101 protein-coding genes and 1 pseudogene (1 of these 102 running past the window's edge) are annotated in these 113933 nt (G+C 69.1%); 49 read left to right on the top strand and 53 right to left on the bottom strand.

Going from position 1 to position 113933, the window contains the following annotated elements; all coding sequences use genetic code 11:
• The 8 genes from ACEZHJ_RS09015 to ccmB form a co-directional block, all read left to right on the top strand.
• Positions 1 to 514, top strand: the end of a protein-coding gene (locus ACEZHJ_RS09015; RefSeq protein ID WP_018717525.1) for a TRAP transporter large permease. 767 nt of this gene lie to the left of the window's left edge; only the last 514 of its 1281 coding nucleotides appear in the window; its start codon lies beyond the left edge, outside the window; the stop codon is at positions 512 to 514.
• Between the two features lie 61 nt (positions 515 to 575).
• Positions 576 to 1292, top strand: a complete 717-nt coding sequence (locus ACEZHJ_RS09010; RefSeq protein ID WP_018717524.1) for a FadR/GntR family transcriptional regulator — start codon at positions 576 to 578, stop codon at positions 1290 to 1292.
• A complete protein-coding gene (locus ACEZHJ_RS09005; protein WP_259201806.1) occupies positions 1289 to 2176 on the top strand; it encodes an amidohydrolase in 888 nt (295 codons plus the stop codon). The genes ACEZHJ_RS09010 and ACEZHJ_RS09005 overlap by 4 nt, the downstream gene beginning before the upstream one ends.
• A gap of 30 nt (positions 2177 to 2206) precedes the next feature.
• Positions 2207 to 2941, top strand: coding sequence for an SDR family oxidoreductase (locus ACEZHJ_RS09000; RefSeq protein WP_375036448.1), 735 nt, complete (start codon positions 2207 to 2209; stop codon positions 2939 to 2941).
• Positions 2942 to 2968: 27 nt separating this feature from the next.
• On the top strand, positions 2969 to 3757 hold the full coding sequence (locus ACEZHJ_RS08995; RefSeq protein ID WP_018717521.1) for an SDR family oxidoreductase: 789 nt from the start codon (positions 2969 to 2971) through the stop codon (positions 3755 to 3757).
• 151 nt (positions 3758 to 3908) lie between these two features.
• Positions 3909 to 6668: an autotransporter domain-containing protein gene (locus ACEZHJ_RS08990; RefSeq protein WP_375036447.1), complete on the top strand. Its 2760-nt coding sequence runs from the start codon at positions 3909 to 3911 to the stop codon at positions 6666 to 6668.
• Positions 6669 to 6862: 194 nt separating this feature from the next.
• Entirely contained in the window at positions 6863 to 7474 is a 612-nt protein-coding gene (ccmA, locus tag ACEZHJ_RS08985; RefSeq protein ID WP_018717519.1) for a cytochrome c biogenesis heme-transporting ATPase CcmA, read from the top strand.
• Positions 7475 to 7484: 10 nt separating this feature from the next.
• Complete coding sequence (gene ccmB / locus ACEZHJ_RS08980) at positions 7485 to 8150, top strand: heme exporter protein CcmB (RefSeq protein ID WP_375036460.1); 666 nt, start codon at positions 7485 to 7487, stop codon at positions 8148 to 8150.
• Between the two features lie 81 nt (positions 8151 to 8231).
• On the opposite strand, the pseudogene ACEZHJ_RS08975 reads toward ccmB, so the two are convergent.
• Positions 8232 to 9101 (bottom strand): annotated as a pseudogene (locus tag ACEZHJ_RS08975) (DMT family transporter); the annotation flags it as partial.
• 92 nt (positions 9102 to 9193) lie between these two features.
• Here ACEZHJ_RS08975 and ACEZHJ_RS08970 point away from each other — a divergent pair.
• Positions 9194 to 10129: a LysR family transcriptional regulator gene (locus tag ACEZHJ_RS08970; RefSeq protein ID WP_375036446.1), complete on the top strand. Its 936-nt coding sequence runs from the start codon at positions 9194 to 9196 to the stop codon at positions 10127 to 10129.
• A gap of 195 nt (positions 10130 to 10324) precedes the next feature.
• Here the strand turns inward: ACEZHJ_RS08970 and ccmI are convergent, their stop codons facing one another.
• The 10 genes from ccmI to ACEZHJ_RS08920 form a co-directional block, all read right to left on the bottom strand.
• Positions 10325 to 11578 (bottom strand): c-type cytochrome biogenesis protein CcmI, encoded by a 1254-nt coding sequence (gene ccmI / locus ACEZHJ_RS08965; protein WP_018717515.1) that lies wholly within the window; start codon positions 11576 to 11578, stop codon positions 10325 to 10327.
• Positions 11575 to 12069 (bottom strand): cytochrome c-type biogenesis protein, encoded by a 495-nt coding sequence (locus ACEZHJ_RS08960; RefSeq protein WP_259201800.1) that lies wholly within the window; start codon positions 12067 to 12069, stop codon positions 11575 to 11577. The genes ccmI and ACEZHJ_RS08960 overlap by 4 nt, the downstream gene beginning before the upstream one ends.
• Positions 12066 to 12602: a DsbE family thiol:disulfide interchange protein gene (locus tag ACEZHJ_RS08955; protein WP_018717513.1), complete on the bottom strand. Its 537-nt coding sequence runs from the start codon at positions 12600 to 12602 to the stop codon at positions 12066 to 12068. The genes ACEZHJ_RS08960 and ACEZHJ_RS08955 overlap by 4 nt, the downstream gene beginning before the upstream one ends.
• The gene (locus ACEZHJ_RS08950) at positions 12599 to 14575 is read right to left on the bottom strand and encodes a heme lyase CcmF/NrfE family subunit (protein ID WP_018717512.1); all 1977 of its coding nucleotides are present in this window, start codon (positions 14573 to 14575) and stop codon (positions 12599 to 12601) included. Before ACEZHJ_RS08950 ends, ACEZHJ_RS08955 begins: the two co-directional genes overlap by 4 nt.
• Entirely contained in the window at positions 14572 to 15024 is a 453-nt protein-coding gene (ccmE, locus tag ACEZHJ_RS08945; RefSeq protein WP_018717511.1) for a cytochrome c maturation protein CcmE, read from the bottom strand. The genes ACEZHJ_RS08950 and ccmE overlap by 4 nt, the downstream gene beginning before the upstream one ends.
• Entirely contained in the window at positions 15021 to 15170 is a 150-nt protein-coding gene (gene ccmD, locus ACEZHJ_RS08940) for a heme exporter protein CcmD (RefSeq protein ID WP_018717510.1), read from the bottom strand. The genes ccmE and ccmD overlap by 4 nt, the downstream gene beginning before the upstream one ends.
• Complete coding sequence (locus ACEZHJ_RS08935) at positions 15167 to 15910, bottom strand: heme ABC transporter permease (RefSeq protein ID WP_018717509.1); 744 nt, start codon at positions 15908 to 15910, stop codon at positions 15167 to 15169. Before ACEZHJ_RS08935 ends, ccmD begins: the two co-directional genes overlap by 4 nt.
• Before the next feature lie 390 nt (positions 15911 to 16300).
• A complete protein-coding gene (locus ACEZHJ_RS08930; protein ID WP_018717508.1) occupies positions 16301 to 17041 on the bottom strand; it encodes an endonuclease/exonuclease/phosphatase family protein in 741 nt (246 codons plus the stop codon).
• 74 nt (positions 17042 to 17115) lie between these two features.
• Complete coding sequence (locus ACEZHJ_RS08925; RefSeq protein ID WP_018717507.1) at positions 17116 to 17742, bottom strand: thiol:disulfide interchange protein DsbA/DsbL; 627 nt, start codon at positions 17740 to 17742, stop codon at positions 17116 to 17118.
• A gap of 162 nt (positions 17743 to 17904) precedes the next feature.
• The gene (locus tag ACEZHJ_RS08920) at positions 17905 to 18552 is read right to left on the bottom strand and encodes a c-type cytochrome (RefSeq protein ID WP_375036445.1); all 648 of its coding nucleotides are present in this window, start codon (positions 18550 to 18552) and stop codon (positions 17905 to 17907) included.
• A gap of 215 nt (positions 18553 to 18767) precedes the next feature.
• On the opposite strand from ACEZHJ_RS08920, the gene yihA reads away from it, so the two are divergent.
• The gene (gene yihA / locus ACEZHJ_RS08915) at positions 18768 to 19400 is read left to right on the top strand and encodes a ribosome biogenesis GTP-binding protein YihA/YsxC (protein WP_018717505.1); all 633 of its coding nucleotides are present in this window, start codon (positions 18768 to 18770) and stop codon (positions 19398 to 19400) included.
• A gap of 865 nt (positions 19401 to 20265) precedes the next feature.
• Here yihA and polA read toward each other — a convergent pair.
• Positions 20266 to 22992 carry a DNA polymerase I gene (gene polA, locus ACEZHJ_RS08910; RefSeq protein WP_163139756.1) on the bottom strand — a complete coding sequence of 909 codons (2727 nt, stop codon included), beginning with the start codon at positions 22990 to 22992 and terminating at the stop codon, positions 20266 to 20268.
• A gap of 210 nt (positions 22993 to 23202) precedes the next feature.
• Here polA and ACEZHJ_RS08905 point away from each other — a divergent pair, with 210 nt between their 5' ends.
• From ACEZHJ_RS08905 to ACEZHJ_RS08865, 9 genes are all read left to right on the top strand, one after another.
• Entirely contained in the window at positions 23203 to 23871 is a 669-nt protein-coding gene (locus tag ACEZHJ_RS08905) for a TIGR00730 family Rossman fold protein (protein ID WP_051088200.1), read from the top strand.
• 13 nt (positions 23872 to 23884) lie between these two features.
• Complete coding sequence (locus ACEZHJ_RS08900) at positions 23885 to 24232, top strand: DUF2782 domain-containing protein (protein WP_018717502.1); 348 nt, start codon at positions 23885 to 23887, stop codon at positions 24230 to 24232.
• A gap of 178 nt (positions 24233 to 24410) precedes the next feature.
• On the top strand, positions 24411 to 25001 hold the full coding sequence (locus ACEZHJ_RS08895) for a TRAP transporter small permease subunit (RefSeq protein ID WP_018717501.1): 591 nt from the start codon (positions 24411 to 24413) through the stop codon (positions 24999 to 25001).
• The gene (locus tag ACEZHJ_RS08890) at positions 24998 to 26332 is read left to right on the top strand and encodes a TRAP transporter large permease subunit (RefSeq protein WP_018717500.1); all 1335 of its coding nucleotides are present in this window, start codon (positions 24998 to 25000) and stop codon (positions 26330 to 26332) included. Before ACEZHJ_RS08895 ends, ACEZHJ_RS08890 begins: the two co-directional genes overlap by 4 nt.
• A 52-nt stretch (positions 26333 to 26384) precedes the next feature.
• Positions 26385 to 27509 carry a TRAP transporter substrate-binding protein gene (locus ACEZHJ_RS08885; protein WP_018717499.1) on the top strand — a complete coding sequence of 375 codons (1125 nt, stop codon included), beginning with the start codon at positions 26385 to 26387 and terminating at the stop codon, positions 27507 to 27509.
• A 468-nt stretch (positions 27510 to 27977) separates the two neighbouring features.
• A complete protein-coding gene (locus ACEZHJ_RS08880; protein WP_018717498.1) occupies positions 27978 to 29561 on the top strand; it encodes an ABC transporter ATP-binding protein in 1584 nt (527 codons plus the stop codon).
• Positions 29548 to 30630: an ABC transporter permease gene (locus tag ACEZHJ_RS08875; protein WP_018717497.1), complete on the top strand. Its 1083-nt coding sequence runs from the start codon at positions 29548 to 29550 to the stop codon at positions 30628 to 30630. Before ACEZHJ_RS08880 ends, ACEZHJ_RS08875 begins: the two co-directional genes overlap by 14 nt.
• Positions 30630 to 31562 carry an ABC transporter permease gene (locus ACEZHJ_RS08870; RefSeq protein WP_018717496.1) on the top strand — a complete coding sequence of 311 codons (933 nt, stop codon included), beginning with the start codon at positions 30630 to 30632 and terminating at the stop codon, positions 31560 to 31562. The genes ACEZHJ_RS08875 and ACEZHJ_RS08870 overlap by 1 nt, the downstream gene beginning before the upstream one ends.
• 43 nt (positions 31563 to 31605) lie before the next feature.
• Complete coding sequence (locus tag ACEZHJ_RS08865) at positions 31606 to 32724, top strand: BMP family ABC transporter substrate-binding protein (RefSeq protein WP_018717495.1); 1119 nt, start codon at positions 31606 to 31608, stop codon at positions 32722 to 32724.
• A gap of 186 nt (positions 32725 to 32910) precedes the next feature.
• On the opposite strand, the gene uvrD is transcribed toward ACEZHJ_RS08865, so the two are convergent.
• The 4 genes from uvrD to ACEZHJ_RS08845 all read right to left on the bottom strand — a co-directional run bounded on the left by uvrD (position 32911) and on the right by ACEZHJ_RS08845 (position 38559).
• On the bottom strand, positions 32911 to 35097 hold the full coding sequence (gene uvrD / locus ACEZHJ_RS08860) for a DNA helicase II (protein WP_375036444.1): 2187 nt from the start codon (positions 35095 to 35097) through the stop codon (positions 32911 to 32913).
• Between the two features lie 37 nt (positions 35098 to 35134).
• Positions 35135 to 36076, bottom strand: a complete 942-nt coding sequence (locus tag ACEZHJ_RS08855; RefSeq protein ID WP_018717493.1) for a LysR substrate-binding domain-containing protein — start codon at positions 36074 to 36076, stop codon at positions 35135 to 35137.
• 172 nt (positions 36077 to 36248) lie between these two features.
• Positions 36249 to 36911 (bottom strand): response regulator transcription factor, encoded by a 663-nt coding sequence (locus ACEZHJ_RS08850; protein WP_163139713.1) that lies wholly within the window; start codon positions 36909 to 36911, stop codon positions 36249 to 36251.
• On the bottom strand, positions 36904 to 38559 hold the full coding sequence (locus tag ACEZHJ_RS08845; protein WP_259202142.1) for an ATP-binding protein: 1656 nt from the start codon (positions 38557 to 38559) through the stop codon (positions 36904 to 36906). The genes ACEZHJ_RS08850 and ACEZHJ_RS08845 overlap by 8 nt, the downstream gene beginning before the upstream one ends.
• A gap of 340 nt (positions 38560 to 38899) precedes the next feature.
• Here ACEZHJ_RS08845 and ACEZHJ_RS08840 point away from each other — a divergent pair, with 340 nt between their 5' ends.
• The 3 genes from ACEZHJ_RS08840 to ACEZHJ_RS08830 all read left to right on the top strand — a co-directional run bounded on the left by ACEZHJ_RS08840 (position 38900) and on the right by ACEZHJ_RS08830 (position 44406).
• Positions 38900 to 40639, top strand: coding sequence for a bifunctional diguanylate cyclase/phosphodiesterase (locus ACEZHJ_RS08840; RefSeq protein ID WP_163139711.1), 1740 nt, complete (start codon positions 38900 to 38902; stop codon positions 40637 to 40639).
• Positions 40636 to 42702, top strand: coding sequence for a sensor domain-containing diguanylate cyclase (locus ACEZHJ_RS08835; RefSeq protein ID WP_163139709.1), 2067 nt, complete (start codon positions 40636 to 40638; stop codon positions 42700 to 42702). The genes ACEZHJ_RS08840 and ACEZHJ_RS08835 overlap by 4 nt, the downstream gene beginning before the upstream one ends.
• Positions 42703 to 43062: 360 nt before the next feature.
• Positions 43063 to 44406, top strand: coding sequence for a methyl-accepting chemotaxis protein (locus ACEZHJ_RS08830; RefSeq protein ID WP_163139707.1), 1344 nt, complete (start codon positions 43063 to 43065; stop codon positions 44404 to 44406).
• A gap of 6 nt (positions 44407 to 44412) precedes the next feature.
• Here ACEZHJ_RS08830 and ACEZHJ_RS08825 read toward each other — a convergent pair whose 3' ends face one another.
• Positions 44413 to 45897, bottom strand: coding sequence for a PLP-dependent aminotransferase family protein (locus ACEZHJ_RS08825; RefSeq protein WP_259202144.1), 1485 nt, complete (start codon positions 45895 to 45897; stop codon positions 44413 to 44415).
• A 136-nt stretch (positions 45898 to 46033) separates the two neighbouring features.
• On the opposite strand from ACEZHJ_RS08825, the gene ACEZHJ_RS08820 reads away from it, so the two are divergent.
• Together ACEZHJ_RS08820 and gabT are read left to right on the top strand one after the other, a co-directional pair.
• The gene (locus ACEZHJ_RS08820; protein ID WP_018717486.1) at positions 46034 to 47494 is read left to right on the top strand and encodes an NAD-dependent succinate-semialdehyde dehydrogenase; all 1461 of its coding nucleotides are present in this window, start codon (positions 46034 to 46036) and stop codon (positions 47492 to 47494) included.
• 34 nt (positions 47495 to 47528) lie between these two features.
• Complete coding sequence (gene gabT / locus ACEZHJ_RS08815) at positions 47529 to 48824, top strand: 4-aminobutyrate--2-oxoglutarate transaminase (protein ID WP_018717485.1); 1296 nt, start codon at positions 47529 to 47531, stop codon at positions 48822 to 48824.
• Positions 48825 to 48879: 55 nt separating this feature from the next.
• Here the strand turns inward: gabT and ACEZHJ_RS08810 are convergent, their stop codons facing one another.
• Together ACEZHJ_RS08810 and ACEZHJ_RS08805 are read right to left on the bottom strand one after the other, a co-directional pair.
• Entirely contained in the window at positions 48880 to 49191 is a 312-nt protein-coding gene (locus ACEZHJ_RS08810; RefSeq protein ID WP_163139703.1) for a cupin domain-containing protein, read from the bottom strand.
• 21 nt (positions 49192 to 49212) lie between these two features.
• Entirely contained in the window at positions 49213 to 49809 is a 597-nt protein-coding gene (locus tag ACEZHJ_RS08805; protein ID WP_018717483.1) for a cupin domain-containing protein, read from the bottom strand.
• 591 nt (positions 49810 to 50400) lie between these two features.
• On the opposite strand from ACEZHJ_RS08805, the gene pxpA reads away from it, so the two are divergent.
• From pxpA to ACEZHJ_RS08740, 13 genes are all read left to right on the top strand, one after another.
• Positions 50401 to 51126 (top strand): 5-oxoprolinase subunit PxpA, encoded by a 726-nt coding sequence (gene pxpA / locus ACEZHJ_RS08800; protein ID WP_018717482.1) that lies wholly within the window; start codon positions 50401 to 50403, stop codon positions 51124 to 51126.
• A gap of 14 nt (positions 51127 to 51140) precedes the next feature.
• Entirely contained in the window at positions 51141 to 52511 is a 1371-nt protein-coding gene (locus tag ACEZHJ_RS08795) for an acetyl/propionyl/methylcrotonyl-CoA carboxylase subunit alpha (protein WP_163139699.1), read from the top strand.
• A 21-nt stretch (positions 52512 to 52532) separates the two neighbouring features.
• Positions 52533 to 53402, top strand: coding sequence for an allophanate hydrolase subunit 1 (locus tag ACEZHJ_RS08790; protein ID WP_018717480.1), 870 nt, complete (start codon positions 52533 to 52535; stop codon positions 53400 to 53402).
• 13 nt (positions 53403 to 53415) lie between these two features.
• Positions 53416 to 54399, top strand: coding sequence for a biotin-dependent carboxyltransferase family protein (locus ACEZHJ_RS08785; protein WP_018717479.1), 984 nt, complete (start codon positions 53416 to 53418; stop codon positions 54397 to 54399).
• Positions 54400 to 54447: 48 nt separating this feature from the next.
• Positions 54448 to 54693 carry an acetyl-CoA carboxylase gene (locus tag ACEZHJ_RS08780; protein WP_018717478.1) on the top strand — a complete coding sequence of 82 codons (246 nt, stop codon included), beginning with the start codon at positions 54448 to 54450 and terminating at the stop codon, positions 54691 to 54693.
• A 25-nt stretch (positions 54694 to 54718) separates the two neighbouring features.
• Positions 54719 to 55837 carry a TMAO reductase system periplasmic protein TorT gene (torT, locus tag ACEZHJ_RS08775; protein ID WP_018717477.1) on the top strand — a complete coding sequence of 373 codons (1119 nt, stop codon included), beginning with the start codon at positions 54719 to 54721 and terminating at the stop codon, positions 55835 to 55837.
• A gap of 88 nt (positions 55838 to 55925) precedes the next feature.
• A complete protein-coding gene (locus tag ACEZHJ_RS08770) occupies positions 55926 to 57443 on the top strand; it encodes a sugar ABC transporter ATP-binding protein (RefSeq protein ID WP_375036443.1) in 1518 nt (505 codons plus the stop codon).
• Positions 57444 to 57448: 5 nt separating this feature from the next.
• Positions 57449 to 58447 carry an ABC transporter permease gene (locus ACEZHJ_RS08765; RefSeq protein ID WP_375036442.1) on the top strand — a complete coding sequence of 333 codons (999 nt, stop codon included), beginning with the start codon at positions 57449 to 57451 and terminating at the stop codon, positions 58445 to 58447.
• A 476-nt stretch (positions 58448 to 58923) separates the two neighbouring features.
• Entirely contained in the window at positions 58924 to 60318 is a 1395-nt protein-coding gene (locus tag ACEZHJ_RS08760) for an SLC13 family permease (RefSeq protein WP_163142759.1), read from the top strand.
• A 144-nt stretch (positions 60319 to 60462) separates the two neighbouring features.
• A complete protein-coding gene (locus ACEZHJ_RS08755; protein WP_375036441.1) occupies positions 60463 to 61425 on the top strand; it encodes an MBL fold metallo-hydrolase in 963 nt (320 codons plus the stop codon).
• Positions 61426 to 61643: 218 nt separating this feature from the next.
• Positions 61644 to 63764 carry an FUSC family protein gene (locus ACEZHJ_RS08750; RefSeq protein ID WP_375036440.1) on the top strand — a complete coding sequence of 707 codons (2121 nt, stop codon included), beginning with the start codon at positions 61644 to 61646 and terminating at the stop codon, positions 63762 to 63764.
• Positions 63765 to 64231: 467 nt separating this feature from the next.
• The gene (locus ACEZHJ_RS08745; RefSeq protein WP_375036439.1) at positions 64232 to 64846 is read left to right on the top strand and encodes a DUF1326 domain-containing protein; all 615 of its coding nucleotides are present in this window, start codon (positions 64232 to 64234) and stop codon (positions 64844 to 64846) included.
• A 35-nt stretch (positions 64847 to 64881) separates the two neighbouring features.
• Positions 64882 to 65673, top strand: a complete 792-nt coding sequence (locus ACEZHJ_RS08740; RefSeq protein WP_163142989.1) for a DUF2182 domain-containing protein — start codon at positions 64882 to 64884, stop codon at positions 65671 to 65673.
• 193 nt (positions 65674 to 65866) lie between these two features.
• Here ACEZHJ_RS08740 and glmS read toward each other — a convergent pair whose 3' ends face one another.
• From glmS to rpmH, 20 genes are all read right to left on the bottom strand, one after another.
• Positions 65867 to 67699 (bottom strand): SIS domain-containing protein, encoded by a 1833-nt coding sequence (gene glmS / locus ACEZHJ_RS08735; RefSeq protein ID WP_375036438.1) that lies wholly within the window; start codon positions 67697 to 67699, stop codon positions 65867 to 65869.
• Between the two features lie 66 nt (positions 67700 to 67765).
• A complete protein-coding gene (glmU, locus tag ACEZHJ_RS08730; RefSeq protein ID WP_163143168.1) occupies positions 67766 to 69136 on the bottom strand; it encodes a bifunctional UDP-N-acetylglucosamine diphosphorylase/glucosamine-1-phosphate N-acetyltransferase GlmU in 1371 nt (456 codons plus the stop codon).
• 81 nt (positions 69137 to 69217) lie between these two features.
• Positions 69218 to 69649 (bottom strand): F0F1 ATP synthase subunit epsilon, encoded by a 432-nt coding sequence (locus tag ACEZHJ_RS08725; protein WP_018717467.1) that lies wholly within the window; start codon positions 69647 to 69649, stop codon positions 69218 to 69220.
• Between the two features lie 21 nt (positions 69650 to 69670).
• Positions 69671 to 71047 carry a F0F1 ATP synthase subunit beta gene (gene atpD, locus ACEZHJ_RS08720; protein ID WP_018717466.1) on the bottom strand — a complete coding sequence of 459 codons (1377 nt, stop codon included), beginning with the start codon at positions 71045 to 71047 and terminating at the stop codon, positions 69671 to 69673.
• A 57-nt stretch (positions 71048 to 71104) separates the two neighbouring features.
• Positions 71105 to 71968, bottom strand: coding sequence for a F0F1 ATP synthase subunit gamma (gene atpG / locus ACEZHJ_RS08715; RefSeq protein ID WP_018717465.1), 864 nt, complete (start codon positions 71966 to 71968; stop codon positions 71105 to 71107).
• Positions 71969 to 71986: 18 nt separating this feature from the next.
• Complete coding sequence (gene atpA, locus ACEZHJ_RS08710) at positions 71987 to 73528, bottom strand: F0F1 ATP synthase subunit alpha (protein WP_018717464.1); 1542 nt, start codon at positions 73526 to 73528, stop codon at positions 71987 to 71989.
• A 15-nt stretch (positions 73529 to 73543) separates the two neighbouring features.
• Positions 73544 to 74080, bottom strand: coding sequence for a F0F1 ATP synthase subunit delta (locus tag ACEZHJ_RS08705; RefSeq protein WP_018717463.1), 537 nt, complete (start codon positions 74078 to 74080; stop codon positions 73544 to 73546).
• 12 nt (positions 74081 to 74092) lie between these two features.
• Positions 74093 to 74563: a F0F1 ATP synthase subunit B gene (locus ACEZHJ_RS08700; RefSeq protein ID WP_018717462.1), complete on the bottom strand. Its 471-nt coding sequence runs from the start codon at positions 74561 to 74563 to the stop codon at positions 74093 to 74095.
• Positions 74564 to 74616: 53 nt separating this feature from the next.
• Positions 74617 to 74874, bottom strand: coding sequence for a F0F1 ATP synthase subunit C (gene atpE / locus ACEZHJ_RS08695; protein WP_371807598.1), 258 nt, complete (start codon positions 74872 to 74874; stop codon positions 74617 to 74619).
• Between the two features lie 62 nt (positions 74875 to 74936).
• On the bottom strand, positions 74937 to 75701 hold the full coding sequence (atpB, locus tag ACEZHJ_RS08690) for a F0F1 ATP synthase subunit A (RefSeq protein ID WP_163139106.1): 765 nt from the start codon (positions 75699 to 75701) through the stop codon (positions 74937 to 74939).
• Positions 75702 to 75719: 18 nt separating this feature from the next.
• The gene (locus tag ACEZHJ_RS08685; protein WP_163139107.1) at positions 75720 to 76055 is read right to left on the bottom strand and encodes an ATP synthase subunit I; all 336 of its coding nucleotides are present in this window, start codon (positions 76053 to 76055) and stop codon (positions 75720 to 75722) included.
• Between the two features lie 133 nt (positions 76056 to 76188).
• Positions 76189 to 77055, bottom strand: coding sequence for a ParB/RepB/Spo0J family partition protein (locus tag ACEZHJ_RS08680; RefSeq protein WP_163139108.1), 867 nt, complete (start codon positions 77053 to 77055; stop codon positions 76189 to 76191).
• Between the two features lie 17 nt (positions 77056 to 77072).
• Complete coding sequence (locus tag ACEZHJ_RS08675) at positions 77073 to 77855, bottom strand: ParA family protein (protein ID WP_163139109.1); 783 nt, start codon at positions 77853 to 77855, stop codon at positions 77073 to 77075.
• Positions 77852 to 78523: a 16S rRNA (guanine(527)-N(7))-methyltransferase RsmG gene (gene rsmG / locus ACEZHJ_RS08670; protein WP_163139110.1), complete on the bottom strand. Its 672-nt coding sequence runs from the start codon at positions 78521 to 78523 to the stop codon at positions 77852 to 77854. The genes ACEZHJ_RS08675 and rsmG overlap by 4 nt, the downstream gene beginning before the upstream one ends.
• The gene (gene mnmG, locus ACEZHJ_RS08665; protein WP_163139111.1) at positions 78516 to 80405 is read right to left on the bottom strand and encodes a tRNA uridine-5-carboxymethylaminomethyl(34) synthesis enzyme MnmG; all 1890 of its coding nucleotides are present in this window, start codon (positions 80403 to 80405) and stop codon (positions 78516 to 78518) included. The genes rsmG and mnmG overlap by 8 nt, the downstream gene beginning before the upstream one ends.
• A 120-nt stretch (positions 80406 to 80525) precedes the next feature.
• Entirely contained in the window at positions 80526 to 81881 is a 1356-nt protein-coding gene (gene mnmE / locus ACEZHJ_RS08660) for a tRNA uridine-5-carboxymethylaminomethyl(34) synthesis GTPase MnmE (RefSeq protein ID WP_163139112.1), read from the bottom strand.
• Between the two features lie 13 nt (positions 81882 to 81894).
• Positions 81895 to 83589: a membrane protein insertase YidC gene (gene yidC, locus ACEZHJ_RS08655; protein WP_018717453.1), complete on the bottom strand. Its 1695-nt coding sequence runs from the start codon at positions 83587 to 83589 to the stop codon at positions 81895 to 81897.
• Complete coding sequence (gene yidD / locus ACEZHJ_RS08650; protein ID WP_018717452.1) at positions 83577 to 83816, bottom strand: membrane protein insertion efficiency factor YidD; 240 nt, start codon at positions 83814 to 83816, stop codon at positions 83577 to 83579. The genes yidC and yidD overlap by 13 nt, the downstream gene beginning before the upstream one ends.
• The gene (gene rnpA, locus ACEZHJ_RS08645; RefSeq protein WP_018717451.1) at positions 83801 to 84181 is read right to left on the bottom strand and encodes a ribonuclease P protein component; all 381 of its coding nucleotides are present in this window, start codon (positions 84179 to 84181) and stop codon (positions 83801 to 83803) included. Before rnpA ends, yidD begins: the two co-directional genes overlap by 16 nt.
• Position 84182: 1 nt before the next feature.
• Positions 84183 to 84317: a 50S ribosomal protein L34 gene (gene rpmH, locus ACEZHJ_RS08640; RefSeq protein ID WP_018717450.1), complete on the bottom strand. Its 135-nt coding sequence runs from the start codon at positions 84315 to 84317 to the stop codon at positions 84183 to 84185.
• 195 nt (positions 84318 to 84512) lie between these two features.
• Here rpmH and dnaA point away from each other — a divergent pair, with 195 nt between their 5' ends.
• From dnaA to gyrB, 4 genes are all read left to right on the top strand, one after another.
• The gene (gene dnaA / locus ACEZHJ_RS08635) at positions 84513 to 85865 is read left to right on the top strand and encodes a chromosomal replication initiator protein DnaA (RefSeq protein WP_018717449.1); all 1353 of its coding nucleotides are present in this window, start codon (positions 84513 to 84515) and stop codon (positions 85863 to 85865) included.
• Between the two features lie 227 nt (positions 85866 to 86092).
• Positions 86093 to 87193 carry a DNA polymerase III subunit beta gene (gene dnaN / locus ACEZHJ_RS08630; protein WP_163139113.1) on the top strand — a complete coding sequence of 367 codons (1101 nt, stop codon included), beginning with the start codon at positions 86093 to 86095 and terminating at the stop codon, positions 87191 to 87193.
• Positions 87194 to 87211: 18 nt separating this feature from the next.
• A complete protein-coding gene (gene recF / locus ACEZHJ_RS08625) occupies positions 87212 to 88348 on the top strand; it encodes a DNA replication/repair protein RecF (protein WP_163139114.1) in 1137 nt (378 codons plus the stop codon).
• A 16-nt stretch (positions 88349 to 88364) separates the two neighbouring features.
• Positions 88365 to 90782 carry a DNA topoisomerase (ATP-hydrolyzing) subunit B gene (gyrB, locus tag ACEZHJ_RS08620; protein WP_163139115.1) on the top strand — a complete coding sequence of 806 codons (2418 nt, stop codon included), beginning with the start codon at positions 88365 to 88367 and terminating at the stop codon, positions 90780 to 90782.
• A gap of 127 nt (positions 90783 to 90909) precedes the next feature.
• Here gyrB and ACEZHJ_RS08615 read toward each other — a convergent pair whose 3' ends face one another.
• The 4 genes from ACEZHJ_RS08615 to glyQ are packed head-to-tail and all read right to left on the bottom strand — an operon-like array spanning position 90910 to position 95235.
• The gene (locus ACEZHJ_RS08615; RefSeq protein WP_163139116.1) at positions 90910 to 91686 is read right to left on the bottom strand and encodes a 1-acyl-sn-glycerol-3-phosphate acyltransferase; all 777 of its coding nucleotides are present in this window, start codon (positions 91684 to 91686) and stop codon (positions 90910 to 90912) included.
• The gene (gene gmhB / locus ACEZHJ_RS08610) at positions 91683 to 92231 is read right to left on the bottom strand and encodes a D-glycero-beta-D-manno-heptose 1,7-bisphosphate 7-phosphatase (protein WP_240466102.1); all 549 of its coding nucleotides are present in this window, start codon (positions 92229 to 92231) and stop codon (positions 91683 to 91685) included. Before gmhB ends, ACEZHJ_RS08615 begins: the two co-directional genes overlap by 4 nt.
• Positions 92232 to 92233: 2 nt before the next feature.
• A complete protein-coding gene (gene glyS / locus ACEZHJ_RS08605; protein WP_163139118.1) occupies positions 92234 to 94336 on the bottom strand; it encodes a glycine--tRNA ligase subunit beta in 2103 nt (700 codons plus the stop codon).
• Entirely contained in the window at positions 94333 to 95235 is a 903-nt protein-coding gene (gene glyQ / locus ACEZHJ_RS08600) for a glycine--tRNA ligase subunit alpha (RefSeq protein ID WP_163139119.1), read from the bottom strand. Before glyQ ends, glyS begins: the two co-directional genes overlap by 4 nt.
• 313 nt (positions 95236 to 95548) lie before the next feature.
• Here glyQ and glnA point away from each other — a divergent pair, with 313 nt between their 5' ends.
• From glnA to ntrC, 4 genes are all read left to right on the top strand, one after another.
• Complete coding sequence (gene glnA, locus ACEZHJ_RS08595; RefSeq protein WP_163139120.1) at positions 95549 to 96964, top strand: glutamate--ammonia ligase; 1416 nt, start codon at positions 95549 to 95551, stop codon at positions 96962 to 96964.
• 102 nt (positions 96965 to 97066) lie between these two features.
• Positions 97067 to 97657, top strand: coding sequence for a DUF4124 domain-containing protein (locus tag ACEZHJ_RS08590; protein WP_163139121.1), 591 nt, complete (start codon positions 97067 to 97069; stop codon positions 97655 to 97657).
• A gap of 175 nt (positions 97658 to 97832) precedes the next feature.
• Positions 97833 to 98879, top strand: coding sequence for a nitrogen regulation protein NR(II) (glnL, locus tag ACEZHJ_RS08585; RefSeq protein ID WP_163139122.1), 1047 nt, complete (start codon positions 97833 to 97835; stop codon positions 98877 to 98879).
• The gene (ntrC, locus tag ACEZHJ_RS08580; protein WP_018717438.1) at positions 98876 to 100282 is read left to right on the top strand and encodes a nitrogen regulation protein NR(I); all 1407 of its coding nucleotides are present in this window, start codon (positions 98876 to 98878) and stop codon (positions 100280 to 100282) included. Before glnL ends, ntrC begins: the two co-directional genes overlap by 4 nt.
• A 64-nt stretch (positions 100283 to 100346) precedes the next feature.
• Here the strand turns inward: ntrC and ACEZHJ_RS08575 are convergent, their stop codons facing one another.
• The 9 genes from ACEZHJ_RS08575 to ACEZHJ_RS08535 form a co-directional block, all read right to left on the bottom strand.
• Positions 100347 to 101468 carry an AAA family ATPase gene (locus ACEZHJ_RS08575; protein ID WP_163139123.1) on the bottom strand — a complete coding sequence of 374 codons (1122 nt, stop codon included), beginning with the start codon at positions 101466 to 101468 and terminating at the stop codon, positions 100347 to 100349.
• A 72-nt stretch (positions 101469 to 101540) separates the two neighbouring features.
• Entirely contained in the window at positions 101541 to 102581 is a 1041-nt protein-coding gene (locus ACEZHJ_RS08570; protein WP_018717436.1) for an aliphatic amidase, read from the bottom strand.
• 79 nt (positions 102582 to 102660) lie between these two features.
• On the bottom strand, positions 102661 to 103356 hold the full coding sequence (gene urtE, locus ACEZHJ_RS08565) for an urea ABC transporter ATP-binding subunit UrtE (protein ID WP_163139124.1): 696 nt from the start codon (positions 103354 to 103356) through the stop codon (positions 102661 to 102663).
• Complete coding sequence (urtD, locus tag ACEZHJ_RS08560) at positions 103349 to 104092, bottom strand: urea ABC transporter ATP-binding protein UrtD (protein WP_026320976.1); 744 nt, start codon at positions 104090 to 104092, stop codon at positions 103349 to 103351. The genes urtE and urtD overlap by 8 nt, the downstream gene beginning before the upstream one ends.
• Positions 104093 to 104094: 2 nt before the next feature.
• Complete coding sequence (urtC, locus tag ACEZHJ_RS08555) at positions 104095 to 105231, bottom strand: urea ABC transporter permease subunit UrtC (protein WP_163139125.1); 1137 nt, start codon at positions 105229 to 105231, stop codon at positions 104095 to 104097.
• Between the two features lie 12 nt (positions 105232 to 105243).
• On the bottom strand, positions 105244 to 106113 hold the full coding sequence (gene urtB, locus ACEZHJ_RS08550; RefSeq protein WP_163139126.1) for an urea ABC transporter permease subunit UrtB: 870 nt from the start codon (positions 106111 to 106113) through the stop codon (positions 105244 to 105246).
• Positions 106114 to 106167: 54 nt separating this feature from the next.
• Positions 106168 to 107406, bottom strand: coding sequence for a transporter substrate-binding domain-containing protein (locus ACEZHJ_RS08545; RefSeq protein ID WP_163139127.1), 1239 nt, complete (start codon positions 107404 to 107406; stop codon positions 106168 to 106170).
• A 584-nt stretch (positions 107407 to 107990) separates the two neighbouring features.
• Entirely contained in the window at positions 107991 to 108623 is a 633-nt protein-coding gene (locus tag ACEZHJ_RS08540; RefSeq protein ID WP_018717430.1) for an ANTAR domain-containing response regulator, read from the bottom strand.
• A gap of 22 nt (positions 108624 to 108645) precedes the next feature.
• Positions 108646 to 109821, bottom strand: a complete 1176-nt coding sequence (locus ACEZHJ_RS08535) for a transporter substrate-binding domain-containing protein (RefSeq protein WP_163139128.1) — start codon at positions 109819 to 109821, stop codon at positions 108646 to 108648.
• Between the two features lie 253 nt (positions 109822 to 110074).
• Here ACEZHJ_RS08535 and ACEZHJ_RS08530 point away from each other — a divergent pair, with 253 nt between their 5' ends.
• The 4 genes from ACEZHJ_RS08530 (at position 110075) to ACEZHJ_RS08515 (ending at position 113563) form a co-directional block, all read left to right on the top strand.
• Entirely contained in the window at positions 110075 to 110926 is an 852-nt protein-coding gene (locus ACEZHJ_RS08530; RefSeq protein WP_018717428.1) for a sulfurtransferase, read from the top strand.
• A complete protein-coding gene (locus ACEZHJ_RS08525) occupies positions 110923 to 111597 on the top strand; it encodes a hypothetical protein (protein ID WP_375036437.1) in 675 nt (224 codons plus the stop codon). The genes ACEZHJ_RS08530 and ACEZHJ_RS08525 overlap by 4 nt, the downstream gene beginning before the upstream one ends.
• 67 nt (positions 111598 to 111664) lie before the next feature.
• The gene (locus tag ACEZHJ_RS08520) at positions 111665 to 112129 is read left to right on the top strand and encodes a tRNA (cytidine(34)-2'-O)-methyltransferase (RefSeq protein ID WP_018717426.1); all 465 of its coding nucleotides are present in this window, start codon (positions 111665 to 111667) and stop codon (positions 112127 to 112129) included.
• Between the two features lie 30 nt (positions 112130 to 112159).
• Entirely contained in the window at positions 112160 to 113563 is a 1404-nt protein-coding gene (locus tag ACEZHJ_RS08515) for an FAD-binding oxidoreductase (RefSeq protein ID WP_375036436.1), read from the top strand.
• 12 nt (positions 113564 to 113575) lie between these two features.
• Here ACEZHJ_RS08515 and ACEZHJ_RS08510 read toward each other — a convergent pair.
• On the bottom strand, positions 113576 to 113933 hold a 358-nt coding region (locus ACEZHJ_RS08510; RefSeq protein ID WP_375036435.1), incomplete at its 5' end, for a DUF6708 domain-containing protein.

The following is a 113933-nucleotide window of genomic DNA, read 5'->3' as shown; positions in this document are numbered from 1 at the left end:
CTACCGCGACCTCCACTGGCGCAGCGTCCCGGCGATCCTGATGCGCTCCATGCGCACCACCGCGGTGATCATGTTCATCATCGCCGTCGCCTATGGCTTCGCCTGGGTCGTGGCCAGCGAGCAGATCCCGGCCCATGTCACCGAGGGGCTGCTGGCGATCACCTCCAACCCGATCCTACTGCTGCTGATGCTCAACGTCATGCTGCTGGTGCTCGGCGCGGTGATGGACAACGTCTCCGCGATGGTGATCCTCAGCGGCGTGCTCATCGGGGTGGGCCAGCAGATCGGGCTCGACCCGATTCAGCTGGGCGCGATGGTGGTGATCAACTTCGCCGTCGGCATGGTCACCCCGCCGGTGGGCTACTCGATCTTCGTCGCCTCCAGCATCAGCGGCCTGCGCATCGAGACGGTGGCACGCTACCTCTGGCCGTTCCTGCTGGTGCTCATCACCGTCGTGGGCCTGATCGCCTACGTCCCGGCGGTCACCCTGTGGCTGCCGGGCCTGCTCGGCTAGGATGCCCGGGTCCCGGCGCCCGAACGCGCCGGGACCCGGTACGGATATCCAGGAGGGAGACATGACCCGAGCGAACCGCCGGCTTCCCGGCGAGGTGGCCAGCGTGCTCGAGCGCGAGATCCGCGACGGCCGCCACCAGCCCGGCGGGCGGATGCCCACGGAGGCGGCGCTGGCGACGCGCTTCGAGGTGAGCCGCGCGGCCGTGCGCGAGGCCATCGCGGAGCTTCGCCGCGCCCGGCTGGTGAAGACCCACCAGGGCCGCGGGACCTTCGTCGCCGAGACCCTGCCGGAGAAACCGGTATTCTCGCTGTCCAGCGACAGCCTCGACCCGGTGGAGCTGCGCCACGTCTATGAGATCCGCCGCGAGGTGGAGGCCGGCGCGGCGGCTTTGGCGGCGGGCAACGCTGACGAGGCGGCCATCGCCGCCATGCGCGAGGCGTTCGCGGCACTGGAGCGCTCGGTGCACGAGGACCGCCCCGGCGCCCGTCACGACCTGGCCTTTCACCGGGCCATCGCGGAGGCCACGGGCAACCGCTTTTTCCCCGAGTTCCTCTCGTTCTTTTACCCGCGGGTGATGGAGTCCATCACCGCCGCCCGCTCCAACACCGCCCGTATCTCCGGCCGGGCCCAGGCGGTGCAGGCCGAGCACCGTGCGATCCTCGACGCCATTCTCGCCCGCGAACCGGAGGAGGCACGGGCGGCGATGCGCGTACACCTGACCAACGCCATGCGCCGGCTGGGCCTCGCCCGCACCGACGCCAGGGAGACGCAGATATGACCACACCCCCCGACATCCCCGGACCGGACCCGGCCCCGCATGCACCGGCCACGCCGCTGCCGGCGGGGGCCTGCGACACCCACGCGCACCTCTTCGGGCCCCAGGCGGACTACCCCTACCAGACCCCGCGGGGCTACACCCCGCCGGACGCGGACGAGACCGCCTACCGCCGGCTGCTGACCACCCTCGGCTTCCAGCGGGCGGTGCTCGTGCAGCCGAGTGTCTATGGCACCGACAACCGCCGCATGCTCGACACCCTGGCGGCGGCCGGTGGCGCCGGCGACCCCATCGAGTGGCGCGGCATCGCGGTGGTCGACCGGGACGTGGACGATGCGAGCCTGGAGCGCATGCACACGCTCGGGGTCCGCGGCATCCGCATCAACCTGGTCTTCCCCGGCGGGATCACCTTCGACGACGTCCGGACGCTGGCCGGGCGCATCGCCGGGCTGGGCTGGCACATCCAGTTCCTCGTCGACGTCTCGCGCTTCGAGCGCCTGGCGGAGCGGCTGAGCGCCCTGCCCGTGCCGAGCGTGGTGGACCACATGGGTCACGTCCCCGCCGGCCGCGGCACCGGCGATCCGGGCTTCCGGGCACTGGTGGACCTGGTCGCCGACGGCAATACCTGGGCCAAGCTCACCGGGCCGAACCGCATCAGCGCGCAGGAGCGCGCGCCGTTCACGGACGTCGAGCCGTTCTTCCATGCCCTGCGCGAGGCCGGCCCGTCGCGCTGCGTGTTCGGCACGGACTGGCCCCACGTGCAGCTCCCCGGGCCCATGCCCAACGACGGCGACCTGGTCGACGAGTTCCTGCGCCTGGTCCCGGACGAGGCCGGGCGGCGGGCGATACTGGTGGACAACCCGGCAAGGCTGTACGGTTTCGGCTGACACCGCACACGGATCATCCGGGAGGCAGGCATGAGCGGGCAGGATCGGCGCGTCGCCCTCGTCACCGGCGCCGCCCGCGGCATCGGCCGGGCCATCGCCGCGCGGCTGCTCGCCGACGGCATGGCGGTGATCGTCGCCGACCGGGACGGCGCGGCGGAGACCGCGGACGCCCTCGGCGGCGCGGCGCACGGCATCACCGTCGACGTCGGCGACGAGGCGGCGGTCACGGCCCTGATCGAGGCGGTCTCGGCACGCCACGGCCGGCTCGACGCCCTGGTGAACAACGCCGGCCACGGCGCCCCCGCCCGGCCCCTCGAGGCACAGGCGGTGGCGGACTGGCACCGGGTCATCGCCACCAACCTCACCGGCACCTACCTGTGCAGCCGCGCCGCCGCACCCCTGCTCCGCGCGGGCAGCGGCGCCATCGTCAATATCGCCTCCACCCGCGCCCGCCAGTCCGAGCCGCACACCGAGGCCTATGCAGCAAGCAAGGGCGGGATCCTCGCCCTGACCCATGCCCTCGCCGTGAGCCTGGGCCCGGACGTGCGGGTCAACGCGGTAAGCCCGGGCTGGATCGCCGCGGCGGCGGAACACGAGGACCTCTCCGCGGAGGACCACGCCCAGCACCCGGCGGGCCACGTCGGCCGCCCGGAGGACGTCGCCGCGATGGTGGCGTACCTCCTCTCCGCGGAGGCGGGCTTCGTCACCGCACAGGAGATGATCGTCGACGGCGGCATGACCCGGCGGATGATCTACGCGGAGTAGGAACACCCACCCCACGAGGAGATACCGATGGACCTTCAGCTCACCGGACGCACCGCCGTCGTCCTCGCCGCCAGCCGCGGCCTGGGCTACGCCACCGCCCACGCGCTCGCCAGCGAGGGTGCCCGCGTGGTCCTCGCCAGCCGCGACGCCGAGGCCGTGCGCGAGGCCGCCGAACGCATCGAGGCCGAGACCGGCGCCGAGACCCTGGGCGTCGCCGCCGACATCACCCGCAGCGGCGACATCGAGGCGCTGATCGACGCCGCCGTGGCGCGCTTCGGCGCCATCGACAGCCTGGTCACCAATGCCGGCGGGCCGCCGCCGGGACGGTTCGACGACTTCACCGACGCGGACTGGCAGGGCGCCTTCGAGCTCAACCTGCTGAGCGCCGTGCGCACCATCCGCGCCGCACTGCCCCACCTGCGCGCGAGCGACGCCCCGCGGGTGGTATTCATCGCCAGCTCCTCGATCCACGAGCCCATCGACGGCCTGCTGCTCTCCAACGTCTTCCGTGCCGGGCTGCTCGGGCTCGCCAAGAGTCTCGCCGCAGAGCTCGCCGGTGACGGCGTGCTGGTCAACATCGTCGGCCCCGGCCGGGTGGACACGGAGCGCGTGCGCACCCTGGACGCGGCCCAGGCCCGCAAGCAGGGCCGCGACGAGGCCGAGATCCGCGCCGAGAGCGCCGGGCGCATCCCCCTGGGCCGCTACGCCGAGCCCGCGGAGTTCGCCCGCACGGTCACCTACCTCGCCTCGCCTGGGAACAGCTACGTCACCAGCCAGTCGATGCTCGTCGACGGCGGCATGGTCCGGGGGCTGTAGCCCCCGGCACCCCGGACCTCCATTAATTGATTCTATTTCAGGGAATCCCTGATACCCCCCTCCCCCGGGGCCGGCAATAATTGCGCGTTTGCCGCGGGCACTCGCCGGCGAACGCCAATTGATTACTACGAGACGGAGGGGGGCCAAGGGGATGGCATTCCGACTGCACAGGACAAGACTGGCCACGTATGCCCTGTTCGCGGGCACGTTGCTGACACCGGGCTACGGCCTCGCACACACCGATTCACTGGGGTTCATCATATCGGACGGATCCGGCGCGGACCGGTTCGACGTCACCGTTTACTACGGTAGCTGGCATCCGACGGTGGGCCAGGCGGAAGGCTCGCTGGACCTCTACGACGCGGACAGCAACCTCGTCGACAACCAGGCGTTCACCCTGGTCCCCGGCTTCAACGGCGTAGCCGACGGCACCGTACCCGATGGACTGGTGGCCGGCGAGAACTACTTCTGGCCCGACGAGTGCACCCCCGAAACAGGCGATCTCAGCGGTGATGCGAGCTGCCAGGGCGACGGCATCTTTGCGTTCCAGTCGGTGCTCTTCTCGGACATCCTCGCCGGCGCCTACACCTTCGGCTACGACGCGAGCTCCAGTCTCTCCCAGGACTGGGAACCCTCGGACCCGGCAATCAACAACGGCTCGTTCGCGATCGGGGCCGACGGCGGATTGGTCAGCGTCGGGGGCGCCACGCCGGACATCGATACCTCACAGGGTAGCTACACCACCGACGAGCTCTCCAACGACGCGGTCAACCCGACGTTCGACGGCGGCACCCTGCAGGTGACCACCGATGCCGGCGTGACCAACGACTTCACCGTCACCGGCAACGGCGGCACCATCGACACCAATGGCCACGACTCGACATTCTCCGGGGCCATGAGCGGCAACGGCACCCTCAACAAGCGCGGCAACGGCACGCTCACCCTTACGGGAGACAACTCGGGCCTGACCGGCGATACCGTGGTGCACGCCGGAACCCTTGCCTTTTCGGGCGACGACGCCCTCGGCGGCGCCTCGGCCTCCCTCGTCATCGGCGATGCCACGGCGGAGGCGCTCGGCGGCGGGACACTGACCCACGACATCCGATTCGCGGCCACCGACGGGACATCCGTGTTCGACACCGGCGCCAACGACGTCACCCTCTCCGGCGCGGTCGGCGGGTCCAGCTGCCTGACCAAGAACGGCAGCGGCCGGCTCGACCTGCGCAGCGACGGCGCCAACGACGTCGGGGCCTGCGTGCACGAGGGCGAGCTGGCGTTCAACGCCGGCTTCGATGGCAACGTGTGGGTGGACGGCGACGGCACGATGGGCGGCTCCGGCCACGTGCGCGGCGACATCTCGGTGACGGGCACGCTCGCCCCGGGCAACTCCCCCGGCACCCTCACGGTCACGGGCAGCGTCACCCAGATGGACGGCAGCAACTACGTCGTCGAGATCGACGGCTACGGGACCGGCACGGGCGCCGGCAACTACGACCGCGTGCTGCTCACCGGTGCGAACAGCGTCTACACCGCGGACGGCACCATCACCGCACAGCTCCGCGGCATCCCCGGCGACGCCGAGAACACCTTCTCCCCGGCGGTCGGCGACCTGTTCCGGGTCGTGGAGGCCGAGGGCGGCGTGACCGGGACCTACGACACCCTGGTCCAGCCCGCGGCCGGCCTGCCCGCCGACACCCGCTTCGTGGTGCTCTACAACCCGAACGACGTGACCCTGGCGGTGACCCCCCAGCGCTACGCCGACACCGTGGCCACCAACGGGCGAAACAACGCGGTCGCCGCGGCACGCGCGCTCGACGGGATCCGTCCCGTGGACGGCGCCAACGCGGACGACGGCGTCACCGGGGCGCTGTTCACACGGCTCGCCGGGCTGTCCTCGGAAGGGATCACGCAGGCCTTCGAGCAGACCGCCGCCGACATCCATCCCGTCGCGATGACCGCGTCCCGCAGGGCCCGCGAGCTGGTGCGCGACGGCATGATCGCCCATGCCACGAGCGCCACGCGAGGGGCGACCGGGGCCCTCACCCACGGCACGGAAGACGCCGCCACCACGCCGGAGGGACTGGTCTCGCCGTCAGGCCTGTGGGTCGACGTGGCCGGAGAGTGGGCCCACGTGGACGACGATAACGCCACCGAGGGCTACGGCAGCCGCACGGGCGCGATCTACGGCGGCCTCGATCTGCACCGCAGCGACACCGCCCGATTCGGCATCGGCGTCGGCGTCGCCGATACCGACGTCTGGCGGGACGACACCGGCAGCGCCGATCTGCGCTCCTACCAGCTGCTCGCCTACGGCCGCATCGCCGCCAACAACAACTACCTGGCCTTCACCGCCGGCGGCTCGGACGACCGATACGAGACCAGCCGCCACGTGGACCTCGCCGCCGGCCGCGCGAAAGCGCGCTCGGACGTGGACGGCCATACCCTGTCCCTCGACCTCGAGGCCGGCCACAGCGTGCACCTGGACAGCGTCACCCTCACCCCCCGGGTGGGATTCTCGGCGGAACGCGCCCGACGCGACGGCTTCACCGAGGACGGCGATCCCGCGGTGACGGTCAGCCAGGACGGCTACAGCGAGGTGGTCACACAGCTGCGCGTCGGCATGGCCGCGGAGGCCGACGTCCAGGCCTTCGGCCACCCCATGGCCCTGCGCGCCAGCGCGGACTGGCACTACACGCCGGACGACGACCGGCTCGCGCCGATGACCAACACGCTCCACGGTGCCAGCTGGAGCGTACGCGCCCCCGATGCCGGTGAGCACACCGGCAGCGCGACACTGCAGGCCCGGCTGCAGCTCGGCGAGAACCTGACCGCCTATTTCGGCTCACGTGTCGCCGCCAGCGGCGATGCCGTCGCCGGGCGTGTCCAGGGCGGTCTGACCCTGCTCTGGTAGCAGCGTGCCCGTTCCCGTGATCGGCGACCGCGACGGGGACGGGCCCCGGAATGACCCGTCACACGACGACGCCCCGGGGCGCATCGACCCGGCTCGTCGCGAGGCCACCACGCCCTCGCCGGACGGGCGAGGACTTATGAATCCGGACACCAGGTGGTAACCTTGCGGCCGGATCAGGGGCACAGGCGGAAACGGTGCTGGAAGCCAGGGAACTCGTGGTCTCCCGCGGGGAGACCGTGCTCATCGACGGACTCGACCTCACGGTGGCGCCGGGGGAGGTGCTGCTGGTCGCCGGCCCCAACGGCAGCGGCAAGACCACGTTGCTGCGCACCCTCGCCGGTCTCACCCTGCCCGAGGAGGGCAGCGTGCACTGGGCCGGCGGGAACGTCCGCCGCGACGGCGGCACTTACCGTCAGGCACTGATCTGGATCGGCCACCAGCCCGGAATCAAGCTGGAGCTCACCCCTCGGGAGAACCTGCGGGTGTTCGCCAGCCTCCACGGCGGCGAGGGTGACCGCGATGCCGCGCTCACCCGCATGGGTCTTGGCGAGCGCCTGGACACGCCCTGCCGCCACCTCTCCGCCGGCCAGCGCCGCCGGGTCATGCTGGCACGGCTGCTCATCGAGCCGGCCAGCGCCTGGATCCTGGACGAGCCCTACACCGCCCTCGACCGCCACGCGGTGGAGGCGCTCGAGGCGCGGCTCGCCGAGCACGCCGCCGCGGGGGGCATCACCGTGATGACCTCCCACCAGCCGGTCATGCTCGAGGGCGTGAACCTGCGCCACCTGGAGCTCGGCCATGGATGAGATCCGCCTCGTGCCGGCCTTCCTGGCGGTACTGCGCCGGGACCTCTCCCTGGCCCTGCGCGCCCCCGGGGAGCTCGCCAATCCGGTGATCTTCTTCGTGATGATCGCGAGCCTCTTCCCCCTCGCGGTGAGCGCGGCCTCGGAGACCCTGCGCCAGATCTCCCCCGGGGTGATCTGGGTCGCGGCGCTGCTGGCGTCGCTGATCTCCATGGAGCAGCTCTTCCGCGGGGACTTCGAGGACGGCACCCTGGAGCAGTTCGCCCTCGCGCCCCAGCCCCTCGCCGTACTCGTGCTCGCCAAGCTCTGCGCCCACTGGCTGATCACCGGCCTGCCGCTGGTGATCGTCTCGCCGCTGCTGGCGCTGTTCATGCACTACCCCTGGCAGGCACTGCCGCAGCTGATGGCGGGGCTCGCCCTGGGCACACCGGTGCTCGGCGCCCTGGGTGCCGTCGGCCTGTCGCTGACCGTGGGGGTGCGCCGTGGCGGGCTGCTGCTGGCGCTGCTGGTGCTGCCGCTGTACGTGCCGGTGCTGATCTTCGGCGCGGGCTCAGCGGACGCCGCGGCCTCCGGGCTCGGCGTGACCGGCCAGCTCGAGCTGCTCGGCGCGATGGCCGCCCTCGCCCTGACCCTGGCACCGCTGGCCGCGGCCGCGGGCCTGCGGATCAGCCTGGACTGAGCGCAGACGCCCGTCACGCTGCCACCCCGGACGGCCGGGGGCAACGGTGCGCATACGCCGCATCCCCCACAGGGACACGCCGACCCCCGCCACCGCGAGCACACCACCGAGCCACTCCCGCGGCCGGACCGGGTCACCGAACTGCAGGACCGTCCAGACCATGGTCACCGGCGGAGTGAGATAGAACAGCACCGCCGTGAGGCTGGCCCCGTGGCACCGAAGGCTGGCGATAAAGAAACCGTAGCCGCCGAAGCTGGACAGCACCACCAGCCAGACGATGGCGCGCCAGTCGCCCGCTTCCGCCCCGGGCAGTGCCGGCAGGCCACCCTGACAGACGAGGTGTGCCAGCAGGAACAGCGCCGCCGCCGCAGCGAGCTGCCATAGCAGCCGGTCGACGAGACCGAATCCCACCGCCGGGCGGTACGCGGACAGCAGCCCGCCGGCGGTCAGGCATACCGCGGAGCCAAACGGCAGGCTGTAGGCCCAGACCGGGGCACTTCCGACCCCATGCATGTCCCCGCCGACACTGATCGCCACGCCGGCCACGGCAACCAGGACCCCCGCCCACCCGGCGGCGCCGATGCGCTCGCCGACGCGCAGGCTGGTGACGAGCGCGGTCATCAGGGGCTGCAACGCGGTAATCAGCGCGACGATCCCGGGGCTGACCCCGAGCGCCGTCGCGAATACGACGCCGAGCAGGAAGCCGCCGACGCTGAAGCTGCCGGCCACGAGCTCGGCCGCCACCGCCCGGGGCGTCAGCGCCGCGCGCCGGGCAGTGGCCATGCGGCGGGCGAGCAGGATCAGCGCACACAGGGCGACCGCGATCACGAAGCGCCAGAAGAAGATGGCGGTCGGCGGCAGGTCGACCACCGTCGCCATCCGTGTACCGATGAACCCCGAGCTCCAGCACACCACCAGGCCGACGGCGATCAGCACCGGTGCGAGCGTCATTCCCATGACAGCCCCCTCGTTTCGGATGAGGTCCGTCATGCTGCCCGGTCCTGATACACTATAAAATCTATATTGTATTAACCGACAGTTTAATGACCATAAACCTAACCCATGACCGTACCCTCGATATCGACCTGCTGCGCACGTTTCATCTGGCCTGCGCACTGGGCACGCTGCGGGCGGTCGCCGAGCGGCGGCATTTCACGCTCGGGGCGGTCAGCCAGCAGATCAAGCGCCTGGAGCACCAGCTTGGCCGCACGCTGCTGGTGCGCTCGCGCAGCGGGGTATCGCTTACCGCCGAGGGCGCCCGGCTGCGGGCCCAGTCCGCGACCCTGCTCGACGAGCACGACACCCTGATCCACCGCCTCATCGACCGGCCCGCCGCCGGCGTGGTCCGGCTCGGCCTGCCGGAGGAATACGTCCCCGCCCTGCTGGGCAGCGTCCTGCCGGACCTGGCGCGGTCCCATCCGGACCTCCACCTGCATGTGCGCACGGACACCAGCGGCACCCTGCGGCATCTGGTGGACACCGGCACGCTGGACCTGGCCCTCGTCGTGGTGCCGGAGGCGCAGGCGCCGTCGCGGCATCGACTGTGGCGGACGCGGCCGGTCTGGGCCATGGCGGCCGGTGAACGGGAGGCGATACCGGCGCTCGTGCCGCTGGCGTTGCATCCCGCCGAATGCCCCTATCGCGCCATCGCCCTGACGGCGCTGGAGGCGGCGGGACGTGACTGGGAGACGGTGTTCTCGAGCGCGAGCGTCACGGGAGTGGAGTCGGCGGTCGCCGCCGGACTGGCGATCAGCGTGCTCGACCGGGCGCGGGTCGAGAACGGCCATAGCGGCATGCGGGAGGCCGGTCCCGGCGAAGGGCTACCGGCACTGCCGGCCTGCTTTGCCTGCCTCGTCGAGGGGCCGCCCGGGTTGGGCACCAACGCGGCGGCGGTGCAGACGGTCGGCGAGCGGATTCAGGCGGCCGCGGTGACCGGCGCACCGCCGAATGCCGCCCTGCCCGCCGGTACAGGCGGGTAGGTCGTGCACGGCCGCAGGCCGTGTGCGACGCACTGCCGGGACCATACGGAATGTCGCACGCCTGTGGCGCACGACCTACCGGAACTCCCATCCGCTACCCCCGGGGGCAGGATCAACAGACACGGTTGCTCACCCGGGCCTCCTGGCGGAGTCGTCCGGCACACGCCGAGTGAACGGCCTACCGGGAGGTCTCAGCTAGCCGCCGGCGGCGTCGCCGCCCTCCACGCGGCGGTCGATCACCACGGCCACCGGATCGCCGCCATCCTCGCCGGAGACCGGGACCGGCCCGGCGCTACCCTGGAGGTCGCCGGCACTGGCCATCGGACGGCCGCTGCGGGAGACGCGGGCGATCAGCTCGACACGGTCACCCTCCGCCATGGAACGCCCCGCCATCGCCATGGAGCTATCCAGCCGGACCTCCGCAGGGAGATCCCCCAGGGTCAGGCGGCGCGCGGCCAGTGGTATCTCCGGCCCTTCGGGGGAGCGGGCGTAGACGAACACCGTGGTCCCGGCGGGCAGGTCCGCGGCGAGATCGTCGGCGACCCGGATCCGCACGGTAACGCCGGCGCCCGAGGAGGCGGCGGCATCACCGCCGGCGCTTCCGCCGCCCAGACGCTCGATCGCGGCGGTCAGACGCTTGGCCGAGTCGCTACCCGGCGGCAGCTCGCTCAGCAGGCGCTGCCACAGCGAACGCGCCCGGCCGGCCTCCCCGGCCTGGACCGCGGCGAGCCCGGCGAACCAGAGGGCGTCCGGATGGGCCGGGGCCTGCTTCAGGGCCTGCTCCAGGAGCTTGCGGGGCTCACCGGTAAGCCCCGTCTCACCGTTCGCCATGGCAAGCGCCCGGGCCCGGTCGACGAGGAGGTCGGGCTGACGCCCGGCGGTCTCCATCAGCCGGGCGAGCACCCGGGCGGCGTCGGCGGGGCGGTCCACGGCGAGGTAGGCCCGGGCGAGCATGCGCCCGGACTCAACGTCGCCGGGGTCGTCCTCGAAGCGCTGCTGGAGCTCGCCGAGGTTGTCACGGATGAACTTTCGCTGCTCCTCGAGGCTGCCGCTCTGGGCGATACGCTCGGCCTGCGTCCCCGTCGTCGGCAGCACGGTCTGCGGCGAGCCGACCACGAGGTAGACACCCAGGGCAACCACCGGTACGGCCAGGCCGGCGGCAACCGACATCCAGCGTCCGCCACCGCTGCCCTGCTCGGCGGGACCGCTCACGCCCTCGAGCAGCTGACGCTCCAGCTCCTCGTAGGCCTCGCGGTACTCGTCTTCGGAGAGGTTGCCCGCCTCGCGTTCGGCGTCGAGCTCGACGAAACGCTCACGATGCGCGGACAGGAGGGCCTGGCGCTCACTGACGGCCTCCGCACGGCGACGGCGCAGCAGCGGCACGACGACGAAGGCGACGCCGGCCAGGGCGCCGGCAAGCAGCACCAGCGTGTAGATCACCGGGGTCACGGGCGCCCTCCCTGGGTGTCGTCGTCATCGTCGTCAAGGCCTTCGCTGAGCAGTCGCCGTGCCCGCTCGTGGTCGCCGGCAGACAGGGCCGGCGACCCGGCGGCGGCGCGGTGCCGGCGCACGGCGACGGCCAGCACGGCCACCGCGATCACCAGCAGCCCCAGCGGCCCGAACCACAGCAGCCAGGTCCGTGGATCCACCGGCGGACGGTAGAGGACGAAGTCGCCGTAGCGGTCGGTCATGTAGCCGATGATGGCCTCCCGGTCGCGGCCCTCGAGGATGAGCTCGTGGACCTTGTCGCGCATGTCCTGGGCGAGATCAGCGTTAGACTCGGCGATACTCTGGCCCTGACAGACCAGGCAGCGCAGCTGGCCGATGATTTCCGTGTAGCGCTCGCGCTGGGCGGGGGTATCGAATTCGTAGACGGTGCCGGCGGCTGACGCCGCGCCGGTGACCAGTATCAGGACGATGGCGAGAACGGCCCCCTTCATGCGTCCGCCTCCTCACGCAGCCGCTGCACCCGCGGAAGGATCTCCTCCTCCATCGACTCCCGGGTAATGGCGCCGATGTGCTTGTACCGGATCCGCCCGTCGGCATCGAGGAGGAAGGTCTCCGGCACACCGTAGACACCCCAGTCCATGCCGATGTCGCCCTCCTTGTCGAACACGATCGCGTCGTAGGGATTGCCGAACTCGGACAGCCACTGCCGCGCCTCGGCCCGCGTATCCTTGTAGTTGAGGCCGTAGATGGGCACCCCCTGCTCGGCGAGCGCGGAAATGTAGGCATGCTCCTCGCGGCAGGCCACGCACCAGCTCGCCCAGACGTTCACCAGCGCCACCTCGCCGCGAATGTCCGCGAGGGTCAGCCGCTCGTCCGGTGCCAGCAGCCGGGAGGCGCCCAGCTCAGGCGCCGCCTTGCCCACGAGGGGCGAGGGCACGATCTCGCGGTCGTTGAGGTGCAAAGCGACCGCAAGCACCGCGGCGAGCGCGACGAAGATCGCCAGCGGCAGGAGGTATCGCTTCATGCCGCCACCTCACCGCGGGCCAGCGCCGCCCGGCGCTCGCGATCGAGCAGACGGCGGTAACGCGGATCGGTGGCACCGAGAAGACCACCGACGGCCATGATCAGCGCCCCGTACCAGACCCAGCGGAGCATGGGCTTGTACTGCACGCGCAGTGTCCAGCTGCCGTCCTCGCGGGGCTTGCCGAGGGCGACGAAGAGATCCCGGACAAGGCCGCCGTCGATCCCCGCCTCGGTCATCACGCGCATCCCGGAGGACGGGTAGCGACGCTTCTGCGGGTACAGGGTGGTAACCACCTCACCGTCACGCGAGATCACCACCGTACCCTGCTTGGCCGTATAGTTCGGCCCCTCCACCGTGGAGACGTCCTCCAGCCGCCAGGTGTAGCCCGCGGCCTGGTAGGACTCCCCGGGGGCGAGGCGGAGCGTGCTGTGCCAGTCGAAGTTGCCCACCGCGCTGACACCGAGGACGAACACCGCAAGGCCGGTATGCGCCAGGGTCATGCCCCAGAACCCGCGGGGGATCCCGCGCAGGGCGCGCACCCGGTCCCGGCGGCCACGCACGCGCTCGATCACCGCCTGCACGCTGGCCCACAGCATCCAGATCGCGAGCGCCACGCCCAGCACGCCCATCGGATGCATGCCCGTGAACCACCACGCGGTCACCACCGCCGCGATCACCGCGGCCAGCGCCGCCCAGCGCAGGGTGTGCAGCAGCCCGCGGGCATCGTGGCGCTTCCAGCGGACCAGCACGCCGACCCCGAGCAGCGCCAGCAGCGGGAGCATCAGGGGGATGAACACGGTGTTGAAGTACGGCGGACCCACCGAGATCTTGCCAAGCCCGAGGGCGTCCGTCGCCATGGGGTAGAGCGTGCCGGCGAGCACCGTGGCCGCGGCCACGGTGAGCACCGCGTTGTTGAGCAGCAGCAGCGTCTCCCGGGAGAGCAGCTCGAAGCGCCCGCCGCCGGCGAGCCGCGGCGCCCGCCACGCATAGATCGCCAGCGAGGTGCCGACCACGATCACCAGCAGCGCGAGGATGAACATGCCCCGCTGCGGATCGGTGGCGAAGGCGTGCACGGAGTTGAGCACCCCGGAACGCACCAGGAACGTGCCCAGCAGTGACAGCGAGAACGCGAAGATCGCGAGCAGCACCGTCCAGCTCCGGAACGCCCCGCGCTTCTCGGTAACCGCCAGGGAGTGGATCAGCGCCGTGCCCACCAGCCAGGGCATGAACGAGGCATTCTCCACCGGGTCCCAGAACCACCAGCCGCCCCAGCCGAGCTCGTAGTACGCCCACCAGCTCCCGAGGGTGATGCCTAGGGTCAGGAAGATCCACGCGGTGGTGGTCCACGGCCGGGCCCAGCGCGCCCACGCGGCATCCAGGCGACCGCCGATCAGCGCCGCGATGGCGAAGGCAAACGCGACGGAGAACCCGACGTATCCCATGTAGAGCATCGGCGGGTGGAAAATCAGTCCCGGATCCTGGAGCAGCGGATTGAGGTCCCGCCCCTCGGCAGCCGCCGGTGCCAGCCGGGTGAAGGGGTTGGAGGTGAGGATGGTGAACAGCAGGAAGCCGAAGCTCACCGCCCCGAGCACGCCGATCACCCGTGCCGTGAACGCCAGCGGCAGCTCGCGGCTGAACGCGGCCACCGCCAGGGTCCATGCGGCCAGGATCAGCGCCCACAGCAGCAGCGAGCCCTCGTGGGAGCCCCATACCGCGGACAGGCGGTAGTACCACGGCAGGGCGGTGTTGGAATTGTTCGCCACGTAGAGCACGGAGAAGTCGTTGGCATAGAACGACCACGCCAGGCAGACGAAGGCGGCGAGGAGAAACACGAACTGACCGGCGGCGATGGAGCGCGACGCCGCCATCCAGGCAACGCGGCCGCGGGCGGCACCGGCCATGGGCACGACCGCCTGCACCAGCGCCAGCGCCAGTGCGAGCGCGAGCGCGAACTGTCCGAACTCGGGAATCATTCACCCCCCTCGCTGACGGTCTGCGCGGCCTTGCCGTCCTTCATGGCGTCGGCCACCTCCGGCGGCATGTAGTTCTCGTCGTGCTTGGCGAGCACCTCCTCGGCAGTGAACGTGCCGTCGGCGGAGAGCCGGCCGCGCACGACCACGCCCTGGCCTTCGCCGAAGAGGTCGGGCAGCACGCCTTCGTAGCGCACCGGCACCGAGGCGCCGCCGTCGGTGACCTGGAAGTGGACGTTGACGCCCTCCCCGTGGCGCACGCTGCCATCGGCCACCATGCCGCCCATGCGGAAGGGGTAGCCCGTGGGTGCCTCGCCGGAGACCACCTGGCTCGGCGGATAGAAATAGAGCATGTTCTCGCGGAACGCCGAGAGCATGAGCGCGACGGCCACGCCCACGCCGCCTACCAGCAGCAGCACGAGGATCAGGCGATTGCGGCGTGCCGGTTTCATCGCTGCTGCCTCCTCGCCAGCCGGCGGACCACCGCCCGGCGGCGGCGCAGCGCCACCAGCCAGTTGCCCACCAGGACCACCAGCGCCAGGCCGTAGGACGGCCAGACGTAGGCGGCGTAGCCGCCCATTTCCAGGAACTCGTTCATCCGGACTCCTCCGCGACGACACGCTGCACCCAGCGGCTGCGCCGCTCGCGTTCGAGCAGCTCACCCCGGGCGCGCATCAACCAGACCGCGGCAAAATACGCCATGAAGGCCAGCGCCATGGTGATCAAGGGCAAGAACATGGCGATATTTATGGCCGGGGCGTCGAGACGGGTGACCGTCGGCCCCTGATGCAGGGTGTTCCACCACTCCACCGAAAAATGGATGATCGGGATGTTCACCACGCCGACCACCGCCAGCACTGCCGAGGCCCGGGCCGCCTGACGCGGCTCCTCGATGGCGGCGTTGAGCGCGATATAGCCGAGATAGAGGAAGAGCAGCAGCAGCTCGGAGGTCAGACGCGCGTCCCAGACCCACCAGGTCCCCCACATGGGCTTGCCCCACAGGGAACCGGTGACCAGCGCGAGGACGGTGAACCATGCCCCCAGAGGCGCCGCGGCCCGCGCCATGACCTCCGCGACCTTCATCCGCCAGATGAGCCCGATGGCCGCGCTTACCGCCATGGTCACGTAAACCATCATGGACATCCACGCCGCCGGGACGTGGATGAAGATGATCCGGTAGCTCTCGCCCTGCTTGTAGTCCGTCGGCGCGAGCACGAGCCCGTCGTAAAGCCCCCAGGCAAACAGCAACGCGGCAAGCACGCCGATACGCGGCGCCCATCGCCCAGCCCACTCGTAGAAATACGGCGGCGATCCCAAGCGATGGAACCACGTCCACATGGTTTATTCCTCCGGAGATTCGGCGAGCCGCCGCGTCATTGTCACAGTCGGGTAGTTCACTGTCCGTACGGCCGGCGCGGCCCGGGGAATGCCCCACCCTGCGCCGCGCGCTGTCAAGCCCGCTATTTTGCATCGCCTCGCCGGGCGTGTCGATGAACACCCGCCCGTCTTACGGAGGGACCACCCGGAGGGCCGCGAGGTTCCCTCTGGTCGGCAAAGACGGAGATTTTCAACCGAGAGGCACAATACCTATGCCTTCAACCCCGGTTTTCAGTCCGGGTGGGGACGATTATGATGCATCCCATCGTAACGGCGCGGCCGTTACATCTGTCTCTCCTCCTCTTGGCCGACCTTCTACAGGTCGGCTTTTTTTTGCCCGTCTCCCGCGACTCAGCCCACCAGCACGATCTCCGGCGGCAGCACCACTTCCATGGTGATGGGGAGGTGGTCTGACAGCGGATAGTCCAGCACCTCCGCCGAACGGACCTTCAACGAGGAGGACACGAGGATGTGGTCGATATTGCGCCGCGGGCGCCAGCTCGGGTAGGTGGGCAGGTCGTGAAGCGGCTCGCGCAGGTCCGTGTGCCCGCATAGCAACTGCAGCTCCGGGCTGTCCGACAGGCAGTTGAGATCGCCCATGACGATGGTGTGCCGGTTGCGGTTGACCAGCTCGGCGATGTAGGCGAGCTGACGCAGCCGCGCACGCCGGCCCAGGGCCAGGTGCAGCAGCACCACGTCCAGGCTTTCTCCCGGACCGCCGAAGCGCAGGATCAGCGCCCCCCGGCCCGGGATCATGCCCGGGAGCTTGTGTGCGCGCACCTCCAGGGGCCGGAAACGCGAGAGCACCCCGTTGCTGTGCCTGGCGATGCGGCCGATGCGGCGGTTGGTCTGGAAATGCCAGTAGGGAAAGCCCGCGGCTTCGGCGAGGAAACCGGTCTGGTTGACGAAACCACTGCGCAGGCTGCCGGCGTCAATCTCCTGGAGGCCGACGATGTCGAAGCCGCGCACGATCTCGCCGATGCGCTCGAGATTCCCGGCGCGGGAATCGTGGGGCAGCACGTGGCGCCACCCGCGGGTGAGGTAGTGATGGTAGAAACGCGTCTCGATGCCGGTCTGGATGTTGTAACTCATCAGCCGCAACACGCTCCCCCCGGCCGTCCCGGCGGGCGGGGGGACGCGTGCTGCAGGCTCTGCGGCATCCACGCTCAATCGCCGGAGCGCTCGCGCTCCACGAGGTAGCTGGCGACGTCGAGCATACCCGCCTGGCCGCCGGCGGCGCGCACGTCGATCACGTACTGCCCGGCCACGGTCAGCGTCGGAGTGCCCTGGATCCGGTACTCTCGGGCCAGGCGCTCGGCGCGGCGCATCTTCATGGTCACCGCGAAGGAGTCGAACGCGTCCAGCGCCTTGTCCCGGTCCACACCGAGCTCGCCGTAGAAGTCAGCGATGTCCTCCGGGCTGGAGAAGCGCCGGCCGTCCTCGTGGATGGCCTTGAACACGGCGTCGTGGGTCGTGTCGAGCACGCCGAGCACCTGGGCCACGTAAAACGCCTTGGCGAGCAGCTTCCAGGAGTCGCGGCCGAAGCTCACCGGCACGTGCTCCAGCGCGATCCTGTCACCCATGCGCTCCTGCCAGTCGGCGAGCAGCGGATGGAAATCGTTGCAGTGCGGGCAGCCATAGGAGAAGAACTCGCGGACCTGCACACCGCCCTCGGTCTCGACGGGCTGTGGCTGATCCAGCACCCGGTACTCATTGCCCGCCTGGGGCGCGGCCATCGCGCTGCCGGTGCCCAGCACCAGCGCCGCAAGCATCGTCATCATCCACCGTGCCATCAAGAGCGTCCCCCTTGTTGTCGTCTCACAAGCGCGGTTCATGCAGGAGACCGTGTCATCCGCCGACGGTTCCCGTCCAGCCGCGACGGGAGCCCCGGACGCAAAAGGGGGCGGCCACCGGACCGCCCCCTTTCGTCACGTTCACCGAACGCGGCCTCCGGATCACTCGCCGGAGGCGGTCTCACCGTCCGTCTTGCGGTACAGCCCCGAGGCGAACGACGCCACGGCCTTGATCTGGTCGTCACTAAGACGCGAGGCAACGGCGGTCATGATCTCCGCCTTGGGGTAGCCACTGCGCTTGCCGGCACTGTAGGCCTGAAGCTGGGTCACCAGGTAGGTCGCCTTCTGACCGCCGATCTTGGGATAGCCCGCGCCCTCCATGCCGGCGCCGGTGGGCCCGTGGCAGCCACTGCAGGCCGGCACGTTACGCTCCGGCACGCCACCACGCCAGATGTGCTCGCCCTGATCGGCCAGGGACTTGTCGGCGGCGTTGACCTCCATGGAGAGGGAGGAGAAGTACGCCGCGAGATCCTGCATGTCCTGATCGGAGAGGTTCGCCACCTGCCCGGCCATGATGGCGTTCTGCCGCTCGCCGCTCTTGAAGTGCTTGAGCTGGGCGTAGACGTAATCGGCATGCTGACCCGCCAGGTTCGGGAACTGCGGGCTGTTGCTGTTACCGTCCGGACCGTGGCAGGCCGCACAGGCCCCGGCCTTGGACTTGCCCGCCTGGGGATCGCCCTCCGCGTGCGCGAGGCCGCCCGCGAGCAGTAGGAGCGAGGCGAACACGGCTAGCAACCGGCTGTTGATCATGATGCAGCTTTCTCCTATACCGGCTGGACTCGTCCGGGGGTGCGGGTAGTCGACCGGTTCACCTGCACGATATGGCGCTCCGGGCCCCCGGGAAAAGGCACGGGACGTTATACCAGCCGCCCCCCGAGGGGTCAATTTGGCGCCGTGGCGCCCGTGCTGCGCATCTGCGACAATCCCGCCCCGTCACGCCGTCGCCGGCAACCGTGGAACCTGGCATGAATCCGCTCTACCGCAAGGCCCGCTTCCTGCTGAGCGCGCCGGACGTCACGCACCTGCCACCGGACTCCGGGGCCGAGGTCGCCTTCGCCGGACGCTCCAACGCCGGCAAGTCCAGCGCCATCAACACCCTCACCGGGCAGAAGTCACTGGCACGCACCAGCAAGACGCCGGGGCGGACCCAGGCGATCAATGTCTTCCCGCTGAACGACGAGGGCACACTGCGGCTCATAGACCTCCCCGGCTACGGCTACGCCAAGGTTCCCCAGCGCGTGCGCGTGCACTGGCAGGAGGCACTGCCGCGCTACTTTGCCGAGCGCGTGAGCCTGCGCGGGCTGGTGGTGATCATGGATGTGCGCCACCCGCTGACCGACTACGACCGGCAGATGCTCGAGTGGTGCATCCAGGCGGGACTGCCGGCGCACGTGCTGCTCACCAAGGCGGACAAGCTCAAGCGCGGCCCGGCGATGAACACCCTGCAACGGGTGCGCGCCGCGCTCGACCGCGACTACCCCGAGACCAGCGCACAGCTGTTCTCGGCGGCGAAGGCCACCGGCGTGGACGAGCTGCACGCCCGACTGGACGAATGGCTCACGGACGCCGGTGACGCGGAAGTGCCGGAACCCGGATAAAGGGGTCACCGCACTTTGCCGGGAAGAGCTCGCCGGTGGTGAGCGGGAAGCAGGCACTGTCGCCGGCCTCCATCGACCGCAGGCCTGTTCATGGCCGCGATGACACCGGCATCCGGCACGTTCCGCATGGCCGCAGGTGGTGCCCGACATCCGTGCGGGACGTTGCACGCCTGCGGCGCACAACCTACGCGGGGGCCTGCCGACGGGCACCCGGCGCCCCCTGCCCGTGCATGCCGGGCGACACCGCCGTGGCTGTCGGTTGCCGGGAACGACCGACGTACCCGGGATCGCGGCGGTTCGGCCCCTCCCTTGGGTCGGCTGCTCCCGGCAGCCGACGTCGCGCCGAATCTGCCATCGACCGGTTGCTCGAAGGCAATCGACAATCACGGGTACAAAAATAGCGGTTACAGGGGAACCCGCCGGCCCACGGAAGGGGAGAGCGGTCGAGCGTTCGTGCGGACCGGACGCCACAGGCGCGCGACACCCCCGCCCCAGCGACGGGCCCCGGCATGCGGGGCGACACACCACCGCGACCGTCGGTTGCCGCGCGTAGTCGACCGATCCGGGATCGGGGTTGTCCGGCGACGCCGGCGGCATGGAGGAGCTCCCCGGCCCCGTACATAAATGCCCGAAAATAAAAGACCCCGAGCACCATGGGGGATGGCGGCTCGGGGCAAGCGACCCGGGCTTGGGGGCAGGACCGGGCCGGTAGAGGCTCACGCACCCGTGGGAATGGGTGAGACGTGAGCCGCGCCGGGCACTGGCGCACTTGTAATGACAGCACATCCACGCCGGGGTTCCAGCGCGCCGCGACGGTTTTTCACGCCACTTGTCGGAATCGCGCGACCGCCCGGAGCGGATGCCGTCAGTGCGCCGCCTCCCAGCTCTCGCCCACGCCGACATCCACCTCCAGGGGCACGTTCAGCGCCGCCGCCTGGCGCATCGCCTCGCTGACCCGCTCCGCCACCGCGTCGGTCTTGGCCTCGGGCACCTCGAAGACCAGCTCGTCGTGCACCTGCATGACCATGTACACGTCGTCGTGCTCGCGGCCGAGCCAGTCGTCCACCACGATCATGGCGCGTTTGATGATGTCCGCGGCGGTGCCCTGCATGGGCGCGTTGATGGCGGTGCGCTCGGCGTACTGGCGGCGCTGGCCGTTGCGGCTGTTGATCTCCGGGAGGTAGAGCCGCCGGCCGAAGACGGTCTCGACGTAGCCCTGCTCCCGGGCCTGCTCCCGGGTGCGCTCCATGAACGCGCGCACACCGGGGTAGCGCTCGAAGTAGCGGTCCACGTAGGTCTGGGCGTCGGCGCGCTCGATGCCGAGCTGGCGGGCCAGGCCAAAGGCGGACATCCCGTAGATCAGCCCGAAGTTGATCGCTTTGGCGGCGCGGCGCTGCTCGTCGGTCACCGCCGCGGGCTCGGCACCGAAGACCTCGGCGGCGGTGGCGCGGTGGATGTCCGCGCCCTCGGCGAACGCCCGGGTGAGCCCCTCGTCGCCGGAGAGGTGGGCCATGATGCGCAGCTCCACCTGGGAGTAGTCCGCGGCCATCAGCCGGCAGCCCTCCCGGGGTATGAACGCCCGGCGGATGCGCCGGCCCTCCGGCGTGCGCACCGGGATGTTCTGGAGGTTCGGGTCCGAGGAGGACAGCCGCCCGGTGGCGGCCACCGCCTGGTGGAAGGAGGTGTGCACCCGGCCGGTGCGCGGGTGGATCAGTCGCGGCAGCTTGTCGGTGTAGGTCGACTTGAGCTTGGCCAGGCCCCGGTGCTCGAGGATCAGCCGCGGGAGCTCGTGGCCGCGGGCGGCGAGCTCCTCGAGCACCGACTCCGCGGTGGAGGGCTGGCCCTTGGGGGTCTTCTGCAGCACCGGCAGGCCCTGGCGCTCGAAGAGGATCTCCTGGATCTGCTTCGGCGAGGAGAGGTTGAACTCGCCGTCCGCGGCATCGAAGGCCTGGCCCTCGATGGTGGCCATCTGCTCGGCGAGCTCGCCGCTCTGGCGCGCGAGCAGCTCGCGGTCGACGCGCACGCCGGTGCGCTCCATGCGCGAGAGCACCGGTAGCAACGGCATCTCGATGTCGCGGAACACCGCGGCCGGACCGGGCAGCGCCTCCAGGCGCGGCCACAGGGTCTCGTGCAGGCGCAGGGTGATGTCCGCATCCTCGGCGGCGTAGTCGGTGGCGGTGGCCACCTCGACCTGGTCGAAGGTCAGCTGCTTGGCGCCCTTGCCGGCGACCTCCTCGAACTTGATGGTCCGGTGGCCGAGGTATTTCTGCGCCAGCGAGTCCATGTCGTGGCGGGTCGCCGTGGAGTCGAGGCAATAGGACTCCAGCATGGTGTCGAAGCGCACGCCCCGCAGGGTGATGCCGTAGCGGGCGAGCACGGACATGTCGTACTTGAGGTTCTGGCCCACCTTGGCGTGGCTGTCGTCCTCGAGCAGCGGGCGCAGGCGCTCCAGCACCGTCTCGCGGGGGAGCTGGCCGTCGGCGTCGTCCGTGCTGTGGGCCACCGGCACGTAGGCGGCCTCCCCCGGGGTAACGGCGAAGGACAGGCCGACGATGGCGGCATCCATGTAGGCGAGGCTGTCGGTCTCCAGGTCGAAGGCGAAGCACTCCGCCGCCTCCAGCCGCCGCAGCCACGCGTCAAGCGCGGGCTCGTCGCGCACGCACTGGTAATCGGCCTTGTCCGCGCCGCGCGCATCCCCGTCCTCCGCCTCCGGGGCGTCGGCGAGCAGCTCGTCGAGCCAGCGGCCGAACTCGTAGCGGCGGTACAGCTCGGCAAGCCGGGCGGTGTCCGGCTCGCCGCGGCCGATGGTCTCCGGGCGGACATCCAGCGTCAGGTCACAGCGGATGGTCGCGAGATCCCGTGAGAGGAACGCCTGCTCACGGTTGGCCTCCAGCTTGGCGCCGAGGCCCTTGGCCCCGCGGACCTTCACCTCGGCGACCTCGTCGAGGCGGGCGTAAAGGGCGTCCAGGTCGCCGAAGTGGGCGAGCAGGGCCACCGCGGTCTTCGGGCCCACGCCGGGGACACCGGGGATGTTGTCCGAGGTATCGCCGACCAGGGCGAGGTAGTCGATGATCTGCCCGGGGGTGACGCCGAACTTCTCCTCCACGCCGGCGACGTCCAGCACCGTGCCGGACATGGTGTTGAGCAGGGTCACGTGCTCGCTGACCAGCTGCGCCATGTCCTTGTCGCCGGTGGAGACCAGCAGGCCCCGGCCCGCCGCGTGGGCCTGGGCCGCCAGCGTGCCGATGACGTCGTCCGCCTCCACGCCGGCGATCTCGATGTGCGGCAGCCCCATGGCCTCGACGATCTCCGCGAGGGGCTGGCGCTGGCTGCGCAGGTCGTCGGGCATGGGCGGGCGGTTGGCCTTGTATTCCTCGAAGAGCTCGTCGCGGAAGGTCCGCCCCGGCGCGTCGAAGACCACCCCCACCGGGCTGTCCGGATACTCCGCGAGGAGCTTGCGCAGCATGTTCACCACGCCGTAGATGGCCCCGGTCGGGGTGCCGTCCGCGGTGGAGAGGGGCGGCAGCGCATGGTAGGCGCGGTAGAGGTAGGACGAGCCGTCCACCAGGATGAGGGGAGGGTGGTCACTCATGCGCGTTCCCGTTCGGCGGTCGTATCATGGAGGCCATATGGTACAAGAGCGCACCCGGGGTTACAGTGAAGGCGCGGCGCCGGCCGGCGCCGCTGCCGGCCGCCGATGGCCGGACACCCATGGGCCCGGATGCGGGGAGAGGCGATCTTGACGCACAAGCGATGGGAATCCCTCGAGCAGCGTGAACGCTCCCAGGTCAACGACTCCGTGATGACCCGGGAGTCGTGGAAGATCTTCCAGATCATGGCGGAGTTCGTGGAGGGCTTCGAGCGGCTGGCCCGCATCAAGCCGTCGGTGAGCATGTTCGGCTCGGCGCGCACCCCGCCGGACAACCCGCGTTACCGCCTCGCCGAGGACATCGCCCGCGCCCTCTCGGACGCCGGCTTCTCGGTGGTCAGCGGCGGCGGCCCCGGGATCATGGAGGCCGCCAACAAGGGGGCGTTCGCCGGCAAGTCACCGAGCATCGGCCTCAACATCCAGCTGCCGCAGGAGCAGGTAGGCAACCCCTACCAGGACATCGCGCTGAACTTCCGCCACTTCTTCTCGCGGAAGGTGATGTTCGTCAAGTACGCCTCTGCGTACGTGGTCCTGCCCGGCGGCTTTGGCACCCTGGACGAGCTCGCCGAGATCCTCACGCTGGTGCAGACCGGCAAGACCCGGCGGATCCCGATCATCCTGGTCTGTGCCGATTACTGGCGCGGCCTGGTGGACTGGTTCCGGGACAGCCTGATCGCCGAGGGCACCATCAACCCGGACGACATGGATCTGTTCCAGATCATCGACGAGCCGCAGGCCGTGGTGGACGCCATCTTCGACCACTACGAGAATCGCGGCTTCGAGCCGTCCCAGGCGGAGACGGACATCCTCCTCGACCTGTAAACAAGGAGCGCGCATGCGTGCATTCTGGCCCGCCCTGCTGATCGCCGCCGCCGTGTTCGCCGGCGCGGCCCACGCCGCTGACGAGCAGGGCAAATCCAAGCCGAACATCGTCGCCCCGCCGCCGCCGGAGGCGCTGACCAAGGGCGAGGAAATCGAACCGGGCGTGCAGATCATCTCCCGCCCCTGGGCGGAGATCCGCGAGTACAGCGTCAACGGGCGCGTCTACGCGGTGCGTATCGATCCGCGCACGGGCCCCGCCTACTACCTCTACGACAGCAACGGCGACGGCCGCCTCAACGACCGCCCGCCGGAAAACCTGGACGCCCCGGACATCCACCGCTGGGAGCTGCTGCGCTGGTAGACTGCTGCGTTGCAGCTTGACGCCTTGCGGACCGCTCGCTAGCGTTGGCCGCTCGATTGGTCCGACCAGCGCGCGTGCGCCCGCGTGCCGATCCACGACGGGCACGGCTGCTGGCAGCGGGATAACGACAATCGGCGGGGCGTACCCACCCGGTCCACCCGCCAGCAAGGGAGCCTGAATGCGGTTTCTGCTCAGAATCGCCGGGGGGATCGACTGCCTCAACCGCTGGATAGGCCGTGCGGTCTACTGGCTCGCCCTGGCGATGATCCTCATCGGCGTATACAACGCCTCGGTACGCTACCTCGGTTCTTACATCGGCGAGAACCTCGCCTCGAACGCCTACCTCGAGGCGCAGTGGTACCTGTTCGGGATCGTCTTCCTCCTCGGCGCCGGGCACACGCTCTCCAGCGACGGCCACGTCCGCGTGGACGTCCTCTACGGCCGGCTCTCCGAGCGCGGCAAGGCATGGGTGGACTTCCTCGGCAGCGTGCTCTTCCTGATCCCCTTCTGCATGCTCGTGATCTGGCTGTCCACCAAGTGGGCGGCACTGTCCTGGCAGACCTGGGAGAGCTCGGGCAACCCCGGCGGACTGGCCCGCTACCCGATCAAGACGGTGGTACCCGTGGCCTTCGTGCTCCTCCTCCTCCAGGGGTTCTCGCAGGCGGTCAAGTCGGGGGCAGTGCTCACCGGCCACCGCAAACGGCTGTTCGACGACAGCGAAGCGGCCGAGGGTGAGGACGAGGCGACCCACGGGACGGACGTGCCATGATCATTGAGTATTACGCCGGGTTCCTGTTCCTCGTCGCGCTGGTGTTCATCTTCTCCGGCTACCCGGTGGCCTTCGCGCTGGCCGGCGCGGCCATGGCCTTCGTCCCCGTCGGTTTCTGGGCCGACGCCTTCGGACCCAACCTGCTCACCGCCCTGCCCCAGGGGATCTTCTCCATCATGGAGAACTACACCCTGCTGGCGGTGCCGTACTTCATCTTCATGGGCACCATGCTGGAGCGCTCCGGCCTGGCCGAGGACCTGCTCAAGACCATGGGTCAGCTTTTCGGCCCGGTTCGCGGCGGACTCGCACTGTCGGTGATCGTCGTAGGCACGCTGCTCGCCGCGGCCACCGGCGTGGTCGGCGCGACGGTAGTCGCCATGGGCCTGATCTCGCTGCCGGTGATGCTGCGCTACGGCTACTCGCGCAGCCTCTCCACCGGCGTGATCGCAGCGTCGGGCACACTCGGGCAGGTGATCCCGCCGAGCATCGTGCTGATCGTGCTCGCCGACCAGATCGGCGTGTCCGTGGGCGACATGTTCCGCGGCTCGCTGCTGCCCGGCGTGGCACTGGCGTGCATGTACGCGATCTACGCCGGCGCGGTCGCCACCCTGCGGCCGGCGGCGGCGCCGGCGCTGCCGCCGGAGGACCGCCCCGACAATATCCCCGCGCTGCTGCTGCGGGTCGGGTTCGTGATGATCCCGCCGCTGGTGCTGATCGTGGTGGTGCTCGGGACCATCTTCGCGGGCATCGCCACGCCCACCGAGGCGGGCGCGTTCGGTGCGGTCGGCGCGATGGTGCTGGCCGCGCTCAACCGCCGCCTGACCCTGACCGCGCTCAACGGCACCATGCAGTCCACGGCCAAGCTCACCTCCATGGTGATCTTCATCCTGGTGGGCTCGCGGGCGTTCAGCCTGGTGTTCCGGGGCTTCTACGGCGACATGTGGATCGAGGACCTGCTCACCAACCTGCCCGGCGGCGAGATCGGCTTCCTGATCATCGCCAACCTGGTGGTCTTCGGCCTGGGCTTCTTCATCGACTTCTTCGAGATCGCTTTCATCGTGCTGCCGCTGCTGGTGCCGGCAGCCGCCCGGCTGGACATCAATCTGGTCTGGTTCGGCGTGATCATCGCCATGAACCTGCAGACCTCGTTCCTCACGCCGCCGTTCGGGTTCTCGCTGTTCTACCTGCGCGGCGTCACCCCGGCGAACGTGCGCACCACCGAGATCTACCGCGGCGTGGTGCCGTTTATCGCGATACAGATCATCGCCCTGACGCTGGTCATCGTGTTCCCGTCACTGGTGACGTGGCTGGTGCCGTACTCAGGCTACTGACGCGGCCATCCGAGGGGGGTGGCCGCACAACAACCCGACGAGGAGAGCTCTCATGAAACGTCGTGACTTCGTCAAGTCCGCCGGTGCCGGCGCGGTGGCCGGCGCCGCCGCCGTCGGCGCCCCGTACGTCCACGCCCAGGGCCCGCGCATCCGCTGGCGCATGGCCACGAGCTGGCCGACCAGCCTCGAGACCCTCTACGGCGGCGCCGAGGACTTCTGCAAGCGCCTGTCCATGCTCACCGAGGGCCGCTTCGACGTACGCACCTACGCCGCGGGCGAGCTCGTCGGCGGCCTCCAGGTCCTCGACGCCTGCCAGTCCGGCACCGCGGAGATGGGCCACACGGCGTCCTACTACTACGTAGGCAAGGAGCCGACCCTGGCGCTGGACACCGCCATTCCCTTCGGCATGACCACCCGCATGCAGAACGCGTGGATGTACTACGGCGGCGGCAGCGAGCTGCTGAACAACGAGGTCTTCTCGAACTTCAACATCAAGGCCTTCCCCGGCGGCAACACCACCACGCAGATGGGCGGCTGGTTCCGCAAGCGTGTCGACGGCCTGGCCGACCTCAAGGGCCTGAAGATGCGCATCCCCGGCTTCGGCGGCAAGATCATGTCCAGCCTCGGGGTCAACGTGCAGACCCTCGCGGCCGCGGAGATCTATCCGGCGCTGGAGCGCGGCGTGATCGACGCCACCGAGTTCGTCGGCCCCTACGACGACGAGCGTCTGGGCTTCTGGCAGGTCGCCAAGAACTACTACTATCCGTCCTGGTGGGAGCCGAGCGCCATGTTCTCGATCTACGTGAACAAGGACGCCTACGACAAGCTCCCGGACTCCTACAAGGAGGCGATCCGGATCGCGGCGGCCGACTCCAACGTGCGCATGGTCGCCCACTACGACTATCTCAACCCCATCGCGCTCAACAAGCTCGTCGAGCGGGGCGTGAAGCTGCGCAAGTTCAGCGACGAGATCATGGCGGCGGCGCAGAAGAACGCCTTCGAGATGTACGAGGGCATGGCCGCGGAGAACAAGACCTGGGCCAAGGTCTACAAGCACTGGAAGGACTTCCGCGACAGCCAGTACGCCTGGCACGGCACCAACGAGCTCGCCTACACGGACTTCGCACTGCGCCGTGTCGACACCTCCAAGCTCGGCCTGGAGACCGACGACTCCTGAGCCACGCCCCCGGCGGGGCCCCTTGCGGGCCCCGCCGCCTGCCTTCCCGCCCCTCACTCCGGCACCCCCTCCCATTGATGGTTGACTTTGGCTGCACACGCGGCCAGTTTTATGTGTAACCAATCACGGCGACTAATTGTCGACCAGATTGAAAGAATAATAGAGACAACCTGTCACCCAGAGAGACAACAATTGTGCGCCGCACCCGCGGCCACCGGAGGAGAGCCATGAACGCCCGCGTACCCCGCAACGGGATTACCACTCCCTGTTCGCCATGTTCCGAACCATTCCCGGACCACAACTGGGGACAACATGGCATGCATCATGCTTACTTTTACGGGCAGACCTCGTAGACAACTGGACGAACGCACTGAAACGGGCACACTAACGGATGGCTGCACCAGCCGTGGGCACCCGTATCACCAGTGCGGGGCATAACGGGGCACGAAACGGGGAGCACACTCGATCATGAATGCAACGGCGCATGACGCCGCGGACCGGCCCGTGATACCGCGTCTGGAGCTGGAGGGCGTGACCAAGCGCTTCCCGGGCGTGGTGGCCAACGAGGACGTCGACCTCCGGGTGATGCCCGGGGAGATCCACGCACTGCTGGGCGAGAACGGCGCCGGCAAGAGCACGCTGGTGAAGTGCATGTACGGCGTTCACCAGCCCGACGAAGGCCGCATCCACTGGGAGGGCGACCCGGTTACCATCGCCACCCCGGCGCAGGCGCGCCACCTGGGCATCGGCATGGTCTTCCAGCACTTCTCGCTGTTCGAGACCCTGACCATCGCCGAGAACATCGCCCTGGGCCTCGAGGACGTGAACGATGATCCGCGCAACCTCGACGACCGCATCGTAGAGGTCTCCGAGCTGTATGGCCTGCCGCTGGACCCGCGACGCACCGTGCTCAAGCTCTCCGTGGGCGAGCGCCAGCGCGTGGAGATCGTGCGCTGCCTGCTCCAGCACCCCGGACTGCTGATCATGGACGAGCCCACCTCGGTGCTCACGCCGACCGAGATCGAGCGGCTGTTCACGACCCTGCGCCAGCTCCGTGACGAGGGCATCAGCATCCTCTACATCAGTCACAAGCTCGCCGAGATCCAGCAGCTCTGCGAGTCGGCGACGGTACTCCGCCACGGGCGCGTCTCCGCCCACTGCGACCCCCGCGAGGAGACGCCGCACTCACTCGCGGAGATGATGATCGGCAGCGAAATCCCCCGCGCCGAGCGTCCGGCGAGTACCCCCACACCGGCGCCGGTGCTCCGCCTCGACGGGCTCTCACGACCCACCGACGACCCCTTCGGCGTGAGCCTGGTGGACATGAACCTGGACGTGCACGGCGGCGAGGTCATGGGTATCGCCGGGGTGTCCGGCAACGGCCAGGCGGAGCTGATGCGGCTGCTCTCCGGCGAGGACACCAGCGGGGATCCCACCCGCATCCGCCTCGGCGACGAGGCCGTGGGCGGCCTCGACCCCGCCGAGCGCCGCCGCCGCGGTATCGCCTTCGTGCCGGAGGAACGTCTCGGCCGAGGCTCCGTGCCGGACATGGACCTGGTGGAGAACACCCTGCTCACCGGCGCCTACCAGGGTCTTGTGGGACGAGGCTTCATCCGTTTCGCCCGTGCCCGGCAGCTGGCCGAACGCATCCGCGAGCGCTTCGACGTGCGCACGCCGAGCGTGGATGCCCAGGCGCGCAGCCTCTCCGGCGGCAACCTGCAGAAGTTCATCGTCGGCCGCGAGATCGAGCAGCACCCGCGGGTACTGATCGCGGGCCAGCCCACCTGGGGCGTGGACGTGGGCGCCGCCGCGGCCATCCACCAGGCGCTGGTGGACCTGCGCGCGCAGGGCTGCGCCCTGCTGGTCTTCTCCGAGGACCTGGACGAGCTCTTCGAGATCAGCGACCGGGTGGCGGTGATCTTCAACGGCCACCTGTCGCCGGCGAAACCGGTGGCGGAGACGTCCTACGAGGAGGTCGGCCGCTGGATGGGCGGACTGTTCCCGGGCGCGGACGGCGGCTCGACGCGGGAGGGCGCGCATGATGTCGCTTAAGTTCGAGAAACGCCCCGAGCCCTCCCGGGCCATGCTCTACGCGGCGCCGCTGATCGCCGGCGCGCTGACCCTCGCCTTCGGGCTGGTGATCTTCGCCGCCCTCGGCAAGGCCCCGCTCAACGCCTTCTACGTGTTCTTCATCCAGCCCGTGAACAGCCTCTACGGGCTCGGTGAGCTCACCATCAAGGCCGCACCGCTGATCCTGATCGCCGCGGGCCTGACCGTGGGCTTCCGCGCCGGTGTGTGGAATATCGGCGCCGAGGGCCAGCTGGTGCTCGGCGGCATCTGCGGCGGTACCGTGGCGCTGGTCTTCCACGGCGTCGACGCCTGGTGGGTGCTGCCGCTCATGCTCCTCGCCGGCACCCTCGGCGGCATGGCCTGGGCGGCGATCCCCGCGCTGCTGCGCACGCGCTTCAACACCAGCGAGATCCTGGTCAGCCTGATGCTGGTCTACGTCGCCGAGCTGCTGCTGGTCTACCTGGTCAACGGGCCGCTTCAGAACCCGGAGGGCTTCGGCTTCCCCGAGTCCCGGCTGTTCAGCGAGTCCGCCACCTGGTCGCCACTGATCGAGGGCATCCGCATGAACCCCTCGTTCCTGATCGCCCTGGGTGCGCTTGTGGGCCTGTACTTCCTGCTCTCGCGGCTGTATCTGGGCTTCCAGATCCGCACCGCCGGGCTGGCGCCGGACGCCGCCCACTACGCCGGCATCAACGCCTCGCGCATGACCTGGCTGAGCCTGCTCATCGGTGGCGGCGCCGCCGGGCTCGCCGGCGTCAACGAGGTCGCCGGCCCCATCGGCCAGCTGCTGCCGGACATCTCGCCGGAGTACGGCTTCGCCGCCATCATCGTCGCCTACCTCGGGCGGCTGCACCCGGTGGGCATCCTGTTCGCCGGGCTGCTCATGGCACTGATCTACCTCGGCGGCGAGAGTGCGCAGATCGCACTGCAGGTGCCGGATTCCGTTACCGGTGTGTTCCAGGGGATGCTGCTGTTCTTCATCCTCGCCGTGGACTTTTTCGTGAATTTCCGCCTACGCATGGCCCGGCGCAGTCAGGAGGGGACGAACTGATGGAGATCGCGGGCTTCAACATCGTCACCTGGCTTGCGGCGACGCTGGTCATGGGCACGCCGCTGGTGCTCGCCGGCCTCGGCGAGTTCCTCGCCGAGAAGACCGGGGTGCTCAACCTCGGCACCGAGGGCATGATGCTGGTGGGGGCGGTGAGCGGCTTCATCGCCTTCGTCGAGACCGACAGCCAGATTGCCGGCTTCGCCGTGTCCATGCTCGCCGGGGCGGCGATGGCATCGCTGTTCGCGCTGCTCACCCAGACCTTCCGCGCCAACCAGGTCGCCTCCGGACTCGCGCTGACCATCTTCGGCGTCGGCCTGTCGGCGTTCATGGGCCGGCCCTACGAGGGCGAAGGCATCCAGGGCCTGGCCAAGCTGCACATCCCGCTGCTCTCCGACATCCCGGTGCTCGGGCCGATCCTCTTTCAGCAGGACCCGATGGTCTACCTCAGCATCGCGATCGGCGCGGCGGTGATCTATTTCACCTACCATACCCGGGCAGGGCTGGTGATGCGCGCGGTGGGCGAGTCACCGGAATCGGCACACGCGATGGGCTACCGGGTGATCGGCATCCGCTACCTGGCGGTGCTCTCCGGCGGTGCCCTGGCCGGGCTCGGCGGGGCGTACATGTCGCTGGTCGAGCCCCACCTCTGGGTGGAGGGGCTGGTCGCCGGGCGCGGCTGGATCGCGGTGGCGCTGGTGGTCTTCGCCTCCTGGCGCCCGGGGCGCGTGATGGCGGGGGCCTACCTGTTCGGCGGCATCACGCGGCTGGGCTTCGAGCTGCAGGGGCTGGGCGTGCCCATCCCCTCGCAGGCGCTCTCCAGCCTGCCCTATATCGCGACCATCGTGGTACTGGTCATACTCTCGCGGGACCGGACGAAGCTGCGGCTCAACCGCCCGGCCTCGCTCACCAAACCGTTCTTCGCCACCGGCTGACGGCGGTGCCGCGGCCGACGACGCATCATCAGGAGGGCAATCCATGCGACACGGCAGACTCAAACGGGCGCTGCTCGCGCTCACCACCGGGCTGACCGCGGCGGCATTCTCCACAGCCACGCTGGCCGCCTCGGACGGCATCGACCTGAAACCCAAGGACCACATCAAGGTGGGCTTCGTCTACGTCAGCCCCATCGGTGACGCGGGCTGGTCGTACCAGCACGACCAGGGCCGCAAGGCCATGGAGGAGCGGCTGGGCGACAAGGTCACCACCCAGTTCGTGGAGAACGTGCCCGAGGGCGCGGACGCCGAGCGCGTGATCCGCCAGCTCGCCTCCGGCGGCGCGGACCTCATCTTCACCACCTCGTTCGGCTACATGAACCCGACGATCAAGGTCGCCAAGCGGTTCCCGAACACGGTCTTCGAGCACGCCACCGGCTACAAGCGGGCCAAGAACGTCGGCACCTACATGCCCCGGCTCTACGAGGGCCGCTACCTCGCGGGCATGATCGCCGGCGAGATGACCGAGACAAACAAACTCGGCTTCGTCGCCGCCTTCCCGATCCCGGAGGTCGTCCGCGCGATCAACGCCTTCACCCGCGGCGCCCGTTCGGTGAACCCGGACGCGACGGTCAACGTCATCTGGATCAACGCCTGGTACGACCCGGCCAAGGCCCGCCAGGCGGCGGAGACCCTGATGGATCAGGGCGCGGACGTGGTGACCCACCACACCGACTCCCATGCGGTGGTGCAGGCCGCCGCGGAGCGGGACAAGTACGCCATCGCCTACCACTCGGACATGTCCAAGTACGGCGGCGACAGCCAGCTCACCGCGGTGGTCCACCAGTGGGGCGATTTCTACACCAAGCGCGCCCGCGAGGTGCTCAACGGCACCTGGACCTCCCGCGACGTCTGGGGCGGCATCGCCTCGGGCATGGTCGACCTCGCCGAGCTCAGCAGCGACGTCCCGGATGACGTACGCCAGGAGGTGATGAAGGCCCGGGAGGCGATCGTCAACGGCGAGCTCCAGCCCTTCGGCGGCCCGGTGGTCGCGAAGGACGGCAGCGTCAAGGCGAAGGAGGGCGAAACCCTCTCCGACGAGGCACTGCTGAAGATGGACTACTACGTCGAGGGCGTCGCCTCCAAGCTGCCCAAGAAGTAGCCCCCACGGGGACGGGGTCTACCCCCGTCCCCGCTGTCCCTTCCGTACCCGCCGTGCCCCCGCATCCGGCGACCGGGCACGGCACCGCCTTGAGAAGGTCAGGCCCAGGCTCCAGGCAATCCCTCATCGGAAATCCGGTCGGGACAAGGGCAGTAGCCCACCGCCGGGAAAAGCCGCCCGCCGCGCTCAGCAGGCCTGGAGGTTGGCGAAGGAGGCCACCAGCCACTTGGTGCCGGCGGTGTCGAAGTGCACCTGCACCCGCGCCCCGGGGCCGCTGCCCTCGTAGCTGAGCACGGTGCCCTCGCCGAACTTGCGGTGACTCACGCGCTGGCCGAGGTCGAACCCCCCATCCGCGTCGTCGTCGGCCGAGGCGGCAACCGGGCGCTGCACGGCACCGGGGCCGGTCACGGAGAAACGCGCGCGGACCATCTCGGTGAGTTCCGGGGGCAGCTCGCCGACGAAGCGCGACGGCAGGGTGTACTCGTCGCGCCCGTGCAGGCGGCGGCGCTCGGCGTGGCTGAGGAACAGCCGCTCGCGGGCGCGGGTCACGCCCACGTAGGCGAGGCGCCGTTCCTCCTCCAGCCGCCCGGGCTCGTCCATGGACATGCGGTGGGGGAACAGCCCCTCCTCCATGCCGGCGAGGAAGACCACCCGGAACTCCAGGCCCTTGGCGGAGTGCAGGGTCATGAGCTGGACGCAGGCCTCGCCGTCGTCGCCCTGCCCCTCGCCGGCCTCGAGGGCGGCGTGGGCCAGGAACGCGGTGATCGGCGGCATGTCCTCGGCGATCTCGCCCTCCTGCTCGAAGGTGCGCGCCGCGCTGATCAGCTCGTCCAGGTTCTCCAGCCGGTCCCGGGCGCGCTCGGAGCCCTCCTTCTCCAGCGCGCCGCGCAGGCCGCTGACGTCGAGCACCGTCTCCACCTGGTCCGGCAGGGACTGCCCGGCGGTGCGCGCAGCGAGATCGTCCACCAGCTCGATGAACGAGGACACGGACCGTGCCGCGCGGGCCGACAGCCCACCGGGCCCGGTGACCCCGCGGGCCGCCTCCCACAGGCTGATCCCCTGGGTGCGTGCGGCCGTGCGGATGGCCTCGACGGTGCGCGCGCCGATGCCCCGCGCCGGGGTGTTGATCACCCGCTCCAGCGAGGCGTCGTCGTGGCGGTTGTCCACCAGCCGCAGGTAGGCCAGCGCATCCTTGATCTCGGCGCGCTCGAAGAACCGCAGCCCGCCATAGACGCGATAGGTCACGCGGTTGCCGATCAGCGCCTCCTCGAAGGTGCGGGACTGGGCGTTGGAGCGGTAGAGGATGGCGAAGTCGCTGCGGGAGTAGCCCTCCTCCTCGGTCATCGCACGGATGCGCTCCACGACGAAGCGCGCCTCGTCCTGCTCGTTGAACGCGGCATACACGCTGATCGGATGGCCCTGGCCGCCATCCGTCCACAGCGACTTGCCCAGGCGATCGCTGTTGTGGGCGATGAGATGGTTGGCGGCGTCCAGGATCGTGCGCGTGGAGCGGTAGTTCTGCTCCAGGCGCAGCACCTGCGTGTCCGGGTAGTCGCGCTGGTAGCGCTGCAGGTTCTCCACCCGCGCGCCGCGCCAGCCGTAGATGGACTGGTCGTCGTCACCGACGACGAACACGTCCGCATCCTCGGCGGCGATCAGGCGCAGCCAGTCGTACTGGATGCCGTTGGTGTCCTGGAACTCGTCGATGAGCACGTGGCGGAAGCGCCGCCGGTAGTGATCGAGCAGCTCCGGGTGGGCGCGCCACATCTCGCAGCAGCGCAGCAGCAGCTCCGGGAAGTCCACCACGCCGGCGGACCGGCAGGCCGAGTCGTAGGCGCCATAAAGCTCGACCAGGGTCGCGGTGTAGGCGTCGTCGGTGTCGAGCTCACCGGCACGCCGGCCCTCGTCCTTGCGGGCGTTGATGTAGCCCTGGACCTGGCGCACCGGATAGCGCTTGTCGTCGACGCCGGCGTCGCGCATCACGCGCTTGACCAGCCGGCGCTGGTCCTCGCTGTCGAGGATCTGGAAGCCCTTGGGCAGGCCGGCCTCCTCGGCGTGCAGCCGCAGCAGCCGGTGAGCGATGCCATGGAAGGTGCCTACCCACATGCCACCGCCGCTAATGCCGAGCAGCGACTCGATGCGCCCGCGCATCTCCGCGGCCGCCTTGTTGGTGAAGGTCACCGCCAGGATGGACCAGGGCGAGGCGCCGTGGACCCGCACCAGCCACGCCGCGCGGTGGGTGAGCACGCGGGTCTTGCCGCTGCCGGCGCCGGCGAGCACCAGGGCGTGGCCGAGGGGGGCACCCACCGCCTCGCGCTGGGCGTCGTTGAGGGGGGCGAGCAGATCCGAGATGTCGTCGTCGAGGGCGTCCATGCCCGCGGATTGTATCAGAGCGGGGACCCGCGTCGGCTCACCCGGCAAGCTCAACCGCTTCCCCGGAAAGCTCGTGGACCGCCTCCAGGCCGTGGATCACCTCGGCGATGGCGCGGATGGTGGGCTCGCGGGCCGAGCCCTTGCGCCAGTACAGCGCCATCTCCCGCGTCGGGCGGGCGTCGACGAACGAGCGCAGCACCACCGCGTTGCTGTCCGGCTGGCCGACGGCGGCCTTGGCCGCCAGGGCCGGGAGCAGGGTGATGCCGGCACCGGCGGCGACCATCTGCCGCAGGGTCTCCATGCTCGTGGCGCGGAACCCGGCGTCCTCGCGGGCGCCGACCATGTTGCAGACATCCAGCGCCTGGTCGCGCAGGCAGTGCCCCTCCTCCAGCAGGAGGATGTGCTCGGACTCGATGTCACCCAGCGAGACCTCCGGCTTGCGCGCCAGTGGATGATCGTGGGGCATCGCCAGATAGAACGGCTCGTGGAACAGGCTCGCGTGCAGGAGCCCCTCGCCGGGGACCGGCACCGCCATCACCGCCGCGTCGAGCTCGCCGCGACGCAGGCGCTCCAGCAGATCCGCCGTCTGCTGCTCGTAGAGCAGCGGGCGCAGGTTCGGATAGGTACTGCGCAGGGCCGGGATGAGGTGGGGCAGCAGGTACGGACCGATGGTCGGTATCAGTCCCAGGCGCAGGTCCCCGACCATCGGATCACCAGCGGCGCGGGCACTGTCGACGATGTCCGAGACCTCGTTGAGCACGTGACGGGCCCGCTCGGCGATCATCTTGCCGATCGGGGTGAGCATGACCTGCTTGTTGGTCCGCTCCACGAGCTGGACGCCGAGGTACTGCTCCAGCTTCTTGATCTGGGTACTCAGCGTCGGCTGACTCACGTAGCAGGCGGCGGCGGCCCGGCCGAAGTGTCGATGGTCGGCAACGGCCACCAGGTAGCGCAGGTCGCGGAAATTGATATGGACCATCTCACTCCCGTCAATCAAAACCCATTTATACAATTGACAGAAGCAATTATATCCCCTGGAGACGGGGCTGCCTAGGCATGCGTGCAATGGCGCATCCCCGCCTGTCGCCCGCGCCGCCGGACGGGCCGGGAGACGCCCATGACGGCCGCGGAAACGTTACCCAGACGCCCGGCTAGCCGCCGCTCTCCTCTTCCTCTGCGGGGGCGGCGGCACCGGGGTAGTCCGGATGGCCGAGGACGTAGCGCACGAGCTGGGAGACATTGGCCACGCCCATCTTGTGCAGCACCCGGGCACGATGGATCTCCACCGTGCGGGTGGAGCAGTCGAGCTCGCGGGCGACGATCTTGTTGACCTTGCCCTCGACGAGCCGGTCCATGACCTCGCGCTCCCGCGGCGTGAGCTGGGCGAGCCGCCGCTCGATGCCCCGGATACGCTCGCGCTCGCTGCGCCGGTGCTCATCCTCGACGAGGGCCCGGTCGACACAGTCGAGCACGGCCATCTCGCTGAACGGCTTCTCCAGGAAATCCAGCGCACCGGCACTGACCGCGCGCACGGCCATGGGGATGTCGCCATGCCCGGAAATGAAGATCACCGGCAGCGTATAGCCGCGGCTGTCGAGCTCCTGCTGGGCGGTGAGGCCGTTCATCCCCGGCAGGCGGACATCCAGGATGAGGCAGCCCCGCCGCTCCGGGCCGCAACCGGCAAGAAATGCGTCGGCACTGGCCCACGCCTCCACCGGCCGTCCTGCGGCGGTGAGCAGCATCGCCAGCGCGTCGCGCACGTCCGGGTCGTCGTCGACCACGAACACCGTCGGTACCGCCGGGCCCTCAGCCATCGGAATCCCTCCCTCCTGCCGCCGGCAGGTCGAAACTGAAAAGGCAGCCGCCACCGGGTCGGTCCTCGAAGCGTAGCTCACCACCATGATGCCGGATGATCGAGCGCGATACCGACAACCCGAGGCCCATGCCCTCGCCGCCACCGCTGACGAAGGGCTCGAACAGGGCGTCGCGCAGGCGCACCGGAATCCCCGGGCCGGTGTCCATCACCGTGACCTCCACCCGCCCGTCCGCGCGGCGCGCGGTGGTCACCTCCAGGCGACGCCGGGCCTCCGGCATCCCGGCCAGTGCCTCCACGGCGTTACGCACGAGGTTCACCAGCACCTGATGGATCTGCACCGTCGCCACACGGACGTCAGGCACGTCCGGATCGAGGCGCAGGCGCAGGGTTACGCCGCCCTGGCGCACCGCCGCCGCAGTTAGCGCCAGGCCCTCGCGGACCAGCGTGTTGGTGGAGACGCGCTCGCTCTCGGGCTCACCGCCGCGCACGAAATTGCGCATCTGACGGATGATCCCGCCGGCACGACGGGCGTTGTCGTCCAGCCGTTCCAGCGCCCGGACCAGGGTCGGGTCCGTGTCTTTGCCGGCCAGCCGGCGGGCGGCCTGGGCGTAGGTGGCAATGGCGCACAGCGGCTGGTTGAGCTCGTGGGCCAGCCCCGCCGCCATCTCCCCCATCGCACTGACCCGACCGGCGTGGGCGAGCTCGTCGAGATAGGCCCGGGCACGCTCCTCGGCCTGACGGCGCCCGGCGATGGAGGCGGCGAGCAGCAGCCCGGTGAGGCTGACCATGGCGAGGTGGGCGTGCAGGGCCAGCAACTCCTGGCTCAGCGCACCGTGGGCGAAGGGCCCCGAGTCCATGGCGGTGAAGCCCGCGGCGATGGCGGCGTGGAACAGCAGCAGCCACACCGTGAGCGCCGGCCCCAGGCGCATCGCCGCCCAGATCACCAGCGGGAAGATCAGGTAGGACAGCGGCCGCCCGAGCATGGCGTCCGGCGGCAGCCACTCGCCGTAGACCACCACGGCGGCGAGCAGCGTCAGCACGGCGATCACCCCCGCCTCCAGCCAGCCGCGCCGGCCGAGCCCCCGCGGCCGCGACACCAGCAGCGCCGGCGCGAGCAGGAGGATCCCCATCAGGTCCGCAACCCAGCAAAGCCACCACAGCGAGGGGAATCCCGGCCAGCGCGCGATGCCCGCGAGCCAGAGCACGCCGGCGCCGAACAGCGAGCTCGCGATGCTGGACGGCAGTGCGCCGGCGAGCAGGAAGCCGAGCACGTCAGACGGCCGGTCCATGGCGAAGCCGATCCGTGCCCGGGCGACGAGCGCCGCACCGAGCCACGCCGCCAGGCCCATGCCGAGCGCGACTGCCACCGAGGCCGTCAGGTCGTGGCCCGACTCCAGATGGGCGGCCAGCGCCCCCAGGGCGGCACCGGCGGCAGCGAGGGGGCCGAACCGGCAGGCCAGGGCGAGGGCCACCCCGGCAGCGGGCCAGAGCAGGCTCACGCCGGCCCGCTCGATGAGGAAGACCATCCCCACGCGGGCAGCCAGCCAGTAGGCGAAGGCCGGCACCAGCACGGCTGCCGCGCCCCGCAGCAGCGTCTGCGCGGAGGCCGATACGAGGCCCGGGAATGGAATACGATGCAGGGTCATCCGGGCAGTCTAGCCAGCGCCCCCCGGGCGGCCAATACGGGATCCCCGCAACAGGGTTCGAGAACCCCCTTCCGTGCGGGAAAAGCGCGCGATCATGTGGGCTTTCGTCGCGAAAACCCCGTTAACGGTGTTTTCGTTGTCCTCCTATCGGATCATTGCTTGAACCTCACCCCACCTTCTATAGAATGAGACGTGTCATGATCGCAGGAGGGCGCACGCGGCGACCGGGTCCCCGGCAATCGCCCGGCGTAGCGCCCGCCGGAACCCCCGGACGGGTTTGCGGGCGTACCACGATCCGGCTGCATGCCACTTCAGGACACCGCGGGGAAATCACCGGGACATGTCGCAGACCTCACCAGCCGCGTCCGCGGACTCGCTCCCCGGCCTCCTGCGCGCGCTGCCCCGCGAGGGCACCCGCACCACCGTCATCATCCTGCTGCTGGCCGCCTGTGCATCGCTGTTCATCGTCCTGGACGGCGGCCCCCCGAGTGCGGTGGCGCACTTCATGTACGCGCCCATCCTGCTGGCGGCATATGCCCATGGCGCCCGCGCCGGTGTGGTCACCGGCGTGCTGACGGGGCTGCTGGCCGGGCCGGTACTGGGGGTCGGGATCGGCGAAATCCAACGCTCCGCGGGTGAGCTGGCACTGCACTGGAGCGTGCGCACGCTCTGGTTCGCCGCCGTCGGCGGACTGGTCGGCTACGCGGTGCACCAGACCCGGGTCCAGGCGGAACGGCTCACGGACCTGCGCTTTCGCGACCCGCTCTCGTCGCTGCCAAACCTCGCCGCGATACGCCGCCATCTCAACCGCCTGAGCCGCCGCCGCAGCGCGGACGACAGTGACCGCGTGACCGTGATCGCGCTGCGGGTCCAGAACCACGACAAGCTGGTGGAGACCTTCGGCCACCGCAACACCGCACTGGTGTTCCGCACCTTCGCCGACTCCCTGCGCAAGCGTTTCGGCGCCGGGCTTTTCGTGGGCCGCAGCGGACCGGACCGGATGACGATCATCCACGACGGCGCCGGCGGCGTGACCCGCCGGGAGCTGATGGCCGAGATCGACCGCCTCGCCCGTTCGCCGGTGGAGCTGGACGGTGTGCCGGTATTCCTCGACATCGCCACAGGCATTGCCCGGGAGCGAACCGCCGATACGGATCCGGCCGAGCTGGTCTCCAAGGCCGACGTCGCCGCCAACCGCGCGGTGGCCGAAGGCTCGGAGGTCGCGGTCTACAACTACCGCAAGGAGTCGGACTTCCAGCGCAGCCTCAAGCTCCTCGGCGAGGTGGAGCGGGCGATCGCGGACAACGAATTCCGGCTGGTCTTCCAGCCGAGCCTGGACCTGCGCACCCGGCGACTGCGCGGCGCTGAGGCACTGGCACGCTGGCAGCACCCGGAGCGCGGGCTGGTCAGCCCCGGGACGTTCATCCCGATGATCGAGCAGACCCGGATGGTCGACACCTTCACCCGCTGGACCGTGGAGCGCTCTCTCACCCAGCTCGCCGAATGGCACGCCAACGGCACAAACGCCTCGGTGGCGGTGAACCTCTCGGCGCGCAACCTCAACAGCGACGAGCTGCTGCGCTTCATCAACGACCGCCTGGTGAACCTCGGGATCGACCCGCGCGGCCTGGAGCTGGAGATCACCGAGCGCTCGCTGCTCAACGTGAAGGGCTCCCGGCTCAAGCAGCTGGAGGCGCTGCGCGAGGCGGGTGTCGGTATCGCCGTGGACGACTTCGGCACCGGCTACGCCTCGCTCGCCTACCTCCGCTCGCTGCCCATCACCACCCTCAAGCTGGACCGCTCATTCATCACGGGCATGCCCAACCAGCCTTACGACTTCGCGCTCGTGCGGCGCATCATCCAGATGGCCCACGATCTCGGCCTGGAGGTGGTGGGCGAGGGCGTCGAGGACGCGAGGACCCTCATTCAGCTGCGCCGCCTCGACTGCGATGCCGCGCAGGGCTTCTACATCGCCCGGCCGGTGGAGGCGGCACAGGCCGAGCAGCTGATGCGCGAGGGCTGGCCCAAGGGCCACATACTCGACGCCGGCGACCCCGACGTCCCCGACACCCCGGCATGAGCCAGGAGGCCCGCATCGCCGTCATCGACCTCACCCACTGCGACCGCGAACCCATCCACGTACCCGAACAGATCCAGCCTTTCGGCCTGATGCTGGTCAGCGACGGCCGAAGCGGACGCATCACCCGCGTCAGCGCCAACACCGACGCCTGGCTGGACACCCCGCCGGAGACCTGCCTGAACCGTCCACTGGCCGAGCTCACCGGCAAGCCGCTGGCCGAAACGATCCGTGAGGCCGCGCGGGGGCTCGATACGGGTCACCGTGTGACCAGCGGCACGCTGACCCCCGGGCGCACGGGAGAGCGGGCGGTCTCGGTGACCGTCCACCGGGTCGGCGACGAAGTGGTCGCGGAGATGGAGCCGGACAGCCCCATCGAGCTTTCCCGGTCGCTGCTGCAGCACCAGGTCTCTGCCATATCGCGTACCAGCAAGGCAGCCGGCTCGGACGAGCTGCTGACTCTGGCCGTGGAGGAGATCGCGGCGGCCACCGGCTACATGCGCGTGCTCGCCTACCGCTTCGACGACGCATGGAACGGTGACGTGGTGGCCGAGACCACCAACGGTGTACCGCCGCGCTTCGAGGGCCATCACTTCCCCCATACGGATATCCCGGCCCAGGCCCGGGCGCTCTACCGGCGCAACCGCATCCGCGTAATCCCGGATATCGAATACACCCCAACGGCGCTGGTCACCGGCACCGACCAGCCGCTGGATATGAGCGACTGCCTGCTGCGCTCGGTCTCCCCGGTGCACCTGGAGTACCTGCGCAACATGGGAGTGACGGCGACACTGGTGATGTCGCTGCTGGTCGAAGGCGAGCTCTGGGGCATGATCGTCTGCCAGTCCGATACCCCCAAGACCATGCCGCAGCCGCTGCGGCAATTCTGCGACACCCTGGCACGGATGCTCGGGCTGCAGATCGAGTCGCATCTGCGCCGCGAGATCGATGCCGAGACCGTGGCGGCCGCCGAGGAGATCGATGCCCTGCGCGCGCTGCTTCAGGCCGGCACCGACCTCCCCTCGGCACTGCGCTCGCGCAGCGAGCGCCTGCTCGGGGCGTTCCACAGCCGCTCGCTGATCCTCCACATCGCGGATAACCGGACCGTGCTCGGCGAGCAGATTGCCGCGGCGACGGAGCGGCGGATCGTGGACCACGCCGCCACACCGGAGGCCGACCGGATCGCCTGCGCCGATCACCTTGCTCCGGAGATCCGGCCGGAGGGCACCGAGGACAGCTGGATCGCCGGCTACATGTACCTGCCGATCTCACGGGACGGCGAGGACTACTGCCTGTGGCTGCGCGGCGAGAACCCGTTCTCCATCCCCTGGGCCGGCAACCCCGAGAAAACCGGCACGGACGAGGGACATGACCCGGCATCGCGACTTACCCCGCGACGCTCCTTCGAGCTGTGGCTGGAAGAGGTTCGTGGCACGAGCGAGGCCTGGCGCATCCCCCAGCGACGCGCGGCGTACCGCTTCCGCGAGCTGCTGCGTATGCAGCTCGCCAGCGAATACCGCGCTGCACGCATCCGCGAGCGCACCCTGCGGCGCATGGCCACCCACGACGACCTCACCGAGCTGCCCAACCGCACGCTGGTGATGGACCGGCTGCGCAAGGCCACCGACGAGGCGCAGCGCGACGGCACCGCCGTGCTGTGCCTGTTCATCGACCTCGACGGCTTCAAGCCCGTGAACGACGCCTACGGCCACGGCGTCGGCGACGAGGTACTGAAGATCCTGGCGGAACGACTCGCCGAGACCCTGCGCGGGTCGGACTCCGTTGGCCGGGTCGGCGGCGACGAGTTCGTCGTGGTCGCACGGGTGAACACCCATCGCCGCTGGCGCCACGCCGGGGAGGTGCTTGCCGAGCGCGTCATCGACCTGGCCGCCCGGCCGGTGACCGTCGACGAGGTCACTCACGCCGTGGGCTGCAGCATCGGCATCGCGGTGTTCCCCGAAATCGACGCCTCGCCGGAGGCGCTGATGCAGCAGGCCGACCAGGCGATGTACGCCGCCAAGGGCAGCGGCGGCAACACCTACCGTTTCGCCGACGGTAGCGCTTGAAAGGACGGGCCCCGCGCACCGGCTGCCAGCGTCTTCCGGCCGCGGCGCGGTAAACGCGACCACCGCCCGCCCCGGCGCACCGACACATCCGCCCTCCGGTCCACGGATGCAATGACCCGCCGGATCGCCCTGCGGCCCTGGCGTGACGGGCCTCGTCCGCCGGGCCGACGCGGTCTCCCGGGCGGCGCCCGATGGCCCCACCCCGTCGGCCCACCCGAATAGTCCGGGATTGAACTAAATGTACAAATAACTCATAATGCTGTACAAGAATTTTACAACCACAGTAAGAGAACACCGGCCGTCCGGTGGCGCACCCGCTTTCGGCAGCGTTGCGGCCCCGGTCACCGTGGAAATACGTCTATGCCTATCAGCGCCCGCCTCCCCGGTATCACCACCGCCGCGTATCGTGAATACGTCGCGAGCCTCGAGGAAGAATCCCGGCGCCTGCGTGCAGAACGCCGGGCGATGGAGACCGCCATGGGTGTCGTGCACTTCGACCTCCGCGGCCGGATCACCCACGCCAACCAGCGCTTTGCGGAAATCCTCGGCTATGCCGACCCGGATTCGCTCCAGGGCGTGCCCCACCAGCGTTTCTGCGACGCGCAGTACGCGGCGAGCGCCGACTACGAGGCATTCTGGGCGGCCCTGCGCCGCGGCGATCCCCAGCAGGGGCGGGTACGACGCCTCGATGCGCAAGGCCGGACGGTATGGCTGGAGGCGTCGTACAACCCGGTGATGGACGACGACGGACAGACGGCGAGCGTGATCAAGATCGCCAGCGACATCACCGAACGGGTCAACAAGGGCATTCGGGACCGCGCGATCATCGGCGCCCTGGACCGGGTGATGGCGGTCGCGGAGTTCACCGTCGACGGCACCCTGCGCAAGGCCAACGAGAACTTCCGCCGGCTCATGGGGTATGACGCCGGCAGCATCGAGGGCGTCCATCACCGCGAGTTCTGCCCCCCGGAGTTCGCCGGCAGTGACGACTATGCAGCGTTCTGGAAGCGGCTCCGCGCCGGTGAATACTATGCCGACCGGGTGCAGCGGCGCGCCCGTGACGGCAGTGCACGCTGGCTGCAGGCGAGCTACAACCCGGTCTTCGACGACGAGCAACGGGTGGTCGGGGTGATCAAGTTCGCCACCGACATCACCGACGAGGTCCACCGCCAGGAGGCGGAGCGGGAGAGTGCGGCCTACGCCCTCGACGTCTCGCGCCAGAGCGCGGAGCGCTCGCGGGCGGGGGTGGAGACGGTGAACCGCTCGCTGGAGGAAACCCGACGGATGTCGGAACGCATCGAGCAGGCCGGCAGAGAGGCCGAAGGGCTCGACGAGCACGCCGAGCGGATCTCGGCGATCGTGGCTGCGGTACGCGGCGTCGCTGACCAGACCAACCTGCTGGCGCTCAACGCCGCCATCGAGGCGGCACGGGCCGGGGACGCCGGCCGCGGCTTCTCCGTCGTCGCCGACGAGGTGCGCAAGCTCGCGGAGCGCACTGCCAGCGAGACCACCGAGATCACCAGCATGGTCGCGGACGTGCAGCGACGCACCCGCGATTTCGTCGCCCAGATGGAGGGCCTGCTCGAGCATGTCCGCCAGGGCGTGGCGCTGACGCGGGAGACCGGTGAGACCATGGAGGAGGTCAACCGCTACGCGGAATCGGTGGTCGAGGCAGCCGGCCGGGTCAGCGAGATCCGCACCTGAGCACCGTCAGCGCCCCTTCGCGTCCAGCCGGCGCTCCACCACCCGGGCCAGCGCCGCCGAGGCATCGGCGATGCGCTGCGGCGTGACCGTGGCGTAGCCGAGCACCAGGCCCGGCCGCGCCGCGGCGGTATCGTGATAATACAGCGACAGCGGCCGGGCGACGATCCCCTCGGAGAGGGCGTCCCGGGAGACACGCTCGTCGTCCAGTGCCTCCCGGAAGTGATAGGTCAGGTGGATGCCGCCCTGCCCGCCGCTCACGCTCACCGCGTCACCGAGGCGCGTTTCCAGGGACGTCCGCAGCGCCTCCTGTCGCTCGGCATAGATCTGGCGCATGCGCCGTATGTGCGCGGAGAAGCGGCCGCTCTCGATGAACTCCGCGAGCGCGGCCTGCTCCACCAGACGCCCCTCGCGGAAGAGCTCCGCATTGGCCGTGGACAACGGCTCCACCAGCTCCGGCGGCACCACCAGGTACGCCAGCCGCAGCCCGGGATACATCACCTTGCTGAAGGTCCCGACGTAGATCACCCGATTCGTCGACGACAACCCGTACAGCGACGCGATGGGCTCGCGGTTGTAGCGCAGCTCGTTGTCGTAGTCGTCCTCGATGATCCAGGCGTCCGCCGCCGAGGCCTGCTCCAGCAGCAGCCGCCGGCGGCCCAGGCTCAGCACCGCGCCGGTGGGGAGCTGGTAGGACGGTGAGGTGAAGATCAGCCGCGGCGGACGCCGCCAGTCCGATGGCTGCGGGGCGATGCCGTCCGCGTCCACCGGGATCGCCCGCAGGCGCAGGCCGGCGGCGCGCAGCACGTTGCGCGCGCCCCAGTAGCCCGGGTCCTCCATCCACGCCTCGTCGCCGGGGTCGGCGAGCATGCGCGCGCACAGGTCGAGCCCCTGGTGGGCACCGCCGACGATGAGGATCTGGCGCGGGTCGCAGCTGATCATCCGCGAGACCTTCAGGTGCTCGGCGAGCACCGCCTTGAGCGGCCCGTAGCCACCGGAGGCGTACTGCATCAGCCGGGAGTGATCACTGTTCATGTAGCGGCCGAGCAGCCGTCGCCAGACCCGGAAAGGGAACGCGGCGACATCGGGGATGCCGGGCACGAAGGCCCCGGACTGGAGTGTGCTGCTCGCCGGATGCGCGGCGATATCGGCACCCCGCCGGGATAACCCCGGGGCATGCCCCGCCTCGCGGCGTGGCGGGGCCGGCACGCTGGGCGCATCCCGCGGCAGGGTATCGGTGACGAAGGTGCCCGCCCCGGTGTGTCCACGCACATAGCCTTCCGCCTCCAGCTGCTCGTAGGCCCGCATCACGGTATTGCGCGCCAGCCCGAGTTCCCGGGCGAGCGTCCGGGTCGCCGGCAGCTTGGCGCCGGGGGCCAGACGTTCCTCCAGGATCGCCTGGCGCAGGGCGGCGTAGACCCGCCGGCGCACCGGCAGCCGGGTCCACTCGGTGCGCTGCTGCATGTACTGCAGGAGGAGGTCGCTGAGGAGCATGGGCACCGCCGTCGCAGATTGGCTCCCTGCATCGTACCCGATTGGCTCCTATACGGGGACCAAAAATCGGTTCTAATCGTGGGGGTACAGGCAGACGTGGGCCCTGACGGTCCACGCACACGGAGGACCAAGGACCATGCGAGAGCTCGGCGACCCGGCGCTGTTCCGGGAGCAGGCCTACATCGACGGCGTCTGGGTGGACGCCGATGCCGCCGCGACCCTGGCGGTGGACGACCCTGCCACCGGCGAGACCCTGGGGAACGTGCCGCTCATGGGCGCCGCCGAAACCCGCCGGGCCATCGAGGCGGCGGACCGGGCATGGCCCGCCTGGCGGGCGCTCACCGCCAGCGAGCGCGCGGCGCGCCTGCGGGAGTGGCACCGTCTGGTGCTCGCCCACCGCGACGATCTCGCCCGGATCATGACCCGCGAGTGCGGCAAGCCGCTGGGCGAGGCCCGCGGCGAGGTCGCCTACGCCGCGTCGTTCATCGAATGGTTCGCCGAGGAGGGCCGCCGCGCCTACGGCGAGCTGATCCCATCCCCCGCCGCAGACCGGCGCATCGCCGCGACCCGGGAGCCGGTGGGTGTCTCCGCGGCGATCACGCCCTGGAACTTCCCGGCGGCGATGATCACGCGCAAGGTCGCGCCGGCACTGGCCGCGGGCTGCCCAGCGGTGGTCAAGCCCGCCGAGGTCACGCCGTTCACCGCGCTGGCGCTGGCAGAGCTGGCCGACCGCGCGGGCATCCCGGCCGGGGTGTTCAATGTGGTCACCGGCGAGCCCCAGGCGATCGGCGGCGAGCTCTGCGCCAACCCCACCGTACGCAAGCTCTCGTTTACGGGCTCCACCGCCGTCGGCCGCCACCTCATGGCCCAGTGCGCGGACACCGTGAAGAAGGTCTCGCTGGAGCTCGGCGGCAATGCACCCTTCATCGTCTTCGACGACGCCGACCTGGAGGCCGCGGTCCGCGGCGCGATGGACTCCAAGTTCCGCAATGCCGGCCAGACCTGCGTGTGCGCGAACCGCATACTGGTGCAGTCCGGCATCCACGACGCCTTCGTCGAGCGCCTCGCCGAGGTGATGGAATCGGAGCTGAGCGTGGGCAACGGCCTCACCGACGGCATCAACCAGGGGCCGCTGATCAACGACGCCGCGGTGGAGAAGGTGACCGCCCTGGTGGCCGACGCCACCGCCCAGGGTGCACGGACGCTCACCGGGGGCGCGCGCCACGCCGGCGGCGGCCGCTTCTTCCAGCCGACCCTGCTCGCCGACGTGAACACCGGCATGCGCCTCGCCCGCGAGGAGATCTTCGGACCCGTGGCCCCGGTATTCCGCTTCACCACCGAGGACCAGGCGGTGGCGATGGCGAACGACACCGAGTACGGCCTCGCCGCCTACTTCTACAGCCGCGACGCGGCCCGCACCTGGCGCGTCTCCGAGGCCCTGGAATACGGCATGGTCGGCATCAACACCGGCCTGCTGTCCGCGGCCGAGGCGCCGTTCGGCGGCATGAAGGCCTCCGGCCTCGGGCGCGAGGGCGCCCGCCAGGGCCTGGAGGAGTACCTGGAGACCAAGTACCTCTGCCTCGGCGGCATCGCCTGAGGCCACACATCCACCCGGAACGAGGATCGGGACGATGACCACCAATCGCGAACTCTTCGAGCGCCGCAGCGACGCCGTCGCCGCCGGTGTCGGCATCATCCACCCCATTGCCACCGAGCGCGCGGAGAACGCCCGCCTGTGGGACGTCGAGGGCAACGAGTACATCGACTTCGCCGCCGGCATCGCGGTGCTCAACACCGGCCACCGCCACCCGCGGGTGATGGCGGCGGTGGAGGAGCAGCTCGGGCGCTTCACCCACACCAACTTCAATGTCTCCGCCTACGAGCCCTACGTCGCCCTGGCCGAACGGCTCAACGCCATCACCCCCGGCGACTTCGCCAAGAAGACCGTGCTGGTGAACTCCGGCGCGGAGGCGGTGGAGAACGCCGTGAAGATCGCCAAGGCCTACACCGGCCGCTCGGCGGTGATCGGCTTCGGCGGCGGCTTCCACGGCCGCACCCTGCTGACCATGGGCCTGACCGGCAAGGTCCGCCCGTACAAGGCCGGCTTCGGGCCGATGCCTGCAGACATCTTCCATGCCCGCTTCCCCAACGAGGTGCACGGCGTCAGTGTCGACGACGCGGTCCGCTCGCTCGAGGAGCTGCTGCGCTTCGACGTCGACCCGCAGCGCGTCGCCGCCCTGATCATCGAGCCGGTGCTCGGCGAGGGTGGCTTCTACGCCGCGCCGCCGGCATTCATGCAGGCGCTGCGCCGGATCGCCGACGAGCACGGCATCTGCCTGATCGTCGACGAGGTCCAGACCGGCTTCGCCCGCACCGGCCGGCGCTTCGCCGTCGAGCACAGCGGCGTCACCCCGGACATCATCACCATGGCCAAGGGCCTGGCCGGCGGCATGCCGCTGGCCGCGGTCACCGGTCGCGCGGAGATCATGGACGCCGGTCCGGCGGGCGGCCTCGGCGGCACCTACGGCGGCAACCCGCTGTCCGCCGCGGCGGCCCTGGCGGTGCAGGAGGTGATCGACGACGAGGGCCTGATCCAGCGTGCGGCGATCATCGGCGAGCGCCTGACCACGGGTATCGGCGAGATCGCCAGTGAGGTCGGCGCGGTGCGCGACGTTCGCGGCCTCGGCGCGATGGTCGCGGTGGAGTTCTTCGACGGCGACCAGCCCTCGCCCGCGATGGCCGCGGACGTCATGGCCCGGGCCCGCGCCCACGGCCTGCTGGTGCTCACCTGCGGTATCCACGGCAACGTGGTCCGGCTCCTGCCCCCGCTCACGGCCACGGACGCGGACGTGGAAGGCGCGGTGGAACGGCTCGGCGCCGCCATCCGCGAGGCCGCGGGCAGTGCCCCGCAGCGTGCGGCCGGCTGACCGCCGGCCGCGGGCGTGCCGCCCGCCCCGGTCCGCGATGACGGGCCGGGGCGGGTCAGCCCCCGCCCGCGGTGGTCCCCTTGAGCTCCACCTCGACGAACGCGAGCTCGGCGTCACCGTCGTTGACCACGTTGTGCTCCGCCCCGGCGGTGCGGAAATACGAGACCCCGGGGGTCAGCTCGCTGCTGGCGGTACCGGACTCGGACTCCAGCAGCAGCCGCCCGGCGGTGAGGGGCACGACGACGTAGTCATGCTCATGGCGGTGCCAGCCCGTCTGTGCCCCGGGGGCGAAGCGCCACTCGGTCACGATGACGCGCTCGTTGTCCTCCTGCACCGTGGCCGTGGCCATGGGCCGTTCGTCGTTCATGGCACCTCCTGCCGGGATGGATCAGAGATAGGGCGGCGTGCACGCGCTGATGAGCTCGCAGTCCTCGTCGTCGAGGTTGCGGAAACGGTGGGGGATACGGCTATCGAAGTGGTACGCGTCCCCCGGCCCGAGCACCCGCCGCCGGCTGCCCACCGTGAGCTCCACGCGCCCCGAGATGACGATACCCGCCTCCTCGGAGTCGTGGCGCAGCATCGCGCGGCCGGTGTCGCCGCCCGGCGGGTAGTACTCGCGCAGCACCTGCAGGCTCTTGCCCTGGACGTTGCCGACCTGGCGGAACTCCAGCGGCCCGCTGGTGATGAGCGAGAGCTCGTCGCGGCGGAAGAACACCCGGTCCGCCGCCTGCGCACCCACGGCGAAGAACTCCGCCAGCGACATCGGCACGCCGTCCAGGACCTTCTTCAGGGAGGCCACGGAGGGGCTGTTCTTGTTCTGCTCGATGAGTGAGATGGTCCCGTTGGTCACACCCGCGCGGCGGGCGAGCTCGCGCTGGGACAGGCCGCGGTCCAGGCGAACCTGGCGCAGACGCTCACCGAGATCGAATACGGGGTCGGCCTCTTCCGGTGACCGCTCCTGTGACTGCCCTGTCGATGTGTTCACGACTCGACATACCTCCCGTTCCTTAGGTGCCTGGTGGCGCCGCAAATTACTGCTTTCAGCCGGACACCGCAAAAGCCCCTCCCCTGGGCGACCACCATTGACGGTGTCCACGGCACCCCTGCATCCCTGTCGTTTGTATCTATCAATTAAACACACCCTGTAGGAAAGTCCAGCTACCCCCCGACCGGCGCACGTGACGCCGATCACGTTTTCAGGCTGACGCCAACCTGCTGAAACGGAACAAAATGGTGCACAAAAAGGGCAAATAGCGACTTTTTGGTGCATGTTTAAGGTTGCGCGCTCCAGCCTGAACCGCCCGCGGCCCCCTTTGCGTGCGCCCCTGCCAGGCCGCCTTGACACGGAAACCCCCGTGGACTAGTGGTTAATAAAATAACCACCCAGCCCGCCGGAAAACGCAGCATGGAGGCCGCCGGGGCGGTACCGCCGAGGAGAGGAAACCGTTGTCGATCTCCCCTTCCAGCGCTGCGCAGCCCGCTTTCCGGCCCTCACGCCAACCCACCGTGCGGACCGCCGACTCGCCGTTGGCACGCTTGATGCTGTCCGCCTTCCAGAACCAAGTGGAGTAGCGCAATGCAAACGACGATCAACTGCGACATGGGGGAGAGCTTCTCCCTGTATCGCATGGGTGACGACGCCGGGATGATGCCTTTCATCTCGGCCGCGAACGTGGCCTGCGGCTTTCACGGCTCCGATCCCAACCACATGCGCAAGACCGTGGAGCTCGCCCGGTCCCACGGCGTGCGTGTCGGCGCCCACCCCTCGCTGCCGGACCTCCAGGGCTTCGGCCGGCGCGAGATGAAGATCCCCCGCGAGGAGCTGGCCAACATCCTCATCTACCAGGTGGGCGCGCTGAAGGGCTTCCTGGACGGCGCCGGCATGGCACTGAACCACATCAAGCCCCACGGCGCGCTCTACGGCATGGCCGCCCGTGACGAGGCGGTGGCCGACGCCGTCTGCGATGCCGCCGATGTCTTCGGCGTACCGCTCATGGGCCTGTCCGGGACCTGCCACGAGACGGTCTACACCCGGCGCGGCCACACCTTCCTCGCGGAGTACTTCGCCGACCTCGACTACGACGACGACGGCAAGCTGATCATCACCCGCGAGCACGCCGCGGTGGATCCGGCCAGGGCGGCCGAGCGGGTCGTCCGCGCGGTGGAGCAGGGCGAGACCGAGTCGGTGAACGGCCACACCCTGAAGGTCCGCGCCGACACCGTCTGCGTGCACTCCGACACGCCCAACGCGCTCGACGTGGCCCGCGCCGTACGCGACGCCCTCGGCGCCACCGCCGCCTGAGCCGGGGAGTGACGATGGCAGATATCAGCAAGGTCCTGATCGCCAACCGTGGCGAGATCGCCTGCCGCATCGCGCGCAGCTGCCGCTCGCTGGGCATCGCCAGCGTCGCGGTCTGCTCCGAGGCGGACGAGGACGCCCTGCACGTGCGCCTCGCCGACGAGCACCGCGTGGTCGGCCCCGCCCGCGCCCAGCACAGCTACCTCAACATCGAGCGGCTGATGCAGGCGGCGTCGGAGACCGGGGCGGACGCGGTCCACCCGGGCTACGGCTTCCTCGCGGAGAGCACCCGGCTCGCCGATGCGGTCACCGGCGCCGGCATGACCTGGATCGGCCCGCGCACGGACAGCATCCGCGACATGGGGGACAAGGCACGGGCCCGCCACATCGCCGAGCGGGCCGGCGTGCCCGTGCTGCCCGGCAGCCGGCGCTTCACCAGCGACGACCTCGACGACCTGGAGACGGAGGCACGCCGGATCGGCCTGCCCGTGCTCGTGAAGGCCTCCGCCGGCGGCGGCGGCATCGGCATGCAGCGGGTCGACGATCTCGCCGCCCTGCGCAAGGTGGTGCAGTCCACCCAGGGGCTCGCGAAGTCCAACTTCGGCGACGAGGCGGTGTTCCTGGAGAAGTTCGTCCCGCGTGCCCGCCACGTGGAGGTGCAGGTGCTCGGGCTCGGCGGCGGCCGGGCGGTGCACCTGTTCGAGCGCGAGTGCTCCATCCAGCGGCGCTATCAGAAGATCATCGAGGAGGCCCCTTCGCCGGCGGTGGACGCGGCCGTACGGGAGCGCATGACCCACGCCGCGGTGTCCCTCGCCGAGACCCAGGATTATCACGGCGCCGGGACGGTGGAGTTCGTGCTCGACGACGAAACCGGGGAGTTCTACTTCCTGGAGATGAACACCCGCGTGCAGGTGGAGCACCCGGTCACGGAGATGATCACCGGCGAGGACATCGTCGCCCACCAGATCCGCATCGCCGCGGGCAAGGAGTCCGGGCTCAGCCAGGCCGGGATCGAGAGCCGGGGCCACGCCATGGAGTTCCGACTCTACGCCGAGGACCCATTCAACAACTTCCTGCCCCAGCCCGGCGTGATCGAGACGTTGCACGTGCCCGCGGGCGAGCACGTGCGCGTGGACACCGGCTACGACGACGGCAGCCGGGTTCACCCCTACTACGACCCGCTGATCGCGAAGGTCATCGTCCGCGGTGCGGACCGCGACGAGACCCGCGAGCGGGCACTGGAGGTGCTGCGCAACAGCCGCATCGAGGGCATCCGAACGAACCTGCCTTTCCTGGTCAACGTCCTGCGCACCGACGCCTTCCGGCGGGGCGAGACCCTGACGTCTTTCATCGCGGACTACGAGTCCGAGCTGCTCAACACCGAGTAACCAGCGCTGGGGAGGAACGCAATGATCTATGAGGAACCCCGCTTCCTGCCGGGCGGCGACCGCTACATGCTCATCGAGTTCGGCGACGAGATGAATCTCGAGCTGAACTTCCGGGGGCAGGACCTGGCCAACGTCGTCGCCGAGCAGAAGACAAAGGGGGTGTTGGAGACCGCACCCTGCTTCGCGTCCACGCTGATCCACTACGACCCGGAGCTGATCAGCTTCGCCGATCTGAAAAAGGAGATGGCCTCGCTGATCGAGGGCCTGCGGCCCGCCGACGACATCGAGCTGCCGAGCCGGCTGTTCTACTTCCCCACGGTCTACCTGGACCCGTGGACGAAGGAGTGCGTCGAGGACTACATCGCCAAGATCGCGAAGAAGACGCCGGACCCGGAGTATGTCGCCGAGCTCAACGGCCTCTCCGGCGTGGACCAGCTCGTGCGCGTGCACTCGGGCACGGAGTACTGGGTGGCCTCCCTGGGATTCTGGCCCGGCCTGCCGTTCACCATGCCGCTGGACCCGCGCTGCCGGCTGGTGGCGCCGAAGTACAACCCGCCGCGCACCTGGACGCCCAAGGGCTCGGTGGGCATGGGCGGCATGTCCACCGCCATCTACCCCGAGCACCTGCCGGGCGGCTACCAGGTCTTCGGCCGCACCCCCGTGCCGATCTGGGACACGGAGAAGCGCTTCCCCGTGTTCGAGAACAGCATCTGCCTGTTCCGCCCCGGCGACCGCATCCGCTTCGTGCCCTGCTCCATCGAGGAGTTCGAGCACGTCGAGGCCCAGGTCGCCGACGGCAGCTACCAGTACAACCTCGTCGAATACCAGAAGTTCTCGGTCGCCCAGTACAAGGAGTGGGTGGCGGGTATCGACGAGACCCAGCGGTTCTGAAGGGGGTGAGGACATGTTCGAAGTCATGAACGCCGGGCTGGAGACGGCCATCCAGGACTACCCCGGCCGCGTCGGCTACTGGAACCAGGGCTTCCCGCCCTCCGGGCCGATGGACCACTGGTCGTTCCGCCTGGCCAACGTGCTGGTGGGCAACGAGCCCGGAGACGCCGCGCTCGAGTGCCAGTTCACCGGCCCGGAGCTGCGTTTCCACGAGGACACCGTGGTCGCGGTCACCGGCGGCGACATGCAGCCGCACATCGACGGCGAGCCCATCGAGCTGTGGCGCAGCTACGCGGTAAAGGCCGGCCAGACGCTGAAGCTGAGCTACGCGAAGACCGGCGCCCGCGGCTACATCGCCGTCGCCGGGGCCATCCGCACCGAGCCCTGGCTCGGCTCCCGCGCGACCTTCCACAAGGCCGGGGTCGGCGGCTTCGAGGGCCGCGCGATCCAGGCCGGCCAGCAGATCCCCACCGGCGACGCCTCCGGCGGCACGCCGGACATGGTGGTGATCCCCGAGGCACGGCCCGAGCTCCCCTCCGACAAGCGCTGGGAGATCGAGGTCGTCGCCGGCCCCAACGACGACTGGCTCGACGAAGCCGGGGTCCGCACCTTCCTGGAGGCGGACTGGAAGCTCTCCGCCAAGTCGGACCGTACCGGCTACCGCCTGGAGGGCCCCGGCGACCGGCTCACCTTCGCCGACAAGGCGATCAACAAGCGCCCGGAGCACGGCTCCGAGCCGTCCAACATCATCGATCAGGGCTACCCCAACGGGGCCATCAACCTGGCGGGGCTGACGCCCATCATCCTGGTCAAGGACGGCCCGAGCATGGGGGGTTTCATCAACCCCTTCACCGTGCCCACCAGCGGCTTCTGGAAGCTGGGCCAGGTCCGGCCCGGCGAGGTGATCCGCTTCCGCGCAATCTCCGTGGACGAGGCCCAGCGCCTGGCCCGCGAGATGACCCGTATCTGCTCCAGAGAATCCCTGCGCCCGGCCTGACCGGCGCCGACCGCAACCCGAACGACACGTCCCGCAAGGAGGACAGGAATGGCCGAACACACCGTCGAAGCCCAGCTGCCGGGCGTCTTCTACCGCCGCCCCAGCCCGGAGGCCGAGCCCTTCGTCGCCGAAGGGGACACCGTCACCGCCGACGACACGGTGGGGCTCATCGAGCTGATGAAGTCCTACCACGAGATCAAGGCCGGCGTGGCCGGCACGGTGAAGTCCTTTCTGGTGGACAACGAGGGCGACGTGGACCCGGGCCAGGGTCTCGTCGTCATCGAGTCCAACTGACGCCACTGCCCAGGAGTACCCAACGATGAACGCACGACAGATCATGCGCGCCGGCTCCGCCGCCGTGTTCGGCGGCCTGCTGCTCGCCGCCAGCACGGCGCAGGCCTTCGACGTGGAGGCCTACTACGGCAACTACGACGTCTCCGGCAAGAAGGCGGGCCGGCCCGCCACCTCGCTCGGCGAGGCCCGGAGCGAGGAGTGGAAGGCCCCGACCCCGGACAAGCCGTACCGCATCGGCGTGTCCTTCCCCCACCTCAAGGACCCGTACTGGCTCGCCGTGAACTACGGCATCATCGACGAGGCCCGCAAGCTAGGCGTCGGCATCGACCTGGTCGCCGCCCAGGGCTACGAGGACATCACCGGCCAGATCTCCCAGGTCGAGAACCTGCGCAACCGCGGCGTCGACGGCCTGATCCTGGCGGCGATCAGCTACACCGCCCAGGACGGGCTGGTGAAGTCGCTGAGCGCCGACATCCCGGTGATCGAGGTGATCAACGACATCCAGGCCCCGGCCATCGCGGCCAAGACCCTGGTGTCGTTCTACACCATGGGCTACGTCGCCGGCGAGTACGTGGCCAAGGACTCCGAGGGCAAGGACCGGGTCAGCGTCGCCTTCCTGCCGGGCCCGGCGGGATCCGGCTGGGCGCCCGACACCCTGGACGGCTTCAAGCAGGCGCTGGCCGACCACGACGCCGAGGAGCGCGTGGACATCATCACCGTGAAGTGGGGTGACACCGGCAAGAGCGTTCAGACCTCGATCATCGAGAACGTCATGAACGCCAACCCGGACCTCGACTACCTCGCCGGCAACGCCGTCGCCGCGGACGCCGCCCCGGACGTGCTCCGCGACCGCGACAACAAGCCCAAGATCGTCTCCACGTTCCTGATCCCGCCGCTCTACGAGAAGATCAAGAACGGCGAGGTCGCGGTGGCGCCGACGGACTTCACCGCGCTGCAGGGCCGCATGGCGGTGGACGCGATGGTGCGCATCCTCAACGGCGAGAAACCCGGCGAGGACTTCCCCTTCCGCGCCGGCCCGAAGATCCAGCCGCTGACCCCGGAGACCATCGACCAGTACGACTACGAGGACATGCTGGGCGCCCGCGACTGGCGCCCGGTGTTCTCCGTCGAGCCGAAGGAGTAACGCGGTCGGGCGGGGGCCGCCGGTCCCCGCCCTCACCGCCGTCACCCACCCCGACATGCCCGAGAGCGGGCGCAGACGGCAGCAGCTCATGGACACGATTCTCGACGTTTCCGGCGTGCGCAAGCGCTTCCCCGGCGTGACCGCGCTGGCGGACGCCCACCTGACGGTCCGCGCCGGCGAGGTTCACGCCCTCGTGGGCGAGAACGGTGCCGGCAAATCCACGCTGGTCGGCGTCATCTGCGGGGCCGTGCAGCCGGATACCGGGCGGATGCGCTTCCTCGGCGAGGACTACCACCCGCGCTCGCCCCAGGAGGCATACCAGAGCGGCATCCGCGTGGTCTTCCAGCACCTCAGCCTGATCCCCAACCTGTCGGTCACGGACAACCTCTTCCTCGGCCGCGAGATGGCCGGCGCCCTCGGCTTCATCCGCCGGCGGGACATGGGCGTGCGCGCCCGCACCCTGCTCGAGGAGCTCGGCTTCGCGCACATCCCAGCCTCGGCCCGGGTGGACACGCTCAGCACCTCCCAGAAGTACCTCGTCGAGGTCGCCAAGGCGATGCTGGAGCGCCCGAAGCTGATCATCCTCGACGAGCCCACTGCGGCACTGAACGCCGCCGAGACCTCGGTGCTCTTCGACCTGGTGGCCTCGCTGAAGGACGCCGGCAGCGGGGTGATCTGGATCACCCACCGGCTGGAGGAGCTCTACCAGATCACCGACCAGGTCACGGTGATGCGCGACGGGCGTTTCGTGGAGACCCGGCCGACCGCGTCGCTGGAGCGCGACGAGATCATCCGGCTGATGACCGGCCGCCAGATCGCGGACTCCGAGGCCCCGGACCCGGCACACATCGGCAGCGAGAACCGCCTGGTCATCAGCGACCTGTACACCGCCGGCGGCCTCAAGGGCCTGTCCATGGCCGTGCGCGCCGGCGAGGTGGTCGGCCTCGGCGGGCTCGCCGGCTCGGGGGTCGAGGAGATCGGCCGGGCCCTGTACGGCCTGCACCCGGTCACCCGCGGCGAGATCGAGCTGCTCGGCCGCCCGTTCCGGCCGCGGGACCTGCGCCCGCACCGCCTGGCGCGCCAGGGCATCTTCTACCTGCCCGGCGACCGCCAGGCCGAGGGCATCGTCGACGTGCGCCCGGTCTCGGAGAACGCGACCCTCTCCTCGCTGGACGCGCTCGGCCGGATGGGTTTCCTCCACCGCCTCAACGAGCGCCGCACCGTGGCGGACTACGTGCAGCGCCTGCGCGTGAGCACCCCCTCCGCGGCCCAGCCCATCAAGCTGCTCTCGGGGGGCAACCAGCAGAAGGTGCTGTTCGCCCGCGGCATGCTCACCGAGCCGCGGCTGTTCATCCTCGAGGAGCCCACCCAGGGCGTCGACGTCGGCTCCAAGGCGGACATCTACGCCGTCACCCGCGAGCTCGCCGAGGCCGGCGCGGCGGTGATCGTCATCTCCACCGACACACGCGAGCTGCTGACCGTGTGCCACCGCATCATCGCCATCAGCCAGGGGCGGATGTCCCGGGAGTTCACCCAGGGCGAGGCGGACGAGGAGCAGCTGGTCAGCGCCTACTTCGGATCCCAGGACAGCAGAGAGGCAGTATGAACACCATGGCAGAGACACGCGGGCGCGAGACCGGCGACGGGGGCGGCAATGCCGTGCTCGACGCCGCACGGATCATCTTCACCAAGACCGGGGCGCTGCTGCCGCTGTTCGTGATCATGGCCATCTACTTCTCGGTGGCCTCCGATCACTTCCTCAGCGGCCGCAACATGTCGACCATCGCCACCCAGTCGGTGTACTTCACCCTGGTCGTCATCGCCCAGGCCATCGTCATGATCACCGGCGGCTTCGACCTCTCGGTGGGCGCGGCGCTGGCGCTGACCAGCATCACCACCAGCTCGGTGATCGTCGCCGTACCCGGCGCGGGCGGGATCGTGCTTGCCACCGGTGCCGGCATGCTCACCGGGGCCTCGGTGGGCGCCGCCAACGGGGTGCTGATATCCCAGTTCCGGGTCTCACCGCTGATCGTCACCCTGGGCATGGCCTCGGTGGTCAGCGGCCTGGCGCTGATCATCACCGGCGGTGTGCCGATCTTCAACCTGCCGCAGCTGTTCAAGGAGACCCTCTACACCGGGGATCTCGCCGGCGTCCCGGTGCCGTGGCTGGTGGTTCTGCTGGTGGTCGGTGTCGCCTACATCGCCCTGTACTGGCACCGTCTCGGGCGCAACTGGTACGCCGTCGGCGGCAACCCCGTCTCGGCCCACATCGCCGGGGTGCCGGTGAAACGCGCGCTGTTCCTCGCCTACCTCTCGGCGGGCGTACTGGTGGGCATCGCCGGCGTCATGCTCACCGCCCGCGTGGGCTCCGGCGAACCCAACCTGGGCGGGACGTTCGCGCTGCAGTCCATCGCCGCGGCGGTGCTCGGCGGCATCTCCCTGCGTGGCGGCCAGGGCTCGCTGTGGGGCGCCATCCTCGGCGCGATCTTCCTGGTGCTGCTGCAGAACGGCCTGGACCTGGTGGGCGTGAGCTCCTACCTGCAGATGATCATCACCGGCGCCCTGCTGGTCTTCGCGGTTATCGTGGACCACTACTGGCACAAGGGGTGACGCCCCGGGTGCGGTAACGGCAACGGCACCCGGGCCGGTCCCGGCCCGGGTGCCGAAGGCAAAGCCTCTCCCCCGAGGGTCTTTCCCTGCATTTTTCACACAGCAGTGGGAGCGACGCCCGCACTGGATGCAACGGCCCCCACGGCTGTCGCACACGGCCTGACGGCCGTGCCCGACCTACCGCAGACTCGCCGGGCCTCGCGTAGGTTGTGCGCCGCAGGCGTGCAACATTCCCCCGATGCCGGTGTGATCGCGGCCCTGAACCAGCCCATGGCTGACGGCGCCACGACCGTCCCTGCTCACCGTCCGCGATCCTTTCCGGGCGAGGTGCGACGACCCCGTTGTCCGGGATGACGCCCGGCCGTTCCGGCGCGGCGGGGCAATGGCATCCCCGGCACCGGGGTGCGATCGCGGTACCATCACGCGTTCCGGGCGCGGCAGCGCCCCCGCGACACATCCGAACCGGGAAGGGCCCAATGACACCGTTTTCGCCGAGACCGCCGACGATCGCCGCGCTCGTCACCACCGTTCTGGCCGCCGGACTGGTGCTCGCGGGACCGGTGTGGCTGCCCCGCGAGGCGGCGGTGGCCGCGGGGCTGGCGCTCTTCGCCATCGGGCTGTGGGCGAGTTCGGCGGTGCCCGCCGGCCTGGCAAGCCTGGCGTTCTTCGCCCTGGCGATGCTGCTCGACGCCGCGCCTGCCTCCGTCGTGTTCAGCGGCTTCGAGGCCAAGGCCTTCTGGCTGGTTTTCGGCGGGCTGATCCTCGGCATCGCCGTGCACCACACCGGTCTGGGAACCCGCCTGGCACGGCGGGTGGGCGAGCGCCTGCACGGCGGCTACGGGCTCATCATCGGCGGGCTGGTGGGGATCGCCGTGGCGCTGTCGTTCGTGATCCCGTCGTCCATGGCCCGGGTCATGCTGCTCGTGCCCCTCACCACGGAGGTCGCCGAGCGCTTCGGGTTCGCCCCCGGCACGCGCGGGCGAACCGGCATGGTCCTGGCAGTGATCCTGGGGAGCAACCAGCCCGCCTTCTCGATCCTCACCGCGAACGTGCCGAACGTCGTCCTCATGGGCCTCGCCGAGCACGTCCACGGCGTGGCGTTCACCTACGGCGAGTACCTGCTCCTGCACTTCCCGGTGCTCGGGCTGGGGCGCGCGGCGCTGCTGGTGGCGGCGATCCTGCTGCTCTTCCCGGACCGGCCTCGGCCACGCAGCGAGTCCGTCAGGGACGCCGTGGCCGAGGCACCACTGTCCCGGCCGGAACGGGCCGTCGGCCTGATCCTGGCCGCGGCGGTGGCACTCTGGGCGACGGACTGGCTGCACGGCGTGTCGGCGGCGTGGGTGGCCCTCACCGCGGGACTGGTCTGCCTGGTACCGGGGGCCGGGCTCACGCCGAAGGACACGCTCAACGGCCGGGTGAACTACGAGATCCTCTTCTACCTCGCCGGCGTCCTCGGCCTCGGCGGGCTCCTCGCCCACTCCGGCGCCGGGCGCATCGCCGCGGAGGCCCTCCTGCCGCTGCTGCCCCTGGACCCCGGTAACCCGCTGCAAAGCTTCATCGTCCTCGCCCTCGGCTTCATCGCCATCGCCCCGTTCACCACGGCGGCAGGCCTCGTGGCAGTGGTGACGCCGCTGGCGGGGGACATCGCACACGCCTCCGGGCTGCCGCTGGACACCGTGCTGATGACCCAGGTGGTCGGTTTCTCGACAATGCTGCTGCCCTACCAGGTCCCACCCCTGATGGCGGGCTGTCTGCTCGCGGGCGAGCCCGTCGGCAAGGCGACCCGCCTGACGCTGACGATGGCTGCGATCACGGTGGTGGTGCTGCTGCCGCTGACCTACCTGTGGTGGTCGCTGCTCGGCTGGCTGTAGCGCCCCACCGGCTACACTGTCAGCGATGCCCCCCACGGCCACGTGGCCGTGCACGAAACGCAGAATTTCCGGAGGCCGGTTTCCCGGGGGCGCTAACCTCGGCCCTGCGCAACACAACCATTCGAGACGATCAGGAGGGCTGTCATGAGACATGGCTATCGCTTGCGGATCACGGCGTTCGCCCTGGCCGCCATCATTCCGCTGGCCTTCACCCAGGCGGCATCCGCCGCAGCGCCGACACCGGACACCCGCAATCCGGGGTACTACCACGTACAGGTGGGCGCCTTCCAGGTCACCGCCCTGTCCGACGGCACCGTCGAGCTGCCGATGGACAAGCTGCTCCATGCCCCGGCGGACGAGGTCCGGGCGGCCCTGAAGGCGCATTTCCTCAGTGCACCGACGGAGACCTCGGTGAACGGCTACCTGATCAACACCGGCGACGAGCTGGTGCTGGTGGACACCGGGGCCGGCAGCCTGTTCGGGCCAACCCTCGGTAACCTGGTGCACAGCCTGGAGGCGGCGGGCTACCGCCCGGAACAGGTGGACGAGGTCTACCTGACGCACATGCACCCGGACCACCTCGGTGGCCTCACCCAAGACGGCGAGCGGGTATTCCCGAACGCCGTGGTGCGCGCGGACCGGGACGACAGCGCGTACTGGCTCGACCCGGCGAACATGGAAAAGGCCCCGGAAGGCCGGAAGGGCATGTTCAAGGGCGCCATGGCCTCGCTCAAGCCGTACCGGGAGGCGGACGCCTTCGAGCCGTTCGACGACGGCACCGAGCTGGCCCCCGGGATCCACGCCCAGCCCGCCCCCGGCCACACGCCGGGCCACACCACCTACCGCCTGGAGAGCGATGGCGAGGCGATGGTGCTGTGGGGGGATCTGATGCACGCCGCCGCGGTGCAGTTCGACCACCCGGAGGTGGCGATCGACTTCGACTCCGACCCGGAACAGGCCATCGCGAGCCGCGAGGCGGCCTACGAAAAGGCCGCGGAGACCGGCGTGCTGGTGGCCGGCGCGCACCTGCCGTTCCCGGGCATCGGCCACATCCGCGCGGACGGGCAGGGCTACGAGTGGTTCCCCGTTAACTACTCGCCGGACTGAACGCACCCGCAGGGTGTTCCCGAGGCCCGCCGGCACGCGCCGGCGGGCCGTTTTCACCATTTCCCGCCCCGCTCCGGCGATCGCCGGCACCGGCACGGAAGCCCTACACGGACCGGCGGTCCCGACGGTAGAGTGCCCGTCAGGGGCCGGGGCCGGCCATTCCGGGCCCGGACCGGCAAACGGGGGAGAGACGTGCATACGCCCATGCAGGCAACCGGATGAGCGAACTCGGCCGGACCTCGACGGGTCCGCTCACCGTCGATCGGCGACGACGGCTGCTGGCCCGCGTGCGCGACCGCGTCGCCGCCTCGGACCCGGCGTTCTCCCGGCTGCGGCTGGCCTCCCGGGCGATCCTGTCGATGATGATCACCGGCGTGGTGCTGGCCGCCGTGACCGCGGAGCTGGCGCCGCTGCCGTTCGCCGGCTACGGCATCGCCATGATCCTCACCTTCCTCGGCACCCTCGCGGTGCGCGATCGTTCACCGGTGGCCCAGGCAAAGAGCCGCGCGGCGGCGGGCGTCACCGCCGTGGGCGTGGTCATCGGCGCGGGCGCACTGTCGCCGACACCGGTGGCCGAGCTCGTCTTCCTCGCGGTGATATTCGCCGCCGTCTACATCCGGCGCTTCGGACCACGCTGGTTCATGGTGGGGATGGTGGCCTTCATGGCCTACTTCATCGGCGACTACCTCCACCCCACGCTGGCCGATGGCGGCGGCGTGGCGCTGGCGGCCACGGTGGCGCTGGTGGTGACGCAGATCGTGTGCACCGTCGCCCTCCCCGGCGACCCCGAGCGGGACTTCCGCCGGGCCACTGTCACCATCGACCGCCGGATGAACCTCATCCTGCGCGAGCTGCGCGATGCCGCCCGTGACGACGCGCCCACGGACGCGCGGCGCCGGGAGCTGCAGCGCCATCTCGCCCGGCTGCGGGACATCGTACTCATGGCAGAGGGCTTCATCCCCCAGGGCCGGGGCGGTGCGCTCGCGGGCAGCGGGCCGGCGTCGGACCTCGCCCTGGCGGTATTCGACCTGCAGCTCGCGGTGGAGCGGCTGGTCGCCGCGAGCTTCCGTGCCCTGCCGCCGGTATCGCTGGTCCGCGCGGTGCTGTATGCCGACGAACCGGCTATCCGGCGCGCGGTCAGCGCGTTGCGTGACGCCCCGGAGGACAACGAGACCGCCGTCCAGCAGGTCCTCGTACGGGCCCACCGGGCGCGGGAGCGGCTGGCGGCCACCCTCGAGCAGCGGCCGCATCCGGCCTTCACCACGCCGCTGCCGGAGGAGGCCGACAGTACCGGCGGGTCGACGGACGCGCCGCCCGCGGGCGGGCTCGTGCCGGCATCGCTGCACGTGCCGATCCAGGTCACCGTCGCCTCCGGGCTCGCCATCTACGGCGGGCTGCTGCTGTCCTCCTCGCGCTGGTACTGGGCGGCGATCGCGGCGTTCATCGTCTTCAACAACACCCAGTCCCGCGCCGACACCGCCATGCGCGCGTTCAGCCGCTCTGCGGGGACGTTCGGCGGCATCATCGCCGGCACCGTGGTCGCGACACTCGTGCACGGCAACGTCGCCGCCTCGATCGGCGGCATCCTGGTGCTGTTCTTCCTCGCCTTCTACTTCCTGCAGACCTCCTACGGGCTGATGATCTTCTTCATCACCATCGCGATCGCCCTGCTCTACGGGCTGATGGGCATGTTCAGCCCGCACCTGCTGGTCGTGCGGCTGGAGGAGACCGTCATCGGCGCGGCATCCGGGGTGTTCGCGGCGTTCCTGATCTTCCCGCGGCGGGCGCGAACGCAGGTGGCGTCGGCGCTGGACGCCTACCTGAACGCCCTCGACGAGCTGGTCGGGGTCGCGCGGGAACGCGCCCACGGCCGCCAGCGGGAGGCGGACCTGCTCGCGCTCTCGCGCACACTGGACCGCCGCTACGCCGACCTCGCCGGCGCCGCCCGCCCGCTCAGCGGTCCCTGGACCGTGGTGCGCCGGTTCGGCGAGGTTCGCGAGAAGCTGCTCCTGCTCGCCGGCTGCACCCACTGGGCGAGGGCGCTCGCCCGCGGGGTGTCACGGAGCGACGCCGCCGATCCGGAGAACGGCGCCCGCATCGACCGCCTGGCCGGCGAGGTCGCCCGCCAGATCGAGCGCACCCGCCGCACCGAGCAGCAGTTCTTCCTCACTCCGCACGCCCGCGGCCACGTCGAGCTGCCCGAGGACCCGCGCCGTCGGCTCGCCGTGCAGGAGGATGAACACCCGAGCGTCGCCCTGGCCGTCATCTCCGGACTGCTCGCCCGCGCGCTGGCGGGCGCCTGGCTGGAGGAGGGCGATCGGAACGTGGAAGACGGCTGAAGACCTGGCCCCGCCAGGATCAGTGAACCCCTTCGACCGGCAATGCCGGAATGTCAAACATGGTCACGAGGGTCTCTGCTCCTTCCCGGAAACGCGAATTCGGGCGGAAAGCGGCCGTCCCGGCCATCTGACATCGCAAGGCACCCCTTGGGGCGTATTTCACCCCCAGGTCATTGCCTTACAGGTTCTCCGCCCGCGGCACGTCACCCAGCGCGTTCATCTCCTGAATCTCCGCTGGCGCGACCGCGCTGGACCGTTCATTCATTTGCTTTACCGGCTGCCCGGACGTTCTGCCACCGTCGACTATAATCGGGGCATTGGATAAGGCCTGTTCCGTGGGCGCTCGATGCGGTTCTCGCCAAACGCGGCGTATTCCCGACGCAGCGCATTTTTCGTGTGGATGGACGGACCAGGGGTGGCCGGGCGATCGACTTGATCGCGCGCTCTGCCTCTTGGAGGTAGCGAACATGGCGGGCTGGCATATCGACGGGCAGTACATGGAGACCTGCAACTGCGACTTCATTTGTCCCTGCATCGGCTCCAATCTCACCGCGAGGCCTACCGAAGGCGATTGCAAGGCGGCCGTTGCCATGCGGATCGGCAACGGGGAGAAGGACGGCGTGTCTCTCGACGGACTGAGCTTCATCATCTTGATGCACTCCCCGGGGCCGATGGCCGACGGCGGCATCAAGGTGGGCCTGATCGTGGACGAGCGGGCCGACGAGCGCCAGGCCCGGGCCATCGCGGACATCACATCCGGCAGGTTTGGCGGGCCCCTGGCGGCGATCACACCACTGATCAGCGAGAACGCGGGCATCGAGCGGCGCCCGATCAGCTTCGAGAACGAGGGCATGGCGTGGAAGGTCTCCGCCGGTGAGCTCGTCGAGCAGTCCGCGGTCGGCGTACCGAGCGCCTCGAAGGAGGGCGAGCCGATCTACCTGGAAAACACCGCTCACCCCGTCACCCCGCGCCTGGCCCTCGCCAATGCCCGGGTGAGCCATTTCCATGCCTTCGGGGTGGATTGGGACGACACCAGCGGCACGCGGAACGGCCACTTCGCACCGTTCAGCTGGGCGGCCTGAGGGGCCCGGTCGCAGAACGCGAGCAGGGTGGTCAGATGACCGGCGGCGTTGATGCCGTGAACCGGCGACACGGTCAGTTGACCGCGGTCGCCGGACTCGCGGGCGTCAGCCTGCTGGCGTGGGTCTATCTCTGGATCGACGCAGGCCGGATGGCATCCATGTCCGCCGATGGCGGCATGGCGATGGCCGATATGGCCGCCCGGCCCCCTTGGTCGGCCGGGATATTCCTGCTCACCTTCATCATGTGGTCGGTGATGATGGTCGGCATGATGCTGCCCAGCGCCACACCGGCCATACTGCTCTACTCGTCCATGGCCCGCAAGGACAGGGCGGGCGGCCCGGTCCTGCCCGTAACGTGGGTGTTCACTGCCGGCTATCTGGCGGTGTGGACGGCGTTCAGCCTGGCGGCCACGCTCCTACACGGACTGCTGCAAGCCTTGTGGCTGCTGACCCCGGCGATGGCATCGGCCAGCGCTGCCTTTAGCGGCAGCCTGTTGGTGATTGCCGGTGTCTACCAGTGGCTTCCGGTTAAGGACGCCTGCCTGCGCAATTGCCGTTCCCCCCTGCAGTTCTTTCTCTTCCACTGGCGTCCCGGCGTCGCCGGCGCATTCCGCATGGGCGCGGAGCATGGGGCGATCTGCCTGGGCTGCTGCTGGGCACTGATGCTGTTGCTCTTCACGGCGGGGGTCATGAACCTGCTCTGGGTAGCGCTGATCGCCGCCTTCGTATTCGTCGAAAAGCTGGCCCGCCACGGGCGGCTCGCCGGGCGGCTGGCCGGCGTGGCACTGGTGGTCGTCGGGGCGGGACTGATGCTCGGTCAGGGGTGAGGCCCGGGACAGGGAAGCCAAATCCAGTCCGGACCCGTGCCGCCACGTGAATTCAGCCCATGTCGTGGCCCCCGCCCATTTGTTCCGGCGTGGCCCGTGGCCAGATCGCGCGCCCCGGCCTATCCGGGGCGCCCATCTCGGACCGGCTTCATAGCCGGCGGCGTTACGCCATCGGATCATGCCGACCCGGTACCTACTCGACGGTCACCGACTTCGCCAGGTTGCGGGGTTGGTCGACGTCCGTGCCCTTGAGCACGGCGACGTGGTAGGCGAGGAGCTGCAGCGGCACCGTGTAGACCACCGGCGCGGTGATGGTGTCGGTGGCCGGCAGCGTGATGACCTCGCAGCCGTCGCTGCGCTCGGGCGCGGCGGCGGCGTCGGCGAACACGAACAGCCGCCCGCCGCGGGCGCGGACCTCCTGGAGGTTGGACTTCAGCTTCTCCACAAGGCTGTCGTTGGGGGCGATGGTGACCACCGGCATCTCGCCGTCCACCAGTGCCAGCGGCCCGTGCTTGAGCTCGCCGGCGGGGTAGGCCTCGGCGTGGATGTAGGAGATCTCCTTGAGCTTGAGCGCGCCCTCGAGGGCGATCGGGTAGTGCTCGCCGCGGCCGAGGAAGAGGCTGTGACGCTTGTCGATGAACTGCTCGGCGATGCGCCGGATCTCGGGCTCCAGCGCCAGGGCGGACTCCACCTGCCCCGGCAGCCGGCGCAGCGAGGCGACCATCTCGGCCTCCGCGGCCGCGTCGAGGCCATGGCGGCGGCCGGCGGCAATGACGGTCAGCGCGAGGGCGGTGAGCTGGGTGGTGAAGGCCTTGGTGGAGGCGACGCCGATCTCCGGGCCCGCGTGGGTCATGAGCACGAGGTCGGACTCGCGCACCAGCGAGCTCTCGGGGACGTTGCAGATCGCCAGCGACGCCATGTAGCCGAGGTTGCGCGCCTCGCGCAGCGCCGCAAGGGTGTCGGCGGTCTCGCCGGACTGGGAGATGGTAAGGAACAGCGTCCCCGGCGCGACCACGTGGCGGCGGTAGCGGAACTCGCTGGCGACCTCCACCTCGCAGGGGATGCCGGCGATGCTCTCGAACCAGTACCGCGCCACCAGCCCGGCATGGTAGCTCGTGCCGCAGGCGACGATCTGCACGCGCTCGACGTCGGCGAGCACCGGCCCGGCCTCCGGCCCCAGGGACTCGACCAGCAACCGCTCGGCGGTCAGTCGGCCCTCCAGGGTGTCGCCGATGGCGCGGGGCTGCTCGTGGATCTCCTTGGCCATGAAGTGGCGGTAGTTGCCGCGCTCCACGGCCTCCGCGGAGAGCTCGGAGGTGCGCACCGGGCGCTGGACCTGGCGGCCGTCGCGGTCGTAGACGGTTACCGCCTCACGGGTGAGCACGGCGACGTCGCCCTCCTCGAGGAAGATGAACTGCTGGGTGACGGGCAGCAGCGCGGCCACGTCCGAGGCGATGAAGTGCTCGCCGATGCCGACGCCGATCACCAGCGGGCTGCCCTGGCGCGCGGCGATCAGGCGGTCCGGCTCGTCGGCGTCGATCACGCCCAGGGCGTAGGCGCCGTCCAGGGTGCGCACGGCGGTGCGCACCGCGCCGAGGAGGTCCTCGCCGCGGGCGGTGGCGGCGTGCACGGCGTTGACCACCACCTCGGTATCCGTCTCCGAGCCGAACGTGTAGCCCTGCTCGGTCAGCGCCCGGCGCATGGACTCGTGGTTCTCGATGATGCCGTTGTGCACCAGGGCGATTCGGCCGCAGGAGGCGTGGGGATGGGCGTTGGCCTCGGTAGGCGCGCCGTGGGTGGCCCAGCGGGTGTGGGCGATGCCCAGGGTGCCGTTGATGGGCTCGGCCGCCTGGCGCTGATCCAGCGCCGCGACCTTGCCCACCACCCGGTGACGCAGGAGCGCCCCGCCGGCGTCGACCACGGCAAGCCCGGCGGAATCGTAGCCGCGGTACTCCAGCCGCCGCAGGCCCTCAATCAGGATGGGGGTGACGTCACGCTCGGCGACCGCTCCTACGATTCCACACATGCGCTGCTGATCCTCGACCGTGGCCGCGGGCTCCCGCGGTGAAGTGGCACAGTGGCCGGCGCGGCGCTAGTCGTCGTCCCGCCGCGGCCGGCGCCAGCCCGGCACGCTCTTCTGGGGAATCCCGGTGAGCGTGAGGCTGTCCTCGGGTGCATCGTCGCGGATCACGGAGCCGGCGCCAATAGTCGCGCCGCGACCGATGCGCACCGGGGCGACCAGCGCCGTGTTCGAGCCGATGAAGGCATCCTCGCCGATGACCGTGCGGTGCTTGTTGGCGCCGTCGTAGTTGCACGTGATGGTGCCGGCGCCGATGTTGGCGTCGGCCCCGACCTCGGCGTCGCCAACATACGACAGGTGGTTGATCTTGGCGCCCTCGCCGACCCCGGCGTTCTTCGTCTCGACGAAGTTGCCGACCTTCGCCCCCCGGGCCAGCACCGTGCCCGGACGAAGGCGGGCGAACGGGCCGACATGGGCGGAACCGGCGATCACCGCGCCCTCGATCACGCTGTTCGCCGCGATCTTCACGCCCTCGCCGATTTGGCTGTCGGTGATGGTGCAGTTGGGGCCTATGACCGTGCCGTTGCCCAGGCTCACCTCGCCGATGAACTGGCAGTTCACGTCGATGGTGACGTCCTGCCCGCACTGCAGCTCGCCGCGCACATCGAAGCGCGCCGGGTCGAGGAGGGTGACGCCCCCGGCCATCAGGCGGTCGGCCTCGCGGCGCTGCCACAGCCGCTCCACCGTGGCGAGCTGGGCGCGGCTGTTCACGCCCAGCACCTCGCCTTCGTCGGCGGTGGCGACCCCCGCGACGGGCACACCGTCGGCGCGGGCGAGGGCGATGACGTCGGTGAGATAGTACTCGCCCTGGGCATTGTCGGCGGTGAGGCGGTCGAGCCAGCCGCGCAGATGCCCGGCAGGCAGACACATCACGCCGGTATTCACCTCGCCGATGGCCCGCTGGGCGGCGTCGGCGTCCTTCTCCTCGACGATGCCGGCGACGGCGCCGTCCGCATCGCGGAGGATGCGCCCGTAGCCGGCCGGGTCCACCGGGTGGGCGGTGAGCAACGCCGCGCCCTCGCCGGCGGTCTCGCAGAGCCGCTGCAGGGTGGCCGCGGTGATCAGCGGCGTGTCCCCGCACAGCACCAGGACGCGGTGGCGGTCGTCGATATCCGGTATCGCCTGGCCCACGGCGTGCCCGGTGCCGAGGCGTTCCGCCTGCTCCACCCAGCGCACGTCGGCATCCGCGAGGGCGTTACGCACGCGCTCGCCGCCGTGGCCGTAGATGATGTGGATATCGTCCGGGCCCAGCGCGGCGGCGGCATCGATGACGCGGGCCAGCATCGGCCGACCGGCGACCGGGTGGAGCACCTTGGGCAACGCGGAACGCATGCGGGTACCAGCCCCCGCGGCGAGGATCACAATCGACAGCGGCGCGGTCATCGTCTCGTCCCTCCCGCACAACGAAAAACGCGCGGCACCCGGAGCGGGTGACCGCGCGCCATGGCCCGTCCGGGCAACCGGTCAGGCGTTGCTGCCGCGGCCCCGCCGAATCTTGTCGAGGGTCCGCAGCTTCGCCACCGCCTCGGCAAGCTCAGCCTGGGCTCGGGCGTAGTCCATCTCGGCACTGCGCTCGGAGATCGCCTCCTCGGCACGGCGCTTGGCCTCCTTGGCGGCGGCCTCGTCGAGGTCGCGGGCCCGTACCGCCGTGTCGGCAAGCACGGTGACCACGTGGGGCTGCACCTCCAGCATCCCGCCGGAGCAGTAGTACAGCGTCTCCTCGCCGCCCTGGGCCCGCACCATGACCTCGCCCGGCTTGAGCTGGGCCAGCATCGGCACGTGCCGCGGCATGATGCCTACCTCGCCATCCGTGGCGCGGGCAAGCACGAAGGTCGCCGTACCCGAGAAGATCGATTCCTCCGCGCTTACGATGTCCACGTGCATGGTCATGGCCATATGCTCACCTGCAACCTTTGTTTAGAGAGACTGCGCCTTCTCGCGGGCCTCGTCGATGGTGCCCACCATGTAGAAGGCCTGCTCCGGCAGGTCGTCGCACTCGCCGTCGACAATGGCACGGAAGCCGCGGATGGTCTCCTTGAGCGACACGAACTTGCCGGGGGTGTTGGTGAACACCTCCGCGACGAAGAACGGCTGCGAGAGGAAGCGCTGGATCTTGCGCGCCCGAGACACCGTGAGCTTGTCGTCCTCGGAGAGCTCGTCCATGCCGAGGATGGCGATGATGTCCTTGAGCTCCTTGTAGCGCTGGAGCACGGTCTGCACCGCACGGGCGGTGTTGTAGTGCTCCTCGCCGATCACCAGCGGGTCGAGCTGGCGGGAGGTGGAGTCCAGCGGGTCCACGGCCGGGTAGATACCGAGCTCCGCGATGGAGCGCGCCAGCACGACGGTGGCGTCCAGATGGGCGAACGTGGTCGCCGGGGACGGGTCCGTGAGGTCGTCGGCAGGGACGTACACGGCCTGCACCGAGGTGATGGAGCCGGTGTTGGTGGAAGTGATGCGCTCCTGGAGCACACCCATCTCCTCGGCCAGGGTCGGCTGGTAGCCCACCGCGGAGGGCATGCGGCCGAGCAGCGCCGAGACCTCCTGGCCCGCGAGGGTGTAACGGTAGATGTTGTCGATGAACATCAGCACGTCACGGCCCTCGTCGCGGAAGAACTCCGCCATGGTCAGGCCGGTGAGCGCCACGCGCAGGCGGTTGCCCGGCGGCTCGTTCATCTGGCCGTAGACCAGCGCGACCTTGTCGAGGACGTCCGACTCCTTCATCTCGTGGTAGAAGTCATTGCCCTCACGGGTGCGCTCGCCCACGCCGGCGAACACGGAGTAGCCGCTGTGCTCGATGGCGATGTTGCGGATGAGCTCCATCATGTTGACGGTCTTGCCCACGCCGGCACCGCCGAACAGGCCGACCTTGCCGCCCTTGGCGAAGGGGCAGAGCAGGTCGATGACCTTGATGCCCGTCTCCAGCAGCTCCTGACTCGCGGCCTGCTCCTCGTAGGAGGGCGCCTTGCGGTGGATCTCCCAGCGCTGCTCCTCGCCGATGTCGCCGGCCTGGTCCACGGGCCGGCCGAGGACGTCCATGATGCGCCCGAGCGTCTTCTGGCCAACGGGCACGGAGATGGCCGCGCCGGTGTTGGTGACCTCGACGTTGCGCTTGACGCCGTCGGTGGTGCCCATGGCGATGCAGCGCACGACACCGTCGCCGATCTGCTGCTGGACCTCGAGGGTGAGGTCGTAGTCCGCCACGTACAGGGCATCATAGACCTTCGGCACCTGGTCGCGGGGGAACTCCACCTCCACGACGGCACCGATGATCTGGACGATCTTTCCTGAACTCATAACCCAGTTCCTCTTCGCGAATTCTTTCGATCCGGCTGCCCGGCCGATGCGCCGGCGCTAGACCGCCTCCGCCCCGGAGACGATCTCGGAGAGCTCCTTGGTGATCGCGGCCTGGCGCGCCTTGTTGTAGGCGAGCTGGAGGTCATCGATGAGGTTGCCGGCGTTGTCCGACGCCGCCTTCATCGCCACCATCCGCGCCGCCTGCTCACAGGCGATATTCTCGACCACCGACTGGTAGACGAGCGCCTCGGCGTACCGCGTCAGCAGCAGATCCAGTGCCTCGACCGCGTTGGGCTCGTAGATGTAGTCCCAGTTGTGGCGCGGCTCCTCGTCCTCCTCGGCGGCCGGCAGCGGCAGCACGCGCTCGATGGTGGGCCGCTGGGTCATGGTGTTGACGAACTCGTTGTAGCAGAGGTGGAGCTCGTCGATCTCGCCCGCCTCGTAGCGGTCGAGCATGACCTTGACCGCGCCCACGAGGTCGTCGAGGTGCGGCCGGTCGCCGATCTGGGACGTCTCCGCGACGACGTTGGCGCCCAGGCGGCCGAAGAACTGGATGGCCTTCGAGCCGATGGTCACCACCGAGACCTCGCGGCCGGCGTCCTCGCTCGCCTTCATCGAGCGCACCACGGAGCGGAACAGGTTGTTGTTCAACCCGCCGCACAGCCCGCGGTCGCTGGAGACGATGATGTAGCCGACCCGGTTCACCTCCCGCTCCTGAAGGAACGGGTGGGTGTACTCCGGGTTGGCCTGTGCGAGGTGCCGGATCACGCGCCGGATCTTGTCCGCATAGGGGCGGGCGGCCTGCATGCGATGCTGGGCATTGCGCATCTTCGAGGCCGCCACCATCTCCATGGCGGTCGTGATCTTCTGCGTGTTCTGGACGCTCTTGATCTTTGTGCGGATCTCTTTAGCGCCGGACATACGATCCCCGCCGTCGGTTTACCAGGTGCCGTGGGCCTTGAAGTCTTCGATGCCCTTGCGGATCGACTCGGCGACCTCGTCGCCGTAATCACCCGACTCGTCGATCTGCTTGAGCAGGTCGGCGTAGCTGGAATCGAAGTGCCGGTGCAGCTCGTGCTCGAAGGCGCCGATCTGATCGAGCTCCAGCTCGTCGAGATAGCCCTGGTCGAGCGCGTAGAGGGACACGGCCATGTGTGCCACGGACAGCGGCGAGTACTGCGGCTGCTTGAGCAGCTCCATGGCGCGCTGGCCGCGCTCGAGCTGCTTGCGCGTGGCCTCGTCGAGATCCGAGGCGAACTGCGCGAAGGCCGCGAGCTCGCGGTACTGCGCCAGTGCCAGGCGGATGCCGCTGCCGAGCTTCTTGATGATCTTCGTCTGCGCGGAGCCGCCGACACGGGAGACCGACAGGCCGGCGTTGATCGCCGGGCGGACACCCGCGTTGAACAGGTCCGACTCCAGGTAGATCTGACCGTCGGTGATCGAGATCACGTTGGTCGGCACGAACGCGGAGACGTCGCCCGCCTGGGTCTCGATGATCGGCAGCGCGGTGAGCGAGCCGGTCTTGCCCTTGACCTCGCCGTTGGTGCGGCGCTCGACCTCCTCGGCGTTGATGCGCGCGGCGCGCTCCAGCAGCCGGGAGTGGAGGTAGAACACGTCACCCGGGTAGGCCTCACGGCCCGGTGGGCGGCGCAGCAGCAGCGAGACCTGGCGGTACGCCCACGCCTGCTTGGTGAGGTCGTCGTAGATGATCAGGGCATCCTCGCCGCGGTCGCGGAAGTACTCGCCCATGGCACAGCCGGCGTAGGGCGCGATGTACTGCAGCGCGGCGGACTCGGCGGCCGAGGCGGACACGACGATGGTGTGATCCATCGCGCCGTGCTCCTCGAGCTTGCGCACCACGTTGGCGATGGAAGAGGCCTTCTGGCCCACCGCCACGTAGATGCACTTAATGCCGGAGCCCTTCTGGTTGATGATCGTGTCGATGGCGATCGCGGTCTTGCCGGTCTGGCGGTCGCCGATGATCAGCTCGCGCTGACCGCGGCCGACCGGGACCATCGAGTCGATGGACTTGAGGCCGGTCTGCACCGGCTGGTCCACGCCCTGGCGGGTGATGACGCCGGGAGCCACCTTCTCCACCGGCTCGGAGCCGGCGGCGTCGATCGCGCCCTTGCCGTCGACGGGGCTGCCCAGCGGGTCGACCACGCGGCCGAGCAGGCCCTCGCCCACCGGCACCTCGAGGATGCGCCCGGTGGCACGCACCGAATCGCCCTCGCTGAGATGCGAGTAGTCACCCAGGATGACGGCACCGACGGAGTCGCGCTCGAGGTTGAGCGCCATGCCGAAGGTGTCGTTAGGGAACTCGAGCATCTCGCCCTGCATCGCATCGGCGAGGCCATGGATGCGCACGATACCGTCGGTCACGCCGACCACGGTACCCTCGTTGCGCGCCTCGGCAACCGCCTCGAAGTTCTCGATACGCTGCTTGATGAGGTCGCTAATTTCGCTCGGATTGAGTTGCATCGTTGAATCTTCCCCTTAGCGGCTCACTGCGCCGGCGAGACGCTTGAGCCTGCCCTGCACGGAACCGTCGATGACCAGATCGCCCGCGCGGATCACCGCGCCGCCGAGAAGCGACTCGTCGATCTCGGCGGTCAGCGTCACCGTACGGTCGAGACGCTTGGACAGGGCCGACTCGAGCCGGGCCCGGACATCCTCGTCCACCGCCTGTGCCGCAACCAGCCGTGCCTCGACGGTTCGCTCCGCGTCGGCGCGCAGGTCGCGATACTGTGCCGCGATCTCGGGCAGCACCTGCAGGCGCGAGTTGTCGATGAGCAGATGGACGAGGTTGCGCCCCTGTTCGGTAAGCCCCTCGCCGCACACCCCGATGACCAGGTCGGCGCGCTGCTCGATGGTCAGTTTGGGACTGCCGAGCAGCTGGGCCATCTCGGGATGGCCCACGACGCCGGCAAGCAGCTCAAGCTGCTCCGACCAGGCCGCGAGCGCATCCTGCTCGCGGGCAAGGTCGAACAGGCCCTTGGCGTACGGCCGGGCGACGGTAGTGCTCTCCGCCATGTTGGCTTTGCCTCAGAGTTGGTCGGCCAGCTCTTCGAGCATGGCGTTGTGAGCCTTGGCGTCCACCTCGCGCTCGAGGATGCGGGAGGCGCCCCGGATCGCCAGGTCGGACACCTGCTTGCGCAGCTCCGAGCGGGCCTGGGCGACCTCCTGCTCGATGCGTGCCTCGGCTGCAGCGTGCTCACGCCGGGCCGCCTCCCGCGCTTCCTCGCGGGATTCGTCGACGATCTCGCTGGCACGCCGGTTGGCCTGCTCGATGATGTCGCTGGCCTGCTGCTTGGCCTCACGAATCTGCTCGGCCGCCCGCTTCTGCGCCAGCTCGAGCTCGTGCTGGCCGCGCTCCGCGGAAGCCAACCCGTCGGCAATCCGTTTTTCCCGGTCATGCATGGCCTGCCGGATCGGCGGCCAGACGAACTTCATCGTGAACAGGATGAACACGAGGAACGTGATCATCTGTCCGATCAGGGTTGCATTGATGCCCACGGCTGAAACTCCCGGTTGCTGCTTGGTTTAGCGTTCGAAGAGCGCTTCCCGGGTCAGCCGCCGAGCGCGCCAAGCAGCGGGTTGGCGAACATCAGCAGGGCCGCGAAGGCGACACCGATGATCGCGAGGGCGTCGAGGAGACCGGCCACGATGAACATCCGGACCTGGAGGTCACCGGTGAGCTCGGGCTGGCGCGCGGCGCCCTCGAGGAACTTGCCGCCGAGCAGGCCGAAGCCGATACCGGTACCGAGGGCGGCGAAGGCGAAGATCAGGCCGACGCCGATGGCGGTGTAAGCCTGAACCTGAGCGATGATTTCTTCCATGGGTTCCTCCCGACTAGATGATGAGGCGTTAGAAGTGTGGCGTTACGGAGTCAGTGCTCTTCGTAGGCGAGACTCAGATAGACGATGGTCAGCACCATGAAGATGAAGGCCTGGAGCGGGATCACCAGAATATGGAAGATCGCCCAGGCGGCGCCGGGGACCCACTGGATCCATACCGGCAGCATCGCAATGAGGATGAAGATCAGCTCCGCGGCATACAGGTTGCCGAACAGTCGAAGCGCGAGCGAGACGGGCTTGGCGACCATCTCGACGATGTTCAGGATCAGGTTCGCCGGCACCAGCAGCGGAAAGCTGCCGAACGGGTGCGTCAGCATCTCCTTGCCGAAGCCGCCGACGCCCTTGCCTTTCATGCCGTAGACGACGATCAGCACGAACACCGTCAGCGACAGGCCGAAGGTGGCGTTCATGTCCGCCGAGGGCACGATGCGCAGGTACGGCACGCCGACCGCGGCCGCGAGGCCCGGCATCAGGTCGACGGGGATAAGGTCGAGCAGGTTCCAGAACAGCACCCACACGAAGATGGTGAGCGCCAGCGGCGCGACGAACTCGCGCGGCCCGTGGAAGCTCTCCTTGACCGTCTTGTCGACGAAATCGACCAGGATCTCGATGACGTTCTGCAACTTTCCGGGCGTCCCGCTTGTCACACTCCGTGCGACGGCATAGAACAGCCCGAGAAAGATCAGCCCTGTGATCCAGGAGAAGATGAGGGTGTCCACATTGAGGGTCCAGAAGCCCTCGCCGATCTGCAGGTGGTGCAGATGATGCTGGACGTATTCCGTCGGAGATTCGGTCATACCTTGATCTTCTCGTCGTTACGTCGTTTTATCCGTGTCGCCGAGCAGGGCCAGCCAGTATGCGACTAGCGTGGCCGCCAGCGTCGTGATCAGGGGGATCGGGTGGTCCCGGAACCCCAGGATCGCCAGTGAGATCAGCACGACCGCGAGCAGCAGCTTCATCGCCTGGGCGCGGTAGAAGGCCGCCAGCGCGGCTCCGGGATTGTTCCCCGGATCGCGCGAGAAGACCTTCACGGCCACGTAAAAGCTCAGCGCGGTGCTGATGCCCCCACCGGCCGCCGCCGCGAGCCCGGCGCGGGCGCCTGCTGCGAACAGCCAGACCAGCGCCGCGGCCAGGGTGATCGCGAGCTGCATCAGGACGACTCGTCTAGCGACCCGCATTTAATGCACGCAGCTCCCTCAGTGCCCCCCGACCGTGGCAAGGCGTGCGAAGTATAAAGAACTGATCAGCTGGGTTCAACGCCGGTTCCTGCGCACCGACGCACACTTAGCGGATATGCTCGAGAATGCCGTCCAGCTCGTCGAGGCTGTTGTACTCGATGACCACGCGCCCCTTGCCGCTGCGCCCGTGGCGGATCGCAACGCTCGCGCCCAGGCGGCCGCTGAGGTCGTCCTGGAGGCGGCGGATGTTCGGATCCGGGGCCGGCGTCTCCCGCCGGGGTGTCCCCTCGGTGTAGCGACGCACCAGGGCCTCGGTCTCGCGCACGCTGAGTCCCTTCTCCGCGACCTGCTGCGCGATGCGTGCCTGGTCCGCCATGGGCAGGCCGAGCAGGGCGCGGGCGTGGCCCATCTCCAGGCGCCGCTCGCCGATCAGCGTCTTCACCTCCGGGGCGAGCTCGAGCAGGCGCAGCAGGTTGGAGACGCTGGCCCGCGAGCGCCCGACGGCGTCGGCGACACCCTGGTGGGTCATGCCGAACTCCTCGGTCAGGCGCTTGAGCGCAGTGGCCTCCTCCAGCGGATTGAGGTCCTCGCGCTGGATGTTCTCGATCAGCGCGACGGCGATGGCGGTGTCGTCGGGGACATCGCGCACCAGCGCCGGGATCTCGGTGAGACCGGCGAGCTGGGCGGCGCGCCAGCGGCGCTCGCCGGCGATCAGCTCGAAGCGCTCCTCCGGCAGCGGCCGCACCACCACCGGCTGGACCACGCCCTGGGCGCGGATGGAGTCGGCGAGCTCCTGCAGCGCGGCGGGATCGAACTCGGTGCGCGGCTGGTAACGCCCGCGCTGGATGAGGTCAACGGGCAGCTTGCGCAGCTCGCCGCGGGCGGCCTGCGCCTCCGCCTCGTCGGCGTTCTCGGGCATGCCGCCGAGCAGGGCGTCCAGCCCCCGTCCCAGTCCCCGGCGTTTCTGGCTCATGGGCTCGTCCTCCGGCATCAGGCACTCGCCGCGGCGCGGCGTTCGCGGCGCAGCAGCTCGGAGGCCAGCGCCATGTAGGCGATCGCGCCGCGGGAGGCGCGGTCATACTGCAGCGCGGGCCGGCCGTGGCTGGGGGCCTCGGCGAGACGGACGTTGCGCGGGATCTGGGTCCGGTAGACCTGCTCGTTGAAGTGGGCGATCAGCTGGGCGCCCACCTGGTTGGCCAGGTTGTTGCGCGGGTCGAACATGGTCCGCAGCAGTCCCTCGATCTCGAGCGCCGGGTTGGCGGTCTGCTGCACCCGGCGGATGGTGTTGAGCAGGGCGGTCAGCCCCTCCAGGGCGTAGTACTCGCACTGGATGGGGATGAGCACGCAGGTCGCGGCCACCAGCGCATTCACCGTGAGGATGTTCAGCGACGGCGGGCAGTCGATGATGATGTGGTCGTAGTCCGCGCTCACGCCCTCCAGTGCGGCGGCGAGCCGGCGCTCGCGGGCGTCGGTCTCGAGCAGCGCCACCTCGGCGGCGGTGAGGTCGCCGTTGGCCGGGAGCACGTCGAAGCCGCCGTTCTCGACGGTGACGCACACCTCCGGTGCCTCGGCCTCGCCCATCAGCAGCTCGTAGTTCGTGATCGTCAGCCCATCCTTGTCGATGCCGGCGCCGACGGTGGCGTTGCCCTGCGGGTCGAGGTCGACGAGCAGGACGCGCTTGCGGTTGGCGGCCAGCGAGGCCGCGAGATTGACGCAGGTGGTCGTCTTGCCCACCCCGCCCTTCTGGTTGGTGACGGCGATGATGCGTGTCATGTCTCAGCCCTGTCGCGTTGTGACGCGTGCGCCGGAGCGGCGGTGAGCTCGACGAGGTGGCGCTCGGCGTCCAGGCCGGGCACCCGCAGCGCGCGAACGGCCCATGATACCCCCAACGCTGCGAGTTCCGACAACTCGTCCTCCGGATAGCGGCCCTTCATGGCGTAGGCGTGCCCGCCCGCAGCGAGGCGGGGTGCGGCAAGCCGCCAGAACGCGGCGGTGCTGGTGAACGCCCGCGAGATCACCGCGTCGAACGTGCCCCCCGCCTGCTCGGCCCGGCCGTGGACCACCTCGCAGTTGTCCAGGCCGAGGGTCATCACCGCCTGGCGAAGGAAACGCGTCTTCTTGCCATTGCTGTCGAGCAGCGTCACCGCCAGCGACGGCCGCGCGACGGCGAGCGGGATGCCCGGCAGCCCCGCGCCGGTGCCGAGGTCGAGCAGCCGCTCGCCCTCGACCCGGGGTAATACGGCAAGGCTGTCGAGGAGGTGGCGCACAACCATTTCCCGCGGCTCGCGCACGGCGGAGAGGTTGAACGCCCGGTTCCAGCGCGCCAGCAGCACGAGGTAGCCGATCAGCCCGTCGCGCGCGGACTCGGGCAGATCGAGGTCGAGGCCCTCGAGGCCGGCATCGAGACGGCGCCGGAGATCGCGGCTGTCCGGCTCAGGCACTGCGCCGCAACGCCCCCTGGCGCTTGAGGTGGACCAGCAGCAGCGACACCGCCGCCGGGGTGATGCCCTCGATGCGTCCGGCCTGACCGAGCGTCGCCGGACGGTGGCGCTGGAGCTTCTCCCGGACCTCGCTGGACAGGCCGGCGACCGCCGCATAGTCCATGTCCGCCGGCAGGGCGACGGACTCGTGGTCGGCGGCGCGGTCGATCTGGCGGCGCTGGCGTTCGAGGTAGCCGGCGTACTTGGCCTGCACCGCCACCTGGGCGGCGCTGCGCCCGGCGGGCAGGGCCTCCTCCATGCCCGGGAGCGCGCGCAGGGCGTCGTAATCCACCTCCGGGCGGCGCAGCAGGTCGAGCAGGGTCTGATCCCGGCGGAGCTCGCCGCCGAGCACGCGCCCGGCCGTTGCCGCGGGCACCCGCGCCGGGGTGAGCACGGTCGTGCGCAGGCGCTCGAGCTCGCGCTCCACCGCCTCGCGATGGCGCTCCACGGCCGCCCAGCGGGCCTCGTCGATGAGGCCGTGGGCACGGGCGATGCCGGCGAGGCGGAGGTCCGCGTTGTCCTCGCGCAGGTGCAGCCGGTACTCCGCGCGGGAGGTGAACATGCGATAGGGCTCCCGGGTGCCGCGGGTGACCAGGTCGTCTATCAGCACCCCGATGTAGGCCTCCTCGCGGCGCGGGCACCAGGGCTCGCGCCCGGCGGCGTCCGCGGCGGCGTTCATCCCGGCGACCAGCCCCTGGGCGGCGGCCTCCTCGTAGCCGGTCGTGCCGTTAATCTGGCCGGCGAGGTAGAGCCCCGGCAGGTAGCGCGTCTCCAGGTGCGGCAGCAGGTCCCGCGGGTCGAGGAAGTCATACTCGATCGCATAGCCCGGACGGGTCACGTGGGCGCGCTCGAGCCCGGGGATGGTGCGCACCAGGGCGACCTGCACGTCGAAGGGCAGGCTCGTGGAGATGCCGTTGGGATAGACCTCGTGGGTGTCCAGCCCCTCCGGCTCCAGGAAGATCTGGTGGCCGTCCCGGTCCGGGAAGCGCACGACCTTGTCCTCGATGGACGGGCAGTAGCGCGGCCCGACCCCCTCGATCTCGCCGGAGAACATGGGCGATCGGTCCAGCGCGCCGCGGATCAGCTCGTGGGTGTCCGCGCCGGTGTGGGTGATGTGGCACGGCACCTGGCGCGGGTGCTCGTCGCCGCGGCTCCACAGCGAGAAGTAAGGCGCCGGGCTGTCGCCGGGCTGCTCGGCGAGGCGATCGAAGTCGATGGAGCGGCCGTCGAGGCGCGGCGGCGTGCCGGTCTTCAGGCGCTCCACGGTGGTCGGCAGCGCGCGCAGCCGCCGGGCCAGGGCGTTCGCCGGCGGATCGCCCGCACGGCCGCCCTCGTGGCTGCGCTCGCCCACGTGGATGCGCCCGCCGAGGAAGGTGCCCACGGTCAGCACCACCCGCGGGGCGCGGATCGTGAGCCCCATCTGGGTGACCACACCGGCGACGCGGTCGCCCTCGACGAGGAGGTCGTCGACCCCCTGCTGGAACAGCTCGAGCCCCGGCACCGCCTCCAGCGCCCCACGCACGGCGCGGCGGTAGAGCGTGCGGTCCGCCTGCGCGCGGGTCGCGCGCACCGCCGGGCCCTTGCGGCTGTTCAGGGTGCGGAACTGGATGCCGCCGCGGTCAATGGCCTGCGCCATGATCCCGCCGAGGGCGTCGATCTCGCGCACCAGGTGGCCCTTGCCGATACCGCCGATGGCCGGGTTGCAGCTCATCTGGCCGACGGTCTCGATATTGTGGGTCAGAAGCAACGTGCGCGCGCCGCCGCGGGCGGCGGCCGCGGCGGCCTCGGTGCCGGCGTGACCGCCACCGACGACGATGACGTCATAGGCCTGGTCGTATTCCACGGCGGCTGCTACCTCGATGATGATGCGGGCGTGATCGACCGGATGCGTAACCGTACACAATAGTCCGCGCCGCGTCGTGCGCTCAAGGTGAAAATCCCACGGTCCCGGACGGCCCCGGGCCTACTTGCCGATGCAGAAGGTCGCGAAGATTCGCCCGAGCAGCGCCTCGCTGCTCACCCGGCCGGTAATCCCGCCCAGGGCCTCCTGCACCGCGCGCAGCTCCTCCGCCACCAGCTCGCCGGCGGCGTGGGCATCGAGCTGTTCCGCGGCGGCGGCCAGGGCGGCGTCTGCCCGTTCCAGCGCGTCCACGTGACGGGCCCGGGCGGCAAAGGCGGAGGCGGGCGCCGCGTCGTGGCCCGCTGCGGCATGGAGGTGCGTGGCGAGCACGTCCATGCCCGCACCGGTACGCGCGGACAGCCGCACCTCGGGACCCAGCTCGCCGGCGGGCTCGACGCCCGGCACCGCACCGCTCAGGTCGATCTTGTTGCGGATGATGGTGAGCGCGGTGCCGGCGGTCAGCTCGCCGGCGAGCGCGCGTTCGGCCTCGGTGATGCCCTCGCGATCGTCGACCACTAGCAGCACGTGCTCTGCCTCGCTCACGGCGCGGCGGGCACGGCGCACCCCCTCCTGCTCCACCGGGTCGTCACTGTCGCGCAGGCCCGCCGTGTCCATGATCTGCAACGGCAGCCCGTCAATGGAGACCCGCTCGCGGAGGACATCGCGGGTGGTCCCGGGGATATCGGTGACGATAGCGGCGTCGCTTCCGGCGAGGCGGTTCAGGAGGCTCGACTTGCCCGCGTTCGGGCGGCCGACGATGGCCACCGCCAGGCCCTCGTTGAGGGTGCGCCCGCGGCGGGCCTCGGTCAGGGTCGCCGCGAGGGTGTCGCGCAGCGCGGCGAGCCGCCGGGAGAGTGCTGGATCGTCGAGGAAGTCGATCTCCTCGTCGGCGAAGTCGATCGCCGCCTCCACGTAAGCACGCAGGCCGGTGACGCCCTCCACCAGCTCGTCGACGCGTCCGGCGAACGCGCCGGAGAGCGAGCGCATGGCGGCGCCCGCGCCGGCCTCGGTGCGGGCGTTGATGAGATCGGCGATGGCCTCGGCACGGGTGAGGTCCATGCGGTCGTTGAGATAGGCGCGCCGGGAGAACTCGCCAGGCTCGGCGCGGCGGGCGCCGAGGGCGCAGAGGGCACGCACCACCCGCTCGAGCACTACTGGACCGCCATGGCCCTGGAGCTCGAGGACGTCCTCGCCGGTGAACGAGTTCGGGGCGGGGAAGTACAGCGCGATGCCCTCGTCGAGCACCTCGCCGGCGGCGTCGCGGAAGACACCGAGGCGGGCATGGCGGGGCGCCGGCAGGCGCCCGAGCACCGCCTCGGCGAGGTGCGGTACCGCGGGCCCGGAGACGCGCACGATGCCGATACCACCGTGTCCCGGCGGTGTCGCCACCGCGCAGATCGTCTCCGTCGCCGCGGTCACGGTGTGTGCACCGTCAGCCGCCGCGGGACTGCCCGTCGGCCGCCTCGATGCGCCGGGTGATCAGCCACTGCTGCAGGATCGAGAGGCTGTTGTTAGTCACCCAGTAAAGCACCAGGCCCGCCGGGAAGAACACGAAGAAGACCGTGAACACCACCGGCAGGAAGCTCATGACGCGCTTCTGCACCGGGTCCATGGGCGCCGGGTTCAGCCGTTGCTGCAGGAGCATGGTCGCCCCCATGATCAGCGGCATGATGTAGTACGGATCCGGCGCGGAGAGGTCGTGGATCCACAGGATCCATGGCGCGTGACGCAGCTCGACGCTGCCGAGCAGGACCCAGTAGAGCGCGATGAACACGGGGATCTGGATCACGATGGGCAGGCAGCCGCCCAGCGGATTGACCTTCTCCTCCTTGTAGAGCTTCATCAGCTCCTGGTTCATGCCCTGGCGATCATCGCCGAAACGCTCCTTGAGCTGCTGCATGCGGGGCTGGAGCTTGCGCATGCGCGCCATCGAGCGGTAGCTCGTCTCCGAGAGCTTGTAGAACGCGGCCTTGATGCCGAGGGTCAGGATGATGATCGCCCAGCCCCAGTTGCCGATCACGCCGTGGATCCAGCTCAGGGCGATGAAAAGCGGCTTGGAGAGGATGGTCAGCCAGCCGTAATCGACGGTGAGCTCCAGGCCGTCGGCCACCGCGGCGAGACGGTCCTGGTCCTTCGGGCCGACGAACAGCCGGCTGCTGAAGGTGGTCGACTCGCCCGGCGCCACCGTCTGCCACGGCGAGCTCATGCCGATGGCGTAACGGTTATTGTGGACCCGCGAATAGAAGCGCTCGGTGACGTCCCGACTCGGCACCCAGGCGGCGAGGAAGTAGTGCTGGACGAAGGACACCCAGCCGTTGGTGACCTCCTGGGACAACGGCTTCTCGTCCATGTCGTCGAAACCGTACTTCTGGTAGCGGTTCTCCGGCGTGAAGAACGCCGCACCAGTATAGCTGCGGCCACCGAGGAATGAGCTGCCGTTCTCGGGCCGGTCGCGGCGCAGCTGAACGTACTGATAGGCGCGGTAGGGGGCATCGCCACCGTTGTCGACGGCCTGCTCGACGTCGACGACGTAGCTGTCGCGGCTGAACACGAACCGGCGGGTAACGCTCACCCCGTTGGGCCCGGTCCAGGTCATGGGCACAACGATACGGTCGTCCCCCTCGGCGAGGCGGTACTCCGTACGCCCCACCTGCCAGCGGGCGTCACGACCCGGTGCCGGGGCGTCGTCGCCGATCAGTCCCGCCTCGGCAACGAAGTACGGATCCTCCGGCTTCAGTACCGGAAAGGGCTGGTCGCCCCCCTGGGTGACCGAGTGCTTGCGCAGCGCTGCGGACACGACGCGGCCGCCAGCGGTGTCGATGCGCACGTCAAGCAGGTCGGTAAGCACACGGACCGTCTGTCCGGCGGTGTCCGCGCCGTCCCCGGAGTCTGCCGTCCGCGGCGAGTCCGCGGGCACCTCGTCACCGGTGCCGCCGCCCGTGGATGCCTGCTCCGAACCGGCCGCGCCGGCAGGCCTGGCGCCCGACGGTGACGATGCCTGCTGCTCACCACTCGCGGTGGCGGTCGGCTGGGGCTGCTGTGGTGCGTTTTCCTGCTGCCAGGCGTTCCAGAGCAGCAGCAGCAGCGCACCGAGCGCGGCGAATAGAAACAGCCTTACGTTTTCCATGGGCGGTTATCCTGGGGTTCGGGTACCGGGTCGAGCCCACCGGGACAACCCGGGTGGCAGCGGCCGAGCCGGCGCAGCGCGAGCATGGTGCCCCGCCAGGGGCCGTGGCGCTCGATCGCCTCGACGGCGTAGCTGGAGCAGCTGGGCAGGAAACGGCAGCGCGGCCCGAGTACCGGGCTCACCAGGTACTGGTAGCCGCGCAGACAGAGGATCAGGACCCGGCGCATCGCCGCTGAACCCGCGCGAACAGCGCCGAGACCGAGCGGTGCAGCACGGCCCGGCTCACGTGGCGCGCCTTCGGTCGGGCGATGACCACGATATCCACATTGGGCAGGTGGTGACGTTCGCGGCGAAAACATTCACGGACGATACGCTTGATGCGGTTTCGGTCCACCGCCCGGGGAGCGGCCCGCCGGGAGACGGCCAGCCCGACTCGGGCCTCGCCGGGTTCCGGCTGCGTCCGGAAGAGGACGGTGAAATGCGCGTCCGCGACCCGGGTCGCATCGGCGAAAACACGGGAGAACGCCCGGGAGTCGGTGAGCCGGGCGTGACGCGGAAACGCTGCCCGCCCGGCCCCTGCGTCCCGGCGCAATTTACGGCGTCAGGCGCGCGCGCCCCTTGGCACGGCGGCGGGCCAGCACCTTGCGGCCGTTACGGGTCGCCATGCGCGCCCGGAAACCGTGGGTGCGCTTGCGGCGAATGACACTGGGTTGGAACGTCCGCTTCATGACGTGATCCCACTCTTGTCCTGATGTCCGGGATGACGGCGGACAGGGTCCACCGCGGATTTGCTGAGCCGGCGAAGTTAACCGCAACCCCCCGGCATGTCAATGCCGGCGCGCTGTGGATAACCTGGGGATGAGCCATTAGACTTCCCGGTCACCATTACACGCCATCCCCGATGCACGAGAGGTAGGACGTCCGTGGCCGAATCGCTATGGAAGGGGTGCCTGCGGCGGCTGGAGCGGGAGATCCCCGATCAGCAGCTCAACACCTGGATCAGGCCGCTTCAGGCCCGGGAGCACGAGAACCAGCTCTGGCTGTATGCCCCCAACCGCTTCGTGCTCGACTGGGTCCGCGAACACTTCGCCGGGCGGATCGAGGAACTGCTCGCCAGCCAACAACCGGAGGCACCGCCGGCGCTGCGCCTGGAGATCGGAACCAATGCCGCCGCGGCGTCCGCGGTAGCGGAGGCGGCGGAGAACGAGGCCCCCCCGGCACAGGCGCCGGCCGCGAGTGGCGGGGTGAAGCCCTCGGCGTCCAGCCTCAACCCTAATTTCACCTTCGACACCTTCGTTGAAGGCAAGTCCAATCAGCTCGCCCGTGCCGCGAGCGTGCAGGTCGTCGAGAACCCCGGCGGTGCCTACAACCCGCTGTTCATCTACGGGGGCGTAGGCCTCGGCAAGACCCACCTGATGCACGCCATCGGCAATCGCCTGCTCGCCAACGGCAGCGGCGGCGAGGTGCTGTACCTGCACTCCGAGCGCTTCGTCGCGGACATGGTCAAGGCGCTGCAGCACAATGCGATCAACGAGTTCAAGCGCCACTACCGCAGCGTCGACGCCCTGCTCATCGACGACATTCAGTTCTTCGCCGGCAAGGAACGCTCCCAGGAAGAATTCTTCCACACCTTCAACGCGTTGCTTGAGGGCCAGCAGCAGATCGTAATGACCTGCGACCGCTACCCGAAAGAGGTTAACGGTCTCGAAGAGCGACTGAAGTCCCGCTTCGGCTGGGGCCTGACCATCGCCATCGAGCCACCAGAGCTCGAGACGCGGGTGGCGATCCTCATGAGCAAGGCCGCCCAGGAGGGCGTCGAGCTGCCGGACGAGGTCGCCTTCTTCATCGCCAAGCGTATCCGCTCGAACATCCGCGAGCTCGAGGGGGCGCTGCGGCGCGTGCTGGCAAACGCCCAGTTCACCGGCCAGCCAATCACCGTGGACTTCACCAAGGGCGCGCTGCGGGACCTGCTCGCACTCCAGGACAAGCTGGTCACGATAGAGAACATACAGAAAACGGTGGCGGACTATTACAAGATCCGCGTCGCTGACCTGCTCTCCAAGCGCCGGAGCCGCTCGATCACCCGGCCGCGTCAGGTCGCGATGGCGCTGGCGAAGGAACTCACCAGCCACTCGCTACCGGAGATCGGCGACGCCTTCGGGGGGCGCGACCACACCACGGTGCTCCATGCCTGCCGGAAGGTCGTTGAGCTGCGGGAAGGCGACCACCGTCTGGAAGAGGACTATGGCAACCTGTTGAGAACACTGACGACATGATGTGGATAACCTGTGTGGAAGCACGGGGTAACTCGGCGGCGAAAGTTATCCACAATTTCCACACAGCGGTGGACACACGCAGGGAAAGCTCTATCCACAGATTTTCCTGGAAGCAGGCTACTGACTTAAAAAGGAAAAACAGGGTTTTCCACGGTATTGCCGGGCCGCAGTAACAACAACAGGCTTTAAGGTTTATACACAGAATCCTATTGGGAGTCGCCGGGACCATGCACTTCGAGATCGACCGCGAAACGTTCCTCAAGCCCCTCCAGTCGATTATCGGCGTCGTCGAGCGACGGCAGACACTGCCGATTCTGAGCAACATCCTGATCGTAGCGGACAGCGACAGCCTGTCCCTGACGAGTACGGACCTGGAGGTCGAGCTACAGGCGCATCTGTCACTGCCCGTGGAGGAACCCGGGCAGATCACGGTACCGGCCCGCAAGCTCCTGGACATCGTGCGCAACCTGCCGGATGAGAGCCGTCTTACCGTTCGGGTGGAACAGGACCGCGCAATCATCCAGTCCGGGCGAAGCCAGTTCCGGCTTATGACGCTTCCCGCCGGGGACTTCCCCAGCGTGGAGGACATCGGGGATGTCGAGGAGATCGAACTGAGTCAGGCCAACCTCCGCTGGCTGATCGACAAGACCCACTTTGCGATGGCCCTGCAGGACGTGCGCTACTACCTCAATGGCCTGCTCCTCGAACTGGAACCCGATCACCTACGGGCAGTGGCGACCGATGGTCACCGATTGGCCCTCGCCGAATTCAATGCGCAGATCGCCCTCGAACAGCCGCGCCAGGTCATAGTGCCGCGCAAGGGTATCCAGGAGATCCTCCGGCTGCTCGAGCACTCCGATGAGCCGGTACGTGTCGAGCTCGGTAACAACCACATCCGGGCACGGCTCCCGCACCTGCGGTTCACGTCGAAGCTTATCGATGGACGTTTCCCGGACTATCAGCGGGTTATCCCGGAGGCGGACGGCAACTGCGTACATATCGACAGGGAGTCACTGCGCCAGGGCCTGGTCCGTGCATCGATCCTGTCGAACGAGAAATACCGCGGCGTCCGCGTCGTACTCAGCGGGGATTCGGTCACCATCCGGTCGGAAAACCCGGAGCAGGAGCAGGCCGAGGAAGAGTTGAGTGCCGAATACGGCGGGGACGACCTCGAAATCGGTTTCAACGCTGGCTATATGCTCGACGCCGTCGGGGCAATCGAGCAGCCGAGCATCGAGATGTTCGTCACCGATGCGAACGCGAGTGCGTTGATTCGCGGTGAGGGTGAATCGCAGGTCCGCTACGTCGTCATGCCCATGCGTCTGTAGACTGGGCGATTGAGGCCAATGCCTGATGCCGGCGTGACCGCGCAGCGCACGGCGGAACACCGCCTGCGCGATGTCCATGTCGAAAAGTTTCGTAACCTCGTTGAGGCGGATCTGCGTCTTGGCAGTCGCTGGACGATCATCGCCGGTGACAACGGCGCCGGCAAGTCCGCGTTGCTGGAGGCAATTTACTGCCTGTCCCGCGGTGAGGGCTTTCGTCCCGGAAACGTCACCCAACTCGTTCGCCACGGAGAAGCGAATTTCCTCGTCCGTGGCGTCATCGCAAGCGACGATACCGTGGTGGGACGGCTCGCGGTTGTTCGGGGCCGTTCAGGATTGCGGTTACGGGTGAATGGGGAGGACGAGCGCTCCATTGCGACATTCGCCCGGCACCTTCCGGTCCTGGTAATCACTACGGAAGGGCAGAGGCTGCTGACGGATGGCCCCGGGGGACGGCGCGCACTGGTTAACTGGGGCGTGTTCCACGTGGAACATCGCTTCGCCGGACTCTGGCAGCAGTACCGGCGCGTGCTCCGCCAGAGGAACCTCGCACTGCGCCGCGGCGACCGCCGCACGGTTCGTGCCTGGGCGCCCAGTCTCACGGACCTGGGTCAGCAGGTCCGTGAGCATCATGAGGCGTATCTCGAACGGCTCCTTCCGTATTGGGAGGCGATCGCGGCGGATTTCCTCCCGACCATGCGCCTCGAATGGCGGTATCATCCCGGTTGGCGTCGTGACGAGACCCTTGCCGAGAGCCTGACACGCCAGTCCGACCAGGAAGAACGGCTGGGCTATACCCTCGCCGGTCCCCACCGCGCCGACTTTCGTCTCCGTGCCGAGGGACACGACGCCCAATACGTCCTCTCCCGCGGGCAACAGAAGCTCGCTGTTATCGCGCTCAAGCTCGCCCAGCTGGAGTTGCAGGGCGGCGAAGGCCCGCAACGGCCGCTGGTACTGGTGGACGATCTCGTGGCGGAGCTCGACGTAAGACACCGCGGCGCCGTACTCGACCGGCTCGCCGCAATGAATATCCAGGCCGTGTTAACGGCGATCGACCCGATGACATTGCCGGCAAGAGTGGCCGGCGACAGCTCCGATGCACGCATGTTCCACGTGGAACAGGGCAATGTGACCGAAGTGGTACAATATCCCGGTTAACCGCAGGAAACGCCCTATGACGACTCAGACCGAATACGACTCGAATCAGATCAAGGTGTTGCGTGGCCTCGACGCTGTGCGGAAACGGCCGGGGATGTACATCGGCGACACCGATGACGGCACCGGCCTCCACCACATGGTCTTCGAGGTGGCCGATAACTCCATTGACGAGGCCCTTGCCGGTTACTGTACCGAGGTCGCCATCGTCATCCACGGCGATAATTCCGTGACGGTCACGGACAACGGGCGCGGTATCCCCGTCGATATCCACACCGAGGAGGGCCGGTCCGCCGCCGAGGTGATCATGACCGTCCTGCACGCCGGGGGGAAGTTCGACAACAACTCCTACAAGGTCTCCGGGGGCCTTCATGGCGTGGGCGTTTCCGTCGTCAATGCCCTCTCCGAGCGCCTGCGGCTGGTCATCAAGAAGAACAGCCAGATTCACGTCCAGGAATACCGCGACGGGGAACCGGTGTCGCCGCTGAAGGTCGTCGGGGAGACGGACGAGCAGGGGACGCAGATCACGTTCCACCCGAGCTCCGAGACGTTCACCAACATCGACTTCAATTACGATATCCTCGCCAAGCGTTTCCGCGAGCTCTCTTTCCTCAACCCCGGGGTGCGGATCGTTCTCAAGGACGAGCGGAACGACAAAGAGGACGTCTTCGAGTACGCCGGCGGCATCCGCGCGTTCGTCGAGCACCTCAACAAGAACAAGCGACCGCTGCATCCGGCGGTGTTTCACCTCTCGACCCAACGTGAGGAGGTCCAGGTCGAGGTGGCGATGCAGTGGAACGACTCCTACCAGGAGTCCATCTTCTGCTTCACGAACAATATCCCCCAGCGTGACGGCGGCACCCACATGGCGGGTTTCCGCGCGGCGCTGACGCGGACGCTCAATGCCTACATGGAGGCCGAGGGCTACACTAAGAAGCTCAAGGTCAACCCCTCCGGTGACGATATCCGTGAGGGGCTTACGGCCGTCGTCTCCGTGAAGGTGCCCGATCCTAAGTTCTCCTCGCAGACCAAGGACAAGCTGGTCTCCTCGGAGGTCAAAGGACCGGTCGAGAGCGCCCTGGCCGAGGCTCTGCACGACTTCCTCTACGAGCACCCGCAGGATGCCAAGGCGATCATCGAAAAGGTCATCGATGCTGCCCGCGCCCGGGACGCCGCCCGCCGTGCACGCGAGATGACCCGGCGCAAGGGCGCCCTGGACGTGGCGGGGCTGCCCGGCAAGCTCGCCGACTGCCAGGAGCGGGATCCGGCCAACTCAGAGATCTATCTGGTCGAGGGCGACTCCGCTGGCGGCTCCGCCAAGCAGGGCCGGGACCGCCGGACCCAGGCGATCCTCCCGCTCAAGGGCAAGATCCTGAACGTCGAGAAGGCGCGTTTCGACAAAATGCTGTCCTCGGCGGAGGTGGGCACGCTGATCACGGCGCTCGGCTGTGGCATCGGCAAGGATGAGTTCGACCCGGACAAGCTCCGCTATCACCGCATCATCATCATGACGGACGCGGACGTCGACGGTTCCCACATCCGCACCCTGCTGCTGACGTTTTTCTATCGGCAGATGCCGGAGCTGGTCGAGCGTGGTCACATCTACATCGCGCAGCCGCCGCTGTACAAGGTCAAGCGCGGCAAGCAGGAGCATTATGTCAAGGATGATCAGGAACTTACGGAATATCTTCTGACTCTTGCGCTGGACAAGGCAAGCCTAGCGCCGGGGGGCAATACGGCCGCGATCACGGGTGAACCCCTCGGCCGGCTCATCCGCCAGTACCTGCGCACGATGGAGATGATCGATCACCTCGGCCGCCGCAGCGACCCGGCGATCCTCCGCGCGATGACGGCGTTACCGCCGCTTTGGGAGGACGATCTGGCCGCCGGGCAGTCGATGGCAGTGTGGTTCGATCAGCTCGTGGAGCGTCTCAACCAGGACCAGCCGACCGGCACGGATTACCGTGTGCAGGTACGCACGGGCACCGAGGGCGGTTTCCAGGACGCGGTCGTCACCAAGCGTATGCACGGCATCTTCTATCCGTACACGTTCCCGGCGCAGTTCTTCCTGTCCCAGGAGTACGAGACGCTGCGCAATCTCAGTGACGCCCTGCAGGGCCTGCTGCAGGCCGACGCCAGCGTGCATCGGGGCGAGCGCCGGAGCGGCGTCGACAGCTTCCAGCAGGCGGTCCAGTGGCTGCTGGACGAGGCCAAGCGCGGTCTGTCGGTCCAGCGCTACAAGGGACTTGGCGAGATGAACCCGGATCAGCTCTGGGAGACCACGATGGATCCGCATACGCGCCGGCTGCTGCAGGTGCGTATCGAGGACGTGGTCGGTGCCGACGGCATTTTCACCACCCTGATGGGGGACCATGTCGAGCCTCGGCGCGACTTCATCGAGCGCAATGCCCTCCAGGTGAGTAACCTGGATATCTGATACCAGCGTTGGTCGGGGCGGTCCCGGCTGTTCCGTCCGCCCATCGCGGGTTGGGAGACGTAAAAAAACCCCGGCGACAGCGCCGGGGTTTTCTTTTTAAATCAAAAAGTTATTCTATTTCTGCGTGTCAGCCGCGCCGTTTCGTGCGTCGTTCAAAGGGCGTGCCGGGATACCCCAGCGCGGACAGCGCGGCGGTCTCCCGCTCGATCCAGGCCTCGACCTCCGTCATGACCTCGTCGGGTTTTCGTCCCGCGGTCTCGATAGGCGGGCCGATACGCAGGCGCACCACGCCTGGACGGATGTGCCAGCCATCCCGGGGCCAGTGCTCGCCGGCGTTGTGGGCCACCGGCGTGATGGTGCTGCCGGTCTCACAGGCGAGGATCGCACCGCCGGCGCGGTAGCGCGCCTTGTGTCCGGCCGGCACCCGCGTCCCCTCCGGGTAGACGATGACCCACTGGCCGTCGGCGAGGCGCGCACTTCCCTTGCGGACCACCTGGCGCACGGCGTCACGCCCTGCCCCCCGGTCGATACCGATGGGCCGCAGCAGGCCGAATGCCCAGCCGAATACCGGCAGCCACAATAGCTCGCGCTTAACCACCCAGGTCTGCGGATAGAACAGCCGAACCAGCGCCACCGTCTCCCAGGCGCTCTGATGTTTGGCCATGACCACGCCGGGCTCCGACGGGATGTTCTCCCGCCCTTCGATCTCCTCGGTGATACCCGCGCTGATGCGCAGCCACACGCGCAGCCACCAGCACCAGCGACTGATGAACCAGTAGCGCCAGCGGAACGGGAGCACCGCCGTGAACAGGCTGAGCAGGCCCCAGAGCACCACCGAGATCACCACGCCACTGCGGAAGATGATCCCCTGAAGGAGGCGGGGAGTGGCCGTTTGATCCGTCATGTGCCGTCACCCGAGGCAATGATCGCCTCCGCTGCCGATGCCAGGTCGTCGAAGACCGGGGCATCGCCGGCCGTGCCCGCGGCGAGTGTCGCCTCGCCCTTGCCCGTACGCACCAGTAGGGGGCGGGCGTCTGCCGCGCGCGCCGCGTCCAGGTCCCGGGCGCTGTCGCCGACGAGGTGAGCCCCGGCGACCGGCCGGCCGAGGCGGCGCGCGACCTGGTGGAGGAGCCCCGGCGCGGGCTTGCGGCAGTCGCAGCCGTCATCCGGGCCGTGGGGGCAGACGAAGATGCCGCGGAGGTCCCCGCCGGCGGTCCGGATCGCCTCCAGCATGCGCGCGTGTATCGCCTCCAGATCCGCCGGCGTGATCAGTCCCCGCGCCACCCCGGACTGATTGGTGCAGACCACCACATCGAACCCGCAGCGGTTGAGCCGGGCTATCGCCTCCAGGCTGCCAGGCAGTGGCTGCCACTGTGCCGCCGTGCGGATGAAGGCCTCGGAGTCGGCGTTGATCACGCCGTCCCGGTCGAGGATCACGAGGTTGGTCACCGTCACGCGCTCCCCGGCAGCTGCGAGACGTCGGCGACGCGGAGGAACGAACCGGACAGCCGGTCCAGCAGTGCGAGGCGGTTGCGGCGTACCGCCTCGTCGTCCGCCATCACCATGACGTGCTCGAAGAACCGGTTGACCGGTCCGTTCAGCCCGGCCAGGTGTTCGAGCGCGGCGGCATAGTCCCCCGCCGCCACCTGCCGCGTGACCACCGTCTCCGCTTCCGCCACGGCCTCGTCCAGCGCCCGTTCCTCGGCCTGTTCGAAGCGGGCCGGATCCGGTGCCGGCAGGGCCCCGTCCGCTTCGCCGGACTTGCGCAGGATGTTGCGGATGCGCTTGTTCGCCTCGGCGAGGCTCGCCGCCTCCGGACGGGCGAGAAATGCCTGACAGGCACGCAGGCGGCGGTCGAAATCGGGGATCCCGGCGGTGGCGTCGGCGCCCCCGGCAACGGCACGCACCGCGGCGAAGACCTCAGCCGGCACGCCGTCGTCGAGGTAGTGCGCCCGCAGCCGTTCCAGGCAGAAATCGATCACTGGTGTTACCTGGGCGTCGCCGTCGAGGCCGCCGGGCAGGTTGTCCGCCGCGGCCGCGAAGACCGCGTGCAACGGCACGTCGTGATTGCCCTCGAGCAGCGAGCGCACCAGGCCGAGCGCGGCACGGCGCAGCCCGAATGGGTCCTTGGCGCCGGTGGGTGCCTTGCCCACCGCGAAGATCCCGACCAGCGTGTCCGCGCGCTCGCACACGGCGAGCAGGCGACCGAGCGCGGAGGCGGCCACCGCATCGCCCGCAGCCCGGGGCTGGTAGACCTCGTCCAGGGCATCGGCGACCGGTGCCGGCTCGCCGTCCTCCCGGGCGTAGTAGCGCCCCATCACGCCCTGGAGCTCGGGGAACTCGTCGACCATCTCGGTGAGGAGATCCGTCTTCGCCAGCCAGGCGGCGCGCTCGGCCTGCGCCGCGTCCGCGCCGAAGGCCGGGGCGAAACGCCGTGCCAGGGCGGCGACGCGGGCGCTCTTGTCATAGAGCGTGCCCAGCGCCTTCTGGAAGACCACGGCGCCGAGGTCGTCCACCCGCTCCGCCAGCGGCGTGCGCCGGTCCTGGTCCCAGAAGAACGCCGCGTCCGCGAGCCGTGGCCGGATCACGCGCTCGTTGCCGGCGACCACCGCGGACGGATCCCGGCTGTCGATGTTGGCCACGGCGATGAAGCGCGGCAGCAGCCGGCCGTCCCCGCCACGGACCGGGAAGTACTTCTGATGCCCCTCCATGCTGGAGACCAGGGCCTCCTCGGGCACCCGCAGGAACGCCTCGTCGAAGCTGCCTGCCAGCGCGACGGGCCATTCCACCAGGGCCGCGACCTCCTCGAGCAGGTCCTCGCGTACCTCGGCGGTGCCGCCGATCCCCCGCGCGGCGGCCTCGACCTGCTCACGGATGTACTCGCGGCGCGCGTCGAAGTCCGCGATCACGTAGCCCGGGTCACGCAGGCGCTCGGCGTAGTTCGCCGCGGTCACCGGGATGGCTGCCGGATGATGGAAGCGGTGGCCGCGGCTCTCGCCACCGCTGGCGAGCTCCAGCACCTCCACCGGCACCACCGTGTCGCCGAGGCGAACCACCAGCCAGTGCACCGGCCGTACGAAGGCCGCGTCGCTGTCGCCCCAGCGCATGCGCTTGGGGATGGGCAGCCGGGCCAGGGCCTGGTCGATGACCTCCGGCAGCAGCGCCGCGGTCTCGCGGCCCGGCTCGATGCCGCGGTAGCCCAGGCGCTCGCCCTTGTCGGTCTCCATGCGCTCGAGCGCCTCCACCGCCACGCCGCAGGAGCGCGCGAAACCCTCCGCCGCCTTGGTGGGATTGCCGTCGGCATCGAAGGCCGCGGCGACCGCGGGACCGGCGCGCTCGATGGTGCGGTCCGGCTGACGTGTGGCCACCGACTCGAGCGTCACCGCCAGCCGGCGCGGGGTCGCGTAGGCGTGGTGTGCACCATGCCCGACGCCCGCCTGGTCCAGCCCCGCCGTGATCTCGTCGGCAAAGCGGGTCATCAGCTCGTGCAGGGCCGTCGGCGGGAGCTCCTCGGTGCCGAGCTCGATGAGCAGGTCCTCTCGCGCGTCAGTCATGCGGAACGATCCTCTGCGGTGTTCGACAGCGGGAAGCCGAGCGCCTCCCGGGTGGCGTAATAGCCCTCGGCGACAGCGCGGGCGAGCGCGCGTACGCGCAGGATGTAGGCTTGGCGCTCGGTGACCGAAATGGCGTGGCGCGCGTCCAGCAGGTTGAACGTATGCGACGCCTTCAGTGCCTGCTCGTAGGCCGGCAGCGGCAGTCCCGCCTCGACCAGACGCTGGCTTTCGCGCTCGCAGGTGTCGAACCAGTGGAACAGGCTCGCGACGTCCGCGTGCTCGAAGTTGTACGCTGACTGCTCGCGCTCGTTCTGCAGGAACACGTCACCGTAGGTCACCGTGCCCGCGGGCCCCTCGGTCCAGATCAGGTCGTAGACGCTGGCCTTGTCCTGGAGGTACATGGCGATGCGTTCCAGCCCGTAGGTGATCTCCCCGGTCACCGGTCGGCAGTCCAGTCCGCCCGCCTGCTGGAAATAGGTGAACTGGGTGATCTCCATGCCGTTGAGCCAGACCTCCCAGCCCAGGCCCCAGGCGCCGAGGGTGGGGGACTCCCAGTTGTCCTCGACGAAGCGGATGTCGTGCACCAGCGGATCAACGCCGAGGGCCTTCAGCGAGCCCAGGTACTGCTCCTGGATGTCCGCCGGCGAGGGCTTGAGCACCACCTGGAACTGGTAGTAATGCTGCAGCCGGTTCGGGTTCTCGCCGTAGCGGCCGTCGGTCGGCCGGCGGGAGGGCTGGACGTAGGCGGCGTTCCAGGGCTCCGGGCCGATCGAGCGCAGGAAGGTCGCCGGGTGGAACGTACCCGCGCCCACCTCCATGTCCAGCGGCTGGAGCACGACGCAGCCGCGTTCCGCCCAGTAGCGCTGGAGTTCCAGGATGAGCTGCTGAAAGGTGATCATTGCGTTGCCGTCCGACTCCGTACGGTGGATGGCCCCGGCGGGGGCCGGGAGAAAATCGCAGAGTATACCGCGGGCTGCGACAGACGGGACAGTGGCGTACGATTGCCGGGACGGGCGCCCCGTGGCCGGTTATGCACCTTTATTGGGCGCACCTGATGGGTGCGTGCCTTATTTTGGTGCAATAGCGTCGATGGCGATCTGCTCTACCCGTCCGCGAACCGCGCCGGAATGCCCTGACTCCGTGGTGGAGCCCTCTGGCATGATTTCTGCTAACTTCACCGCGGGTAAACGTATGCACCATGGAGGCAAGACTATGTCCCGCACCGCCGAGGACGTCCTCAAGCTGATCGAAGACAACGATATCAAGTTCGTCGATCTCCGCTTCACCGACTCGAAGGGCAAGCAGCAGCACGTCACCGTGCCTGCGCACACCATCGAGGAGGATACCTTCGAGTCCGGCAAGATGTTCGACGGCTCCTCCATCTCCGGCTGGAAGGGCATCAACGAGTCCGACATGATCATGCTGCCGGACCCGGAGACCGCGGTGGTCGACCCCTTCTACGAGGAGCCGACGCTCAACCTGGTCTGCGACATCATCGAGCCCAGCACCATGCAGGGCTACGAGCGCGACCCGCGCTCCATCGCCCGTCGCGCCGAGGCCTATCTCCAGTCCACCGGCGTCGGCGACGTGGCCATGTTCGGCCCGGAGAACGAGTTCTTCGTTTTCGACGATGTGCGCTGGGGCGCGGACATGAGCGGCAACTTCTACAAGGTCGACTCCATGGAGGCCCAGTGGAACTCCGAGCGTGTCTATGCTGACGGCAACATGGGCCACCGTCCGGGTGTGAAGGGCGGCTACTTCCCGGTGCCGCCGGTGGACAGCCTCCACGACATGCGTTCGGCCATGTGCCTCGCCCTCGAGGAGATGGGCCAGACCACCGAGGTGCACCACCACGAGGTGGCGACCGCCGGGCAGTGCGAGATCGGCAGCAAGTTCAACACCCTGGTGAAGAAGGCGGACGAGGTCCAGACCCTGAAGTACGTGGTGCACAACGTCGCCCACGCCTTCGGCAAGACCGCCACCTTCATGCCCAAGCCGCTGGTCGGCGATAATGGCAACGGCATGCACGTCCACCAGTCGATCGCCAAGACCGGTGAGGCCCTGTTCGCCGGCGACCAGTACGGTGGCCTCTCCGAGACCGCGCTGTACTACATCGGCGGCATCATCAAGCATGCCAAGGCGATCAACGCCTTCGCCAACGCCTCGACCAACAGTTACAAGCGCCTGGTCCCGGGCTTCGAGGCGCCGGTGCTGCTGGCGTATTCGGCGCGTAACCGCTCCGCGTCCGTGCGCATCCCGTGGGTCTCGAACCCCAAGGCGCGGCGTGTGGAGATCCGCTTCCCGGACAGCACCGCCAACCCGTACCTCGCCTTCGCGGCGATGCTCATGGCCGGCCTCGACGGGATCGAGAACAAGATCCACCCCGGCGACGCCATGGACAAGGACCTCTACGACCTGCCCCCCGAGGAGGAGGCCGAGATCCCGAAGGTGGCGTTCTCCTTCGAGGAGGCGCTGGACGCGCTCGACAAGGACCGCGCGTTCCTCACCAAGGGCGGCGTGTTCACCGACGACGCCATCGACGGCTACCTCGAGCTCAAGGGCGAGGAGGTCCAGCAGCTGCGCATGACCACGCACCCGGTGGAGTTCGATCTCTACTACAGCGTGTAACCGCGACTGCCCGAGCGGCGGGCCGTCCCTGCGGCCCGCCGCTGTCCCGCCGGACGCCGCCGTGGGTGGCGCGCCGGGGGCCAAAGCCGCTACATTGGCGCCATGAGCGTACCAACCGTCTCCCGCCTGACCGTTCTCTGTCTGTTCGCCATCCTCGTGGCGGCGGTCGCGGCGCCTGCCGCAGCCGACGTCTATCGCTGGGTGGACGACCAGGGCCAGGTCCATTTCAGCGACGAGCCCCACGACGGTGCCGAGCCCGTCGACGTCGGCGAGCCCACGGTTGTCGATTCGCTGCCAGCCCCCCAGGGGACGGGTCCGAAGGACGACGCGGACCGCGGCGGGGACGACAGCGATTCCGGCACGGGTGACGGCGCGGCGGCACAGACACAATGGCGCATTGCCATCGCCGCCCCGTCGGACGAGGCCACCGTGCGGGACAACCAGGGCAAGCTCCAGCTCGTGCTCGACGTACGTCCCCGTCTCTCCGAGGATCAGCGGATCCTGATCCTGGTCGACGGCAGTCCCTACCGGCAGGGGCCGTTCACCGTCACCGATATCACCCTTTCCGGGCTCGACCGGGGCGCCCACGAGCTCCAGGCGCTGCTCCGCGACGACAGCGGGCGCGTGCTCGCACGCAGCGCGACGGTCACCGTCTACCTGCACCAGGCCTCCCGGCTGTTCCGTAACCGCTGAGCGGTGCGCCTTATTCGGGGGCACTGCCCTTGAATACCCCATCGGGGCGCACCATTATAGTGCATACACCCACCGCCTGTGCGCCCTGCCCCCCGCTATGCATGCGTCTGCGCCGGTCGGCGCGGTTTTTGCTATCCCCTTCCATGGACCCGTATCGGGGCAGACAGGGACATGCATGGAGATCAAAGTGGCGCAGGAGCCCATCGTCGAGTACCTCACCACGGCCATCGTGGTGCTCGATGCCGGCAATCGCATCGTTGACATCAATCCGGCGGCTGAAAGCCTGCTGCGTATCAGTGCACGCCAGATCCGCGGGATGGGCGTGGACGAGGCGCTGCCCGGGCTGAACGGCATCGCCGAGGCCCTCTCCCGGGCCCGTGAGCGCGGCACCAGCTTCACGGACCGCGAGCACCAGATCGCGCTCGCCGGTGAGCTGGTGACCCTGGACTGTTCCGTGACCCCGCTGCCCGACGGCGGCTTGCTGCTGGAGCTCGCCCAGCTCGACCGCCACCTGCGCATCAGCCGCGAGCATCAGCTGATCTCCCAGAACCGGGCGATCCGCGAGCTGATCCGGGGGCTCGCCCACGAGATCAAGAATCCGCTCGGCGGCCTGCGCGGCGCCGCCCAGCTGCTCCGGCGCCAGCTCGACGACGACGCACTGCGCGAGTACACGGACGTCATCATCAGTGAGGCCGATCGCCTGCGCGGCCTGGTCGACGGCCTGCTCGGACCCAATACCCAGGCCCAGCGCAGCCCGGTGAACATCCACGAGATCCTCGAGCGTGTGCGTCACCTCGCCAGTGCCGAGGCGCCGGAGGGCGTGACCTTCGTGCGCGACTACGACCCGTCAATCCCGCCGCTGGACGCCGCCCGCGACCAGCTCCTGCAGGCGCTGCTCAACCTGGTGCGCAACGCGCTCCAGGCGGTCGGCGACCACGGCCAGATCACCCTGCGCACCCGCACCCAGCGGCGCTTCACCATCGGTGATGTCCCCCATCGGCTGGTGGTGCGCGTGGACATTATCGACAACGGTCCGGGCATCCCCCCGGACCTCATCGAGCGCATCTTCTACCCCATGATCACTTCCCGGCCCGAGGGGACCGGGATCGGTCTGCCCATCGCCCAGAACCTGGTGGCCCAGCACGGCGGGCTCATCGAGTGCTCCAGCGTGCCCGGGCGCACCGAGTTCACCGTATGGCTGCCCCTGGAGGACGCCGAATGAGTGCCGCCGAACGCATCTGGATCGCCGACGACGATCGCTCCATACGCTGGGTCCTCGCCCGTGCGCTGGAGGCCGACGGCCTCGCCGCGGAGGGCTATGCCAGCGCCGAGGAGGTCCTCGCCGCGCTCGAGCACCGTCGCCCGGACGTGATCGTCACCGACATCCGGATGCCCGGCATGGATGGCCTGGCACTGCTGGAGCGCCTGCGCGGCGTCGCCCCCGAGGTGCCCGTGATCGTGATCACCGCGCACAGCGACCTGGACGCCGCGGTCTCCTCGTACGAGGGCGGGGCCTTCGAGTACCTGCCCAAGCCCTTCGACGTCGAGGAGGCGGTGGAGCTCGTCCGCCGCGCCCTCGCCGCCGCCCGCGAACGTGCCCCGAGGGCGGACGACGCCGGGCCGGTGCCGGAGATTATCGGCGAGGCGCCGGCGATGCAGGAGGTCTTCCGCGCCATCGGCCGGCTGTCGCGCTCGCATATCACGGTCCTCATCAACGGCGAGTCCGGGACCGGCAAGGAGCTGGTCGCCCGCGCCCTGCACCGGCACAGCCCGCGCGCGGACAAGCCCTTTATCGCCCTGAACATGGCCGCCATCCCCCGCGACCTCATGGAGTCCGAGCTCTTCGGTCACGAGCGCGGCGCCTTCACCGGTGCCCACCAGCAGCGCCGCGGGCGCTTCGAGCAGGCGGACGGGGGCACGCTGTTCCTCGACGAGATCGGCGACATGCCCGCCGAGCTGCAGACGCGGCTGCTGCGGGTCCTCGCCGACGGCGAGTTCTACCGTGTGGGTGCCCACACCCCCATGCACGTGGACGTGCGCATCATCGCCGCGACCCACCAGAACCTGGAGCGCCTGGTCGAACAGGGGCGATTCCGCGAAGACCTCTTCCATCGCCTCAACGTGATCCGGCTGCACGTGCCGGCGCTGCGCGAGCGCGCCGCCGACGTCCCCTCTCTCGCGCGTCATTTCCTCGCCCGCAGCGCGCGCGAGCTCAACGTCGAGCCCAAGGTCCTGACCCCCGCCGTCGAGCGGCGGCTCGCCGCTCTGCCCTGGCCCGGCAACGTGCGCGAGCTGGAGAACACCTGCCGCTGGCTGACCGTGATGGCCAGCGGCCGCGAGATCCATGAAGAGGACCTGCCCCGCGACCTCAACGAGGAGAGCGTGGCCGAGACCGCCGGCGGCCAGTACGGCAGCTGGGAGGAGGCGCTCACCGCTTGGGCCCGGACGGTGGCCACCGGCCCCGAGCCGGAGGCGCTCGCCCAGGCCCACGACCGCTTCGAGCAGGTCATGATCCGCGCCGCGCTGGAGCACACCGCCGGCCACCGCCAGGAGGCCGCACGGCTGCTGGGCTGGGGCCGCAATACCCTGACCCGCAAGATCAAGGAGCACGGCCTGGAACTCTAGGGAAACGCTGAGCCCCTTCCCGCGGTCGGGTCCCGGCGTCTGCGCGGCGTTTCGCCAACGGGGCCTACGGCATCCGGAAACGCACGCCCCCGTCGCCGTGCTCGGCCACGTAGGTGGTCAGTGTCCGGGCGTCCTCGTCCGGCCGGTGATGATTGAGCAGGTATTCCGCGAAGGGCACCTCGATCTGATGGCGGACAGCCCGCCGCAGGGAACGGGCGCCGAACTGGCGGTCGAATCCCGCGCGGGCGACATGGCTCAGTACTGCCGGCCGTGCCTCCAGACGGCAGCGATGCTTGAGCAGCCGGCGGTTGAGTCGCTCGACCTCGAGTGCCACCAGCCGTTCCACCAGCTCCGGTTCGATCCAGTTGAACACCGTGATGTTGTCGATCCGGTTGACGAACTCCGGGGTGAAGGCCCGCAGGAGCTTGTCGCGGACGATCTCCTCCACCCGACGATGCCGGCGCCGTGTGCTCGAAGGCAGCCAGCGCCGCAATCCACTCTGCCGGCGCTGCTCGTCGCGCTGTATCTCCCGGGCCCCCAGGTTGCTGGTCATGAATACCAGGGCGTTACGGAAGCTGTAGGTCCGCTCGCCGGAGGCGACCGTGAGCAGGCCGTTGTCGAATACGTTGAGCAACGCCTGGAGCACCTCGGGGCTGGCCTTCTCCAGCTCGTCGAAAAGCACGATCCCCGGGCGGCCGTGGTCGCCCTCGAGACGGTCCTGATCCAGCAGCGTGTTGCCCTCCTTGGCCCCGACGTAACCGGGAGGGGCGCCGGTGAGGGCCGCCGCGTAGTGCTCCTGGGAGAGCGTGTTCATGTCGACCCGGCAGAACGCGTCGGCATCGCCGTGCAGGGAGCGCGCCAGCGACCGGACCACCTCCGTCTTGCCCACCCCGGTCGGGCCGAGGAACAGCGCGGTGAACAGCGGCCGGCGGGGGTCGGTTATGTCGGCGCGTACCACCTTTAGGATGTCCTCCACCGCGCGCAGGGCGTCGTCCTGGCCGATGATCTCGTTCTGGAGGGTGCCCATGACCGTGTCGACGTCGAAACGGAAGCGGCTCTCCAGCGTGGACTGACTCGCCAGGTGCGCCTGTACGACGTCCTCGCCGGCGGCGTTCTCCGCTTTCAGCGCGCTGCGCTGGGCCTGTTCCCGGTGGCTGTTCTCCAGCATGTCATTGATGAACGGCATGCGCGGGGCTCCTGGTGCCTGCGGGATTACGGTTCCCGGCCCGCAGGCCGGGAACACGCGGGGGTGGCCTCGTCAGGCCTCCTTTTCCTCGGCGTCGTAGGGGATACTGCCGACCGGGCACTGGGCGACGCCGGCCTTGCGCCGGGTGATCGCCTCGACGTCCTCGCGGGCCTTCTCGGCGTCCTTAACCCAGGTCCGGTAGAACTCGAAGGGACAGTCCGCGACGCCCCTGTCCCCGTCACCCGAGGCGTGCATCCCGGTGTAGCCGCGGTGCAGGATCTTGAACAGGTGGTTCTGGGACTGGTCGTTCGCGCGCGCATCGCGGATCTCGGACACCGAGAGCTGGGCGTACTGGATGCCCATCTCCTCCTCGCCGCATTCGCCGAGTGAACGGCCGTCGAAACCGATGATCGCGGAATGGCCGAAGTAGCTGTAGACCCCGTCGAAGCCGCTGGCGTTGGACACCGCGACGTAGGAGTTGTTGGCCCAGGCCATGGTCTTGGACATCATCACCTGCTGCTCCTTCGCCGGGTACATGTAGCCCTGGCAGCGGACGATGAGCTCGGCGCCCTTCATGGCGCAGTCGCGCCAGATCTCCGGGTAGTTGCCGTCGTCGCAGATGATCAGGCTGACCTTCAGGCCCTTGGGACCCTCGCTGACGAAGGTCTGGCCGCCGGGGTACCAGCCCTCGATCGGGCACCAGGGGATGACCTTGCGGTACTTCTGGACAATCTCGCCCTTGTTGTCCATGAGGATCAGGGTGTTGTACGGGTTCTTCTTCGGATGCTCCTCATGGCGCTCGCCGGTGAGCGAGAACACCCCCCAGGTATTGGCCTTGCGGCAGGCCCTGGCGAAGATCTCGGTCTCCTCGCCGGGGACGCTGCTCGCCGTGTCCATCATCTCCTTCGGGTCGTACATGATCCCGTGGGTGCTGTATTCCGGGAAGATCACCAGGTCCATGCCGGGCAGGCCCTGCTTCATGCCGACGACCATATCGGCGATCTTCTCGGCGTTCTCCAGGACCTCGGCCCGGGTGTGCAGCCGCGGCATCTTGTAGTTGACGACCGCGACCCCGACCGTGTCCTTACTGCTGGAAATGTCACCGTGACGCATGTTGTCACTCCTCTCTCTTGGTGCGCTTGGAGGCGATTGGGCACGTCGGCCCGTTCGTTTTCCGCCGTGTCCGGGCGGTTCAGAAGGTGAGATACCGTTCCGCGACCTCGTCGGTGAGCTCCTCGCCGTGGCCCGCCACGGCCACACGGCCCTTGTCGAGGACGATGAAGTGGTCCGAGGCCCTGCGTGCGAAGGGGATGTTCTGATCGACCAGCACGACGGTGATGCCGAACTCCCGGTTGAGCCGCAGCAGTACCTGCTCGATCTCATGGACGATGTTCGGCTGGATACCCTCGGTGGGCTCGTCGAGGAGGAGGACCCTGGGGTCCATGGCCAGTGCCCGCGCGATCGCGAGCTGCTGTTGCTGCCCGCCGGACAGGTCGCCGCCGCGGCGGTCGAGGAATTCGCGGAGCACGGGGAACAGCTCCAGGATGTGTCCGGGGAGGTCCCGGCGCCCGTCCCTGCGGGTGTAGGTCCCCATGACGATGTTCTCGCGCACGCTGAAGCGCGGGATCACCTCGCGGCCCTGGGGGATATAGCCGATGCCGCGGCGCGCCCGTTCGTGAGTGGGCAGCCGGCTAAGGTCCTCGCCGCGGAACGACAGCCGCCCGGAGATGCCGTCGGTCAGCCCCATGACGGTGCGCAACAGCGTGGTCTTGCCCACGCCGTTGCGGCCGAGCACGCTCACGAAGCTCCCCTCGGGAACCGTGAAGCTCACGTCCTGGACGATCGGACTCTTGCCGTAATAGGAATACAGGGCCTGCGCCTCAAGCATCGTCGCCTCCGTTTGCCAGGTACGCCTCGCGCACGGCGGGGTCGTTCTCCACATCGGCGATGCTGCCCTCGGCGAGCAGCGTCCCCATGTCCATGACCGTCACCGTCTCGGCGATCTCGCGCACGAACCCCATGTCGTGCTCAACGACGATCATCGTGTGACTGCCCTTCAGGGCGTTGAATATGCCCGCGGTCTTGTGGGTCTCCTGTATGGTCATCCCGGCAGTGGGCTCGTCGAAGAGGATCAGCCGGCTGTCCTGCATCAGCAGCATGGCGATCTCCAGCCACTGGGTCTGGCCGTGGGATAGGTTGCCGGCGCGCGTGTGCAGCTCGCCGGTCAGCTCCACGAGTTCGAGGACCTCCGCCATGCGGCCGCGCACCCGTGAGCGGAACACACCCAGTGCGCTAAGTACGCCGGGGTGCTGGGACCGGGCCACCTCGAGGTTTTCGCAGACCGTTAGATCCCTGAAGACTGCCGGTGTCTGGAACTTGCGGCCGATGCCGCAGCGGGCACGCTGGTATTCCTTCAGGCCGGTGATGTCGCGGTCATCGAAGACTACCCGGCCCGCGGTTGGCAGTGTCTTGCCGCAGATCAGATCGAGCGTGGTCGACTTCCCCGCGCCGTTCGGGCCGAGCAGGCAGCGCAGCTCGCCGAACTTCAGGGACAGGTTCAGGCCGTCCACGGCGCGAAGCCCGCCGAAATGCACGCCCAGTTCCTTAAGTTCGAGATGCGCCATGACTACTGCCCCCCCTGCTCGCCGGCCCGGGCCGGCACGGCGCCGGTGCCTGTCGGGAGCGCCTTGGCCGTGCTGTTGCGGTGACGGCGCAGCCGCTCGTGGAGCCTGGTGGCAATTCTGCGGAATACGCCGAACAGGCCGTCGGGCATGAACAGCACGACGAGAATGAACGTGACGCCGAGGAACAGCGTCCAGCCCTCGACGAAGAGGTCCGAGAGCCGTCCCTCGAGGATGTTGACCACTATCCCGCCGAGCGCCGCCGCGACCAGGGAGTTACGGCCGCCGACCGCACACCAGATGACGATCGCGAGGCTGAACGGCACCCCCATGTAGGTTGGTGAGGCGAACTCCAGCACCAGGACGTAGAGCATTCCCGCCCAGCCGGCGATCATCGCGGAAATGCAGAACACCACCGTCTCGAAGCTCGAGACGTGGTAGCCGAAGAACCGCACCCGGTCCGGGTTCTCTTTGATCGCGCGCAGGATGAGTCCGACCTTGCTGCGCGTCAGTGCCACACACGCCGCCGTCGCGACGAGCAGGCACCCGGCCACGAAGTAGTAGAAGGCGGTGCTGTAGGGGTCCGCGGTCCAGCCCGCGAGCACCAGCGGCGCCAGCCCCGTCAGGCCGTTCTGGCCGCCCGTGTACATCTGGTACTCGACGAACACGAGCTGGATGGCGACCAGCAGTGCGAGGGTGATGATCGCCACGAACACCCCGGTGATGCGGCCGCGGAACATGAACGTGCCGATCACGCCCGCGACCGCCGCCGGGAGCAGAACGCCGGCGAGCAACGTTACCGTCAGGGAGTGGAAGGGGACCCAGAACCACGGCAGTGTCTCGACGTTGGTCCAGCCCATGAAGTCGGGAAGGCCGCCCGGGTTCGCCGCGCTCGCCCCGAGCTTGAGATGCATCGCCATGATGTAGGCGCCGATGCCGAAGGTCGCCGCCTGCCCGAGGTTGAGGATCCCCGCGTAGCCCCAGGACAGCGCCAGCGCCATGGCCACCATGCCGAGAGCGAGGTAGCGCGCAAAGGTGTTGAGCTCGAATCCGTCGAAGGACAGGTACCAGGGCACGGCGAGCAGCACCAGTGCGGCGAACAGTGCGTATCCGACGCAGTCGAAGCGGAAATTCTGGTTCATAGCGTGGCTCCCCTATCGCCGGATCCGGTCGGCGAACAGGCCCTGGGGCCAGAACCGGATAAGAACGATGATGGCCATCAGCACGGCGACCCGGCCGATGGTGTCGTTGAGCAGGAACGAGAACAGCGCGGTCGCCTCGCCCACGAGCCCGGAGGCCGCCGCCGTGCCCAGCAGGCTGCCCACCCCGCCGACGATCACCACCAGGAAGGCGTCCACCACGAGATTGGTGCCCATGCCGGGGGTGACACTGGCGAGCGGTGTGATGAGGGCGCCGGCGATGCCCGCGAGTCCGGCGCCGTATGCGAACGTCAGCGCATACACGCGCTCGGTCCGTATGCCGTAGCACTCGGAGATCTCGCGGTTCTGGATGACCGCGCGCAGCTTGGTCCCGAACTCGGTGCGCGTCATTAGATACCAGGTGGCAACGAGCACGGCTACCGAGAAGAAAAGAAGAAAAATCCGGTAGTTGGACATGTATACGTCGGCGATCCGCAGATTGCCGTCCAGCATCGCGGGGCGCTCGACGTAGCGGGAGTCGGGACCCGCGATCATGCGCACGAGCTGCTGGAGCACGATACCGACGCCCCAGGTGGCGAGGATGGTGTCCAGCGGCCGGTGATACAGCCAGCGGACCAGGCCGCGTTCGATGGCCAGCCCCAGCAGTGCGAAGAATACGAATACCAGGGGCAGCCCGAGAAACAGCCCAATACCCAGAAAGCTCTGCAGGAACCAGGCGGCATAGGCGCCGAGCATCACGAACTCGCCGTGGGCGAGATTGATGACCCCCATCGCGCCGTAGATGATCGCCAGGCCCAGGGCGACCAGCAGCAGAATGGAGGCGGTGCTCAAACCGGTGAAGGCCTGATTGAAGAATACGTCCATAGTCCGATTCCCCGGTCGGGAGGCGGGCGCCACCGGCGCCCGCCCGTCCGGCCATTAGCCCTTGACGAGGCCCTCCGCGGTGCACGACTGGCCGTCGTAGGCCCAGTACGGCTCCGGGGCCACACGCGTGTCCGACTCGACCAGGACCCGGGCCTGACCGTCGCTCTGCCACTGCCCGATCTTCGGCCACAGGTGGGTGTGGAGATTGGGATCGATCTCGATCTCGCCCTGGGGGGCCGTGGTTCGCAGGCCCACCGCCGCGTCGCGGATACTGATCGGGTCGATGTCGCTCCTGGCGAGCTGCTCGACCGCCGCCTTGAACTGGTAGACCTGGAAGTAGGCGGCCTCGCTGACGAAGTGCGTGACCTGGTCGCTGCCGTAGCGTTTGAGATAGGCCTCGACGAAACGCTCGTTCGCGGCGGACTGGTGGGCCATGAAGTACGGTGCCGAGGAGAAATTCCCTGCGGCCGCCTCGCCGCCCATCGCCTTGACCTCGATCTCCGAGCGCGTGAGGCTCGCCACCGGCATCTCCCCCGGGTCGAAGCCCGCGGCGTGGAGCTGGCGCTGGAAGGCCACGTCGGAATCGCCGACCAGGGTGCAGAAGATCACGTCCGGCTCTTCGCGCCGGATCCGGTTGATCGCGGATCCGAAGTCCGAATGGCCCAGCGGCACGTACTCCTCGTTGGCGACCTCGCCGCCGAGGCGGTCCAGGAGGATCTTGCAGACGTTGTTCTCCTCCCGGGGATAGACGTAGTTGTTACCGATGAGATAGAAGCGCTTGCCGAATTTCTCGGCGAGCCAGGGCACGAATTCCTGCTGCTGCTGGTTGGGCACGGCGCCGCCGTACATGACGTTGCGCGAGCATTCTCGGCCCTCGTAGAGGGTCGGGTACCAGTAGAGGTTGTTGCGTTGCTCGACCACCGGGAGTACCGCCTGGCGGCTCGCCGAGGTGTAGGAGCCGAACACACTCACGCACTTGTCCCGTATCACCAGGCGCCGTACGCGGTCGGCGAATGTGGCCGGGTCGGAGGCGGGATCCTCCACGTAGGGCCGCAGTTTCATGCCGTTGACGCCGCCGTTGGCGTTGATCTCCTCGATCGCGAGCATGCACGCGTCGTGCAGCGTGCTCTCGACCACGGCGACCGGACCGGTCAGGGAGAAGAGCACGCCTACGGGGATCTCACCGTTGGCCGCGTGTGCCATGCCTTCGCCCTTGATCCAGATCCCGGGGAAGCCGGCGGCGCCGGCCGCACCGGCGGCGGCCACGCCCTTTAGGAAATTTCGTCGTTTCATTTCGGTACTCCCGGTTTTTCGTCCTGCGCGTATCCCGATCCAGCGGGAATGGCGGGCACAAAAAAAGCCCCTTGATCGGCAATTAACGAATGCCGGTATCAAGGGGCCGCGTTGCCCGTCTGGAGGCCGTCCCATCTGCATTGATGGGTCGGTTACAGTTACTTAAAGCACAAGGAGTGTGGTTTCGCAACCCCTTGTTGTGTATGAATTAAATTTCTTTTTTGGAGAAATTATGGCAATAGGATACCGCCGGGGATTTCGCCCCGTGAAAAAATCAACCGATTCCCGATTCCATGAAAAAGGCCTTCTCTGGCCGACATCTGGACGGCGCCGTTGCCGTCCCCGCATGATCAAGACTTGCGAATTGATCACCCGCGGTTCGATGTCATTGCCCGGTGGTCCGCTCCCCAGGCCGTACAGGGATATATCGTTTAATCAGTTTTTAGATCGTGTATTGCGAATTTCCGCAATAATCGACCCTCCCCGGCGAATGGCCGTGACGTTCATGGAAATCGTGACCGTTTCATACGCATTCCATATCCGTTTTCCGGTGACCATTTTGTTCCGGTGCCGCCGGTAAGCGGTCAGCGGGTCTTGTCCAGGTCCACCGTCTTGGCGCTGATATTGCCCAGGATGCCGTCCGCGTTGATGATCGCCTGGGCGATCTCCACCGTGGTCGCACGCTTGGCCATCGCCTGGCTCCGGATGATCGAGTACGCCTCGTCCTCCGGGATCTGGTGAAGCCGCATCAGGATGAATTTTGCCTGGCTCACGGTTTGGGTGTTCTTGACCTTCGCCTTGAGCTTGCTCAGCGCGCGTTGTGAGCGCCGGAAGTCGTCCCAGATCCGGCGCGCGAGCACCATGCTGCTAAGCACGCCCGAGGGCCGTAATGGCTTTGTCAGTACCGCGTCAGCGCGCATCTCCAGCAGGGCCTCGAGGACCGAGGGGTTCTCGTAGCTCACCACCCCGATCACGGTGGGGCGGTGTTCAACATCCTTGTCCACCAGCTGGCGCAGGGCCCGTGACGGGGATTCGGTCACCTCGATGAACACGAGATCCGCGTGCTCCGGCAACCGCTCGGGCAACGGCCATATCGCCTCGGCCTGGCACCCGATCCGCCGTACCTGCTGCAGCAGCTGCTCCGCGTGACTGTCCCGTGGGTGGAGTACGAGTACGCGCAGATTACGGATGCTCTTTATGATGTTGCTCGTTGCCATCAACTCCGCATCTTCGTTGCTGTCATGAGCGTCGGCGACGGCCCGGATGGGTGATGTCCACGCTCCAGTCGTTGAGCGCGGGGACCACGAGGTAAGGGTCTGGCTTGATCGCGCGCGGGAGCTCCCGCTCGACGACGTACTGGCCCGTCCGGTCCACGCGGGCGATGCGGGAGTGCAGGTAGGTGTGGTTGTTGTCGGGATCGATCTTCACGCGGCCCTGCGGCGCCTCGAATTCCGAGCCCCGCAGCACGTCGCGGAGCCGGTCGGTATCGGTACTCCCGGCCATGCGCAGCGCATTGGCGAACATGTGGACCTGGAAGTAGCTCGCCTCACCGCAGCTGGTCACGACCGTGTCGTCGCCGTAGCGTGCGCGGAAGCGCTTGAGGAAGGCACGGTTGGCCTCGGTTTCCAGGTTCTGGAAGTACGGTGCTGCGGTAATGTGGCCCGCCGCCGCCTCCGCCCCCATCGCCGCGACCTCGGACTCGCTGGTGGTCAGGCTGCCGATAGGCACGCTGGTCCCGTCGCCCGGGTAGGCGAGATAGGACTGGTAGAAGCGTACCGTGGCGTCGCCGACCACCGTGGAGAAGATCACGTCGGGGCGGAGGCGTTCGATCTCGGCGAGGATCGGCTGGAAGTCGTCCGCGCCCGCGTCGAGCTCGGTGTAGAACTCGCCGACCACCTCCCCCCCGGCCTGCCGGACGATGTTGCGCATCACCCGGTTGGACTCCCTGGGGTAGATGTAGTCCGAGCCCACGAAGCAGAAACGCTCACCGAAATTCTCCATCAGATAGCGGGCCAGGGGCACGCTGTTCTGGTTGGGGGCGGCGCCTCCGTAGATGACGTTGGGGGAGTACTCGAATCCCTCGTAGAGCGTCGGGTAGAAGAACAGGGCGTTGCGGCGCTCGACGACCGGCAGGACCTCCTTGCGCGATGACGAGGTGTAGCAGCCGATGATCACCTCGACGTCGTCCTCGGTGAACAGGCGCTCGGCCAGCTCGCCGTAGCGCTCCATCACGGAGCCCGGATCGTAGACGACCGGCTCGATTTCGCGGCCGTCGACACCGCCGGCCTCGTTGACCTCTTCGATCGCCAGTAACGTCGCCCGGAGCTGGGTTCGCTCAATGACGGCAGTCGTGCCTGTCTGCGAAAACAGGACCCCGAGCCGCCAGGGCTTCCCGGACTGGATATCCCTGCTCATTCCCTCGTGGTGCCTCCCAAAAAAAAAGCTCCCCGTCATCGACCGTCGCAGTGAACGGCCGTAGCAGACGAGGAGCTGCATTGCTCCGGATGCTGTGTCTTCGGTGCATTGCTGCCCGCCGTTGGGCATCGCACCGTTGACTGGAAGCTTGGCAAACAATTGTCATAAGTCAAGACGACGCCCTCTTGCACCGTGGCGGGGGGCGCATATCCTGAATGGATCGCTGAATCCGGGCTTTTTGCGGGAAGGTGCCATGCGCTGGACGACCCTCATCGACACTGACGAACTCCTCGCCGCCCCGGCGCGGGGCGACTGGGCCGTGGTGGACTGCCGCTTCGATCTCGCCGATCCGGAGGCCGGACGGCGGGCCTGGCAGCGGGCGCACATTCCCGGTGCCTTCCACGCCGACCTCGACCACGACCTCTCGGGGCCCGTGACCGGGAGTACCGGGCGTCATCCGCTGCCGGACCCGGATGCGCTGGTCGCCTGGCTCGAGCGTCACGGTATCGGCAACGAGACCCAGATCGTCGTCTATGACGACGGCCCCGGCGCCATGGCGGCCCGGTTCTGGTGGCTGATGCGCTGGCTCGGCCACGAGGCGGTAGCCGTGCTCGACGGCGGCCTCGCCGCCTGGCGCGACGCCGGCGGCGCGCTTACCGACGAGACCCCAGAGCCGTCCCACCGCAGCCGCTACCGCGCGCACCCGGGCTCCATGCCCGTGGTCGGTACCGAGACGCTGGCCGGCACCCTGGACGGGTTCTGCGTGGTCGACGCGCGCAGCCGCGAGCGTTATCGCGGTGACGCCGAGCCCATCGACCCGGTGGCCGGGCACGTGCCCGGGGCCCTGTCCCGTCCGGTCAGCGCCAATCTCGGCGACGACGGCCGGTTCCTGCCGGTCTCCGAGCTGCGCGGTCAGTGGAGCCAGATCCTCGACCGGGCGAGCGGCCGGCCGGTGGTGGCGATCTGCGGCTCCGGTGTCAGCGCCTGCCATCACGTGCTCGCCCTAGCTCACGCGGGCCTCGCGGAGGCCGCCCTCAATCCGGGCTCCTGGAGCGAGTGGATCCGCGATCCGAACCGGCCGGTCGCCACCGGGGAGGAGGCATGACGGCCGTGCGCGCCCGCCGGCACCTGGCCGCCGCCGCGGGCCTGGCCGCGGTGCTCGGCACCACCCCCGCGGTGGCCGCGGACCCGCTGTCCTTCTCCATGGACGTGGCCCACCAGCGCAGCGACCTCGACTACGATGACGGCCGCGAGATAGAGACCCGCGAGACCCGCGTCGGCGTCTCCCTGTGGGAGCCGCTGAGCGCCCACGTGGACGGTGGCCTGATCCTGGGCGTGAACCTGGTCACCCAGGACGGCGATCCGGCCACCGAGGGCGAGGACCTCACCGGCGGCTACGGCGGCCTGGCGGTCCGTGGCGAGTGGCCGCTGACGCGGACGCTGGCGGTTACCGGCGAGGCGGGCTGGCGCTACTACCGCGCGAGCGCGAGCCGTGATACCGGCGACATCACCCTCAGCCGTCACGAGGGCGATCTGCGTGCCGGGCTCGCCGCGGACCTCGATGCCGTCACCCTCTCCGGCGGCCTCCTCTACACGCTCACCGATGGCGAGCGCGAGATCGAGGACGTCGACACCCAGGGCTTCGATACCGACCACGCCGCCGGCGCCTACGCCGGGATATCGCTGGACACCGGCGGGGGCGGCCGGGTCGGCGTCGAGGCGGTTACCGGCCCCTGGAACGGCGTGCGGGTGGTATTCGCGCGGCGCTTCTTCTGAGTGCCGCTATTGCCCTGATCCGCGTGGGGCACCCGCCTCACCCGACCTTCGCCGTTACGGAACCCCGATGATCCACGTGATCCTCTACCAGCCGGAGATCCCGCCCAACACCGGCAATGTCATCCGGCTGTGCGCCAACACCGGGGCCCGGCTCCACCTGATCGAGCCCCTGGGCTTCACCCTGGAGGACGCCAAGCTCCGCCGTGCGGGCCTGGACTACCGCGAGTGGGCGAGCGTGCGCGTCCATGCCGATCTCGGCGCCTGCCTCGAGGCGCTGGGCTCGCCCCGCGTCTACGCCCTGTCCAGCCGGGCCGGGACGCGCTTCGACACCCCGGCGTTCGCCGCCGGCGACGCGCTGCTGTTCGGCCCGGAGACCCGCGGTCTGCCCGACGACGTCCTCGCCGGGCTGCCGCCGTCGCAGCGCCTGCGCCTGCCCATGGTGCCGGGCAACCGCAGCCTCAACCTGTCCAACGCCGTGGCGGTCACGGTCTTCGAGGCGTGGCGCCAACTCGGCTATGCTGGCGGGGAATAAACGATCCGAGACAACGAGAGTGTCCCCGTCATGAGCGCTGTAGAACCCCTGAGCTTCGGGCCGGTCGAGCCCGCCGTCGACGCGCTGCGCGAGCTGCTCGGCGAGCGCCTGTCCACCGCCACCGCCGTGCGCGAGCACCACGGTCACGACGAGTCCGGCTGGCCGGTGATGCCCCCGGATGCCGTGGCCTTTCCGCAGAGCACCGAGGAGGTCGCCGAGGTGGCCCGCATCTGCCACGCCCACCGTGTGCCGATCATCCCCTACGGCACCGGCACGGCGGTGGAGGGCCATGTGCAGGCCCTGCACGGCGGCGTCGCCGTCGACCTCTCCGGCATGAACCGGGTCCGGCGCGTGTCCACGGACGACATGGACGCCACCGTGGAGGCCGGCGTGACCCGCAAGCAGCTCAACGCGGAGCTGCGCGACACCGGGCTGTTCTTCCCCGTGGACCCGGGGGCGGACGCCTCCATCGGCGGCATGGTCTCCACCCGTGCCTCGGGCACCAATGCCGTGCGCTACGGCACCATGGCGGACAACCTGCTCTCGCTCACCGTGGTGCTGGTCGACGGCCGGGTCGTGCGCACCGGCGGGCGGGCGCGCAAGTCCTCCGCCGGCTACGACCTCACGCACCTGTTCACCGGCGCCGAGGGCACCCTCGGGCTGGTCACCGAGATCACCCTGCGACTGCACGGGCTCCCCGAGGCCACGTCCGCGGCGATCTGCGCCTTCCCCGACGAGGACGCGGCGGTGCGCACCGTGATCGAGACCATCCAGTGCGGCGTGCACATGGCGCGCATGGAGCTCATGGATGCGCTCCAGATGCGCGCGACCAACGCCTACAGCGGCCTGGACTACCCCGAGCGCCCGCACCTTTTCCTGGAGTTCCACGGCAGCGAGTCCGGGGTGCGCGAGCAGGCCGAGCTGGTCCAGGCCCTCGCCGCGGAGCACGGCGGTGCCGACTTCGCCTGGGCGGTCTACGAGGAGGACCGTTCCCGGCTGTGGCAGGCGCGTCACGACGCCTACCCCGCGGCGCTGCAGCTGCGGCCCGGCTGCCGGCCGCTGACCACGGACGTGTGCGTGCCGATCTCGCGGCTCGCCGAGTGCATCCGCGAGACCCGGCGGGACCTGGAGGCACTGCCGATGCCCTCGACCATCCTGGGCCACGTCGGCGACGGCAACTTCCACGTGATCATCCTCTGCGACCCGGACAGCGAGGACGAGCTCGCCCGCGCCAAGGCCGTCAACGAGGGGATCGTCTACCGCGCCCAGGACATGGAGGGCACCTGCACCGGCGAACATGGCATCGGCCAGGGCAAGATCGCGTACCTGCGCCGCGAGCACGGCGAGGGCGTGTCCGTGATGCAGGCGGTCAAGGACGCCCTCGACCCCCTCGGGCTGATGAATCCTGGCAAGGTACTACCGCCGCGGGCGTGAGCTGTTCGAAACTCACGCCTCCCCGCAGGCCTGGCGGATCTCCTGTGGCCACCGGACGTGACGGCTGGTGAGCATGGAGATGAAATGGCCGATGGAGAAAAGGGCGAGGAAGGGGGATATCAGGATAATACGGGCGATTGCCGGGCGGACGTTCAGGCCGAGAGCGCGTTCCCGGCGCAGCTCGTGCAGTGCGAACCAGCGCACGAAGGACTCCCTGAGCGAGAGATGTTCGGAGAGGGTCCAGTCGGGATCGGGGACACTGTCGGGCCCTTCCTCCATGAAGCGGCGGATGTACTCCCACCAGCGGATACCCTCTTCGCGGTGGAGCAGCTGGTTGCCGACCTCGAAGCGGTCATAGTAATACCTGCCG

The sequence above is a fragment of the Arhodomonas sp. KWT2 genome, from assembly GCF_041949875.1.
GTDB lineage: Bacteria > Pseudomonadota > Gammaproteobacteria > Nitrococcales > Nitrococcaceae > Arhodomonas > Arhodomonas aquaeolei.
This window is presented reverse-complemented; position numbering and strand designations above follow the sequence as displayed.

Excerpts from the sequence above, each read along its gene's own strand:
- ACEZHJ_RS09010 (WP_018717524.1), top strand. The coding sequence starts at position 576 with ATGACCCGAGCGAACCGCCGGCTTCCCGGCGAGGTGGCCAGCGTGCTC.
- ACEZHJ_RS09005 (WP_259201806.1), top strand. The coding sequence starts at position 1,289 with ATGACCACACCCCCCGACATCCCCGGACCGGACCCGGCCCCGCATGCA.
- ACEZHJ_RS09000 (WP_375036448.1), top strand. The coding sequence starts at position 2,207 with ATGAGCGGGCAGGATCGGCGCGTCGCCCTCGTCACCGGCGCCGCCCGC.
- ACEZHJ_RS08995 (WP_018717521.1), top strand. The coding sequence starts at position 2,969 with ATGGACCTTCAGCTCACCGGACGCACCGCCGTCGTCCTCGCCGCCAGC.
- ACEZHJ_RS08990 (WP_375036447.1), top strand. The coding sequence starts at position 3,909 with ATGGCATTCCGACTGCACAGGACAAGACTGGCCACGTATGCCCTGTTC.
- ACEZHJ_RS08970 (WP_375036446.1), top strand. The coding sequence starts at position 9,194 with ATGACCATAAACCTAACCCATGACCGTACCCTCGATATCGACCTGCTG.
- ACEZHJ_RS08960 (WP_259201800.1), bottom strand. The coding sequence starts at position 12,069 with ATGAAGGGGGCCGTTCTCGCCATCGTCCTGATACTGGTCACCGGCGCG.
- ACEZHJ_RS08955 (WP_018717513.1), bottom strand. The coding sequence starts at position 12,602 with ATGAAGCGATACCTCCTGCCGCTGGCGATCTTCGTCGCGCTCGCCGCG.
- ACEZHJ_RS08950 (WP_018717512.1), bottom strand. The coding sequence starts at position 14,575 with ATGATTCCCGAGTTCGGACAGTTCGCGCTCGCGCTCGCACTGGCGCTG.
- ccmE (WP_018717511.1), bottom strand. The coding sequence starts at position 15,024 with ATGAAACCGGCACGCCGCAATCGCCTGATCCTCGTGCTGCTGCTGGTA.
- ccmD (WP_018717510.1), bottom strand. The coding sequence starts at position 15,170 with ATGAACGAGTTCCTGGAAATGGGCGGCTACGCCGCCTACGTCTGGCCG.
- ACEZHJ_RS08935 (WP_018717509.1), bottom strand. The coding sequence starts at position 15,910 with ATGTGGACGTGGTTCCATCGCTTGGGATCGCCGCCGTATTTCTACGAG.
- ACEZHJ_RS08930 (WP_018717508.1), bottom strand. The coding sequence starts at position 17,041 with ATGAGTTACAACATCCAGACCGGCATCGAGACGCGTTTCTACCATCAC.
- ACEZHJ_RS08925 (WP_018717507.1), bottom strand. The coding sequence starts at position 17,742 with ATGGCACGGTGGATGATGACGATGCTTGCGGCGCTGGTGCTGGGCACC.
- ACEZHJ_RS08920 (WP_375036445.1), bottom strand. The coding sequence starts at position 18,552 with ATGATCAACAGCCGGTTGCTAGCCGTGTTCGCCTCGCTCCTACTGCTC.
- yihA (WP_018717505.1), top strand. The coding sequence starts at position 18,768 with ATGAATCCGCTCTACCGCAAGGCCCGCTTCCTGCTGAGCGCGCCGGAC.
- polA (WP_163139756.1), bottom strand. The coding sequence starts at position 22,992 with ATGAGTGACCACCCTCCCCTCATCCTGGTGGACGGCTCGTCCTACCTC.
- ACEZHJ_RS08905 (WP_051088200.1), top strand. The coding sequence starts at position 23,203 with ATGACCCGGGAGTCGTGGAAGATCTTCCAGATCATGGCGGAGTTCGTG.
- ACEZHJ_RS08900 (WP_018717502.1), top strand. The coding sequence starts at position 23,885 with ATGCGTGCATTCTGGCCCGCCCTGCTGATCGCCGCCGCCGTGTTCGCC.
- ACEZHJ_RS08895 (WP_018717501.1), top strand. The coding sequence starts at position 24,411 with ATGCGGTTTCTGCTCAGAATCGCCGGGGGGATCGACTGCCTCAACCGC.
- ACEZHJ_RS08890 (WP_018717500.1), top strand. The coding sequence starts at position 24,998 with ATGATCATTGAGTATTACGCCGGGTTCCTGTTCCTCGTCGCGCTGGTG.
- ACEZHJ_RS08885 (WP_018717499.1), top strand. The coding sequence starts at position 26,385 with ATGAAACGTCGTGACTTCGTCAAGTCCGCCGGTGCCGGCGCGGTGGCC.
- ACEZHJ_RS08880 (WP_018717498.1), top strand. The coding sequence starts at position 27,978 with ATGAATGCAACGGCGCATGACGCCGCGGACCGGCCCGTGATACCGCGT.
- ACEZHJ_RS08875 (WP_018717497.1), top strand. The coding sequence starts at position 29,548 with ATGATGTCGCTTAAGTTCGAGAAACGCCCCGAGCCCTCCCGGGCCATG.
- ACEZHJ_RS08870 (WP_018717496.1), top strand. The coding sequence starts at position 30,630 with ATGGAGATCGCGGGCTTCAACATCGTCACCTGGCTTGCGGCGACGCTG.
- ACEZHJ_RS08865 (WP_018717495.1), top strand. The coding sequence starts at position 31,606 with ATGCGACACGGCAGACTCAAACGGGCGCTGCTCGCGCTCACCACCGGG.
- uvrD (WP_375036444.1), bottom strand. The coding sequence starts at position 35,097 with ATGGACGCCCTCGACGACGACATCTCGGATCTGCTCGCCCCCCTCAAC.
- ACEZHJ_RS08855 (WP_018717493.1), bottom strand. The coding sequence starts at position 36,076 with ATGGTCCATATCAATTTCCGCGACCTGCGCTACCTGGTGGCCGTTGCC.
- ACEZHJ_RS08850 (WP_163139713.1), bottom strand. The coding sequence starts at position 36,911 with ATGGCTGAGGGCCCGGCGGTACCGACGGTGTTCGTGGTCGACGACGAC.
- ACEZHJ_RS08845 (WP_259202142.1), bottom strand. The coding sequence starts at position 38,559 with ATGACCCTGCATCGTATTCCATTCCCGGGCCTCGTATCGGCCTCCGCG.
- ACEZHJ_RS08840 (WP_163139711.1), top strand. The coding sequence starts at position 38,900 with ATGTCGCAGACCTCACCAGCCGCGTCCGCGGACTCGCTCCCCGGCCTC.
- ACEZHJ_RS08835 (WP_163139709.1), top strand. The coding sequence starts at position 40,636 with ATGAGCCAGGAGGCCCGCATCGCCGTCATCGACCTCACCCACTGCGAC.
- ACEZHJ_RS08830 (WP_163139707.1), top strand. The coding sequence starts at position 43,063 with ATGCCTATCAGCGCCCGCCTCCCCGGTATCACCACCGCCGCGTATCGT.
- ACEZHJ_RS08825 (WP_259202144.1), bottom strand. The coding sequence starts at position 45,897 with ATGCTCCTCAGCGACCTCCTCCTGCAGTACATGCAGCAGCGCACCGAG.
- ACEZHJ_RS08820 (WP_018717486.1), top strand. The coding sequence starts at position 46,034 with ATGCGAGAGCTCGGCGACCCGGCGCTGTTCCGGGAGCAGGCCTACATC.
- gabT (WP_018717485.1), top strand. The coding sequence starts at position 47,529 with ATGACCACCAATCGCGAACTCTTCGAGCGCCGCAGCGACGCCGTCGCC.
- ACEZHJ_RS08810 (WP_163139703.1), bottom strand. The coding sequence starts at position 49,191 with ATGAACGACGAACGGCCCATGGCCACGGCCACGGTGCAGGAGGACAAC.
- pxpA (WP_018717482.1), top strand. The coding sequence starts at position 50,401 with ATGCAAACGACGATCAACTGCGACATGGGGGAGAGCTTCTCCCTGTAT.
- ACEZHJ_RS08795 (WP_163139699.1), top strand. The coding sequence starts at position 51,141 with ATGGCAGATATCAGCAAGGTCCTGATCGCCAACCGTGGCGAGATCGCC.
- ACEZHJ_RS08790 (WP_018717480.1), top strand. The coding sequence starts at position 52,533 with ATGATCTATGAGGAACCCCGCTTCCTGCCGGGCGGCGACCGCTACATG.
- ACEZHJ_RS08785 (WP_018717479.1), top strand. The coding sequence starts at position 53,416 with ATGTTCGAAGTCATGAACGCCGGGCTGGAGACGGCCATCCAGGACTAC.
- ACEZHJ_RS08780 (WP_018717478.1), top strand. The coding sequence starts at position 54,448 with ATGGCCGAACACACCGTCGAAGCCCAGCTGCCGGGCGTCTTCTACCGC.
- torT (WP_018717477.1), top strand. The coding sequence starts at position 54,719 with ATGAACGCACGACAGATCATGCGCGCCGGCTCCGCCGCCGTGTTCGGC.
- ACEZHJ_RS08770 (WP_375036443.1), top strand. The coding sequence starts at position 55,926 with ATGGACACGATTCTCGACGTTTCCGGCGTGCGCAAGCGCTTCCCCGGC.
- ACEZHJ_RS08765 (WP_375036442.1), top strand. The coding sequence starts at position 57,449 with ATGGCAGAGACACGCGGGCGCGAGACCGGCGACGGGGGCGGCAATGCC.
- ACEZHJ_RS08760 (WP_163142759.1), top strand. The coding sequence starts at position 58,924 with ATGACACCGTTTTCGCCGAGACCGCCGACGATCGCCGCGCTCGTCACC.
- ACEZHJ_RS08755 (WP_375036441.1), top strand. The coding sequence starts at position 60,463 with ATGAGACATGGCTATCGCTTGCGGATCACGGCGTTCGCCCTGGCCGCC.
- ACEZHJ_RS08750 (WP_375036440.1), top strand. The coding sequence starts at position 61,644 with ATGAGCGAACTCGGCCGGACCTCGACGGGTCCGCTCACCGTCGATCGG.
- ACEZHJ_RS08745 (WP_375036439.1), top strand. The coding sequence starts at position 64,232 with ATGGCGGGCTGGCATATCGACGGGCAGTACATGGAGACCTGCAACTGC.
- ACEZHJ_RS08740 (WP_163142989.1), top strand. The coding sequence starts at position 64,882 with ATGACCGGCGGCGTTGATGCCGTGAACCGGCGACACGGTCAGTTGACC.
- glmS (WP_375036438.1), bottom strand. The coding sequence starts at position 67,699 with ATGTGTGGAATCGTAGGAGCGGTCGCCGAGCGTGACGTCACCCCCATC.
- glmU (WP_163143168.1), bottom strand. The coding sequence starts at position 69,136 with ATGACCGCGCCGCTGTCGATTGTGATCCTCGCCGCGGGGGCTGGTACC.
- ACEZHJ_RS08725 (WP_018717467.1), bottom strand. The coding sequence starts at position 69,649 with ATGGCCATGACCATGCACGTGGACATCGTAAGCGCGGAGGAATCGATC.
- atpD (WP_018717466.1), bottom strand. The coding sequence starts at position 71,047 with ATGAGTTCAGGAAAGATCGTCCAGATCATCGGTGCCGTCGTGGAGGTG.
- atpG (WP_018717465.1), bottom strand. The coding sequence starts at position 71,968 with ATGTCCGGCGCTAAAGAGATCCGCACAAAGATCAAGAGCGTCCAGAAC.
- atpA (WP_018717464.1), bottom strand. The coding sequence starts at position 73,528 with ATGCAACTCAATCCGAGCGAAATTAGCGACCTCATCAAGCAGCGTATC.
- ACEZHJ_RS08705 (WP_018717463.1), bottom strand. The coding sequence starts at position 74,080 with ATGGCGGAGAGCACTACCGTCGCCCGGCCGTACGCCAAGGGCCTGTTC.
- atpB (WP_163139106.1), bottom strand. The coding sequence starts at position 75,701 with ATGACCGAATCTCCGACGGAATACGTCCAGCATCATCTGCACCACCTG.
- ACEZHJ_RS08685 (WP_163139107.1), bottom strand. The coding sequence starts at position 76,055 with ATGCAGCTCGCGATCACCCTGGCCGCGGCGCTGGTCTGGCTGTTCGCA.
- ACEZHJ_RS08680 (WP_163139108.1), bottom strand. The coding sequence starts at position 77,055 with ATGAGCCAGAAACGCCGGGGACTGGGACGGGGGCTGGACGCCCTGCTC.
- ACEZHJ_RS08675 (WP_163139109.1), bottom strand. The coding sequence starts at position 77,855 with ATGACACGCATCATCGCCGTCACCAACCAGAAGGGCGGGGTGGGCAAG.
- yidC (WP_018717453.1), bottom strand. The coding sequence starts at position 83,589 with ATGGAAAACGTAAGGCTGTTTCTATTCGCCGCGCTCGGTGCGCTGCTG.
- yidD (WP_018717452.1), bottom strand. The coding sequence starts at position 83,816 with ATGCGCCGGGTCCTGATCCTCTGTCTGCGCGGCTACCAGTACCTGGTG.
- rpmH (WP_018717450.1), bottom strand. The coding sequence starts at position 84,317 with ATGAAGCGGACGTTCCAACCCAGTGTCATTCGCCGCAAGCGCACCCAC.
- dnaN (WP_163139113.1), top strand. The coding sequence starts at position 86,093 with ATGCACTTCGAGATCGACCGCGAAACGTTCCTCAAGCCCCTCCAGTCG.
- recF (WP_163139114.1), top strand. The coding sequence starts at position 87,212 with ATGCCTGATGCCGGCGTGACCGCGCAGCGCACGGCGGAACACCGCCTG.
- gyrB (WP_163139115.1), top strand. The coding sequence starts at position 88,365 with ATGACGACTCAGACCGAATACGACTCGAATCAGATCAAGGTGTTGCGT.
- ACEZHJ_RS08615 (WP_163139116.1), bottom strand. The coding sequence starts at position 91,686 with ATGACGGATCAAACGGCCACTCCCCGCCTCCTTCAGGGGATCATCTTC.
- glyS (WP_163139118.1), bottom strand. The coding sequence starts at position 94,336 with ATGACTGACGCGCGAGAGGACCTGCTCATCGAGCTCGGCACCGAGGAG.
- glyQ (WP_163139119.1), bottom strand. The coding sequence starts at position 95,235 with ATGATCACCTTTCAGCAGCTCATCCTGGAACTCCAGCGCTACTGGGCG.
- glnA (WP_163139120.1), top strand. The coding sequence starts at position 95,549 with ATGTCCCGCACCGCCGAGGACGTCCTCAAGCTGATCGAAGACAACGAT.
- ACEZHJ_RS08590 (WP_163139121.1), top strand. The coding sequence starts at position 97,067 with ATGAGCGTACCAACCGTCTCCCGCCTGACCGTTCTCTGTCTGTTCGCC.
- glnL (WP_163139122.1), top strand. The coding sequence starts at position 97,833 with ATGGAGATCAAAGTGGCGCAGGAGCCCATCGTCGAGTACCTCACCACG.
- ntrC (WP_018717438.1), top strand. The coding sequence starts at position 98,876 with ATGAGTGCCGCCGAACGCATCTGGATCGCCGACGACGATCGCTCCATA.
- ACEZHJ_RS08575 (WP_163139123.1), bottom strand. The coding sequence starts at position 101,468 with ATGCCGTTCATCAATGACATGCTGGAGAACAGCCACCGGGAACAGGCC.
- ACEZHJ_RS08570 (WP_018717436.1), bottom strand. The coding sequence starts at position 102,581 with ATGCGTCACGGTGACATTTCCAGCAGTAAGGACACGGTCGGGGTCGCG.
- urtE (WP_163139124.1), bottom strand. The coding sequence starts at position 103,356 with ATGCTTGAGGCGCAGGCCCTGTATTCCTATTACGGCAAGAGTCCGATC.
- urtD (WP_026320976.1), bottom strand. The coding sequence starts at position 104,092 with ATGGCGCATCTCGAACTTAAGGAACTGGGCGTGCATTTCGGCGGGCTT.
- urtC (WP_163139125.1), bottom strand. The coding sequence starts at position 105,231 with ATGAACCAGAATTTCCGCTTCGACTGCGTCGGATACGCACTGTTCGCC.
- urtB (WP_163139126.1), bottom strand. The coding sequence starts at position 106,113 with ATGGACGTATTCTTCAATCAGGCCTTCACCGGTTTGAGCACCGCCTCC.
- ACEZHJ_RS08545 (WP_163139127.1), bottom strand. The coding sequence starts at position 107,406 with ATGAAACGACGAAATTTCCTAAAGGGCGTGGCCGCCGCCGGTGCGGCC.
- ACEZHJ_RS08540 (WP_018717430.1), bottom strand. The coding sequence starts at position 108,623 with ATGGCAACGAGCAACATCATAAAGAGCATCCGTAATCTGCGCGTACTC.
- ACEZHJ_RS08535 (WP_163139128.1), bottom strand. The coding sequence starts at position 109,821 with ATGAGCAGGGATATCCAGTCCGGGAAGCCCTGGCGGCTCGGGGTCCTG.
- ACEZHJ_RS08530 (WP_018717428.1), top strand. The coding sequence starts at position 110,075 with ATGCGCTGGACGACCCTCATCGACACTGACGAACTCCTCGCCGCCCCG.
- ACEZHJ_RS08525 (WP_375036437.1), top strand. The coding sequence starts at position 110,923 with ATGACGGCCGTGCGCGCCCGCCGGCACCTGGCCGCCGCCGCGGGCCTG.
- ACEZHJ_RS08520 (WP_018717426.1), top strand. The coding sequence starts at position 111,665 with ATGATCCACGTGATCCTCTACCAGCCGGAGATCCCGCCCAACACCGGC.
- ACEZHJ_RS08515 (WP_375036436.1), top strand. The coding sequence starts at position 112,160 with ATGAGCGCTGTAGAACCCCTGAGCTTCGGGCCGGTCGAGCCCGCCGTC.